118 protein-coding genes, 1 tRNA gene and 1 other RNA gene (2 of these 120 running past the window's edge) are annotated in these 110,201 nt (G+C 55.0%); 73 read left to right on the forward strand and 47 right to left on the reverse strand.

Annotated elements, in window-relative coordinates:
- The 4 genes in view from BVC71_RS09825 to BVC71_RS09840 are tightly spaced (at most 55 nt apart) and all read left to right on the forward strand, a layout consistent with a single transcriptional unit that may run on beyond the window.
- A protein-coding gene (locus tag BVC71_RS09825; RefSeq protein ID WP_086451493.1) for a ChaN family lipoprotein crosses the window boundary here: on the forward strand, positions 1 to 435 show its 3' portion. The gene continues 315 nt to the left of window position 1, outside the view; the window shows 435 of its 750 coding nt (coding positions 316-750); its start codon lies beyond the left edge, outside the window; it ends in the stop codon at positions 433 to 435.
- Between the two features lie 55 nt (positions 436 to 490).
- Positions 491 to 1,693: a bifunctional phosphopantothenoylcysteine decarboxylase/phosphopantothenate--cysteine ligase CoaBC gene (gene coaBC, locus BVC71_RS09830; RefSeq protein ID WP_086451494.1), complete on the forward strand. Its 1,203-nt coding sequence runs from the start codon at positions 491 to 493 to the stop codon at positions 1,691 to 1,693.
- A gap of 12 nt (positions 1,694 to 1,705) precedes the next feature.
- Entirely contained in the window at positions 1,706 to 2,170 is a 465-nt protein-coding gene (gene dut, locus BVC71_RS09835) for a dUTP diphosphatase (protein ID WP_086451495.1), read from the forward strand.
- Positions 2,167 to 3,219: a HesA/MoeB/ThiF family protein gene (locus tag BVC71_RS09840; protein WP_086451496.1), complete on the forward strand. Its 1,053-nt coding sequence runs from the start codon at positions 2,167 to 2,169 to the stop codon at positions 3,217 to 3,219. Before dut ends, BVC71_RS09840 begins: the two co-directional genes overlap by 4 nt.
- A 13-nt stretch (positions 3,220 to 3,232) precedes the next feature.
- Here BVC71_RS09840 and BVC71_RS09845 read toward each other — a convergent pair whose 3' ends face one another.
- Positions 3,233 to 4,051 (reverse strand): sulfotransferase family protein, encoded by an 819-nt coding sequence (locus BVC71_RS09845; RefSeq protein WP_086451497.1) that lies wholly within the window; start codon positions 4,049 to 4,051, stop codon positions 3,233 to 3,235.
- Between the two features lie 151 nt (positions 4,052 to 4,202).
- Here BVC71_RS09845 and BVC71_RS09850 point away from each other — a divergent pair, with 151 nt between their 5' ends.
- Positions 4,203 to 5,780 carry a DUF5928 domain-containing protein gene (locus BVC71_RS09850; RefSeq protein WP_086451498.1) on the forward strand — a complete coding sequence of 526 codons (1,578 nt, stop codon included), beginning with the start codon at positions 4,203 to 4,205 and terminating at the stop codon, positions 5,778 to 5,780.
- Positions 5,781 to 5,788: 8 nt separating this feature from the next.
- Positions 5,789 to 6,151: an HIT domain-containing protein gene (locus BVC71_RS09855; protein WP_086451499.1), complete on the forward strand. Its 363-nt coding sequence runs from the start codon at positions 5,789 to 5,791 to the stop codon at positions 6,149 to 6,151.
- Here BVC71_RS09855 and BVC71_RS09860 read toward each other — a convergent pair whose 3' ends face one another.
- The gene (locus tag BVC71_RS09860; RefSeq protein ID WP_086451822.1) at positions 6,152 to 7,084 is read right to left on the reverse strand and encodes an ABC transporter ATP-binding protein; all 933 of its coding nucleotides are present in this window, start codon (positions 7,082 to 7,084) and stop codon (positions 6,152 to 6,154) included.
- A 95-nt stretch (positions 7,085 to 7,179) separates the two neighbouring features.
- Between BVC71_RS09860 and BVC71_RS09865 the strand changes: the two genes are divergently transcribed.
- Positions 7,180 to 7,362: a zinc-finger domain-containing protein gene (locus BVC71_RS09865; protein ID WP_086451500.1), complete on the forward strand. Its 183-nt coding sequence runs from the start codon at positions 7,180 to 7,182 to the stop codon at positions 7,360 to 7,362.
- Here the strand turns inward: BVC71_RS09865 and BVC71_RS09870 are convergent, their stop codons facing one another.
- Positions 7,363 to 7,824 (reverse strand): hypothetical protein, encoded by a 462-nt coding sequence (locus BVC71_RS09870; RefSeq protein ID WP_086451501.1) that lies wholly within the window; start codon positions 7,822 to 7,824, stop codon positions 7,363 to 7,365.
- 41 nt (positions 7,825 to 7,865) lie between these two features.
- Between BVC71_RS09870 and polA the strand changes: the two genes are divergently transcribed.
- Entirely contained in the window at positions 7,866 to 10,673 is a 2,808-nt protein-coding gene (polA, locus tag BVC71_RS09875; RefSeq protein ID WP_086451502.1) for a DNA polymerase I, read from the forward strand.
- Positions 10,674 to 10,764: 91 nt separating this feature from the next.
- Here the strand turns inward: polA and BVC71_RS09880 are convergent, their stop codons facing one another.
- Entirely contained in the window at positions 10,765 to 11,217 is a 453-nt protein-coding gene (locus BVC71_RS09880; protein WP_086451503.1) for an Hsp20 family protein, read from the reverse strand.
- A gap of 127 nt (positions 11,218 to 11,344) precedes the next feature.
- Positions 11,345 to 12,151, reverse strand: a complete 807-nt coding sequence (locus BVC71_RS09885; RefSeq protein WP_240516830.1) for a trypsin-like serine peptidase — start codon at positions 12,149 to 12,151, stop codon at positions 11,345 to 11,347.
- A gap of 102 nt (positions 12,152 to 12,253) precedes the next feature.
- Here BVC71_RS09885 and BVC71_RS09890 point away from each other — a divergent pair, with 102 nt between their 5' ends.
- Positions 12,254 to 12,943 carry a DUF599 domain-containing protein gene (locus tag BVC71_RS09890; protein WP_086451504.1) on the forward strand — a complete coding sequence of 230 codons (690 nt, stop codon included), beginning with the start codon at positions 12,254 to 12,256 and terminating at the stop codon, positions 12,941 to 12,943.
- Here the strand turns inward: BVC71_RS09890 and BVC71_RS09895 are convergent.
- The 4 genes from BVC71_RS09895 to BVC71_RS09910 are packed head-to-tail and all read right to left on the reverse strand — an operon-like array spanning position 12,940 to position 19,611.
- Positions 12,940 to 15,006, reverse strand: coding sequence for a hypothetical protein (locus BVC71_RS09895; protein ID WP_086451505.1), 2,067 nt, complete (start codon positions 15,004 to 15,006; stop codon positions 12,940 to 12,942). The two genes, BVC71_RS09890 and BVC71_RS09895, sit on opposite strands and share 4 nt — an antisense overlap.
- Complete coding sequence (locus BVC71_RS09900; RefSeq protein ID WP_086451506.1) at positions 15,003 to 17,738, reverse strand: DUF4159 domain-containing protein; 2,736 nt, start codon at positions 17,736 to 17,738, stop codon at positions 15,003 to 15,005. Before BVC71_RS09900 ends, BVC71_RS09895 begins: the two co-directional genes overlap by 4 nt.
- Entirely contained in the window at positions 17,738 to 18,610 is an 873-nt protein-coding gene (locus tag BVC71_RS09905; RefSeq protein ID WP_086451507.1) for a DUF58 domain-containing protein, read from the reverse strand. The genes BVC71_RS09900 and BVC71_RS09905 overlap by 1 nt, the downstream gene beginning before the upstream one ends.
- Positions 18,607 to 19,611 (reverse strand): AAA family ATPase, encoded by a 1,005-nt coding sequence (locus tag BVC71_RS09910; RefSeq protein ID WP_086451508.1) that lies wholly within the window; start codon positions 19,609 to 19,611, stop codon positions 18,607 to 18,609. Before BVC71_RS09910 ends, BVC71_RS09905 begins: the two co-directional genes overlap by 4 nt.
- A 69-nt stretch (positions 19,612 to 19,680) precedes the next feature.
- On the opposite strand from BVC71_RS09910, the gene BVC71_RS09915 reads away from it, so the two are divergent.
- The 5 genes from BVC71_RS09915 (at position 19,681) to BVC71_RS09935 (ending at position 23,161) form a co-directional block, all read left to right on the forward strand.
- On the forward strand, positions 19,681 to 20,244 hold the full coding sequence (locus BVC71_RS09915) for a DUF1285 domain-containing protein (protein ID WP_086451509.1): 564 nt from the start codon (positions 19,681 to 19,683) through the stop codon (positions 20,242 to 20,244).
- Positions 20,245 to 20,397: 153 nt separating this feature from the next.
- Complete coding sequence (purU, locus tag BVC71_RS09920; protein ID WP_086451510.1) at positions 20,398 to 21,282, forward strand: formyltetrahydrofolate deformylase; 885 nt, start codon at positions 20,398 to 20,400, stop codon at positions 21,280 to 21,282.
- Positions 21,283 to 21,374: 92 nt separating this feature from the next.
- Positions 21,375 to 21,992: a class I SAM-dependent methyltransferase gene (locus tag BVC71_RS09925; protein ID WP_086451511.1), complete on the forward strand. Its 618-nt coding sequence runs from the start codon at positions 21,375 to 21,377 to the stop codon at positions 21,990 to 21,992.
- Between the two features lie 90 nt (positions 21,993 to 22,082).
- Positions 22,083 to 22,445 (forward strand): VOC family protein, encoded by a 363-nt coding sequence (locus BVC71_RS09930; protein WP_165767754.1) that lies wholly within the window; start codon positions 22,083 to 22,085, stop codon positions 22,443 to 22,445.
- Positions 22,445 to 23,161: a helix-turn-helix transcriptional regulator gene (locus BVC71_RS09935; RefSeq protein WP_086451513.1), complete on the forward strand. Its 717-nt coding sequence runs from the start codon at positions 22,445 to 22,447 to the stop codon at positions 23,159 to 23,161. The genes BVC71_RS09930 and BVC71_RS09935 overlap by 1 nt, the downstream gene beginning before the upstream one ends.
- A gap of 15 nt (positions 23,162 to 23,176) precedes the next feature.
- Here the strand turns inward: BVC71_RS09935 and BVC71_RS09940 are convergent, their stop codons facing one another.
- The 5 genes from BVC71_RS09940 to BVC71_RS09960 all read right to left on the reverse strand — a co-directional run bounded on the left by BVC71_RS09940 (position 23,177) and on the right by BVC71_RS09960 (position 28,618).
- Positions 23,177 to 25,336: an esterase-like activity of phytase family protein gene (locus BVC71_RS09940; protein WP_086451514.1), complete on the reverse strand. Its 2,160-nt coding sequence runs from the start codon at positions 25,334 to 25,336 to the stop codon at positions 23,177 to 23,179.
- 93 nt (positions 25,337 to 25,429) lie between these two features.
- On the reverse strand, positions 25,430 to 26,902 hold the full coding sequence (locus tag BVC71_RS09945) for an NAD-dependent succinate-semialdehyde dehydrogenase (RefSeq protein WP_086451515.1): 1,473 nt from the start codon (positions 26,900 to 26,902) through the stop codon (positions 25,430 to 25,432).
- A 69-nt stretch (positions 26,903 to 26,971) separates the two neighbouring features.
- On the reverse strand, positions 26,972 to 27,403 hold the full coding sequence (locus BVC71_RS09950) for a hypothetical protein (RefSeq protein WP_133064517.1): 432 nt from the start codon (positions 27,401 to 27,403) through the stop codon (positions 26,972 to 26,974).
- A gap of 8 nt (positions 27,404 to 27,411) precedes the next feature.
- Positions 27,412 to 27,996, reverse strand: coding sequence for an SDR family oxidoreductase (locus BVC71_RS09955; protein WP_086451517.1), 585 nt, complete (start codon positions 27,994 to 27,996; stop codon positions 27,412 to 27,414).
- 4 nt (positions 27,997 to 28,000) lie between these two features.
- Positions 28,001 to 28,618 carry a TetR/AcrR family transcriptional regulator gene (locus BVC71_RS09960; RefSeq protein ID WP_086451518.1) on the reverse strand — a complete coding sequence of 206 codons (618 nt, stop codon included), beginning with the start codon at positions 28,616 to 28,618 and terminating at the stop codon, positions 28,001 to 28,003.
- 170 nt (positions 28,619 to 28,788) lie between these two features.
- Here BVC71_RS09960 and BVC71_RS09965 point away from each other — a divergent pair, with 170 nt between their 5' ends.
- The 10 genes from BVC71_RS09965 to BVC71_RS10010 all read left to right on the forward strand — a co-directional run bounded on the left by BVC71_RS09965 (position 28,789) and on the right by BVC71_RS10010 (position 37,133).
- Positions 28,789 to 29,631 carry a L,D-transpeptidase gene (locus BVC71_RS09965; RefSeq protein WP_086451519.1) on the forward strand — a complete coding sequence of 281 codons (843 nt, stop codon included), beginning with the start codon at positions 28,789 to 28,791 and terminating at the stop codon, positions 29,629 to 29,631.
- Between the two features lie 93 nt (positions 29,632 to 29,724).
- Positions 29,725 to 30,804 (forward strand): coiled-coil domain-containing protein, encoded by a 1,080-nt coding sequence (locus tag BVC71_RS09970; RefSeq protein ID WP_086451520.1) that lies wholly within the window; start codon positions 29,725 to 29,727, stop codon positions 30,802 to 30,804.
- A gap of 15 nt (positions 30,805 to 30,819) precedes the next feature.
- Complete coding sequence (locus tag BVC71_RS09975) at positions 30,820 to 31,947, forward strand: hypothetical protein (RefSeq protein WP_086451521.1); 1,128 nt, start codon at positions 30,820 to 30,822, stop codon at positions 31,945 to 31,947.
- A gap of 3 nt (positions 31,948 to 31,950) precedes the next feature.
- On the forward strand, positions 31,951 to 33,879 hold the full coding sequence (locus tag BVC71_RS09980; RefSeq protein ID WP_086451522.1) for an AAA family ATPase: 1,929 nt from the start codon (positions 31,951 to 31,953) through the stop codon (positions 33,877 to 33,879).
- Positions 33,876 to 34,202 carry a hypothetical protein gene (locus tag BVC71_RS09985; protein WP_086451523.1) on the forward strand — a complete coding sequence of 109 codons (327 nt, stop codon included), beginning with the start codon at positions 33,876 to 33,878 and terminating at the stop codon, positions 34,200 to 34,202. Before BVC71_RS09980 ends, BVC71_RS09985 begins: the two co-directional genes overlap by 4 nt.
- Complete coding sequence (locus BVC71_RS09990; RefSeq protein ID WP_086451524.1) at positions 34,202 to 34,444, forward strand: hypothetical protein; 243 nt, start codon at positions 34,202 to 34,204, stop codon at positions 34,442 to 34,444. Before BVC71_RS09985 ends, BVC71_RS09990 begins: the two co-directional genes overlap by 1 nt.
- Positions 34,444 to 35,775, forward strand: coding sequence for a DUF6638 family protein (locus BVC71_RS09995; RefSeq protein WP_086451525.1), 1,332 nt, complete (start codon positions 34,444 to 34,446; stop codon positions 35,773 to 35,775). The genes BVC71_RS09990 and BVC71_RS09995 overlap by 1 nt, the downstream gene beginning before the upstream one ends.
- The gene (locus BVC71_RS10000; RefSeq protein ID WP_086451526.1) at positions 35,775 to 36,041 is read left to right on the forward strand and encodes a hypothetical protein; all 267 of its coding nucleotides are present in this window, start codon (positions 35,775 to 35,777) and stop codon (positions 36,039 to 36,041) included. Before BVC71_RS09995 ends, BVC71_RS10000 begins: the two co-directional genes overlap by 1 nt.
- 7 nt (positions 36,042 to 36,048) lie before the next feature.
- Positions 36,049 to 36,714 (forward strand): DUF1523 family protein, encoded by a 666-nt coding sequence (locus tag BVC71_RS10005; RefSeq protein ID WP_086451527.1) that lies wholly within the window; start codon positions 36,049 to 36,051, stop codon positions 36,712 to 36,714.
- A 2-nt stretch (positions 36,715 to 36,716) separates the two neighbouring features.
- The gene (locus BVC71_RS10010) at positions 36,717 to 37,133 is read left to right on the forward strand and encodes a low molecular weight protein-tyrosine-phosphatase (RefSeq protein ID WP_086451528.1); all 417 of its coding nucleotides are present in this window, start codon (positions 36,717 to 36,719) and stop codon (positions 37,131 to 37,133) included.
- On the opposite strand, the gene BVC71_RS10015 is transcribed toward BVC71_RS10010, so the two are convergent.
- Positions 37,117 to 37,428 (reverse strand): arginine transporter, encoded by a 312-nt coding sequence (locus BVC71_RS10015; protein ID WP_240516831.1) that lies wholly within the window; start codon positions 37,426 to 37,428, stop codon positions 37,117 to 37,119. The genes BVC71_RS10010 and BVC71_RS10015 overlap by 17 nt on opposite strands.
- 229 nt (positions 37,429 to 37,657) lie before the next feature.
- On the opposite strand from BVC71_RS10015, the gene BVC71_RS10020 reads away from it, so the two are divergent.
- Positions 37,658 to 38,512: a GAF domain-containing protein gene (locus BVC71_RS10020; RefSeq protein ID WP_086451529.1), complete on the forward strand. Its 855-nt coding sequence runs from the start codon at positions 37,658 to 37,660 to the stop codon at positions 38,510 to 38,512.
- Between the two features lie 12 nt (positions 38,513 to 38,524).
- Positions 38,525 to 38,833 carry a hypothetical protein gene (locus BVC71_RS10025; protein WP_086451530.1) on the forward strand — a complete coding sequence of 103 codons (309 nt, stop codon included), beginning with the start codon at positions 38,525 to 38,527 and terminating at the stop codon, positions 38,831 to 38,833.
- Positions 38,834 to 38,848: 15 nt separating this feature from the next.
- Here BVC71_RS10025 and BVC71_RS10030 read toward each other — a convergent pair whose 3' ends face one another.
- Entirely contained in the window at positions 38,849 to 39,538 is a 690-nt protein-coding gene (locus BVC71_RS10030) for a hypothetical protein (RefSeq protein ID WP_133064518.1), read from the reverse strand.
- Between the two features lie 683 nt (positions 39,539 to 40,221).
- On the opposite strand from BVC71_RS10030, the gene lepA reads away from it, so the two are divergent.
- Entirely contained in the window at positions 40,222 to 42,021 is a 1,800-nt protein-coding gene (gene lepA, locus BVC71_RS10035; protein ID WP_086451532.1) for a translation elongation factor 4, read from the forward strand.
- 48 nt (positions 42,022 to 42,069) lie between these two features.
- Here lepA and BVC71_RS10040 read toward each other — a convergent pair whose 3' ends face one another.
- The 4 genes from BVC71_RS10040 to glyA form a co-directional block, all read right to left on the reverse strand.
- Positions 42,070 to 42,516, reverse strand: coding sequence for a helix-turn-helix domain-containing protein (locus BVC71_RS10040; RefSeq protein WP_086451533.1), 447 nt, complete (start codon positions 42,514 to 42,516; stop codon positions 42,070 to 42,072).
- A 9-nt stretch (positions 42,517 to 42,525) separates the two neighbouring features.
- Positions 42,526 to 42,882 (reverse strand): DUF4258 domain-containing protein, encoded by a 357-nt coding sequence (locus BVC71_RS15655; protein ID WP_086451534.1) that lies wholly within the window; start codon positions 42,880 to 42,882, stop codon positions 42,526 to 42,528.
- 416 nt (positions 42,883 to 43,298) lie between these two features.
- On the reverse strand, positions 43,299 to 44,051 hold the full coding sequence (locus BVC71_RS10050) for an alpha/beta fold hydrolase (protein WP_086451535.1): 753 nt from the start codon (positions 44,049 to 44,051) through the stop codon (positions 43,299 to 43,301).
- 108 nt (positions 44,052 to 44,159) lie between these two features.
- Positions 44,160 to 45,449, reverse strand: a complete 1,290-nt coding sequence (gene glyA, locus BVC71_RS10055; RefSeq protein WP_086451536.1) for a serine hydroxymethyltransferase — start codon at positions 45,447 to 45,449, stop codon at positions 44,160 to 44,162.
- A gap of 215 nt (positions 45,450 to 45,664) precedes the next feature.
- On the opposite strand from glyA, the gene BVC71_RS10060 reads away from it, so the two are divergent.
- Positions 45,665 to 46,423, forward strand: coding sequence for an NAD kinase (locus BVC71_RS10060; RefSeq protein ID WP_086451537.1), 759 nt, complete (start codon positions 45,665 to 45,667; stop codon positions 46,421 to 46,423).
- A complete protein-coding gene (gene gloA2 / locus BVC71_RS10065) occupies positions 46,423 to 46,806 on the forward strand; it encodes an SMU1112c/YaeR family gloxylase I-like metalloprotein (protein WP_086451538.1) in 384 nt (127 codons plus the stop codon). Before BVC71_RS10060 ends, gloA2 begins: the two co-directional genes overlap by 1 nt.
- Here gloA2 and prpE read toward each other — a convergent pair whose 3' ends face one another.
- Together prpE and BVC71_RS10075 are read right to left on the reverse strand one after the other, a co-directional pair.
- On the reverse strand, positions 46,807 to 48,696 hold the full coding sequence (prpE, locus tag BVC71_RS10070; RefSeq protein WP_086451539.1) for a propionate-CoA ligase PrpE: 1,890 nt from the start codon (positions 48,694 to 48,696) through the stop codon (positions 46,807 to 46,809).
- Between the two features lie 220 nt (positions 48,697 to 48,916).
- A complete protein-coding gene (locus BVC71_RS10075) occupies positions 48,917 to 51,220 on the reverse strand; it encodes an NADP-dependent malic enzyme (protein ID WP_420845604.1) in 2,304 nt (767 codons plus the stop codon).
- Between the two features lie 154 nt (positions 51,221 to 51,374).
- Between BVC71_RS10075 and BVC71_RS10080 the strand changes: the two genes are divergently transcribed.
- The 6 genes from BVC71_RS10080 to BVC71_RS10105 all read left to right on the forward strand — a co-directional run bounded on the left by BVC71_RS10080 (position 51,375) and on the right by BVC71_RS10105 (position 57,127).
- Entirely contained in the window at positions 51,375 to 51,767 is a 393-nt protein-coding gene (locus tag BVC71_RS10080) for a cytidine deaminase (RefSeq protein WP_086451541.1), read from the forward strand.
- A complete protein-coding gene (locus BVC71_RS10085; RefSeq protein WP_086451542.1) occupies positions 51,767 to 53,071 on the forward strand; it encodes a thymidine phosphorylase in 1,305 nt (434 codons plus the stop codon). The genes BVC71_RS10080 and BVC71_RS10085 overlap by 1 nt, the downstream gene beginning before the upstream one ends.
- A complete protein-coding gene (locus tag BVC71_RS10090) occupies positions 53,068 to 54,249 on the forward strand; it encodes a phosphopentomutase (RefSeq protein WP_086451543.1) in 1,182 nt (393 codons plus the stop codon). The genes BVC71_RS10085 and BVC71_RS10090 overlap by 4 nt, the downstream gene beginning before the upstream one ends.
- Complete coding sequence (locus tag BVC71_RS10095; RefSeq protein ID WP_086451544.1) at positions 54,249 to 55,238, forward strand: adenosine deaminase; 990 nt, start codon at positions 54,249 to 54,251, stop codon at positions 55,236 to 55,238. The genes BVC71_RS10090 and BVC71_RS10095 overlap by 1 nt, the downstream gene beginning before the upstream one ends.
- A complete protein-coding gene (gene upp / locus BVC71_RS10100) occupies positions 55,235 to 55,867 on the forward strand; it encodes a uracil phosphoribosyltransferase (RefSeq protein WP_086451545.1) in 633 nt (210 codons plus the stop codon). Before BVC71_RS10095 ends, upp begins: the two co-directional genes overlap by 4 nt.
- 87 nt (positions 55,868 to 55,954) lie before the next feature.
- Positions 55,955 to 57,127, forward strand: coding sequence for a hypothetical protein (locus BVC71_RS10105; protein ID WP_086451546.1), 1,173 nt, complete (start codon positions 55,955 to 55,957; stop codon positions 57,125 to 57,127).
- Here the strand turns inward: BVC71_RS10105 and BVC71_RS10110 are convergent.
- The gene (locus tag BVC71_RS10110; RefSeq protein WP_086451547.1) at positions 57,124 to 58,143 is read right to left on the reverse strand and encodes an aldolase/citrate lyase/malate synthase family protein; all 1,020 of its coding nucleotides are present in this window, start codon (positions 58,141 to 58,143) and stop codon (positions 57,124 to 57,126) included. The two genes, BVC71_RS10105 and BVC71_RS10110, sit on opposite strands and share 4 nt — an antisense overlap.
- A gap of 111 nt (positions 58,144 to 58,254) precedes the next feature.
- On the opposite strand from BVC71_RS10110, the gene BVC71_RS10115 reads away from it, so the two are divergent.
- The 3 genes from BVC71_RS10115 to BVC71_RS10125 all read left to right on the forward strand — a co-directional run bounded on the left by BVC71_RS10115 (position 58,255) and on the right by BVC71_RS10125 (position 60,589).
- The gene (locus tag BVC71_RS10115) at positions 58,255 to 58,905 is read left to right on the forward strand and encodes a sulfotransferase family 2 domain-containing protein (RefSeq protein WP_086451548.1); all 651 of its coding nucleotides are present in this window, start codon (positions 58,255 to 58,257) and stop codon (positions 58,903 to 58,905) included.
- 154 nt (positions 58,906 to 59,059) lie between these two features.
- Positions 59,060 to 59,689, forward strand: coding sequence for a Hint domain-containing protein (locus BVC71_RS10120; protein ID WP_165767756.1), 630 nt, complete (start codon positions 59,060 to 59,062; stop codon positions 59,687 to 59,689).
- A gap of 222 nt (positions 59,690 to 59,911) precedes the next feature.
- Positions 59,912 to 60,589, forward strand: a complete 678-nt coding sequence (locus BVC71_RS10125; protein WP_086451550.1) for a hypothetical protein — start codon at positions 59,912 to 59,914, stop codon at positions 60,587 to 60,589.
- Between the two features lie 52 nt (positions 60,590 to 60,641).
- Here BVC71_RS10125 and BVC71_RS10130 read toward each other — a convergent pair whose 3' ends face one another.
- The 8 genes from BVC71_RS10130 to BVC71_RS10165 form a co-directional block, all read right to left on the reverse strand.
- Positions 60,642 to 61,238 carry a hypothetical protein gene (locus tag BVC71_RS10130; RefSeq protein ID WP_165767757.1) on the reverse strand — a complete coding sequence of 199 codons (597 nt, stop codon included), beginning with the start codon at positions 61,236 to 61,238 and terminating at the stop codon, positions 60,642 to 60,644.
- Between the two features lie 145 nt (positions 61,239 to 61,383).
- Positions 61,384 to 63,585, reverse strand: a complete 2,202-nt coding sequence (locus BVC71_RS10135) for a 3-hydroxyacyl-CoA dehydrogenase NAD-binding domain-containing protein (protein WP_086451552.1) — start codon at positions 63,583 to 63,585, stop codon at positions 61,384 to 61,386.
- A gap of 103 nt (positions 63,586 to 63,688) precedes the next feature.
- The gene (locus tag BVC71_RS10140; protein ID WP_133064519.1) at positions 63,689 to 64,183 is read right to left on the reverse strand and encodes a hypothetical protein; all 495 of its coding nucleotides are present in this window, start codon (positions 64,181 to 64,183) and stop codon (positions 63,689 to 63,691) included.
- 327 nt (positions 64,184 to 64,510) lie between these two features.
- A complete protein-coding gene (locus BVC71_RS10145) occupies positions 64,511 to 65,722 on the reverse strand; it encodes an acetyl-CoA C-acetyltransferase (protein ID WP_086451554.1) in 1,212 nt (403 codons plus the stop codon).
- 10 nt (positions 65,723 to 65,732) lie between these two features.
- Positions 65,733 to 66,359 (reverse strand): glutathione S-transferase family protein, encoded by a 627-nt coding sequence (locus tag BVC71_RS10150; RefSeq protein WP_205905966.1) that lies wholly within the window; start codon positions 66,357 to 66,359, stop codon positions 65,733 to 65,735.
- A gap of 57 nt (positions 66,360 to 66,416) precedes the next feature.
- Positions 66,417 to 68,189 (reverse strand): acyl-CoA dehydrogenase C-terminal domain-containing protein, encoded by a 1,773-nt coding sequence (locus BVC71_RS10155; protein WP_086451556.1) that lies wholly within the window; start codon positions 68,187 to 68,189, stop codon positions 66,417 to 66,419.
- Positions 68,190 to 68,210: 21 nt separating this feature from the next.
- Positions 68,211 to 68,609: a MerR family transcriptional regulator gene (locus tag BVC71_RS10160; protein WP_086451825.1), complete on the reverse strand. Its 399-nt coding sequence runs from the start codon at positions 68,607 to 68,609 to the stop codon at positions 68,211 to 68,213.
- A gap of 212 nt (positions 68,610 to 68,821) precedes the next feature.
- The gene (locus tag BVC71_RS10165; RefSeq protein ID WP_086451557.1) at positions 68,822 to 69,196 is read right to left on the reverse strand and encodes a MerR family transcriptional regulator; all 375 of its coding nucleotides are present in this window, start codon (positions 69,194 to 69,196) and stop codon (positions 68,822 to 68,824) included.
- Between the two features lie 135 nt (positions 69,197 to 69,331).
- Here BVC71_RS10165 and BVC71_RS10170 point away from each other — a divergent pair, with 135 nt between their 5' ends.
- The 3 genes from BVC71_RS10170 to BVC71_RS10180 are packed head-to-tail and all read left to right on the forward strand — an operon-like array spanning position 69,332 to position 71,566.
- Positions 69,332 to 69,769 carry a PaaI family thioesterase gene (locus BVC71_RS10170; RefSeq protein WP_086451558.1) on the forward strand — a complete coding sequence of 146 codons (438 nt, stop codon included), beginning with the start codon at positions 69,332 to 69,334 and terminating at the stop codon, positions 69,767 to 69,769.
- 8 nt (positions 69,770 to 69,777) lie between these two features.
- The gene (locus tag BVC71_RS10175; protein ID WP_086451559.1) at positions 69,778 to 70,263 is read left to right on the forward strand and encodes a PaaI family thioesterase; all 486 of its coding nucleotides are present in this window, start codon (positions 69,778 to 69,780) and stop codon (positions 70,261 to 70,263) included.
- Positions 70,256 to 71,566: an MATE family efflux transporter gene (locus BVC71_RS10180; RefSeq protein WP_086451560.1), complete on the forward strand. Its 1,311-nt coding sequence runs from the start codon at positions 70,256 to 70,258 to the stop codon at positions 71,564 to 71,566. The genes BVC71_RS10175 and BVC71_RS10180 overlap by 8 nt, the downstream gene beginning before the upstream one ends.
- Here the strand turns inward: BVC71_RS10180 and arsC are convergent.
- From arsC to BVC71_RS10195, 3 genes are read right to left on the reverse strand one after another with little or no spacing between them, the layout of a single operon-like run.
- The gene (gene arsC, locus BVC71_RS10185) at positions 71,553 to 71,888 is read right to left on the reverse strand and encodes an arsenate reductase (glutaredoxin) (RefSeq protein ID WP_086451561.1); all 336 of its coding nucleotides are present in this window, start codon (positions 71,886 to 71,888) and stop codon (positions 71,553 to 71,555) included. The genes BVC71_RS10180 and arsC overlap by 14 nt on opposite strands.
- On the reverse strand, positions 71,885 to 72,937 hold the full coding sequence (locus tag BVC71_RS10190) for a quinone-dependent dihydroorotate dehydrogenase (protein ID WP_086451562.1): 1,053 nt from the start codon (positions 72,935 to 72,937) through the stop codon (positions 71,885 to 71,887). The genes arsC and BVC71_RS10190 overlap by 4 nt, the downstream gene beginning before the upstream one ends.
- Positions 72,937 to 73,269 (reverse strand): DUF952 domain-containing protein, encoded by a 333-nt coding sequence (locus tag BVC71_RS10195; RefSeq protein WP_086451563.1) that lies wholly within the window; start codon positions 73,267 to 73,269, stop codon positions 72,937 to 72,939. The genes BVC71_RS10190 and BVC71_RS10195 overlap by 1 nt, the downstream gene beginning before the upstream one ends.
- Before the next feature lie 167 nt (positions 73,270 to 73,436).
- Between BVC71_RS10195 and BVC71_RS10200 the strand changes: the two genes are divergently transcribed.
- From BVC71_RS10200 to BVC71_RS10210, 3 genes are all read left to right on the forward strand, one after another.
- Complete coding sequence (locus BVC71_RS10200) at positions 73,437 to 75,005, forward strand: bifunctional metallophosphatase/5'-nucleotidase (RefSeq protein WP_086451826.1); 1,569 nt, start codon at positions 73,437 to 73,439, stop codon at positions 75,003 to 75,005.
- An 81-nt stretch (positions 75,006 to 75,086) separates the two neighbouring features.
- Positions 75,087 to 75,395: a DnaJ family domain-containing protein gene (locus BVC71_RS10205; protein WP_086451564.1), complete on the forward strand. Its 309-nt coding sequence runs from the start codon at positions 75,087 to 75,089 to the stop codon at positions 75,393 to 75,395.
- Positions 75,396 to 76,070 (forward strand): SOS response-associated peptidase, encoded by a 675-nt coding sequence (locus tag BVC71_RS10210; RefSeq protein ID WP_086451565.1) that lies wholly within the window; start codon positions 75,396 to 75,398, stop codon positions 76,068 to 76,070. It abuts the gene before it with no gap.
- Here BVC71_RS10210 and BVC71_RS10215 read toward each other — a convergent pair whose 3' ends face one another.
- Complete coding sequence (locus tag BVC71_RS10215) at positions 76,071 to 76,424, reverse strand: hypothetical protein (RefSeq protein ID WP_086451566.1); 354 nt, start codon at positions 76,422 to 76,424, stop codon at positions 76,071 to 76,073.
- 146 nt (positions 76,425 to 76,570) lie between these two features.
- Between BVC71_RS10215 and BVC71_RS10220 the strand changes: the two genes are divergently transcribed.
- The 3 genes from BVC71_RS10220 to BVC71_RS10230 all read left to right on the forward strand — a co-directional run bounded on the left by BVC71_RS10220 (position 76,571) and on the right by BVC71_RS10230 (position 80,542).
- Positions 76,571 to 76,644, forward strand: a tRNA-Gly gene (locus tag BVC71_RS10220).
- Between the two features lie 109 nt (positions 76,645 to 76,753).
- Complete coding sequence (locus tag BVC71_RS10225) at positions 76,754 to 78,547, forward strand: ABC transporter transmembrane domain-containing protein (RefSeq protein ID WP_086451827.1); 1,794 nt, start codon at positions 76,754 to 76,756, stop codon at positions 78,545 to 78,547.
- Between the two features lie 99 nt (positions 78,548 to 78,646).
- Positions 78,647 to 80,542: an acyl-CoA synthetase gene (locus tag BVC71_RS10230; RefSeq protein WP_086451567.1), complete on the forward strand. Its 1,896-nt coding sequence runs from the start codon at positions 78,647 to 78,649 to the stop codon at positions 80,540 to 80,542.
- 53 nt (positions 80,543 to 80,595) lie between these two features.
- On the opposite strand, the gene metG is transcribed toward BVC71_RS10230, so the two are convergent.
- Positions 80,596 to 82,305, reverse strand: a complete 1,710-nt coding sequence (metG, locus tag BVC71_RS10235; protein ID WP_086451568.1) for a methionine--tRNA ligase — start codon at positions 82,303 to 82,305, stop codon at positions 80,596 to 80,598.
- 130 nt (positions 82,306 to 82,435) lie between these two features.
- On the opposite strand from metG, the gene BVC71_RS10240 reads away from it, so the two are divergent.
- The gene (locus BVC71_RS10240) at positions 82,436 to 82,894 is read left to right on the forward strand and encodes an outer membrane beta-barrel protein (RefSeq protein ID WP_086451569.1); all 459 of its coding nucleotides are present in this window, start codon (positions 82,436 to 82,438) and stop codon (positions 82,892 to 82,894) included.
- Between the two features lie 36 nt (positions 82,895 to 82,930).
- Here the strand turns inward: BVC71_RS10240 and BVC71_RS10245 are convergent, their stop codons facing one another.
- On the reverse strand, positions 82,931 to 83,680 hold the full coding sequence (locus BVC71_RS10245; RefSeq protein ID WP_086451828.1) for an SDR family NAD(P)-dependent oxidoreductase: 750 nt from the start codon (positions 83,678 to 83,680) through the stop codon (positions 82,931 to 82,933).
- Between the two features lie 173 nt (positions 83,681 to 83,853).
- Here BVC71_RS10245 and BVC71_RS10250 point away from each other — a divergent pair, with 173 nt between their 5' ends.
- A complete protein-coding gene (locus BVC71_RS10250; protein ID WP_086451570.1) occupies positions 83,854 to 84,888 on the forward strand; it encodes an aldo/keto reductase in 1,035 nt (344 codons plus the stop codon).
- On the opposite strand, the gene BVC71_RS10255 is transcribed toward BVC71_RS10250, so the two are convergent.
- Positions 84,885 to 85,598, reverse strand: a complete 714-nt coding sequence (locus BVC71_RS10255; RefSeq protein WP_086451571.1) for an NUDIX hydrolase — start codon at positions 85,596 to 85,598, stop codon at positions 84,885 to 84,887. The two genes, BVC71_RS10250 and BVC71_RS10255, sit on opposite strands and share 4 nt — an antisense overlap.
- Complete coding sequence (locus tag BVC71_RS10260; protein WP_086451572.1) at positions 85,595 to 85,990, reverse strand: DUF983 domain-containing protein; 396 nt, start codon at positions 85,988 to 85,990, stop codon at positions 85,595 to 85,597. The genes BVC71_RS10255 and BVC71_RS10260 overlap by 4 nt, the downstream gene beginning before the upstream one ends.
- 199 nt (positions 85,991 to 86,189) lie before the next feature.
- On the opposite strand from BVC71_RS10260, the gene BVC71_RS10265 reads away from it, so the two are divergent.
- The 4 genes from BVC71_RS10265 to BVC71_RS10280 all read left to right on the forward strand — a co-directional run bounded on the left by BVC71_RS10265 (position 86,190) and on the right by BVC71_RS10280 (position 88,260).
- A complete protein-coding gene (locus BVC71_RS10265; protein WP_086451573.1) occupies positions 86,190 to 86,735 on the forward strand; it encodes an EF-hand domain-containing protein in 546 nt (181 codons plus the stop codon).
- Positions 86,736 to 86,812: 77 nt separating this feature from the next.
- Positions 86,813 to 87,400 carry an RNA polymerase sigma factor gene (locus BVC71_RS10270; protein WP_086451574.1) on the forward strand — a complete coding sequence of 196 codons (588 nt, stop codon included), beginning with the start codon at positions 86,813 to 86,815 and terminating at the stop codon, positions 87,398 to 87,400.
- Positions 87,393 to 87,755, forward strand: coding sequence for a hypothetical protein (locus tag BVC71_RS10275; RefSeq protein WP_086451575.1), 363 nt, complete (start codon positions 87,393 to 87,395; stop codon positions 87,753 to 87,755). Before BVC71_RS10270 ends, BVC71_RS10275 begins: the two co-directional genes overlap by 8 nt.
- A gap of 1 nt (position 87,756) precedes the next feature.
- Positions 87,757 to 88,260: a periplasmic heavy metal sensor gene (locus BVC71_RS10280; RefSeq protein ID WP_086451576.1), complete on the forward strand. Its 504-nt coding sequence runs from the start codon at positions 87,757 to 87,759 to the stop codon at positions 88,258 to 88,260.
- Positions 88,261 to 88,269: 9 nt separating this feature from the next.
- Here BVC71_RS10280 and BVC71_RS10285 read toward each other — a convergent pair whose 3' ends face one another.
- Complete coding sequence (locus BVC71_RS10285) at positions 88,270 to 89,664, reverse strand: diguanylate cyclase (protein WP_086451577.1); 1,395 nt, start codon at positions 89,662 to 89,664, stop codon at positions 88,270 to 88,272.
- Positions 89,665 to 89,751: 87 nt separating this feature from the next.
- On the opposite strand from BVC71_RS10285, the gene BVC71_RS10290 reads away from it, so the two are divergent.
- Positions 89,752 to 90,030, forward strand: a complete 279-nt coding sequence (locus BVC71_RS10290; protein WP_086451578.1) for a DUF3572 domain-containing protein — start codon at positions 89,752 to 89,754, stop codon at positions 90,028 to 90,030.
- Between the two features lies 1 nt (position 90,031).
- Complete coding sequence (locus BVC71_RS10295) at positions 90,032 to 90,730, forward strand: HAD family hydrolase (RefSeq protein WP_086451579.1); 699 nt, start codon at positions 90,032 to 90,034, stop codon at positions 90,728 to 90,730.
- Here the strand turns inward: BVC71_RS10295 and BVC71_RS10300 are convergent.
- Positions 90,721 to 91,317 (reverse strand): TetR/AcrR family transcriptional regulator, encoded by a 597-nt coding sequence (locus tag BVC71_RS10300; protein ID WP_086451580.1) that lies wholly within the window; start codon positions 91,315 to 91,317, stop codon positions 90,721 to 90,723. The two genes, BVC71_RS10295 and BVC71_RS10300, sit on opposite strands and share 10 nt — an antisense overlap.
- Before the next feature lie 89 nt (positions 91,318 to 91,406).
- Positions 91,407 to 92,474, reverse strand: coding sequence for a zinc ABC transporter substrate-binding protein (locus BVC71_RS10305; RefSeq protein ID WP_086451581.1), 1,068 nt, complete (start codon positions 92,472 to 92,474; stop codon positions 91,407 to 91,409).
- 101 nt (positions 92,475 to 92,575) lie between these two features.
- On the opposite strand from BVC71_RS10305, the gene BVC71_RS10310 reads away from it, so the two are divergent.
- From BVC71_RS10310 to BVC71_RS10335, 6 genes are all read left to right on the forward strand, one after another.
- Entirely contained in the window at positions 92,576 to 93,052 is a 477-nt protein-coding gene (locus BVC71_RS10310; RefSeq protein WP_086451582.1) for a transcriptional repressor, read from the forward strand.
- Between the two features lies 1 nt (position 93,053).
- Positions 93,054 to 93,809, forward strand: a complete 756-nt coding sequence (locus BVC71_RS10315; RefSeq protein WP_086451583.1) for an ATP-binding cassette domain-containing protein — start codon at positions 93,054 to 93,056, stop codon at positions 93,807 to 93,809.
- Positions 93,809 to 94,603, forward strand: coding sequence for a metal ABC transporter permease (locus BVC71_RS10320; RefSeq protein WP_086451584.1), 795 nt, complete (start codon positions 93,809 to 93,811; stop codon positions 94,601 to 94,603). Before BVC71_RS10315 ends, BVC71_RS10320 begins: the two co-directional genes overlap by 1 nt.
- A 34-nt stretch (positions 94,604 to 94,637) precedes the next feature.
- Positions 94,638 to 95,003, forward strand: an RNA gene (gene rnpB / locus BVC71_RS10325) — RNase P RNA component class A.
- Positions 95,004 to 95,126: 123 nt separating this feature from the next.
- Positions 95,127 to 95,294 carry a 50S ribosomal protein L33 gene (rpmG, locus tag BVC71_RS10330; RefSeq protein WP_007814563.1) on the forward strand — a complete coding sequence of 56 codons (168 nt, stop codon included), beginning with the start codon at positions 95,127 to 95,129 and terminating at the stop codon, positions 95,292 to 95,294.
- 45 nt (positions 95,295 to 95,339) lie between these two features.
- The gene (locus BVC71_RS10335; RefSeq protein ID WP_133064521.1) at positions 95,340 to 95,867 is read left to right on the forward strand and encodes a GNAT family N-acetyltransferase; all 528 of its coding nucleotides are present in this window, start codon (positions 95,340 to 95,342) and stop codon (positions 95,865 to 95,867) included.
- Here BVC71_RS10335 and hisN read toward each other — a convergent pair.
- Both hisN and BVC71_RS10345 read right to left on the reverse strand, forming a co-directional pair.
- The gene (gene hisN, locus BVC71_RS10340) at positions 95,864 to 96,676 is read right to left on the reverse strand and encodes a histidinol-phosphatase (protein WP_086451586.1); all 813 of its coding nucleotides are present in this window, start codon (positions 96,674 to 96,676) and stop codon (positions 95,864 to 95,866) included. The genes BVC71_RS10335 and hisN overlap by 4 nt on opposite strands.
- A 61-nt stretch (positions 96,677 to 96,737) precedes the next feature.
- Positions 96,738 to 97,106 carry a helix-turn-helix domain-containing protein gene (locus tag BVC71_RS10345; RefSeq protein WP_086451587.1) on the reverse strand — a complete coding sequence of 123 codons (369 nt, stop codon included), beginning with the start codon at positions 97,104 to 97,106 and terminating at the stop codon, positions 96,738 to 96,740.
- A 253-nt stretch (positions 97,107 to 97,359) separates the two neighbouring features.
- Between BVC71_RS10345 and BVC71_RS10350 the strand changes: the two genes are divergently transcribed.
- Entirely contained in the window at positions 97,360 to 98,316 is a 957-nt protein-coding gene (locus BVC71_RS10350; protein ID WP_086451588.1) for an NADPH:quinone oxidoreductase family protein, read from the forward strand.
- Here the strand turns inward: BVC71_RS10350 and BVC71_RS10355 are convergent.
- Complete coding sequence (locus BVC71_RS10355; RefSeq protein WP_086451589.1) at positions 98,306 to 99,163, reverse strand: LysR family transcriptional regulator; 858 nt, start codon at positions 99,161 to 99,163, stop codon at positions 98,306 to 98,308. The genes BVC71_RS10350 and BVC71_RS10355 overlap by 11 nt on opposite strands.
- Positions 99,164 to 99,278: 115 nt before the next feature.
- On the opposite strand from BVC71_RS10355, the gene BVC71_RS10360 reads away from it, so the two are divergent.
- The 5 genes from BVC71_RS10360 (at position 99,279) to BVC71_RS10380 (ending at position 102,674) form a co-directional block, all read left to right on the forward strand.
- Positions 99,279 to 99,503, forward strand: coding sequence for a DUF1127 domain-containing protein (locus BVC71_RS10360; protein WP_086451590.1), 225 nt, complete (start codon positions 99,279 to 99,281; stop codon positions 99,501 to 99,503).
- 96 nt (positions 99,504 to 99,599) lie between these two features.
- Positions 99,600 to 100,334, forward strand: a complete 735-nt coding sequence (locus BVC71_RS10365; RefSeq protein ID WP_086451591.1) for a Bax inhibitor-1/YccA family protein — start codon at positions 99,600 to 99,602, stop codon at positions 100,332 to 100,334.
- A gap of 151 nt (positions 100,335 to 100,485) precedes the next feature.
- Positions 100,486 to 100,797, forward strand: coding sequence for a hypothetical protein (locus tag BVC71_RS10370; protein WP_086451592.1), 312 nt, complete (start codon positions 100,486 to 100,488; stop codon positions 100,795 to 100,797).
- Between the two features lie 93 nt (positions 100,798 to 100,890).
- A complete protein-coding gene (locus tag BVC71_RS10375) occupies positions 100,891 to 102,183 on the forward strand; it encodes an 8-oxoguanine deaminase (RefSeq protein ID WP_086451829.1) in 1,293 nt (430 codons plus the stop codon).
- Positions 102,180 to 102,674 carry a CAP domain-containing protein gene (locus tag BVC71_RS10380; protein WP_086451593.1) on the forward strand — a complete coding sequence of 165 codons (495 nt, stop codon included), beginning with the start codon at positions 102,180 to 102,182 and terminating at the stop codon, positions 102,672 to 102,674. Before BVC71_RS10375 ends, BVC71_RS10380 begins: the two co-directional genes overlap by 4 nt.
- Here the strand turns inward: BVC71_RS10380 and guaD are convergent.
- Complete coding sequence (gene guaD, locus BVC71_RS10385) at positions 102,626 to 103,948, reverse strand: guanine deaminase (RefSeq protein ID WP_086451594.1); 1,323 nt, start codon at positions 103,946 to 103,948, stop codon at positions 102,626 to 102,628. The two genes, BVC71_RS10380 and guaD, sit on opposite strands and share 49 nt — an antisense overlap.
- Positions 103,949 to 104,061: 113 nt before the next feature.
- Between guaD and mgtE the strand changes: the two genes are divergently transcribed.
- Both mgtE and BVC71_RS10395 read left to right on the forward strand, forming a co-directional pair.
- Entirely contained in the window at positions 104,062 to 105,432 is a 1,371-nt protein-coding gene (gene mgtE / locus BVC71_RS10390; RefSeq protein ID WP_086451595.1) for a magnesium transporter, read from the forward strand.
- On the forward strand, positions 105,429 to 105,986 hold the full coding sequence (locus BVC71_RS10395) for a 5-formyltetrahydrofolate cyclo-ligase (protein WP_086451596.1): 558 nt from the start codon (positions 105,429 to 105,431) through the stop codon (positions 105,984 to 105,986). Before mgtE ends, BVC71_RS10395 begins: the two co-directional genes overlap by 4 nt.
- On the opposite strand, the gene BVC71_RS10400 is transcribed toward BVC71_RS10395, so the two are convergent.
- On the reverse strand, positions 105,983 to 106,741 hold the full coding sequence (locus BVC71_RS10400) for a helix-turn-helix domain-containing protein (RefSeq protein ID WP_240516832.1): 759 nt from the start codon (positions 106,739 to 106,741) through the stop codon (positions 105,983 to 105,985). The genes BVC71_RS10395 and BVC71_RS10400 overlap by 4 nt on opposite strands.
- A gap of 220 nt (positions 106,742 to 106,961) precedes the next feature.
- Here BVC71_RS10400 and rpe point away from each other — a divergent pair, with 220 nt between their 5' ends.
- The 4 genes from rpe to BVC71_RS10420 form a co-directional block, all read left to right on the forward strand.
- A complete protein-coding gene (rpe, locus tag BVC71_RS10405; protein WP_086451598.1) occupies positions 106,962 to 107,651 on the forward strand; it encodes a ribulose-phosphate 3-epimerase in 690 nt (229 codons plus the stop codon).
- Between the two features lie 268 nt (positions 107,652 to 107,919).
- On the forward strand, positions 107,920 to 108,762 hold the full coding sequence (locus tag BVC71_RS10410) for a UDP-2,3-diacylglucosamine diphosphatase (RefSeq protein WP_165767758.1): 843 nt from the start codon (positions 107,920 to 107,922) through the stop codon (positions 108,760 to 108,762).
- Positions 108,763 to 108,774: 12 nt separating this feature from the next.
- Positions 108,775 to 109,899, forward strand: coding sequence for a ceramide glucosyltransferase (locus BVC71_RS10415; protein WP_086451600.1), 1,125 nt, complete (start codon positions 108,775 to 108,777; stop codon positions 109,897 to 109,899).
- A gap of 3 nt (positions 109,900 to 109,902) precedes the next feature.
- Positions 109,903 to 110,201, forward strand: the 5' portion of a protein-coding gene (locus tag BVC71_RS10420) for a DedA family protein (RefSeq protein ID WP_086451601.1). Its footprint extends 286 nt past the window's final position; the window shows 299 of its 585 coding nt (coding positions 1-299); the start codon lies at positions 109,903 to 109,905; its stop codon lies beyond the right edge, outside the window.

The following is a 110,201-nucleotide window of genomic DNA, read 5'->3' on the forward strand; positions in this document are numbered from 1 at the left end:
CGCGAGGTCGTGATGTCAGCAGCAGGCCAAGGTGCGGCAGCTGTTTTCGGCCCCGACGCAGGCGATTTCGGTCTGGCCCCCTTGGATGCTGAAAAGCAGGCCGCGTTCGAAGAAGAGATTTTCCTATCCCACTGTTCGGCCATGCCCCGCGATGTTTTAGGCGGCATAGTTGAGGCGCAGCGCCTGCGCGATGCTCATTTCGCCCGTGTGGCATTGAGCGCTCTGCGCGAAACTAGCGGACCTGTGGCTGTAATTACAGGCAACGGTCACGCCCGAAACGACCGCGCTATCCCTGCGATTATTGCATCGGCAGCGCCTGAGGTCGATGTTGTGTCCTATGGCATTTTGGAAAACGCAGACGACAGCGGATTATATGACGTGACCATCGTCACGGGCGCGTTTGATCGCCCTGATCCCTGCGACGCTTTCAACTGATTGTTCTTTTCATCCAGCATGGTTAGGGTCATCCCACATTTTTCGGAGAGCCCCCATGCTGGCAAACAAACGCATCCTGCTGATTATCGGCGGCGGCATCGCTGCGTTCAAATCGCTTGATTTGATCCGACGCTTGCGCGAACAAGGCGCAGCAGTTACGCCCGTTTTGACCAAGGCTGGCGCTGAATTCGTAACGCCTTTGTCCGTGTCGGCCCTGGCTGCGGAAAAGGTCTATCAGGATTTGTTTGATCTGACGGATGAGGCTGAAATGGGCCACATCGAACTATCCCGTTCCGCTGATCTGGTCGTCGTTGCCCCTGCGACCGCCGACCTGATGGCGAAAATTGCGAACGGTCAGGCGAATGATCTGGCGTCAACGCTGCTCATGGCCACCGATACGCCCGTTTTGATCGCGCCGTCGATGAATGTACGCATGTGGGAACACCCCGCGACACAGCGAAACCTGAAAACTTTGCAAGGCGATGGCATCATGATTGTCGGCCCAGACGAGGGCAATATGGCCTGCGGTGAATTCGGCCCCGGTCGGTTGGCCGAAGTGCCCGACATCATCGCTTCGATCCGTGTCGTGCTGTCCGATGGCCCGCTGCGCGGTAAACGCGTGTTGGTTACCTCTGGTCCGACCCACGAACCGATCGACCCCGTGCGTTATATCGCGAACCGGTCGTCGGGCGCCCAAGGCACCGCCGTTGCCAAAGCTCTGGTCGAACTAGGGGCAGAGGTCGTGTTCGTCACAGGCCCCGCAGATGTGCCGCCGCCCGTTGGCGTGCAGGTCGTCGCCGTTGAAACCGCCCAACAGATGAAACACGCGGTCGAGGCGAACCTGCCCGTAGACGCCGCCGTTTTCGCCGCCGCCGTGGCGGATTGGCGCGTGTCCACGGCCTCGATGTCGAAAATTAAAAAACAAAACGGGGCGCTGCCCGTTCTGGAATTCGCTGAAAACCCCGACATTTTGGCCGCCGTCAGCCAAATGACCGTTGGTCGTCCGCCGCTGGTTGTCGGCTTTGCCGCGGAAACCGACGATGTCATCGCCCATGCGACCGCCAAACGCGCACGCAAGGGATGCGATTGGATCGTTGCCAATGATGTTTCCCCTGAAACGGGGATCATGGGCGGCGCAGAAAACGCGGTGACAATCATTTTCGAAGGCGGCGCAGATGAATGGCCCCGCATGACCAAAGATGCCGTTGCCCAAAAATTGGCCGAACGCATCGCCAGCGCTATTTTAGACAAAGACTAAAGGAACCACTCTGTGCCTGATATTCAAATCGAATGGTTGGATGACGCCGATCAATCCGTTGCGCTGCCAAGCTATGAAACGTTGGGCGCGGCGGGTGCAGATGTGCGCGCGAATTTTCCAGCGGATGCGCGTGATGGCGTGACGATCCCCGCAGGTGGCCGCAGCCTGATCCCGACGGGGTTCCGCATGGAAATCCCCGAAGGATACGAAGTTCAAGTGCGCCCTCGCTCAGGCCTTGCCCTTAAACACGGCATCACACTGCCGAACACTCCCGGCACGATCGATAGCGATTATCGCGGCCCTGTTGGTGTCATCATCATGAACGCAGGCGATCAGGATTTTCACATCGCCCACGGTGATCGCATCGCGCAATTCGTCGTGGCACCCGTGGTGCAGGGCCGTTTCGTGGTTGCCGGCAAAGAATTGTCCGACACAGCACGCGGTCAGGGCGGTTTCGGATCGACGGGCCGCGCATGATTATTGTCCTGATCATGGCAGGGGTGATGTGGGGTGTTGGCGCCGCTATGGGCGCGCCGCGCCGCGCCCGTTGGGTCATGATCGGGATTTTGATGGTGGCCGTTTTGCTGGCCAACATCGTTTTGCCTGCGGGCAACCCACTACGACAAGCCACAGGCGGAGAGCCGCGTCTATGGGCGCTCGTTATCGGCTTTGCAGGGCTCGTCTGGGCGTATCGTTTCGGCCTGCGGGCGCTGAAAACGCGGATCGCAGCCCGCGATGCCGCTGACGCGCCCGCCTTGCCAACGGGCAGTTTCACAGATGCCGAATTAGATCGTTATGCGCGTCACATGATGCTGCGGGAAATTGGCGGGCCAGGGCAAAAGAAACTGAAGAACGCGCGGGTTCTGGTGATTGGGGCAGGGGGTCTGGGATCGCCCGCGCTGCAATATCTGGCCGCTGCGGGTGTTGGGACCATCGGGATCGTTGATGATGACGAGGTGGATAATTCCAACCTGCAACGCCAAACCATTCACGCCGACCAAAACATAGGCATGCCAAAGGTGCATTCAGCCGCGAAAACCATGCGCGCCCTGAACCCGTGGATCGAGGTGCGCCCCTATCACCGTCGCCTAACTGCCGAAGACGCCGAAACCCTGTTCGCGGATTATGATCTGATCCTTGACGGGTCCGACAATTTCCCGACCCGTTATCTGGTCAATAAAATCGCGGTAAAGCTGGGCAAACCCCTGATCGCCGCTGCCATGACCCAGTGGGAAGGCCAGATTTCGCTATATGATCCAGCCCGCGGTGGCCCTTGTTATCAATGCGTGTTCCCGCAGGCCCCAGCGCCCGAATTGGTCCCATCCTGCGCCGAAGCTGGAGTTTTGGGCCCGTTGCCGGGCGTCGTCGGGTCCATGATGGCGGCAGAGGCTGTGAAATACATCACCGGCGCGGGTGATCCGCTGCGGGGCAGGTTGATGATGTATGATGCGCTATATGCCGACACGCGGATTATGAAAACCAAACCGCGTGACGATTGCCCCATATGCAAAAGCCGACCCCAGTAGGTCGGCTTTAGTCTCAGTCACCCAATTTGGCGTGAACTTCTTCCAGATCGACTTCGCCGATTGGCATTTTGTTTCCAGGGTTTTCAAAGTCGTATTTGAACAGCTGGAAATCCTTTTTGTAGATCTCGTACACCAGATGCATCGACAAATCGTCGAAATAGTCTTCGACCGGATGCGCGCGTTTTGGGCCGTGGCCTTCGGATTCGTTAAAACGTGGGATATTGGCCAGATCAATCGAATGGGCCGTTTTGCAGTTATCCAGAACGACCTGCATGCCTTCGTTGAACTTTTCGGTAAAGAAAATGTGGTCATAGGTGCCGCCGTTCACGATGAACGTGGAAATATGGCCCGACATAGCCGACCAGTGGATGTCTGGTTCCATCGGACGTTTCCAACGGATGGTGTCGCGGGCGAACAATAGGAAACGACGGAACGACTGGATCTGGTCAAAATCAAAACCGTCTTCTGGGCTGCCTACTTCGATGCCGTATTTCTGGATCAGGGTTGGCACCAGATTGCCGCGATAGCGTTTGCCGTTGCGCTGAATGCCGCAGATTTTGTCAAAGAACGACGACAAGATGCGGGTGTATGGGTTGCGAACGCAGGTAAAAGCATAGCTTTTGTGTGCCTTCACATTATCCGTGATAAGCTGCTGGCTGCTATCAAACGCCCATTTGTGCATGCCGTCGTTGGCATCGTGGATGTCGCCATCAAAAAAACGACCATGATCGGAATAAAACATAATCTGACCGATCGACGAACATGCGCATTTCGGAACAACCCGATATACCATGCTTTCACTTTCGGTCATCCAAGTGCCCGGAAACCCCATACTCTTCCCTTCTTTTGCACGCCGTTCGCCCCTAGATGGTCGACGTCAAATATTATCGCCCATAAAAAGCAAAGAAACACTGTTTTTTCAATGGCTCTTTGGGCTATCTAGAGGAAACTGAAAAGAACCAAGCTGGGTTATTGTTTCCGCTATGGCAAAAATCGCCTTTATCCTACTTTGTCATAAAAACCCCGAAGCCATCATCCAGCAGGCCGAACAGCTGACGGCGGTTGGCGATTATATCTCGATTCACTTTGATGCCAGCGCGCCGCAAGCGGCCTACGATCTGATCGTTCAGGAACTTTCGGACAATCCGAATGTGACCTTTGCGAAAAAACGGATCAAATGTGGCTGGGGTGAATGGAGCCTTGTTCAAGCGTCGCTGTATGCGATTGAAGCTGCGGTAGACGCCTTTCCGCGTGCGACCCATTTTTACATGGTGTCCGGCGACTGCATGGCCGTAAAATCCGCGAAATACGCGCACCGTTTTTTGGATTCACACGACAAAGATTACGTCGAAAGTTTCGATTTCTTCGAAAGCGACTGGATCAAGACAGGCATGAAAGAAGAGCGTCTGATTTATCGTCACTGGTTCAATGAACGCACGCATAAACGGCTGTTTTATTGGTCGTTCTGGGCGCAGCGTCGTTTCGGTCTTACGCGCAAAATCCCCGAAGACATTCAGGTGCAAATCGGTAGCCAATGGTGGTGTTTGCGCCGACGCACGATCGAATGGATTATTGATTTCACGCGCCAACGCAAAGACGTGATGAAATTCTTTTCCACGACGTGGATTCCAGACGAGACATTTTTCCAAACGCTTGTGCGCCATCTGGTGCCCGAAAAGGAAATTGATACGCGCACTTTGACGTTTTTGATGTTCACTGACTACGGCATGCCGGTGACGTTCTATAACGATCACTACGATATGTTGTTGGCGCAGGATTCCCTGTTCGCACGCAAGATCAGCCCCGAAGCCACTGAATTGCGGAAACGTTTGGGGCGACTTTATGCGTCTGAACGGTCGGATTTTCCGATATCGAACGAAGGTCGGAACCTATTCAAATTCCTGACGGGCCGCGGACGCGAAGGACGACGATATGCCCCGCGTTTCTGGGAGTCAGAGGCATCGTTGGGCCGTGATCGTGAACTGTTGATCGTGGCGTGCAAAAAATGGCACGTTGCCAAACGCCTGATTGCGTCCATTGAACAGCACGCCAACATTCCTGTGACGGCCTATCTGTTTAACGAAGAATCGACGCCGCTGCCTGATCTGGGAGGTATTCAGGCGACATTGGGCAAACGTCACCGTCACCGCCGTGCGCTGATGCGGATGTTGTTCGATTACCATGAAACCGACCGTATGGTTGTTTGTATGGACACAGCGAACCTAGATCTGATGCAGGATTTTGCGAACGATCGTTCCATTACCAAGATTCTTGAAATTCAGTGTAATTTCTCTGACGATTATATCCGCGGGCACGCCCAGCGGGTGGGGCTTATGGGTGAAGAAACAGACTCTGAAACCACTGCGCGCCTGATTCCAACCGTTCGCAACGATCTAGCCCACGAAAGCGACCGTATCCGCGACAGCGGTTTCGAATCCTACAACAGGATTATCGAAACCCTACCACCCGAAGAAAACGCAACCGCGCTTGCGTCATTCCTGACCGTATCCGAAGATACCGCGCGCCAAATCGCGCAAACTCCACACCTATTCGTTGACTGAGGCGACCCATGGAATTCAACTACGACCCCCAGAATATTTTCGCGAAAATCCTGCGCGGCGAAATTCCGAACAATACCGTTTACGAAAACGATCACGCGCTGGCGTTTCATGACATCGCGCCCCAGGCACCAACCCATATTCTGGTGATCCCCAAAGGCCCGTATATGTCGCTTGACCATTTTGCCCGTGACGCATCCGCCGACGAACAGGTTTGTTTCATGCAGGCCGTTGCCAAAGTGTGCGAAATCGCTGGCGTTGACGACGGGTTCCGCGCGATCGCCAACAGCCGTGAACACGGCATCCAAGAGGTCCCGCATTTCCATCTGCACATCGTTGCGGGCCGCGTTTTGGGCCGGATGCTGGAACAGTAATCAGCTGGCCGACGTAAGGGCGAGGAACACGTCCTCTAGGTCGGCCTCTTCGGTTTTGATGTCGCTGATTTTGATATTGGCGGCATGGACCACCGACAAAACCTGTTCGGCGGAAATTTCGCGCGGTTTGTACGTCAACGCGATTGATCCGTCATGGCGTTTTGTCCCTGTGATGCCAGCGGGCAGGGCGGGAACATCCGCGTCATGGCTGGGCATGATCACCATGGTTTTGTTGTCCAAACGGCCCAGCAGATTTGATGTCGTGTCGCGCGTGATCAGTTCGCCATTGTTGATGATGGCGATTTCGTCGCACATTTCCTGCGCTTCTTCCAAATAGTGGGTCGTCAGGATGATGGTCATCCCCAGTTCTTCGTTCAGGCGACGCACATTGGCCCACAGCATGTTACGCAGATTGATATCAACGCCCGCTGTTGGTTCGTCCAACACCAAAATTTGCGGCGCGTGAACCAGCGCTTTGCCCAATAGCAAACGGCGACGCATCCCGCCCGATAGGGACCGCGCATAAGCCTCGGCTTTGTCTGTTAGGCCGATTAGTTCCAGAATCTCTGCTGTTTTGCGCTGCGATTTTGGCACGCCGTATAGGCCCGCCTGCACCTCTAGGCTGCCGCGAGGCGTGAAAAACGGATCAAGGTTCGGCTCTTGGGGCATGATGCCGATGGCGGCGCGGGATTGGCGCGGATTTACGTCCTGATCGAAACCCCAGATTTTCACGTTGCCGTCGGTTTTGTTCACCAGCCCCGCCAAAATGTTGATAATCGTAGATTTTCCAGCGCCATTCGGCCCCAAAAGCCCGAAAATAGATCCACGTGGGATGTTCAGATCGATCCCTTTTAACGCTTCTTTCGCATCGGATCGGCCAGTTGCGGCATAGGTTTTGCGCAGGCCGGTGATTTCGATGGCATTTTCTGTCATGTTCGGTTCCTGCATTTTCAGCGCACGGGGTTGATATAGGTTCAATCACGATCTAAAGCGGAGAGTGTCCAGCGACAACCAATATAGGCTTAGTGATGACAATTCCTGCACCAGAAACCAAAATCGTCGAAACTTGGAAAGTCGCATGTGACGGTAGCGAAGGTGCCTTGGGCCACCCACGCGTCTGGCTGCAAATCCCACACGAAGACGGTTATGTAGAATGCCCGTACTGCGATGCGAAATACGTTCACGCATCGCGTCCGGAACTGGCTGAATAATCAGCTGATCGGAATATCGCCGCCCGCGCACGGCAGGTAGGCGATCCGTTCCCCCGTATCCCCCCGTAGATATTCGAGCACATGCGTGCCCGACCAAATCCGTATGGGCGTGCCGTCTGCCATTGACCCGCGCCCAACGGCGGTGCCCGTGTAGGGGTCTTGGTACGTGTAATAAACGCGGCCTTTGTTGCCATTTTCGCACGTCACGTCTGCCTGACCCAGTCCCATCCAGTTTTGCGACATCCATGTGCCGTTGCATTCGGTGCCGTCTGACATCTTGCCTGAAAATTCACCCTCGCCGCGGCCAAAGGCGCGTCCGTTGAACCATGTCCCTTCGTTGCCGACGCAGGCCACAACGCGGTTACAGTTGTTGTTGTCGTCCGTCAGGTGGCACGACGTACGTGATTGTGCATTTGCAGCCGAAGAAGCCGTAATGCCGACTAGAAGCAGGACGCGGAACATGTCAAAAACCCTTTAACGAATACTGGAAATAGGAGCAGGTCATGAGCGGATTTGGAAAAGGGTGCCATTTGCATCTGATCGATGGATCGGCGTTCATTTTTCGCGCGTACCATGCGCTGCCCCCTTTAACCCGCAAATCTGACGGTCTGCCTGTTGGTGCCGTCAGTGGATTTGTGAACATGTTGCAACGCTATGTCGAGGGTAATTCAGGCCCCGATGCGGCGACCCACGTGGCTGTTATCTTTGACTATTCCGGCAAATCATTTCGCAACGAAATCTACGACCAATACAAGGCGCACCGCCCCCCAGCGCCCGAAGATTTGGTGCCCCAGTTCCCACTGACCCGCGACGCGACCCGCGCGTTCAACATTGCGTGCCACGAAATCGAAGGGTACGAGGCCGACGACATCATCGCCACCTTGTCCTGTCAGGCCCGTGATCTGGGCGGCCGCGTGACCATCGTGTCATCGGACAAAGACCTGATGCAGCTGATCGGCGGCGGTGTTGAAATGCTGGACCCGATGAAAAACAAACGCATCGGAGTCGAAGGTGTCGAAGAAAAGTTTGGCGTCGGCCCCGAACGTGTGGTCGATGTGCAGGCGCTGGCGGGCGATAGCGTCGATAACGTCCCCGGTGCGCCGGGGATCGGGATCAAAACCGCTGCTTTGCTGATCAATGAATATGGTGATCTGGAAACTTTGCTGGATCGTGCTGGCGAAATCAAACAGCCTAAACGCCGTCAGACCCTGATCGACAACCGCGAACAGATCGAAGTGTCGAAACGTCTGGTTCAACTGGACTGTAACACTCCGCTGGATTTCAGCATTGATGATCTAGAGGTCCGCGATCCAGAACCAGAGGCGTTGTTGGGTTTCCTATCCGCCATGGAATTCCGCACCGTTTCCAAACGCATCGCGGATAAAATGGGCGTCGACAGCCCTGTGATCCCTGACAAAACGCCCGAAGGCGCAGACCCAATCGCCGCTGATGCCCCAGCGCAGGTGCCGTTTGATGCCGATGCCTATGAATGCGTGCGCGACGCCGATGCCCTGCGCAAATGGGTCGCTGCAGCGTACGAGGTCGGATATGTCGCGTTTGATACCGAAACCACGGGCCTGAACGAAATGGTCGTTGATTTGGTCGGCGTGTCGCTGTCTTCGGTCGCGGGGCAGGCGTGTTATGTGCCGCTGGGTCATAAATCGTCCGCCGCTGATGATCTGTTCGGCGGTGACGCTCTGGCCGAAGGTCAGATGGACATGAACGAGGCGCTGGAAATCCTCAAACCGATGCTAGAGGACGAAAGCATCCTGAAAATCGGTCAGAACATCAAATATGACGCGAAAATTCTGGCTCGTTATGGGGTGAATGTCGCGCCAATCGACGATACGATGCTGATGTCCTATGCGCTGAATGCCGGTCTGCACGGACACGGGATGGATGCGCTGTCGGAACAATATCTGTCCCACAACCCGATCGAGATTAAATCGCTGCTGGGCACCGGTAAATCCGCGATCACCTTTGACCGCGTGCCTGTCGATGACGCGGTGAAATACGCCGCCGAAGACGCAGATATCACGCTGCGTCTGTGGCAATTGTTCAAACCGCAACTGCACCAGAAAAAGGTCACGACCGTCTACGAAACGCTGGAACGTCCGTTGGTGCCCGTTCTGGCGCGGATGGAAATGGCAGGGGTCAAGGTGGACCGCGATACCCTGTCGCGTATGTCCAACGCCTTTGCCCAGAAAATGGCTGGACTAGAGGATGAAATCAAACAGCTCGCTGGGCGTGATTTTAACGTTGGTTCCCCCAAACAGCTGGGCGAAATCCTGTTTGACGATCTGGGCCTACCGGGCGGCAAAAAGGGCAAAAACGGTGCCTATAGCACCGGCGCTGACATCCTAGAGGATCTGGCGACCGAACATGAAATGCCGCGCAAGGTACTGGACTGGCGTCAGTTATCGAAACTGAAATCGACGTACACGGACGCATTGCAAAACCACATCAATGCCGACACGGGCCGCGTTCATACGTCGTATCTGCAAACGGGCGCATCCACGGGCCGATTGGCGTCGACCGATCCGAACCTGCAAAACATCCCGATCCGCAGCGAAGAAGGCCGCCGCATTCGCGAAGCGTTCGTTGCTGAACAGGGCAAAACCATCGTTGCGTTGGACTATAGCCAGATCGAACTGCGCATTCTGGCCCATGTCGCGGGTATCGACGCGCTGAAACAAGCGTTCCGCGACGGGCAAGACATCCACGCGATGACCGCGTCAGAAATGTTCGATGTGCCGATGGATCAGATGACTTCGGATATCCGCCGTCAGGCCAAGGCGATCAACTTTGGTGTGATCTACGGCATCTCTGGCTTTGGCCTTGCGCGGAATTTGCGTATCCCACGGGCCGAGGCGCAGGGATTCATCGACCGCTATTTCGAACGCTTCCCCGGCATCCGTACCTATATGGATGAAACCGTCGCCTTTGCCAAAGAACACGGCTACGTTGAAACGCTGTTTGGCCGCAAAATCCATACCCCTGAAATCGGCGCTAAAGGCCCGCAGGCAGGCTTTGCCAAACGCGCGGCAATCAACGCGCCGATCCAAGGCACCGCTGCCGATATCATCCGCCGCGCTATGATCCGCATGGATCACGCGATCAGCGAGCTGCCCGCGAAAATGCTTTTGCAGGTCCACGACGAATTGCTGTTCGAGGTCGATCAGGGCGCCGAAGATGACCTGATCGCCGTTGCCCGCGACGTGATGGAAAACGCCAGCGATCCGGCGGTGAAGCTGGATGTAAAGCTAAGCGTGGACGCAGGCACCGGCGCGAACTGGGCCGAAGCACATTAAAACGAAAAGGCCCGCCAGATCACCTGACGGGCCTTTGTTTTAGGCGACAATGGGCAAAGTAGGGGGAGGAACCTTTACCCAGAGCTGCGCCTTAATTCAGCGGTTCGTTTTCAATCGTCTGCGATGCTTTGCTGATCGCAATGCGGCGCGGTTTCAGCGCCTCGGGCACTTCGCGTTTCAGGTCGATATGCAGCAGCCCATTTTCCAGCGCCGCATTGGTGACCTGAACGTGGTCGGCCAGATGGAAACGGCGGTTGAATGCGCGCGTGGCGATCCCGCGGTGCAGATAGGTCGTTTCTGGTTCTTTGTCTTTGGCACCAGAAACGAACAGCGTGTTTTCGCGTAATTCGATGGTCAGATCGTCTTCGGCAAAACCTGCGACGGCCAGCGTCACGCGCCATGCCTGTTCGTCGGTTTTTTCGATGTTGTAGGGGGGATAGCTTTGGTTTGGGCTATCGTTTGTCATCACGCGGTCCATCAAATCGGCGATCTGATCATAGCCAACGGTGGCGCGGTAAAGGGGTGCTAGGTCAAAGCTTCGCATGGGTCATCCTCCAATGAGCGACAACTGATAATTATGCCTTCCATCATGGACAGGCGGTTACATGACAGGACCCGTTTGGCATCCTGTGAAATTTATTTGTGTACGGGTAAATCGGGTTTCAACCCCGTTAGGGGCGAATAAATTTCGCGCCTGTATCGCGGCGCTGACCAGGGGTGATGGACTGCGGTAACCCTGTCTGCATGTCGTCAATTTCTTGAACCAAAGCATCCAGCGGCGCACCTAGGCTGGCACCCAAAGAGATCGGACGCCCATTGGTTTCCGACATTGCGGAAACAATCGAAACGATTTCCAAAATTCCATTGTTGTCACGGAAAACGGGCGACCCTGATGCGCCAAAATCAACTTCGCAGGTCAGAATGATAACTCCGTCCTGCTGCCCCAACACGTCACAAATTTCTTGCAATGACGGGGCTTCTTCGCGGCCTTTGGCATAAGATACGACACCAACAGTATCGCCGCGCCGTGGGCTGCCTGCAATGGGATAAGGGGCCAGCGATGGCAGGCGGATAGGCTGCGTAAGACGCAGGAGTGCTAAATCATGCGCGACCTCTGACGCCTCGATCGCACCACCCGGACGGAAATCGGAATGCGCAACAACGCCCGCAATGCTGCGGTACGCTTCGGCGCGGCCTTCGCGTAGTCCAGCGCTGAATGTAAAACGATTTGCAGAAATGGCGGTGTTGTCGCGGTCATAAATACAATGAGCCGCTGTTAAAATCAGGTCTTCGCGGATCAGAGATGCCGTGCAAAACCCTTTGCCTGCAATATCCAACCGTCCAACCGACGCCCATTGCCGTCCGTCTTGGCGGCTGGTCAATTCGTTCAGTACGGTGGATTGCGCCCATGCCCCGCCAGCCCCTGCAAAAACCATAAAGGCACAGAGCATTTTCCAGACATTTTTGGCGCGTTTCATCATGTGCATTCTATCGCAGGGATATCAGGCATCTTTATGGCACATGGCAGGTATTTGGAACGGATTATTGCCTAAGATTTTGCCGCGCGATAATCAGGTTTTATGACTTTGATAGACCACCTGACTTTGCTCACACTTAGCGACGGTTTCGCCGCGATTTTCATTTTGCTTGCTTGGGCAGCTGTCGGGTGGGTCATCGAACATCCACCTAGCACGAAGCCATCGGTGTCTTCGCTTATGGCGTCCTATCGCAGTGAATGGATGGCAGCGTTCGAAGCCCGCGATAACCGTATCTTTGACGCGCAGATGATGGGTACCTTGCGGCAGGGGACATCGTTTTTTGCATCTACCTCGATCCTTGCGATCGGTGGTGTGATTGCTTTGATCGGCAATACGGATCAGCTGCGCGGTGTTGCGCAAGAATTTGCAAACGCGGATGATCCTGTGTTCGTCTGGCAGTTGAAATTGATTTTGGTTGGTTTTTTCCTGACCTTTGCCTTTTTGAAATTTGTCTGGGCACACCGTTTGTTCGGTTATTGTGCGGTGGTCATGGGCACTGTCCAACACCCCGGAACCAAAGGCGGGGCACATCGGTCAGAGCAAGCCGCGCAATTGAATATTAGGGCATCCATCAATTTTACACGCGGGTTGCGGGCCATGTATTTTGCGTTGGGCGCATTGGGATGGTTGATGGGGCCGATTATGCTGATCCTATCAACCGTAGGCGTTCTGTATCTGTTGTGGAGCCGCGAATTTGCCTCGGCCCCTCGTGATATTTTGATGAACGGTTAACGGCGCCCTTCGCGCAGCCATGCGCCAACGACCAAGGCCGCAGCGATAATTAAAAACAGCCACGCTGGAACCAATGGGATGATCGACACATCGGCTGTCAGATAGGCCCCACGCGGTGTCACGCCCAACCAATTGCTGGCGGCAGCAATGCGGCCTTCGCGGACCGCGCGGATGTTAAACTCACCCGTTTCTTGTCGGAACGCACCGCCACCGGTTTGATCCAGATAGGGGTCTATCACGCTGTCAGTCGCGATTGTTTGTTCGAATTCTTTGGGCGCGGCTGGACCGACTCCAATGACGGTTTCCTGATCACCTTCGGTTATGCGGAACAACCCCAATTCTTGGGCGGTATATTCTGCCTCGAAACGGCCGGGGGTGGTTTGTTCAAGCGCGATGACCTGTTCGCTCCCATCGGGCGCGGCAACGGTCGCATCGCCAATGGAATCCGACATCGTGCGACGAATGATACGGATTGTGTCGCCGTTCACTTCAGCCCAAAGCGTTTCTTCCTCAAGCTCGGGTTCTTTCATCATCCAGTGGGCCAACCGGCGCAACAGTTCTAGCTGGGGGCCGCCGCCTTCGAAACCGCGGTCCCATAGCCAAGATTGGTCAGAGGTCATCAGCGCCACACGGCCTTGGCCCACGCGGTTTAGAACCAACAGCGGCCGTTCATCCGCACCTGTCATTGCGACGGTCGCATCGGGCGATGGAATAACATCAACCAATCGGAACCACCGTCCCCATTCGGGCGTTCCATCGGGGGCAACTGTGGTGAACTGTTCCAACCCTTCGGTCACAGGATGGCGTGCGCCCAGTTTGGTGATGATTGGGGTGAACCCTTGTTCGATGACCTGCGCGGTTGGGGCACCCGGAATGATATCGCCCAAGGCCGACCGATAAATGCTGTCAGCACCACCGAATTCGGGACCAGACGAAACCAGCAATGCCCCGCCGTCTTCGACGTAGTAGCGAATGTTCTCCAAATACGAATTCGGCAAAATCCCGCGACGACGATATCTGTCAAAGATGATCAGATCGAATTCATCGATCTTTTCCAAAAACAGTTCGCGGGTCGGGAACGGGATGAGCGACAGTTCATCGACGGGCACGCCGTCCTGTTTTTCGGGTGGACGCAAAATTGTGAAATGTACAAGATCGACGCTGCTGTCGGATTTTAGCAGATTTCGCCATGTGCGTTCACCTGCATGTGGTTCGCCCGACACTAGTAGCACGCGCAACCTGTCGCGCACGCCATTGATCTGTATGACCGCGGCATTGTTGCGGTCGGTCAGTTCGCCGTCTTCTGTTGGAACGGTGAATTGCAGAACGTTCATGCCGCCGTGGGGCAGGGTGATCGGCACCTCGATATCTTGACCGATCGGAATGTCGAACAGGAACGGTCGCCCACCGTCAATTGCGATAGCAAGCTGAGCCAACCCGCCGGTTTGTGGGGCGGCGCCTTGGTCTTCGATGCGCAGGGTCAATGTGATCGGTTCGTCGATTATGCCGAATGCGGGCGCGTTTCGGACGATCAATCGGCGATCCCAATCGGTATCCTGACCTGTTTGCAGCAAATGAACCGGCGCTTCGATCAAAGGGGCGCGGTCCATGTCATGAATGCGGCCATCGGAAATGACAAAAGCCCCCGCGATACGACCAGTGGGTTCCTGAGCTAGGGCGCTGGACAAAGCGGTCATAACTCGCGATCCGCTGTCCTGTTCACCGTCACGCACAGTGATTTCGCGCAGTTCGGTATTCGGCAGTCCCGCAATCTGTTCGCGCAGGTTTTCCAGCGCGGCCTGCGATTGGTCATCGCGCCCGTTGATGCGTTGGCTCGCGCTTTCGTCGATCACCGCCAAAACGATGTCGGATAATGCTGTGCGGTTTTCCGATTTCAACGCTGGGTTCGCCAGCGCCGTTAGGATTGCAATCGCCGCCAATGCGCGCAGCCACCAGCCGACACTGCCGCGCAGCGCCGAGAATAGACAAAACGCGATCGCGGCGGCGGTTAGCCCAGCAATCACAGCCCAAGGAAGCAGCGGATCAAAGACAATATCGGTCATTCGCCAAGCCTATCCAACAATGCAGGCACGTGGACCTGATCCGATTTATAGTTCCCAGTTAGCACGTGCATCACTAGATTGACCCCGAACCTGAACGCGATTTCCCGCTGTCGTGCGCCTGCATTGCCGCGCCCGACTGGGAATAGAAATCTACCTGTGTCATCCATCGCCCATGCTGCAGCCCAATCGTTGCCACCAATCACGACCGGAGTGACGCCATCGTTCAGATTGCGAAATGGCATGCCGTCGATTTCACTGCCTGCGTTCACTGAGGCTTCGACCCAGATATCGCGCCCGTTGTAGCGCCCTGGAAAATCCTGAAGCAGGTAAAATGTACGGGTCAAAATATGATCCGCTGGCATGCGTTCGATGGGGGGGATGTCTAGGCCCGCGGCAATGGCTTGCAGTTTACGAGCTTCGGTCGTTGTGGTGCCATACTGCGCAAAATCAGCGTCGCGCGTGTCAAATACGATCATCCCGCCAGAACGTAGATAGTCGTTCAGTTTGGAATAGGCGTCTCGGCTGGGCATCGGTTGGTTGGCTGTAATCGGCCAATAGATCAGCGGGAAAAACGACAGTTCATCCGTTTCGATGTTCACGCCCACGGGAGTGTCCGGTTCGATAGAGGTGCGGCGGGTTAAAGTATCCGATAACCCATACAGCCCTGCGAAGGCTGCGTCATCGACTGCAGCGTCGCCTGTAATGACATGCGCCAAAACCACATTGGATGTTGCAGCAATTGCGGCTGCATCCGATTGCGCTTGGGCGTCATTGGGCATCATCATAGCCGCAATAAATGCCGCAACGATCCCGCCCCGCAGTCGCCCAGACAGGCCCAATGTTGCGATGATGTCTACAAACAACAGCGCCAGTGCGGCGGCCAAAAACCAACCCATCAAAGGCGTTTCCGGTGCATCTGTGATTGTCTCGACTGTGATGTCAGCAGGCCATGTGGCGGGTGCGATTTGGCGTTCGGCATCGATCACATTCAACGCGATGGCGCGATCTTCGCTGGTGTATAGACCTGGCGGAATGTCTGCGGATGGCGTGAAAGCAGCTAAATCTTCGCCTGTTGTTCCTGCTAGATCAGCGCCGCTGCGTAATGTGCCATCTGCCATCAGGATTTGCGCCGGTGTCCAAAACGATCCAGCCAAAATTTCAGCAGATGGTTCGGTATTGCCGCTGATGACCGACAGGCGTTCGAGCATTTGAACGAACAACCCTGACAACGGTAAATTAGACCATTCGGCATTCGCGGTGACATGGAACAACACAATTTGGCCCGCGCCTAACGTATCGCGCGTCACAAGCGGCGTTCCATCGGTCAATTGCGCGATCACGCGGCTGGATAGTGTCGGATCAGGTTCTGCGACTACCTGAGCGGAAACTGCGATGTCTGCTGGGATCGGCAGTCCCGCAAACGGGCTGTTTTCTGCAAAAGGCGCGAGCGTTTTGGGCTCGCCCCAGCTCATTGTTCCGCCGACGCTGCGGCCCCCGGATCGTAGCCGGACGGGCAGTAGTGGGTCCGCCTCAATTGAAAACTCAGCCGCTGCCAGTCGCGGCCCAGCAAAGCGTAACAACATGCCGCCTTGTTCAATCCAGTCGGTCAGTAATTCAATTTCCAAGGGCGAAATTGTTGCCACATCGGCCAAAACAATAACATCTGGATTGGCAGGAATGGCATCGGTGAGAGGTAATTCGATCAGGTCGGCATTAGGGCGCAACGCTTCGCGTAGATAGTGTAGGGGCGATAGCAATTGCAGGCTTTCGGTGCTGGTCCCGCCAGATACCAATGCGATTTCGCGGCGTTTCAGGCTGTCATCCGTCAATGTCACAGCCCCTGCGCTGTTTATTCCCGAAATGACAAAACGGGTGACGCGGTTTCGCTGTTCGGGGGGCAGATCGAATTCGGTGGTCGTTCCGGTTTCACCATCAGCGAAAATAATTGGCGCAGATGCCAGTTCGCGTTCGATCCCTGCTGGGTCCAAACCTATGGCGTGGGCGGTGTAATCTGCTTGGCCGCCATGTGTTCGCGTAGCGCTTAGGGTTACGGTCGCGCCGTCAATCACCGCAGGGCGCAGCCCCACGACAGGGCGGTTCGTTTCGAAAACGGTGACGGTTCCGCGATCTTGTAATGCGGCCAGAATATCGCCGCGCACGTCGCGATCTATTCCGTCAGACAGCCAATAGGTGTCGAATGATCCGTTTTGTGCCGCTGCCCAATTTGCCGCCGTTTCTGGAACGTCCCATGCGGCTGGGGAAAGGTTTGCAACCGACCGCAAAGCGACGTCTGCGGACATGAATGGCAGGTCTGTTGGCAGGTCCGTCAGTGTCGCAACTGCAACGGTGCGTTCGTTGCGTGCGGCCTCGGCGATTTTGGATTCGATTTGATCCAGCCGCATTGACCAATCTGGTGCATCCGCCCAAGTGCCATCGGCGATGATTAACAATGGCCCTGATCCGGCAGAGCGTGTTTCGGGGTTTAAGATCGGGCCAGCAAATCCGATGATCAGTCCTGCAATCGCCAGTGCGCGAAGAACAAGCAGCCACCATGGCGTACGATCGGTTTCAACCTCTTTTTCCTGCAGGCCCAATAGCAGCGCTACACCGGGGAAACGGCGTTGGATTGGCGCAGGCGGCACGGCTCGTAGCAGAACCCACAAAATAGGTAGGCCGATCAAAGCGACCAGTAACCATGGCGCGGTAAAGCCTATTGTGCCGAATAGTACCATTAGCGTGTCTGCTCCGTCGCGGTGTAGAGCCACAAAAGGGCCGATTGCGCGCTGTCGCCTGTGTGGTGCGTGCCGTATTGCCAGCCAGCGGTTCGGGCCAGCGCTGCAATCCGATCTTTGCGTTCGGCCAGACGTTCACGGTATCGCGTGCGCAGGTCGCCCGCCTTTTGCGTTTCAAACCGCAGGCTACCGCCCATTGACTGAAAAACCGTGCGCCCGTCGAATGGGAAATCTTCTTCGGCTGGGTCTAGGATTTGAAACAGGGTGCCGCTGACGCCGCGATCTGCTGCGCGGGTTAGGGCCGTTTCCAGCGGGGCCAGATCGCCCATGAAATCCGACATATAGACCGCGCGCGAATTCGGCAGGATGCCCGCATCGTCGGGCGATCCATAATCCGATCCATCGGCCTGCGCGACCCATTCGGCGATGCGCATCGACTGGGCCTCACCGCGGCGGGCGGGGATATCGGCGCCGATGACGCCAACGCGTTCGCCGCCCCGTAGCAGCAACAGGGACAAGGCGGTCATCAAAACGCCAGCGCGGGCGGCTTTGGTCGGGTGGCTATCGGCAGAGCTGAACGACATAGACGCCGACCTGTCGATCCACATCATGACCGTTTGGGCGATCTGCCATTCTTTGTCTTGCACATATGTCGTGTCGGAACGGCCTGATCTGCGCCAGTCGATCAATCGCGCTTCGTCCCATGTTTGCGCTGGGCGGTATTGCCAGAAATGATCGCCCATGCCCGCGCGGCGGCGTCCGTGTTCGCCCATGATTACGGTCGATGCCAATTGATCCGCCTGCGCCAATAGTGCGGGCAGGGATGCGGCGACGGTTTCCGCACTGGCGCGTAGGGTGATTGGGTCGGTCAAGCGGCGGCCTCGGTTCCCGTGAACTGATCGGCGGTGGCGTCGATGATTTCATCCAAAGTCGTCCCGCGTGCTTTGGCTGCGAATGTCAGCGCCATGCGGTGCATCAGAACGGGCGCGGCCAATGCGCGGACGTCCTCGGGCGATGGGGCTAGGCGGCCGTTCATCAATGCTTCGGCCCGAGCGCATAGCATCAGCGCCTGCGCCGCGCGTGGGCCAGGGCCCCATGCCACGTTTTCATTGACGATAGCGGGTGCATCGGGGCCAGGGCGACATGCGCGCACCAGATCAAGGATCATATCCATGATGTTTTCACCAACGGGCATCTGACGCAGCAGCGCCTGCGCAGCGATCAATTCATCGGCGGTGAAAACGGCATGGGCGTCTTCCTCTGCCGCGCCTGTGGTGGCGATCAGGATATCGCGTTCCACGTCACGGGTCGGGTAGGGCACGTCGATCTGCAATAGGAAACGGTCCAGCTGAGCTTCTGGCAATGGGTAGGTGCCTTCTTGTTCCAGCGGGTTTTGGGTGGCCAGAACGTGGAACGGTTTGCCCAATGGGCGGTGCTGGCCTGCGATGGTAACCTCGCGTTCTTGCATCGCTTGCAGCAGCGCGGATTGCGTCCGCGGGGACGCGCGGTTGATTTCGTCGGCCATCAGTAGCTGACAGAAAACGGGGCCTTCGATGAAACGGAATGACCGCGACCCATCAGCGGCTGTTTCCAGAACTTCGGACCCCAGAATATCGGCGGGCATCAGGTCGGGCGTGAATTGGATGCGGCTGCCGTCCAATCCCATGACGGTGGATAGCGTATCAACCAGTCGGGTTTTGCCCAGACCAGGCAGGCCGACCAGCAATGCGTGACCACCTGCAACCAATGCGGCCAACGTCAAACTGACGACACGTTCCTGTCCAATGAACCGTTTGGAAATGCTATCACGGGCCAGAACCAGCTTTTCACTTAGCTTTTCGATTTCAACAACCAGATCGGTGGGTGCGGCCATGACAATGCTCCTAGGTCACTCTATGTTGTTAGAGAACCAGATATCACCACTGATCCCAATGGCAAAAACATGACTGGACAAAAGATTGTGACCCCTTCGGCACAAAGCCTTGCTTCGGCGGCGCAGGCCGCATCGAAAAAGGGCCTGCCGCCTGTCGAAAAATGGAATCCGCCGTTTTGCGGGGACATCGACATGCGGATCGCGCGGGACGGGACGTGGTTTTACATGGGCACGCCAATCGGACGGCACGCAATGGTGAAACTATTCTCAGGAATCATTCGGCGCGATGGGGATGACTATTTTCTAGTGACGCCCGTCGAAAAGGTGAGGATCACCGTTGATGACGCGCCGTTCGTTGCAATTGATTTCGATGTCACGCCTGACGGGCTGTTGTTCACCAATAACGTGGGCGATCAGGCACTGGCGGGGGCAGATCATCCGATCCGCATGGAAACTGATCCTGAAACGGGTGAACCGTCGCCCTATGTTTTGATCCGTCGAAACCTATGGGCGCTGATCGACCGCAAATCGTTCTACCGTCTGGTCGATCTGGCCCATGTGCAGGGCGACCATTTCGGGGTGACTTCGGGTGGCGCATTTTTCCCGCTCATGGCGGCGGACGCGCTGGATTAATCTGGTTCCTATCGTGAACGCAGGCCGCGACAGGGAAACAAAGTCGCAATTTGTCTGCGCAAATGACGTTTCAAGACGAAAAATGACGTTTCGCGCCCCTTTCGCCTGACGATTTGGTGTGTATCACAGGGTAAATCTAATCCGGAGTGATCCATGTCTAAATTTGCTCTTACCGTTACGTGCCCATCGACCCGCGGCATCGTCGCTGCGATCGCCAATTATCTGGCTGATCAGGGTTGTAACATTACTGACTCGTCGCAGTTTGACGACGCGCAGACCGGAAATTTCTTTATGCGCGTCAGCTTTACCGCTGAAACGGGCAAAGAACAGGCCGAGCTAGAGGCAGGTTTCGCAGAGACCGCGAAACAGTTCGACATGGATTTTGCGTTCCATGACGAAGCCGAAAAAATGAAGGTCATCATCATGGTGTCCCGTTTCGGTCACTGCCTGAACGACCTGCTGTATCGCTGGAAAATCGGCGCGTTGCCAATCGATATCGTCGCGGTCATTTCGAACCACATGGATTACCAAAAGGTCGTCGTGAACCACGACCTGCCGTTCCACTGCATCAAAGTGACCAAAGAAAACAAACCGCAAGCCGAAGCGGCGATCATGCAGGTTGTCGAAGACACTGGCGCAGAGCTGATCGTTCTGGCGCGCTATATGCAGGTTCTGTCGGATGCGATGTGCCAGAAGATGTCGGGCAAGATCATCAACATTCACCATTCGTTCCTGCCATCGTTCAAAGGCGCGAACCCATACAAACAAGCGTTCGAACGCGGCGTGAAACTGATCGGTGCGACGTCGCACTATGTCACCGCCGATCTGGACGAAGGCCCGATCATCGAACAGGACATTGTTCGGGTGACGCACGCGCAAGCCGCAACCGATTATGTGTCGCTGGGCCGCGATGTCGAAAGCCAAGTTCTGGCGCGCGCAATTCACGCGCACGTCCAGCACCGCGTGTTCCTAAATGGCAATAAAACGGTGGTTTTCCCAGCCTCTCCTGGCGCTTATGCGTCCGAACGCATGGGATGATCTCAGCATCAGATTGGTTTGATCGGGCGGCACTTTGCCGCCCTTTTCTTTGGCGGATTGGGGTTTTAAATTCGGGGCAAAAGGAGCTTGCCATGAGCCTACCCCCATTGGACTGGGATGATCGTTTCGCGAACGCTGACGGCTATTTGTTCGGAACAACGGCGAACTATTTTCTGACCGAAGTGGCCCATCTGCTGCCAAACCATGGGACCGCGTTGGCCGTGGCGGATGGCGAAGGGCGCAATGGCGTCTGGCTTGCGCGGCACGGGTTGGACGTTACTTCGGTTGACGTGTCTCCAACTGCGCAGAAACGGGCGGCGGATCTGGCGGCAGAGTTTGATGTTTCGCTCAATCTGATGATCGGCGACGCGCATGACTGGGACTATCCCGAAAACGCATTTAATGTCGTAGTCGAGGTTTTCACCCAGTTTTCCAATCCCGAACAAAGAGCCCGCAAATGGGCCGGTATGCGCCGTGCCTTAAAACCGGGTGGGACGCTGGTCATTGTTGGCTACCGCATTGAACAGTTGAACAACACGTCTGGCGGCCCGCGTCACCCTGATCACCTATATACCGCGGATCTGTTGAAAGAGGCTTTTGCCGATTTCACGCTAAAACGCATGTCACAGGACGATTTGGAAATGGCCGAAGGGGCGGGTCATGCTGGAATGTCGTCGGTGATTGGTGCGGTCTGGCGAAAGCCCGAATAAAAAACTGGCAATGGTTGGCAGGATGCTGACAGTATGCTGTCAGCAGGGGTGTGTCACATAGAGTGCATCACAACTCTAGGAGATACAAAAATGACCACCATGCCAGCTGTTGTTTGGACCGAACTTGCCGTTTCTGATCTGGAAAAATCGGTCGCCTATTATCAGGCCGTTCTGAACCGCCCCGCCCATGTCAGCGATGTGGCCGCAACGACCACCTATGTGTTCGGCGATAATTCTGTGACCGGTTTCCAGTTGATCCCAGCCGAAAATCACGTGGCGAACCAATCGGTGATCCACGTCATGGTCGCGGGATCTGTTGAAACGGCCGTTGAACGCGCCGAACAAAACGGCGGGTCGTTAGAGGGCGACATCCTGACCATGCCATTTGGCAAAATCGCCTATACGCGGGATATCGACGGCAACCGCGTCGGCCTGTTCGAACCTGCCGCCTGATGCGCCGCGCCGATCGCCTGTTTGAAATCGTTCAATTGCTGCGCGGTGGTCGGTTGACCACGGCTGCGCAATTGGCAGATCGGCTCGAAGTATCAAAGCGTACCATCTACCGCGACGTCACTGACCTGATGGCCAGCGGCGTTCCCATCACGGGCGAAGCGGGGACAGGATATATCATGGGCGCAGGTTTCGACCTGCCGCCCTTGATGTTTTCGGAATCCGAAATCATTGCTTTGGTCGCAGGCGCACGCATGATCGAGGTTTGGGGCGGCAAGCAGATGGGCCTAAATGCGACCGAAGCGATTGTGAAAATCGCCTCCGTCCTGCCTGACCACCTGAAATCGCGGATCGATAGCGTTCAGGTCAACACCGTGGATATGAATGACCTAACCGACGACACGCGGCGGCACGTTGATACGGTCGAACAGGCGGCTCATTTGCGCCAATCGCTGACAATGGCGTATCGCGATGAACAGGGCGCGGTTTCCCATCGCACCGTGCGGCCTTTGGGCGTTTGGTATTGGGGCAAGGTCTGGACGATGGTGTGCTGGTGCGAACTGCGCAACGATTTTCGGATGTTCCGTCTGGACCGCGTTGTGGATCTACAAATTGGCGAAGTCTTCCGCGACGAACGCGGCAAAACCTTGCGTGATTTTTTCCAATCGGACCGCATCAAAAACGATCCGCGCCCGCCCAAAGGAAAAGGCGCCCCGTAAGGCGCCTTTGGTGTTTTACAGCTGGCCGATCGACCAGAATAACGTTTCGCCAGAACTGTCGTCGACGCCGTCATTGTCGGTCGAAACCCACGCGGTGCCGTCTGGGAAAATTGCCAGACCTTCGACTTTGTCCACGATGTAACCGCCGTTTGCTGCCAGATCAGGGATCAGGTCATAGACGACTTCGGACGATACAACAGGCAGGTCGCCGCCCAGTTCTGCAGGCACCATTTCGGACGCAGGGATGCGCACGATCTGTTTGGTGACTGCGGCCGCGCCGATCTGGTTGTCGCGTTCGATCAGGTAAACGTAATCGCCGTGCGCTACGATTTCCGACAGGCCAACCCAGCCTGTTTCTGGCGCGACTTTGTTAAACAGGACCGCGCCCCATTCTTCGGTTTCGGTGTTATAGGCGACCAGTTTCACGTGGTTATCCGCGTCATCGGCCCATTCACGTTGAACGGCCATCCATAGGGTGTCGCCGATCATGGTGATGCCTTCAAAACCGAACCGCTTTTCAACGGCCAGCAGTTCAGCAGGCAGCGCGATTTCTTCTTCGATCTCTCCGTCTGCGTTCACGTGGTAGATGCCGTGCGGAACCATGCGGTCGGTGCGGCCTTCGGATGCGATCCAGAAACCGCCGTTACCGTCCAGCGTGATGCCTTCCATATCCAGTTTTTGCGCAGGGAAGCCGCCGCGGGTCACTGGGGTCGCATCGGTGATGCGGGCAGGGGTCTGGGTGGTGTCGATGGTGAAAATGGTCGGTTGATAGGCGTAGAAACTATCGTTCACAGCGTAGATCGTGCCGTTGTCGCCTGCGACCATGCCCGAAATTGCGCCCCAACCGATCAGTTCATCCGCACCGGCAGAGGTTAACTGGGGGTAAGCGGCTGGCGCGTCTTGCAGTTCGTAGACCATGACGTGGGCACGGACGCCGCCGTCTTCGATCAGGTCGGCCTCGTTCGCGGTGACGAACAGGTTGCGTTCTGGGATGGCGATCGCGCCTTCTGGGGCGATGCCCGATGGCAGGATGTTTGCCAGAACAGGTGCGGCGGGGTCGGTTACGTCATAAACGGCCACGACCGATGCGCGTTCGGACAGAACGAACAAGTACGGGGTGTCACCGAAAACAGCGAATTCCATGCCTTCGGGTTCGTTGCCTTTGGCGTCCGACCGTTTGTCTGGATAGTGGCCCGATTGGATCACGGCGTATTCCATCGCGGTGCCAGATTCATAGACCACGGTGCTGTCTTTGTGGAAAATGGTAAAGCCGCGCGAACCGCCGTCCATGTCGCCTTCGTTTGCGATGGCAAAGTGGTTGTCGTCGATCCATTGCAGGCCATCAGGTTCGCGTAGGCGGCCCATCTGGTTTTCGGTGAACGTCAGCGTTGCGCGTTCGTCCGTTGCGTCGATGTTCATCAGATCGACAGCACCTGCCGAGAAATGGTTCATCACTGCGCCGTCTGCATCGATTACAACGATTTCGTTGTTTTCCTGCATGGTCACTGCGATTTCGCCCAGACCGTTCACATCAACGAATTCAGGCTCTGGGTCTTCTGGAGCGACTTCGGCCAGACCTGTGACGTCTATTTTCATCAGGCTGTCGCAGTCCATCGCGCCGTCCTGTGCGGCGACTTTGACAACGTAACCACCTGGGGCTTGGCCCACGCGGCCATCACCCAGATCTTCGTCGCGTTCGTTTTCAATCGCAACGGTGACGAACGACCCATCAGGGGCCACGGCGGTGGAATCGGGCTGACCGCCCAGATCACATTCGCCCGTGATTACGCGGCTGTTCAGGTCGATCGACACCAATTTGCCCGACGGCGCGGTGTAGGATTCGGACGTGTTGACGCCAACAAAGGCAGTGTTGCCGATAACCGAAACGGCTGTTGGTTCGCCGTCCACCGCGATGTTGCCCAGCGGGGCGGGGTTCGTTGGGTCGGTGATGTCGATCAGGCCGATGACGCCCAGCGGACTATCGGTGTAGACCACCGTCATGCCGTCTGCGGTTGCCGAAATAATCTCGGCCGAGGTTTCGCGAGCCAGATCTTCGCCTTCGGACATGTTGCGCGGCGTGGCAAAGGACGAAATGCGGTTGAAATTCATGTCGGCCATTGCCTGACCAGCGGCCAAGGCAAGGATGGACGTGAGGCAGACGGATTTAAAGTTCATGCTGTTCTCATGCGGGTTTAATAAAAAGACGCATGTCGCATGAAGGAATGTCATGACCGCCGTATGAAGCGGCCATGACGGTTTTGTAAAACGTCAGACGTTTGTGCAGATGTATTTCAGTTCGAGGTAATCTTCGATCCCGTGGTGCGAACCTTCGCGGCCCAGACCCGATTGTTTGACGCCGCCAAACGGGGCGACTTCGGTCGAAATGATGCCAGTGTTCACGCCCACGATGCCGTACTCCAGCGCCTCTTGCACTTTGATCACGCGGGATAGGTCGTTGGCATAGAAATAGGACGCCAGACCAAAGATCGTGTTGTTCGCCAGTTCGATCACTTCGTCTTCGTCTTTGAAACGGAATAGCGGCGCGAACGGGCCAAAGGTTTCTTCGGTCGCGACTTTCATATCGCTGGTCACGTCGCAAACGATGGTCGGTTCAAAGAACTGAGCGCCTTTGTCCGATGCTTTGCCGCCAGTGATGACCTTGCCGCCTTTGGACAAGGCGTCTTCGATATGATCGCGGACTTTATCTAGCGCTTTGGGTTCGATCAGCGGGCCCAGATCGGTACCGTCGTCCAGACCATCGCCGACCTGCAGCGCCTCGACGGCCTCTTTTAGTTTCGCGCTGAATTCGTCGTAGACAGCGTCCTGCACATAGATGCGGTTCGCACAAACGCAGGTCTGGCCGTTGTTGCGGAATTTACAAGCAATCGCGCCTTGAACGGCGGCGTCGATATCGGCGTCATCGAATACGATAAATGGCGCGTTGCCGCCCAGTTCCATCGAACATTTCATCACCTGATCAGCGGCTTGACGCAGCAGAATGCGGCCCACTTCGGTTGATCCGGTAAAGGTCAGTTTGCGGACTTTTTGGTTTTCACAGAATTCTTTGCCGATGCCCGATGCGTCCTCGGACGTAATCACGCTGAATACGCCCGCAGGGATGCCAGCCTGTTCGGCCAGTTTCGCCATTGCCAGCGCGGACAGTGGCGTTTGCGATGCAGGGCGGATAACGAACGAACAGCCCGCTGCCAGCGCAGGGGCGACTTTGCGTGCGATCATCGCATTTGGGAAATTCCACGGGGTGATACCCGCCGCAACGCCGATGGGTTGTTTGATGACCGTAATGCGTTTGTCGGACATATGGCCCGGAATGGTTTCGCCATAAACGCGTTTAGCCTCTTCGCCGAACCATTCAACAAAGGACGAGCCATAGGCGACTTCGCCGCGGCTTTCGGCCAGCGGTTTGCCCTGTTCGGCGGTCATGATGATGGCCAGATCCTCTTGGTTCTCCATCATCAGGTCGAACCATTTGCGCAGGATTTTCGCGCGGTCCTTGCCCGTCTTTTTGGCCCAGTCTTTTTGCGCGGTATAGGCCGCGTCAATCGCAGCGGCGCAATCGGCGCGGGGCAGGTCAGGGACTGATGCGATCACGTCGCCTCGGGCGGGGTTAATCACGTCAAAGGTTGCGCCGTTCGACGCATCAATCCATGCGCCGTTCACGTAGGTCTGTTCACAAACCAGATCGGGATTTTTCAGCAGGGATTTCAGGTTGGTGGCGGTCATCGGGCTCTCCGTCTGGAAATTTGATCATATTTCAAACATGGGGGCGCCAGATCGTAAAGCCCCTTTCGTCTATTGCGGCAAAGGAACCAGCTGAGCGCCCAAATATTCTAACTTAGGTGTGTCATCCAATTCATAAGGAAAGCCACCAAAGGCATATTCGGACATCACAACAATGGAATTCCGCGCGCCGATCCGGCGGCGCAGACGTTCCTGTTCGGCAGGAGAGAAAAACTCAGCCAACACCACAGGAACCGCGTTCGCATATCCGGTCGCGACATAGGTGGTATCCACAAAAGCGCCCGGTAAATCCACGTTGATTGGTTCGGGGGTATCGTCGTCGGGGCTATCGAAACAATAGGCCAAAAGAGCCTCTTCGGTGTCGAAATTTCCGGCAAAGATATGGACGCGCGTCATGCCTTCGGGGATCGACGGATGGTCGTCTGTGTCGTCATTATCGCTGGGCATAGCGGGGTCAAACAGGCTGCGCCAAATGCTAAGCATGATGGTTCCTATCCCTGTGCGCTACCGCTCAATGATGATAGCGTCGCATCCAAATCTGTGTCCGCATCAATCTGCACGTATTCAAACGTGATGTCATCTGCCAAAGGATCATTCGCCATTGCATCCAGTGCATTGCGCACAAACGCCGCGCTGGCGTTTGCCCATACATCGCCTTGCGCGGGGGAATTCGTCAGTACCGCGATTTTCCCGCCATTTGCGGCTGCCATTCCCGGTACGAAATGCCGTCCGATCATGTAAACGGGGCGCAATTGCGATTGTGTCAGCGCGTCGAAATGCGCAACGGGGACGGCAAAGCCCTGACGCATGGGGCCATCCGATAAGCAAATGATGATATCAATATCGCCCAGCTGATCGGCCAGATCATATGCCAGACCAGCGGCGCTACCGTTGTCGGCCAAATCGCCCGCCATCGAAATCCCATCGGTTCCCGTGACGACAGATTTAGCCGCTTCTCCGTCTGGATCAACGGCCGCGAACTTGATGCCGAATTGGTGTAAAGCTGTTGCGATTTTTGGCGCGACATCAGACGTCGCCCCGTAAAGGACTGCAGTAGAAATTTTCGAATTGGTCATCAGGCTATTTTGACTTTTTGCCGCCTTTATCTTTTTTGTTTTTCTTATCCGTCTGCGCATTGTCATTTTTTGACGGTTTCAAACCTTGCCATGCAGCATTGGCCAAAGTCGCTGCCAGATCATCGTTTTTACCCGCGCTGGATTCCAGATAGTGGTCCGCAGGCCCGAAAATCAGGGCCGATGCCACGGACCAGTCAACATCCTGAATGCCACCGTCATTGACCCAAGTTTGGAAAATTGCCGCGCATTCCCGCATCTGTGTTTCGATTTCCACGGTCAGCGGGGCAAAGTCAGGGTCGGATTTCGATCGCATCATTAGATCGCGGTGGAACCGATATAGATCGGGGTTGGACCAGCCCCAATTCAGGTAATGTTCGATCAGCGCGGCGATGGCCTTGCGGGGTTTGTTCGATGCGTTGGCCATCACTGTTGCGAAATCTTCGGGCTGGCCATCCATCCAGATTTCATAGGCTATGGCTGCTTTGCCCGAAAACGCGTGATAAATTGACCCCACCGTTGATCCGCTTTTGCGTCCGATCTGGGTGATCGTCGTCGCCGCATATCCGTTTTCTAAAAAACCTGCTAAAGCAGCGGATTTAATTGCGGTTCTTCGATCAGTCATTGCGGCCTCGTTAACGTTTCAGGGTCACGATACGCAGGCAACACCGCAGATCACAGTGTTTTTTCGCCCTGTTTGTCCTTTTGGTCACATATCTGTGCAATCTTTTTCAGAGATTTGCGATTTTGACCTTGGGTGCTAAGTGTCTGGGCAGAAAATATTGGATTTATGTAATGCGACCTTTGGCTTTTGTGTCTATTCGTTCGGTTTTCGCGCTATTCGGGCTTTTGGCTTTGGTTGCGTGTCAGCAAGAAGAACCAATTGAAACCGCACCGCCCGAACCTGTTATCGTTCCGGGTTATGACACGATCATCGATAACGGCTATGCCCTGCCGGCGATTGATGCGTCCTATCTGGCAGAGCCTAACCGCCGGGTTCTGGTTTATTATTCGGGTGACGAAGAGCCCGGTACGATCGAAGTCGATATTTACGCCAAATTCCTCTACTGGATCATGGACGACGGGACCGCGTGGCGTTACCCGATCGCTGTTGGCCGTTTGGGTCGCGCGATCCGTGGCGACACTGTCATCCGCCGCAAAGTTGAATGGCCGGGCTGGACGCCAACCGCAAATATGCTGCGCACCGAACCCGACGTCTATGGCGATTTCGCGGGTGGTATTCCTGGCGGGCTGCGCAGCCCACTGGGCGCGCGGGCTCTGTATTTGTATCAGGGAGGCCGCGACACCTATTACCGTATCCACGGCACGAATGATCTAGCGTCCATCGGTAATTCTGGTTCGGCTGGCTGTATCCGTATGTTCAACCACGACATCATTCATCTGTTCGACATGGTTCCGCTGGGCACTGACGTCGTGATGCGCAGCGAAGAAGATTCGATCCGTATCGAAGATGAATTTTATGATCGCGGTATCGAACTGCCAGCCACGCACATTGATCCCGATGATATCTATGGCGAAGACGCAGTTTTGGCAGACCGCCCGATCGCTGAGATTTTGGCTGATCAATTGGCGCCCGCCGAGGAACAAGACGCCGAAGAGCCGCAAGAAGACGTTTAAAAGATGAAGAGGCAAGGAATTTTGTCCTTGCCTCTTTGTTACAACCGTAGGCTTTACTACATCTGGATTAGATTTGATTGATACAGGTGTAATATGTCCAATTTCGACGCGCAAATTCGTGAATCTCAGGCCCAAGTCGCAGAGGCGCAGTCAAAAATTTCTGAGCTGACCTCGCGGATCGAAGGTGCGCGCGCGAAAATGGCAACGGGTACCGATGTCACCGTTGATATCGAAAACGCCACACTGGACGACGTTCATGCCCATACAGAGGCGATGAACGCCAACATCGCCGAACTGATTATGGGTTTGGATGATGTCACCGCTGGTTTCCAATCTGATTTTGATGAAATGCGTTCGAAAACCGCGATGGAGAAATTTGTCGGTATCTTTTCACGCGGCAAATCTGAATCCATGCGTCAGGAACGTATGCGGACCGCGTCGATTGATGACAAATTGCAGGACCTGATCGCCAAATCGAACACCATCCAGCAGTTGCTAGAGGGCCAGTTGGCCATTCTGAACGACCAAAAAACCAAGGTGGATGACAACCTGAAATCCACGCTGGATGAACGCGAATTCACTGTTCAGGAACTAGAAAAAGTGCGCGCCGATATTCTTGCGATGGACCCGAAAATCATCGAACTGGAAAACAAAATTGCCGTTGAAACCGATGCGGCTGCGCGTACGGCGCTGGAAACGCAACTGGCGGATTTGAACGCGCAATACAACGAATTGGTTCAGACCGAACAGGTCAAACTGGCGAAGTCCCAGACGCTGGAACGTTATATCGAAAAGGGCAAAACTTGGCTGGATTCGCTGCAAAATCAGGCCGCAACGCAGATGGTTTTGATCAACAAACTGATGACCGACACCAAACAGCGTGTCGTTCTGTATGATGCCCTGACCAAATCGTTGAAAACCGCCCAGCAGCAGGACATCGCCCACCGCATCAACGAAATCGGCGTTCAAACGGATAAAGAGGCGCAGCAAGCCATGGCCGCGATTGGCTCTGCCACGAATTCGCGCATGGCCGACATGCTAGAGGCCCACGAAGACCACATGGTTTTCGCCCGTAAGGTGCTAGAGGAAAAGGCAAAAGCCGACGAACGTTTCCTGCGCCGTTTCCAAAAGATCGTCGAAAAGCACGACAAAAACGCCTATGGTCAGCAGTAACCGATAGGGGACTGCATGACCGACGCAAAATCCGACCTGACGCTGGATCATTTCCAGCTAGAGGACACCCGCATCACGCGGCGCTATTTTGACAAATTCCAGAAAATCACTGGCTATTTGGGCAAAGTCGCCGCCGTGATGGAGGTAGAGGGTCGTTACAAACGCCACGAAATCGATGTGATTGCCCGCTATCTGGTGGCGCTGAACCTGTCGTTTCGGGCTTTGCGGTACAAATACCTGTTTTCGGGTCGGTTTGCGCATGCGGGGAACCTGACCTTTGACCGCATCGAAAGCGGCTTTCCCGTTTATCCCGAACTGCTGGAAATGGCGAATGACGCGCAGCAGGCGCAGCGCCATTTGGACGGGATCCCGTCCGAGGCAGAGCTGAAGGACCAAATGGTTCGCCAAATCCTGACCGATCAGGCGATCCCGACGAAACTGCAATACGCGCTGTCTCAGCGGATGTATTATCAGGAACTGGCGCGAGGCGGATTGTTTTGGTCGCGCAATGATCCCGATGTGATTTGGCGCGGGGATCGTGATGGGCGGCGTAAATACCTGATCCACTGGGCCGTCTACGACAGCCAGATCAACCTGCCGACCATCTATCTGATGGAAGTCGAAGACAGCGGAAAAATCGGCTTGCCCAAAGACGAACGCCGCTGGCCCGAGGTGATGCAGCACCTGATGGCGCAATCGGTCGGCGGGCTGAAACTGCTGACAATTGCCAAAGGTTTCGACGAAGATTTCGACGATCTGCACCCCAAACGTCTGCGCCGCATTCACATCGGCCCGATGTATTCCCACGCGTTTACCCAACAATCCGGCCCCCTGCGCGAAGTGTTGAAAAAGGCCAAATCGCCCGTAGGCGAAGATTGGGCGCTAGTTTGGACCGAAGAGGATCTGAAATCCGAACGGGTCGAGGATGTGAAATCGGGCTGGTTTGGCCGCGTTGAACGTCAGATTTTCGCTCTGGACCCGTTTGCGGGGCGTGGTGCGGATACGGGCGCGACGTCAATGGCGCGGTCGATCATTATGCCTGAACGGCCCTATCAGGCGCTGGCCGAATTGAACCCCGCGGGTTTCGGGGATGTACGTAAATTTGTGGTCAGCCCTACGGGCCGCGTGTTGAGTTATAGGTAGAACATGAGCCAGAACACCGGACAGATGGAACTGCGCGAAGCGGACATTCGCAAACATTACCCTGCTGCGCTGGCGCTATTGCAGGGGTTCGATCACGCCCCGCGCATCGGCAAACCTGTGGCGTCTTTGCCCGAACGGTCCCCTGGCATCGGCGCACGCCGTGCGTTTCGGGCCACGACACCGGGTTTGGCTGCGTCTCGGTCCACCCGAAACGAAGGCGTGCACCTGATCGAAACGATCGAAGAGCTGAATTCAAACGACGGCCTGATTTCGCCCGCGCAGTCGGCGGTTCTAAACGCCCTGCGCCGTGCGATTGCGGTTGCCCGCGCCGTTGGGGATCAGTTCGCCGAAATTAGCGGATTGGCCGATCTGAAACGCGCCAATCTACAGGGCGGTATGGCCCCGTCAAAATCCGTTGAATTCGCCGAAGCGTTATCCGCCGAAGCTTTGGCCAGCTTGCACGTATTCGGGTCGTTCCTGACTTTTGCCTTGGCCGACCGCGTATCGGACGTGACCGTCGATCAGCCCGATGTGGTCGAGGTGCTGACCGAAAACGCGCTGCTGGGGATGCAGGGCGCACTGTGGGAACTGGAGCGCCAGATCGAAGGCCGCGAAGACAGCGACGAGCATCTGGTCGCCCGCGTTGTCAGCTTTGCCGAAGTGTTAATGGAAAAGGTCGCCGCCCGCGCCGCCAACGCGCCGCGATTGGGCGCCTTTGTTGACGGTAGCTGGCGCACGGATGACGGATTTACCGTGAACGGTTTCACCGCCGCCCGCGCTGCGAAATCAACGACCCTGACGATGCAGTTCAAAAAACCGCACGAAGTCGTCGGTAACCACATCGCCAAATATCAGGCGATGAAATTGGCCAAAATGCTGATGGCCTATGACTTTGATCGCAAAATGAACCCGTTCGCGGATCTGGGCGGTTTCATCTTTACCTTTATGGGGGATGGCGCACCGGGGACGGGCAAGACCACTCTGATCCAGATGATGGCGGGGATGGTACATGATTATTGCCAGATCGCGGGCTATCCGTTCCGGTATCAGAATTTCGGCATCGACAATATTGACAGCTATCAGGGCAAATCGGGCCAGAATGCCAAGGCGTTCATCAACACCGTTCTGGACCCATCCGTCATCGGGTTTGGGACGATTGATGATATCGACCAGATCGCAGGCAAACGCGGCGACCGTCAATCCAGCGCGGGCCAGCAAGAGGTCACCGCCGTGTTTATGGAGGCATTCGCGGGTGCCAACACCGTCGTGCGCGGCAACTGTACCTTTGGGATGTTTTCGAACTTTCCTGAAAACGTGGATGATGCGCTGCGCCAGCGGGCAGGGGCGCGGTTTTTGGTGGACGGCCCCCAAACGCGCGAAGATTACATCGACATCTTGTCGTTGCTATTGGCCAAAAATCACGACATCCCGTTGGGCCAGCACGATCTGTTTTCTGCACAGCAAATCAAACGCGCCGTGGCCCGCAGTTTTGAATCTCACAACCGCCCGAAAGAGGCGCGGTTGGAACAGGTCTTTGACCGACTGCACGGCCAGATCGGCCAGCCTGATACCATCGCCAAATTGGGCGCATATCTAAAAGCGATCCAAGAGGCCGATCATCGGTTCACGGGCCGCGCGATCAAAAACATCACGGATGCTGTCAAAGTCCGCGCGATGGATTTCGAACTGCCCGACGAATGGATGGAAAATCCCGAACTGTTCTTGCGCAAAGATTACGACACCAAACGCAACATGATTTCCGATCTGCGCCAGCCGATCACCACCGACATGGTGCTGCAGGAAATCAACCGCTACGCCGATAGCGAATTCCGCTACGCAGGCAAATCCGATGAAGCCGCAATCGAACAAATGGTCCGCGATCTGCGCCTATCCGAAGAGGCAAAGCGCCGTTACTTAGAGGGCAAGGTATGAACATTTTCATCCCCGCAGTGATCTTGGCGCTGATCGGCTGGTTCGTGCCGCGTGTTTTGGGGAAACTCCTACCCGAAGGCGTCCGCCCGCTGTTGTTGAACGCTCTGCTATCCACGTTGATCATGGGCTGTCTGGGGATCGTATATTTCATGGTCCTATACGTGATCCAAGGCATGCCGCTGTCGGCGATGCTGATGGACGGGGTGGGGCCTGCGATCGGATATTTCGGACGGTTGTCCATGATCTCGGCCCTGATCTGGGCGCCGATTATGATTTTGTCGCTGGCGGGATTGCCGCGCAAATGGACGAAAGAGGTGTGGTGATGAAACGGGTTGCTACCCCCTTTATCGCGGCTCTTGTGACCGCTTTTGGTATCGCAACGGCGATGACCATTCAGATGTGCGGTGTCAAAGGCCTGATTTCCCCCATGACCGACGGCATCTGCGCCGCGACAGACACCCCAGCCGAAGTGTTTTCAGCCTTTTTGGTGTTGGGATGTTTCGCGGGCATGTTCATTTTGGCGATCTGGGTCGGTATCTTGCTTTTTCGCGATAGGGGGCAGTGATGTATCGGCTCATTGAAAAAGGTTTGATGTTTGGCAATCTGGTGCGGATCGACAGCCCAGTTTTGGTTGAACGTTACAACCGCGCCCTGAAATCCCTGACGGGTCATCAGACGGAACAAACCGAATTTCACATCGACATTTCGGGTTTTTCGCCAGAGGTCGCAGATGAATTGGGCGACCCGCTGTATCTGAACCAGTCGGGCGTGAACCGCCAGTTTATCCTGCTCACGACGGAGCAAAAAACCGCGCCATTATTAGACGCAAAATTTTCCACTTCGCGCGGGATACTGCGGCAATTCATCGACGCAAATCATGAACAGCTGTTTGCACTTACCGCTCGTGATGCCGTTGCGGGTGAAATGGTGAATTCGGTTTATCACGCCGATACGCCAAATGATTTGTTCAACATTCGCCGTATCACGATCGAGGCAGACACGACCCAAGGCACCGTGAAAACAGCCGCCACATTGGGCAAGTTGATTGATCGGTTCAAATCCGAACCGGACGCATGGTGGGATGATGTGCTGATTGGCGAAATGATCGGATTGGCCAAAGAAACGGGTGATGTAACGCGCAATCCTGTGACTTTGACGCAAAACAGTTTCGACGCCGATGACTTTTGGACAGCACACTTTGGCGGCGTATACCTATTTCGCAGCTACGGCGATCCGGTTGTGATTGCACATGATCGGCTGGCTGTTGATGCGAAATGCATAACCTTGGCGGATCGGGGCGCGATTGCAAAATTTCTGCGCCAAAATCGTTTGGCCGAACCGTTGGCAGATGCGCGCGGCGTTGATGCCGCCTCTATTCTGCATCAGAAAATGGATTTCATCGTGGCCGAGGTCGCTGCGCGCCATGGTGAAACATTAGTAGGCGCCACGCGGCGCGATATGCGCATTCTGGGCCGAAAATACGCAGCAGAGCTGCCGCCAGAATGGAAAGGTTTGGCCGCTTTGGCACGCTGGGCCGAAGGTGCCGGGGAATGGCCCCGCATCGACAGCGATCATCCCGCATATTTCTATTCGCTGCGAGCGTCGCGTAGCAAAAACACCGATCTGGTAAACATGCTGCTGGCCGAACTGGCGCCACTGGATGTGCGGCAGCTGTTCATCTGTCATAAAGACGCGTTTTACGCGGATTACGCCAAATGGTCGGATGCGAAAAAAGACTATGTGGCGGATTTTCTGGCTCGTGAATATGCAGCGGACAAAGCAGGCACACGCGCCAAATTATTTGGGCATCACGGGCTGCCGAACGTGCCAAAAACCGAAAAACGCGATATCCTAGATGCGGTTGGCCCTTGGGGTGCGATCAGACGGGGGCGGTGATGCGGTTTATCTATTTTATGGTTTTGGGCTTTGTCGTTTTGACGGCTATCTATTTTGTGGTGTCGATCTATTCGCGATCGGTTCGCCGCGAACGATTGGAAAAACATTGGGATCACGACAATCCGGGGGGTGATCCTGCGGCGCGTGCGGATTATATCAACGCGGGAATGGCAAAATACGAAACGGGTTTTCGTAAAAAGCTGATTTTTTTGGTCTATGTTGTACCGATCATAACGGTTGGCGTGATCATGTATCTGGTGAATTGAGAATAAGATGAAATTAAAAACCTTCTTTCGTTTGGTTGTTGCTGTCCTATTGCTGCCGTTTTTTCATTATTTGCTGCCTCAGCATGACATCGCGCGGATCACGTCGACAGAAATCATTCGTCAGGATTTTTCAGGTTTTAACCGTCTGTTCTATGCGCAGGCCGACAGCGGTAGCGCCGAACAAACGACTCGCGATTTGCGTTTGATCAATACCGTCCGTCAACAGACATATCTGTTGGGCTTTATCCGCGGTGGCGATGATACGATGGTGTTCCGGAACGAAGACACGGGTTGGATTTGGCCGCCTTATTTCAAATTTGATAGTTCGGATTTGCAGGCCGAGGCCGCCGATTACGCCAAAGCGACCGATCAGTATTACCTAATTACGCACTATGGTTGGCGGAACCGAGTCTTTAGCATTTACCCCAACGCGATTTCGATCAAACCGATCGAAGACCCGAATATGCGCATTATTCCGTGGTTCAACATCGCCTTCTTTATCGCGTTGATGGCGGGCATCTTGTTTGTCCGTGCTGCATGGTTCCAATTCCGCGAACGGTCGCTGGATCCTGCAATGGACCGCGTTGGCCATAAATGGGACGAAGTCGAAGCAGGCGTTGCGAAACGAAAATCCCGTTTGGGCCGCTGGATGGATAGCTGGAAATCGAAATAACCATGCCGTCGGTTCTGTTCGTTTGCCTGGGTAATATCTGCCGTTCTCCGGCGGCCGAGGCTGTGTTGCGTGAGCTGGCTCCAGATTGGGTGACCGATAGTTGCGGCACCGCAGGTTACCATGTCGGAGAGCCACCATACGGTCCTATGCAGCAGGCCGCCCGTGGCCGAGGCATCGAAATGTCGGACCTGCGGGCGCGTCAATTTAGTCGCGCCGACTTTGATCACTTTGATCTGATTTGCTGTATGGACGACGAAAACCTAGCGAATGTCGAACGGTTGCGCCCAGCAGGGAACACAACCCCTGTTCGATTGTTCGCCGACGGGCCAGTCCCCGATCCGTACTATACCCGTGATTTTGACGGCTGTTTGGATATTGTCCAGACAGCTGCCCAAGCGCTGGTTACGCGCGGCACATAGATTCAGCAGTATTTGCGAAATTGCGGTAACGCGCCCAGAATGCTTCGTCGGTGCTGCGGTTTGATTGGCGTGTTTCTTGTGCCAGATGCGGGTCAGCAAAGAATTCAGCAGCGCGCGCCTGATCCGATCCGCGCAACGTTTGGTTCGCCGCACGTTGAACACACGAACACAGCGCCGAATTGGCTGCCGACCGGCCGCCAGCCATGCACGCGTTGCCGATTTCGCCGGAAACACGTCCTGCACCGCAAGAAACTAGAACAAAGCAAGCCGCAGCTGCCATCGTAAAACGGATCATTCGTTCACCTCTGCTCTGGCCGCGCGCTGATCTATGCCGCGTCACGGACTAGTTGTGCATAAGGTGCCAGAACACGCGCCCGATGTCTACGCGCCCCGTCGGCTGGATATCGCGCATGGGATGGACGCCTACCCAAAGGAACAAGGCGAGGGCTATGAGGATAGTTTGCTGATCTGGCCTGCGAACGTTGCCGTAGGGGTATTATAGGATAGCGGATAGAGGAGGATCCATGTCCGAGTACCAAGAACTAAATACAACTCATCGCCATCCCGAGGCCGTTGTCGCGGACATCCCTTCAAACGAAGAACGAAGGCTGGCGTCGGTCAAACGATCAGGGCTAATGGATAGCGAGAACCTATCGCGGTTCGATATTTACACGCGCCTGTTTCGACACATCGCGGGCGTGCCGATTGCTTACACTGGCCTGTTAGACGAAGCGCGCCAGTATTTCCTATCTGAAAATTTCACCGGTTGCTTGCTGGGCGCCAAAGAGGTCGCACGCAACGACACCTTGTGCCAGCACGCACTGCTAAGCACGAAGCCGATCATCGTGAATGACATGCGTCAGCATCCGACGTTTGAAAATCATCCGTTGATCGTGGGTGATCCCTATTGGGTGTTCTGGGCCGGTTTTCCGCTGGTCACCTCCGAAGGCTACGTTTTGGGCACGCTATGCGCGGTGGATTTTGAACCACGCGAACTGACGGACGAACAGATTGACCTGCTATCGGGCGTGGCTGCGGATATGACGATGTCGATCCAATTGCAGACCGACCAACAGGAACTGATCGCCGACAAAGCACTAGATGTCATGACAGCACTCAAAAAAAATGGTATGCTGTCGGTGGATGAAGCGTTGGCGTTTTTGAAAATTTGTTCGGGAAAAACTCTATCGTCGACAGAGGTCACGCTGCTGGGCGCGTTGGGGTTGATCGAAAAAACGGATGCGGGCCTAGACCTGACACCCAAGGGCCGCACCATCAAAACCGACCACGGGCTGGGGCCATCCAGCTACAAGGTCGCCGCATCACCGCTCAAGGATACCGAACTGTTGGGCGCAATGCTGGACGATCTGGATTTCTAAGGGACAAAGCCAATGTTTACCAAAGTCTACAATCTCAAATTCCCTGGCATCGAAGAAGCCAAAATCGCGGTGTCGTTCCTATCCGAAGAGATCGGCGGGTCCATCGCGGACGCGAATATCTCTAACCTGTCGATCCTTTTGGACAAAGAGGGCCAAGTGTCCGTCAGCGTCCGTTTCGACAGCGCGTCCGAGATGAAAAAATTCTGCGCCGCCAAAGGCGAAGTGTTCGACGGATTGCGCAAATCCTTTACGCTCAAGCTCCAAGAAATGTCCGCCGTCGCCGTGTTCAACTACGACCGAGAGGCAATGTCGACGATGTGAGGGCGGGGTGCACCGCTAAGTATCAACGATCTCAGGAATTTCTGCGGGCTCGTGTAGACCGTCAGCGGTGCATAGCTGTATTTCGTTGTTGTAGGTGTAGTTGATCACCTGCTGCGCTTCTGTATCTGCGCCGCCCAAAAAGCTCATCGCGACGCCTGTCACGATCCCGCCCAACGCTGTGACGGCGGTCCCTGAAATTATACCAGCTTTCCAAGGATGACGTTCGGCCCAACTACGGGATTTGTTCAGTCGGTCATTTAGTTCGCGAATCGTTAGATACATTTCACGGATAATCTGCGCGACGACCTTGGCCTTGTCTTCTTCCGACTTCGTTGCGGCTAGTTCGATCGACAGCCCGATGAGTTTTGAACGCAGGCGGTCGACGGGTTCTAATTCGTCTGGAACCTTATCCGTACTGTCCAATTGTTTGACGATAGCGGTCAGCGTGTCCTCAATCACCTGTGCCTGAAGTTTGGCAAGCGGCGCCAATGTTTCTGCGCGGGCGATCACGGACTTGGCCTGTGGTATCCACTCCGCGGCGCGCTCGTCGGCCAATTCGTCTTTGATCCGCTCAATTTCTGACGCGACGGCCTCTGGCCCGCTGTCCCATTCGTCATTGTCGATTTCAGCGATGCGGCGCCAGAGTTCCCAATCCGGCGCGCGGCCCTCTAGCATGCCTTCGTACCAGTCGATCCAAAATGACATGTGGCCATTTTCACGCCAATGATTTTTTAAAAGGGCCCAGCGTTCTAAGACTAATGCTGGTGACGGCGCGGTTGGCCAAAGGCGCATTTGGAAAATATCTCGGGCACCACTTTTCGCTACTATTTTCAGGTTGTGTCTCAGTGCCGCCTCTATTTGGTTGTAGGCAGTATGAGTCCTAATCGCTGCTCTGGCTTGTTGAATCGAATTACTTGCCTCCAAGGCATGCATAGCTGTTGATCGAGCAACTTCGGCGTCGAAAGCTTGCGAGCGCAATGTGCGTGTTGTGATAGCGACGTATCTATTTTTGAAAAGCTCTCTTTGAGTGTGTCTTTGCTTTCTAGTTAGATCCACGCTCGGAAATGCGCCGAGAAGTGATGCAATAAGGATGGATCTACAGACAAAAATGTCGAGTCGATCTATTGTGCGATCAGCGCCACATAAATTCGGCAGCAGCCGAGCAGCACAAAGACCCGCAATAGCACTCCGAGTAGCTGGTTCGAGTTTAGCCACATGTGCGTCAAAATCAAAATCGCCTGCCATTCTGCCCTCGCTCAACCTACGGTTAACTTGGGCACTTTATGCGCAGATCACAACCCCGTGACGTCAATCCTGATCTGCCTCTTGCAAAATGGCCCAAACCCCTACATAGACAGGCGCTGAACCCCATATAGGCTGCCTATCTCATGACCGACCTGTCCCTTATCCGGAACTTCTCGATCGTTGCACATATCGACCACGGTAAATCGACCTTGGCCGACCGTCTGATCCAATCCACCGCAACCGTTGCGGACCGCGATATGAAGGCGCAATTGTTGGATTCCATGGACATCGAACGCGAACGCGGCATCACGATCAAAGCGAACACCGTGCGCATTGATTACAAGGCAGATGACGGTAATACCTATGTGCTGAACCTGATCGACACCCCTGGCCACGTCGACTTTGCCTACGAAGTGTCGCGGTCCATGCGCGCGGTTGAAGGGTCTCTCTTGGTCGTCGATTCCACCCAAGGCGTCGAAGCGCAGACATTGGCCAACGTTTATCAGGCGATCGAGGCAGACCACGAAATCGTGCCCGTCCTGAACAAAATCGACTTGCCCGCCGCAGACTGCGACCGCGTGGCCGAACAGATCGAAGACGTGATCGGCATCGACGCGTCCGAGGCGCTGCAAGTCTCCGCAAAATCCGGCATCGGTATCAAAGAAACGCTCGAGGCGATTGTGCAACGCCTGCCTGCGCCGACGGGTGACCGCGATGCGCCGCTAAAGGCGATGCTGGTCGATTCGTGGTATGACGCCTATCTGGGCGTTGTCGTTCTAGTCCGCGTTGTGGACGGTGTTCTGAAAAAGAACGACAAGATCAAATTCATGTCTAACGGCACGGTCCACCACGTCGACCGCGTTGGCGTGTTCAAACCAGGTATGTTGCCTGTGGATGATCTGGGGCCGGGCGAGATTGGGTTCCTGACCGCGTCGATCAAACAGGTCCGCGACACCCGCGTTGGTGACACGATCACTCACGATAAAAAGGGTGCGGACACACCGCTGCCGGGCTTTAAACCATCGCAGCCTGTGGTGTTCTGTGGCCTGTTCCCAGTGGACTCCGCCGAATTCGAAGACCTGCGCACCGCCATTGAAAAGCTGGCGCTGAATGACGCATCGTTTAGCTATGAAATGGAAACCTCGGCCGCGCTGGGATTTGGTTTCCGCTGCGGATTCTTGGGCCTGTTGCACCTAGAGGTGATCCGCGACCGCATCGAACGTGAATACAACATCGAACTGATCACCACCGCGCCGTCGGTTGTGTACCACATGCACATGAAGGACGGGACGGTCAAAGAACTGCACAACCCCGCCGACATGCCCGATGTGACCCTGATCGACCACGTCGAAGAACCCCGCATCAAAGCGACCATTCTGGTGCCCGACGAATATCTGGGCGACGTTCTGAAACTGTGTCAGGACCGCCGCGGTATCCAGCTGAACCTGACCTACGCGGGTTCGCGCGCGATGACGGAATACGACCTGCCGCTGAACGAAGTGGTGTTCGATTTCTACGACCGCCTGAAATCCGTGACCAAAGGCTACGCGTCCTTTGACTATCAGGTGATCGGCTACCGAGAGGACAATCTGGTCAAGATGTCCGTTCTGGTCAACGAAGAGCCTGTGGACGCGCTGTCCATGCTCGTGCACCGTGACCGCGCCGAAATGCGTGGCCGCGCGATGTGTGAAAAGCTCAAGGATCTGATCCCGCGCCACATGTTCAAAATCCCGATTCAGGCAGCGATCGGCGGCAAAGTCATCGCCCGTGAAACCCTATCGGCGATGCGTAAGGACGTGACGGCGAAATGTTACGGCGGCGACGCGACGCGTAAACGCAAACTGCTGGACAAACAGAAGGCGGGTAAGAAAAAGATGCGCCAATTCGGCCGCGTCGAAATCCCACAAGAGGCGTTCATCTCTGCGTTGAAAATGGACGATTGATACAAAAAGCCCCGCAATTTGCGGGGCTTTTTATTCTGTGAACCGGTTTTATGCTGCCATCAATTGGTAGCCTTCTTCATTTGAAGAAATTGTAATGTCTGAAGCTGCTGCATCAGACTGAATTTTTTTGACCAAATCTTCGATTGATCGGTCAAAGGCTTCAATAAGTTTTTCTCCGGCAATGCGTCGAATGACGGTCTCTGCATTCGCGTCGATTGGGTGCTCACTTCGTTCCCAACGCCCAAGAGTTAAACCAGTCGAGTTCACCGTCTCCGCCAGCTGTGCTTGAGTATAGCCCATTTCAGTGCGTAAAAAACGGAGCTCTTTGCCAGTCATTTTTCCGTTTTTTCCAACAATCCCACGGGCGATCTCTGCGTGGAGCCCTGCGATGTGGTGAATGGTAATTACCTCGTCGCCTTCATCGTCAATGATCGGGGTCAGACCGTCAATGAAGACATTGTCCAAGCCACATTCAATGTAATGATATTTAGCCATGGTATTCTCCTAAATCGTGCCTGCGCATGTTGATTGTTCATCAACCCACATGACAGTTACGACTTTTACCGTCTTGGTATTATAGTTAGGCACAACTACCGCTGCTACATCTCGACCTTCGGAATTGGGTGTTTTACCCTGTATCTTATAGCGAAAGTAGCCGTGCTGGGTTGCTGAACTAGGATCGTCGTAAACGTACCCATTCCTCAATAGATAGAGAACATCTGAAGTGGTTATACCACGATCGAGTAGTCGTTGCGTCGCATGCACTTTGTATGCGAGCGATAGAGCGGGGTGTTGCCCGATTTCTCGTATAGCATAGGTTGCATTGGTTGGACTCCAAGGTTCAGTCATTGGTCGATTCATATATCACCGTGATACATTGTGCAAGTTAATACTCGGTTACGAGAAATCAAATGGGTTTGTGATTTTTATATGCGCAGTACTATCTACATGTGTTTCGGCAATCAACCTATGGGTGTTATTTGTTTATGTCGGGTGGCTTCAGAGGTGGAACTACAAGTATCGGAACACTCTCCGAATCGCACCTTTGATTTTTCAACGAGCGCTATCGCTTAGCCAAATCGGCACTGGCGGCGGTAGTGACAATGTCTTTGCGCATTGTGCCAGCCTATTTCGTGGCAAAGGCGCTGTATAACAGTTAGGCGCGACGGAAAGGCGGGGCGGGGGCGTTAGATGGGGCAAAGGAGCCCGAAATGACCCGTTTGCCCGCCATCTACCTTGTCTCTATCGCCATCCTCGCCATCGTGACGATCTATTCGTCAGCTATACTCTAGGTTCAGGAACGTCCGCACGGCGGCTTCGAATTCGCGCGGTTTTTCCGCGTGGAGCCAGTGTCCCGTCCCCGGTAATTTGGCGAAATGCGAATTGGGGAATAGTTCGCGGATGCGTGCGCGGTATTCGGGCAAGACATAGTCCGATTTGGCACCCGACAAAAACAGCGTTTCGCCGTCAAACTGCCCTGATACGTCAGGAAAGCCTACGATGTCGGCCATGTTCGCCTCTAACGCGTCTAGGTTCAGTTTCCAGCGGCGTTCTTTTAGGTCCAGCGATTGCAGGAAAAACGCCTGTAGCCCGTCGTCCAGATCGCCCATCTGTTCGGCGGCGTCTTTGCGGTCTTTGACGGTTTCCAGATCAACGCGGCGCATGCGGTTGATGTTTTGCGTCTGCGTGTGGGTATAGGCCACGGGCGCGATGTCGGCCACGATCAGGCGGTTCACCTTTTCTGGGTATTTCAGCGCCAGCACCATCGCCGCCTTGCCGCCCATCGAATGGCCCAACACGTCCCATTTACCGTCGATCACCTGTGCCAGATCCTCGGCCATGTCGAAATAGGTGTGGCTGTCGTTGCGCGGGCTGTCACCGTGGTTGCGTTGGTCCACGGCGATGACTTCGCGTTCGTCGGACAGGCGTTTGCTGATAACGCCCCAGTTGCGGGCCGATCCGAACAATCCGTGGACGACCAGCAGGGGGGGGCGGTCTGTCGGGGTGCCGTGGCGGATCATGTTCAGCATGGGAAATACCTTTATCATCTATCGGCGCGACTATAACGCGGGGCAGGGTGGGCGCCATAAAAAAACGGGGGCACAATGGCCCCCGTTTTCGTGTCTTTCACTGACCGATTACAGGTTCGGGTACAGTGGGAATTTTTCGCACAGAGCTTCGACTTCGGCGCGGACTTTGGCTTCGACTTCGCCGTTGCCTTCTGGACCGTTCGCAGCCAGACCATCGACAACTTCGACGATCCAATCAGCGATCTGACGGAACTCTGCCTCTTTGAAGCCGCGGGTGGTGCCAGCAGGCGATCCCAGACGGATACCCGAGGTCACGGTCGGCTTTTCAGGGTCGAACGGGATGCCGTTTTTGTTACAGGTGATGTGCGCGCGTCCCAGTGCCTCTTCGGTCTGGTTGCCTTTGACCGATTTGGGGCGCAGGTCGACCAGCATCAGGTGGCTGTCGGTGCCGCCGGTTACGATGTCCAGACCGCCCTTCATCAGCTGATCAGCCAATGCTTGTGCGTTCAGAACAACCTGTTTCTGGTACTCTTTGAACTCTGGGCGCAGTGCTTCGCCGAAAGCAACAGCTTTACCAGCGATGACGTGCATCAGAGGGCCGCCCTGAATACCTGGGAAGATAGCCGAGTTGAATTTCTTGGCCAGCGCTTCGTCGTTTGTCAGGATCATGCCGCCACGTGGACCGCGTAGAGTTTTGTGCGTGGTGGTGGTTGCGACGTGTGCGTGTGGGAATGGCGATGGGTACAGGCCAGCAGCGACCAGACCAGCAAAGTGTGCCATGTCGACCAGCAGGAACGCGCCAACGCTGTCTGCGATTTCGCGCATTTTTGCAAAATCAATGATGCGCGGGATGGCCGAACCACCAGCAACGATCATTTTTGGCTGGTGTTCAGTTGCCAGAGCCTGAATCGCGTCATAGTCGATCTGGCTGTCTTGCTGACGTACGCCGTACTGAACAGCGTTGAACCATTTGCCCGACTGGTTCGGCTTTGCGCCGTGAGTCAGGTGGCCGCCTGCGTCCAGCGACATACCCAAAATGGTGTCACCTGGCTGCAGCAGCGCTTGGAAAACACCTTGGTTCGCTTGGGAACCCGAATTCGGCTGAACGTTCGCGAAGTCACACGAAAACAGTTTGCAAGCGCGTTCGATTGCCAGATTTTCAGCAATGTCCACGTACTGGCAGCCGCCATAGTAACGACGACCTGGGTAACCTTCGGCGTATTTGTTGGTCAGAACCGAACCTTGGGCTTCCATTACAGCAGCGGAAACGATGTTTTCCGATGCGATCAGTTCGATTTCGTGACGTTGACGGCCCAGTTCGGATTGAACGGCGGCGTACAGATCAGGATCGCGGGTTTCTAGGCTTTCGGTGAAAAAGCCGGCGTCAGTGGCAGTCATAGTCGCTTCCTCTGGCTGAGGGGTTGGTGTTGCCCGCTTATTATGTGGTCTGAGCCAATGAGGAAAGCCGCGAAAACGTCATAATCATCATGAAAACGAAGCATAGTTCTGAATCTTGGCGCCTATGGGATGAATTTTTCGCCGATAGGCGACTTTGGCGGGTGCAGGGGAAATTTTTGGGTGCTAACCATTAGGTCAAAGATCGGAGACCGGATATGCACAAGATCGCATTTGTTGCCAGTGACGCCCCCACCGCAAAAAACGCGTTGGAACGGCTGGTCGCGCGCCACAAACCTGTCCCCGTAGAAGAGGCTGATATTATCGTGGCCTTGGGCGGGGATGGTTTCATGCTGGAAACCCTGCACGCGACCCAAGCGTTGGACATCCCCGTTTACGGCATGAACCGCGGCACCGTCGGGTTCCTCATGAACGAATACCACGAAGAAGACCTGATGTTCCGCCTATCCGCCGCAGAAGAGGAACATTTCAACCCGCTGTCCATGACCGCGATCACCAATGATGGCAGCGAACACCATGCGCTGGCAATTAACGAAGTGTCCCTGCTGCGCGAAGGCCCCCAAGCCGCCCGTCTGCGGATCACCGTGGACGGCAAATTGCGCATGGCAGAATTGGTCTGTGACGGTGTGATGGTCGCGACCCCTGCGGGATCGACCGCCTATAACTATTCCGCGCACGGCCCGATTTTGCCGATTGGATCGGACGTTCTGGCGCTGACGGCTGTTGCCGCGTTCCGTCCGCGGCGCTGGCGTGGGGCGCTGTTGCCCAATTCGGCAGTGGTGCAATTCGATGTCATTGATCCCAAAAAACGCCCTGTCATGGCGGATTCGGACGGTAAATCGGTGCGCGACGTGTCCAAGGTCACGATCAAAAGCGATAAATCGATCACCCACCGTATCCTGTTCGACCCCGGTCACGGGCTTGAGGAACGATTGATTTCTGAACAGTTCGTCTGATGCTGCTGGGCATTCACCACGCTGCTATCATCGCGTCCGATTATGAACGGTCCAAATCGTTCTATATAGATGTGCTGGGTTTGCGCGTGATTGCGGAAACCTTTCGCGCTGATCGGGACAGTTGGAAATTGGATCTGGGATTGCCAGACGGTAGCCAGATCGAACTGTTCACATTCCCCAATGCCCCCGTTCGACCCAGCTACCCCGAAGCCCGTGGGCTGCGGCATCTGGCGTTTCGCGTCGCGGATGTTGCTGCCGTAGTGGCGGACCTGACGGCCAAAGGCGTGCAGGTCGAACCGATCCGCGTTGACGCGCAGACCGGCAAGGAGTTCACATTCTTTGCCGATCCGGATGGTTTGCCGCTGGAAATTTATTCCAGCTGATTATTTGCCATAGCCCAATGGCAGCAACGCTTCGCGGATTTCATCCAAAATGGCCGGATCGTCGATGGTCGCGGGCATTTTGAATTCTTCGTTGTCTGCGATTTTTACCATGGTACCGCGCAGGATTTTACCCGAACGCGTTTTCGGCAGGCGGTCCACAACGGTTGCCAATTTGAACGCCGCAACTGGGCCAATCTGATCGCGGACCAGTTTGACAACCTCGGCCACCACATCGCGGTGATCACGGGTGCAGCCAGCATTCAGGCATAGGAAACCCAGTGGCAACTGACCCTTTAGCTGATCAGACACGCCGATCACGGCGCATTCTGCAACGTCGGGGTGGGATGCCAATACCTCCTCCATCGCGCCGGTGGATAGGCGGTGGCCAGCCACGTTAATCACGTCGTCGGTGCGGGCCATGATGTATAGATACCCGTCGTCATCCTTCATCCCTGCGTCACCGGTTTCATAGTAGCCGGGGAAATTGTTCAGATAGGATTTATGGAAACGGTCGTTCGCATTCCACAGCGTTGGCAACGTCCCCGGAGGCAGCGGCAGTTTCACCGCAATCGCGCCCAGTTCGCCGTCCTTAACAGGGTGGCCAGCGTCATCGAGAATTTGGATGTCATACCCTGGCATCGCAACGGTTGGCGATCCGATTTTGACGGGCAGCGCTTCGATCCCTGCGGGGTTGCCCGCGATGGTCCAACCCGTTTCGGTCTGCCACCAGTGGTCATAGACGGGCACGCCCAGCTGATCCTGCGCCCAGATGATGGTGTCAGGGTCCGCACGTTCGCCCGCCAGATACAGCGCCTTGAGCGACGATAGATCGTATTTTTTGACGTATTCGCCTTTGGGGTCTTCGCGTTTGATGGCGCGGAACGCGGTGGGCGCGGTGAACAGAACGCGGATGTTGTATTCTTGGATCATGCGCCAGAACGTGCCAGCGTCTGGTGTGCCAACCGGTTTGCCTTCGAACACGACGGTCGTGTTGCCGTGGATCAGCGGGCCGTAGCAGATATAGCTGTGACCAACGATCCAACCTACGTCCGAGGCCGCCCAGAACACATCGCCCGGATCAACGTTGTAGATGTTTTTCATCGTCCAGTTCAGCGCAACCAAATGGCCCGCCGTGTGACGCACAACGCCCTTTGGTTGGCCCGTCGTGCCCGAGGTGTACAGGATATACGCAGGGTGGTTGCCCTCAACCGGAACGCATTCGGCAGGCTCAACGCCGTATTGGAAGCCGTGCCAGTTATAGTCGCGGCCTTCGATCAGTTCTGCGACCTCTTGTTCGCGCTGAAAGATCACGCAGAAATCTGGTTTGTGATCCGACAGTTCAATCGCGCCGTCCAGCAGCGGTTTATAGTGAACCACGCGGTTGGGCTCCAGTCCGCAGGAGGCTGCGATGATCGCCTTGGGTTTCGCATCATCGATACGGACCGCCAATTCGTTCGCTGCAAAGCCGCCAAAGACCACCGAATGGATCGCGCCCAAACGTGCGCAGGCCAACATGGCCTCTAGCGCTTCGGGGATCATCGGCATGTAGATGATGACGCGGTCGCCTTTTTCGACGCCTTTTGCGCGCAATGCACCCGCCAAAGACGCAACGCGGTTCCGCAGCTCGACGTACGAAATCTGACGTTTCGTGCCAGTGATCGGGCTGTCGTAGATGATGGCGGCCTGTTCGCCGCGACCCTGTTCAACGTGACGGTCAACAGCATTGTAGCAGGTGTTCACCTTTGCATCTGCGAACCATTCGTAATTTGGGGCGTTTTCGTCAAACAGCGCCTTGGATGGTTTTTCGTCCCATGCAATGGCTCCCGCTTGTTCCATCCAGAACCCTTCTGGGTCCGATTTCCAAGCGTCGTATACGTCTTTATATGTCATGGCGGGCTCCTCCTCTTGAACGAAACTTAGGAGGAGGGGGTATTTCCGCGCAATCATGTTAGCGTCCAGACTGCCGCAAACAGATCAAAATAGTTGAATATTTCGGATAGGTGGGCGCAGAAAATTTGCAAAGTTTCGCTGATTTTACATCACGGGTTAAAATTTTGCGAAATTTGCAAATGATTGACCGGACAACCAATGGGCTGTCCGGTCCAGATTCTTAGCTGTAGTGCGACACTGGTGTGCCTGCGATTGCCGACACGTTTAGCAGGCCGCGTGCCGTGATCGAAGGCGTGACGATGTGCGCCTTGTTGCCCATACCCATTAGGATCGGGCCGACCTCTAGGCCGCTGCCTTTCATTTTCAGAATGTTGCGCACGCCCGATGCCGCGTCAGAGTTTGCAAAGACCAGCACGTTTGCGGTGCCTTGCATACGGCTGTGCGGGAAAATGCGGCTGCGCAGTTCGGCATCCAAGGCGGAGTCGATGTGCATTTCGCCTTCGTAGCAGAAATCGCGCGGCTGGCTGTCTAGGATTTCCAACGCGGCGCGCATACGGCGGCCCGAGTCGATATCAAGGTTGCCGAACTGCGAATGCGAACACAGCGCGATGTTTGGTTTTAGGCCGAAACGGCGGACGTGACGGGCAGCTCCTGTCACGGCTTCTGCGATTTGTTCTGGGGTCGGTTCAGGGTGAACATGGGTGTCCGCGATGAACAGCGGGCCGTCCTCTAGGATCATCATCGACAAAGCGCCAACGGGGTGCAGCGTGTCGCGGCCCAGAATTTGCTGCACATAGTTCAGGTGCCACAGGTATTGGCCGAACGTGCCGCAGATCAGGCTGTCCGCTTCGCCGCGATGGACCATGATCGCGCCAATGGCGGTGGTGTTGGTGCGCATGATCGCTTTGGCGCTGTCGGGTGTGACGCCACGGCGTTCCAACAGCTCGTGATAAGTTGACCAGTATTCATAATAACGTGGATCGTTTTCTGGGTTAACGACCTCGAAATCGTCACCAGGGCGGATTTTCAGGCCAGCGCGTTCGCAGCGCGACGCGATAACGTCAGGGCGGCCAATTAGGATTGGGGTTTCGGTGGTTTCTTCCAGAACGGCTTGGGTTGCGCGCAAGACGCGTTCATCTTCGCCTTCGGCAAATACGATGCGACGCGAAGCGCTGCGGGCGGCTTCGAACACGGGGCGCATCAGCATGGCAGATTTGAAAACAGATCCGTCCAGTTTGCGTTTGTATTCGTCGATATCCGCCAAAGGCGTTTTCGCAACGCCCGTTTCCATGGCAGCTTTGGCCACCGAGGTCGCGACAACGCCCATCAGGCGCGGATCGAACGGTTTTGGGATCAGATAATCCGCACCGAATTTCAGTTTCTCGCCCTGATAGGCGGCTGCGGCTTCGGCGCTGGTTGTTGCGCGGGCCAGTTCAGCGATGCCTTGAACACAGGCGATTTTCATTTCGTCGTTGATCTCTGTCGCGCCTACGTCCAACGCGCCACGGAAAATGAACGGGAAACACAGGACGTTGTTCACTTGGTTCGGGAAATCCGAACGGCCTGTTGCGATGATCGCATCAGGTTTCACCGCGCGGGCGTCATCAGGCAGAATTTCCGGCGTTGGGTTCGCAAGGGCAAAGATCGCAGGGCGATCCGCCATTTTCGCAACCATTTCAGGTTTCAATACATTCGGGCCAGATAGGCCAAGGAACAGGTCCGCGCCTTCGATCACGTCGTCCAGGGTGCGCAGATCGGATTTTTGGGCGTATTCGGCCTTTTGCGGGGTCATTTCAGCCTCTCGGCCTTCGTAGACCAGACCCGCGATATCGCACAGCCAGACGTTTTCGCGTTTCACGCCCAGTTTCAGCAGCATGTTCAGGCATGCAATACCCGCCGCACCGCCGCCGGTCGAAACGACTTTGATGTCTTCGAATTTTTTGTCCGCAACATGCAGCGCGTTGGTCGCCGCAGCGCCCACCACAATCGCGGTGCCGTGCTGGTCGTCGTGGAACACAGGGATATTCATGCGTTCGCGGCAGATTTTTTCGACGATGAAACAGTCGGGCGCTTTGATGTCTTCTAGGTTGATCGCACCAAAAGTCGGCTCTAGCGCGCAAACGATATCGGCCAGTTTTTCAGGGTCTGGTTCGTTCACTTCGATATCGAAACAGTCGATGTTTGCGAATTTTTTGAACAGAACGGCTTTGCCTTCCATCACTGGTTTGGATGCCAATGCGCCGATGTTGCCCAGACCCAAAACAGCCGTACCGTTCGACACAACGGCCACCAGATTGCCGCGCGATGTGTATTTTCGGGCAGTATCAGCGTCGTTTTTGATCTCGACGCAGGCCTCGGCGACGCCGGGGGAATAGGCACGCGCGAGGTCGCGACCGTTCGCCAAAGGTTTGGTCGCGCGGATTTCCAATTTTCCGGGTTTCGGGAATTCGTGATAGTCCAGCGCCGCTTGGCGTAGGTTGTCTTGGCTCTTGTCGGTCATCTGGTCATCCTGTGATTGTTTAATATTAAACAATTTTTTGCGTCGTTATGCCTTCCTTAGCGTAAAAAGGGCGCGTGTTGCAAATTCAATTCAGCACAGTCAGGGTGTTTCCACGGTTGCGGGTTGCAACTGGTCTAATGTCAGGGCACATTTTACCAAATGATAAAACGGGGTTTCGATGTCTTTGTTTGATGACGCAATCAAGGTGCGGGAAAATGCCTATGCACCTTATTCAAATTTCAATGTGGGCGCGGCGGTAAAAACCAAAGACGGCACGGTTTATGTTGGCTGCAATGTTGAAAACGTCGCATACCCCGAAGGCACCTGTGCCGAGGCGGGCGCAATCGCGGCGATGTGCGCTGCTGGCGAACGCGAAATTGTCGAAGTTGCGGTTGTGGCTGATAGCCCGACACCAGTCACGCCCTGTGGTGGATGCCGTCAAAAGCTGTCGGAATTTGCCGATCCTGATGCCCCGATCAAAATGTACAATCTGAACGGCGATGTTCTGGAAATGAAAGCGCGGGATTTGTTGCCGGGCGTGTTCACGACCGACCACATGAGCAACACCTGATGGATGCTCGCACGATCATTGGCCAGCTGCGCGACGGGCAGGTGCCATCGCCTGAAGCACTTGGGTGGTTTGCCCAAGGGTTGGCGACTGGCGTAGTTACCGACGCGCAAGCGGGTGCTTTTGCTATGGCGGTTTTGCTAAATGGCCTAAGCGACGAAGGCCGCGTTGCGTTGACATTGGGTATGCGCGATTCAGGCGATGTGCTGAAATGGCGGGTCGATGGTCCAGTGATGGACAAACATTCAACAGGCGGTGTCGGTGATTGTGTGTCGCTGATCCTTGCGCCTGCCTTGGCGGCGTGTGGAGTCTATGTGCCGATGATCTCGGGACGTGGTTTGGGCCATACGGGCGGCACGCTGGATAAATTGGAATCGATCCCGGGTCTGGCGACGGACGTCGACAGTACCCGTTTGCAGGGTCTGCTGAACAAAGTCGGTTGCGCGATCGTGAGCGCCTCGGGGCGCGTTGCACCCGCTGATAAACGTCTTTACGCAATCCGCGATGTCAGTGCGACGGTTGAAAGCATTGATTTGATCACGGCATCTATCCTGTCGAAAAAACTGGCCGCTGGTTTGGATGGGCTGATTTTGGACGTCAAAGTTGGCTCTGGCGCGTTCATGAAAACTGCGGACGAAGCGCGAAATTTAGCGCGGGCGTTGGTGCAAACGGCCAATGGGGCAGGGTGTAGCACGGCCGCATTTATTACGGATATGAATGAACCGCTGGCCCCGAATTTAGGTAACGCGGTCGAAGTCGCCACCTGCATGGAAATTCTGTCGGGCAACCGTTTGGCAGGGCCACGACTACATGATCTGACTGTCGCGTTGGGTGGACGAATTATCGCGCTGTCGGGTGGATCCGAAGGTGAAGGCGAAGAAATGATCGCCGAAGCTATCGCTTCCGGTGCTGCAATGGACCGCTTTGCCCAGATGGTTTTTGAAATGGGCGGGCCACCCGACATGGACAAAGATTGGCGTACACATCTGCCCGTGGCACCTGTTGTTCGGCCTGTTGCGGCACCTGACGGTGGTTTGGTCAGCGGTTGGGATGGTCAGCGTCTGGGCCTGACTGTGGTCGAATTAGGCGGGGGGCGGATGGTCGAAACGGATCGGGTCGATCCGTCAGTGGGTATTACGGATGTAATCCCTTTAGGCCGGCGGGTAGAAAGAGGCGATCCAATTGCCTGGGTTCATGCGAAAAGTGATAGCGACGCTGATCGTGCTGTGGCTAACATATTGTCATCCTTGACGATTGGGGGCGCGGACCCCGATCATCCTGTGGTGCATGAAAGGATTGACCCATGACGCGTGCGTTTCTGGTCGTGATGGATAGCGTTGGCATAGGCGGCGCGCCAGACGCTGATAAGTTTTTCAACGATGGTCAGCCTGATACGGGTGCGAATACTGTCGCGCATATCGCTGCGGAAATGGCGAACGATCGGCCTTTGCTTTTGCCGACACTCACATCACTGGGGCTAGGACGCGCCGTTGAATTGGCGTCAGGCGAAACTGCGGTTGGGTTGGATGGACCCGTCGATGGCGCGTGGGGCGCAGCGACCGAAATATCGAACGGTAAGGATACCCCAAGCGGTCATTGGGAATTGGCTGGCGTTCCTGTTCCGTGGGATTGGACTGTTTTCGAAGAAAAACAAAACTCGTTTCCGCCAGAGGTCATCGAGGCGCTGTGCAAAGCTGCAGGGACTGACGGTATTTTGGCGAATTGTCATGCCTCTGGAACCGAAATCATCGAACGACTTGGTGATGAGCATGTCAAAACGGGCTGGCCGATTTGCTATACGTCGGTAGACAGCGTTTTACAGATCGCCGCACACGAAGAACACTTTGGTCTGGACCGCCTGTTGGACCTATGCCGTGCGGTCGCGCCGATGTTGCACGACATGCGCGTTGGCCGCGTGATTGCCCGCCCGTTTGTCGGTGAAAGCGGTCAATATTCCCGCACGTCCAATCGCAAAGATTTCGCGATCGCTCCGCCCGCCGACACGCTGTGCGATGTGGCGGCGGCTGCAGGCCGACCCGTTCACGCTATTGGCAAAATTGGCGACATTTTTTCAATGCGTGGCATCACAGATGTGCGCAAAGGGCGCGATATAGCCCTGATGCAGCACCTATCGGATTGGGTCGAAGATGCCGAAGACGGGTCGCTAACCTTTGCCAATTTTGTTGAATTTGACAGCGAATACGGGCACCGCCGCGATGTTGCAGGTTATGCCGCGCATCTGGAATGGTTCGATGCTGAAATCGGAAATATCTTGCCCCGCTTGGGCGAAGGCGATCTGTTGGTCATAACCGCCGATCACGGGAATGACCCGACATGGATTGGTACAGATCATACCCGCGAACGTGTGCCAGTGCTGGTTCATGGGTTGGGGCACAAAGAATTGGGGCATCTGGCCTTTACTGATGTGGCCGAATTGGTCGCTGAACATTTGGGCTTGCCGCCCATGTCCAAAGGACGCGCATAATGACTTATCGATCCCTGCCCAAAGTTGAACTTCACCTGCATTTCGAAGGCGCAGCGCCGCCCGAATTCATCCGACAACTTGCGCATGAGAAAAAGGTGGATTTGTCGAAAATCTTTAATTCCGATGGCACCTACGCCTATCGCGATTTCGACCATTTCCTAGAGGTCTACGAGGGCGCAACATCGGTCCTGAAATCACCTGAAGATTTTGCGCGGCTTTGTACCGCCGTGGCTGAACAATCCGCGCAGCATGGCGTTGTGTACACTGAATTGTTCATATCGCCCGATTTTTGCGGCGGGTCGGATGTGTCGGCGTGGCGCGAATATCTGGCCGCGATCAAAGAAGGGGCGGACAAAGCCGAAGCCCAGCACGGCATCACGATCAAAGGTGTGGCAACCTGCATTCGTCATTTCGGGCCTGAAATGGCGAAACAAAGTGCGCTATGTGCCGCCGAAACGGTTGGTGATTTTCTAACTGGCTTTGGCATGGGTGGCGCTGAAATGATGCATCGTCCCAGCGATTTTGCCTATAGTTTCGACATGGCACGCGAGGCTGGACTGCAATTGACCTGTCATGCGGGGGAATGGGGCGGCCCCGATATGGTCGCCGACACCATCAATGATCTGCGCGTGGAACGTATTGGTCACGGCATTAACGCGATCAAAGACCGTGCTTTGGTTGATCGCATTGCTGCTGCTGGCATCGTTTTGGAGGTATGTCCAGGATCGAACGTGTTCCTAAATGCGTCCGGCGATCTAAAGGATCACCCGATCAAGGCGCTGCGCGATGCAGGGGTAAAGGTCACCGTGTCGACAGACGATCCACCGTTTTTCCAGACCACGATGACCAAAGAATATGAAGATCTGGCCGCAGCATTCGGCTGGGATGAAACTGATTTTAACGCATTGAACCAAACAGCATTGGACGCGGCATTTTGTGACGCCGCAACCAAAGATAAGATCGCCAAACGATTGGAGACCACGAAATGACCGACCATCTGACAGTGGTGTCGCACCCATTGGTGCAGCATAAATTGACTATCATGCGGGAAAAGGAAACATCGACGGCTGTGTTCCGTCAGTTGCTGCGGGAAATTTCTTTGTTGTTGGCCTATGAGGTCACTCGCGATTTGCCCGTATCGACTAAGAAGATCGAAACGCCGCTGTGCGAAATGGATGCGCCACAGCTGGACGGCAAAAAACTAGCGCTGGTGTCGATCCTGCGCGCTGGCAACGGCCTGCTTGACGGTATTCTGGAATTGATCCCATCCGCACGCGTTGGTTTCGTTGGTCTTTACCGCGACGAAGAAACCCTGCAACCCGTCGAATACTATTTCAAAGTTCCAGCAGAGATTGACGATCGTGTTGTTATTGTCGTCGATCCAATGCTTGCGACTGGCAATTCGTCGGCTGCGGCGATCGACATGATCAAAAACGCTGGCGCAAAGAACATTATCTTTTTGTGCTTGCTTGCAGCCCCCGAAGGTGTCGCAAAAATGAAAGAGGCGCACCCCGATGTGCCGATTGTCACCGCGTCGTTGGACGATGGTTTGACGGACCAAGGCTACATTACACCAGGTCTAGGGGATGCGGGTGATCGGATGTTTGGCACAAAATAGACACATGTCTGGCACCCATAGCGTGTCCAAATGCTTTACAGATAAGGGTTATTCGGGCATCCTGCGTTAAAAGAGTATGAGGTGCAGATGTCGAGCGCTCGGATTATCGGGTTTATCGCGGCGTGTTTGGGCGGCGTAGCGCAGATTGGGTATGCCCAATCGCAGACCCCTGTACCTGCTGAATTTCCCCCAGCCAGCTACGACGCGAACCAATACGTTGACAGTGCAGGCTGCGTTTTTGTGCGCGCTGGTATGGCAGGAACGGTTAATTGGGTGCCGCGTTTGTCCCGTGATCGTCAACAGCTGTGCGGGTTCGAACCGACCATCGGCGCGGCAATTCCATCGCCGTTACCGGCGAATGTGCCGATCATCACAATCGATCAACCCGCTGCTCCTGCGGCTGCCCCGCGCATCATTGCGGACCCGATTACGCCGCCGACCACAAATCGCGATCCGATGGAAACAGTTGCGTCAGTCACGACGATGCCGTCGATGCAAACGATTTCATCGCGCGTGATTGCAGATGCTGCCGCAGCTGCGCCGGTGCTAACGCCTGCACCTGTGGTGCGTGAACCTGAACCCGTTCGAATGACCATGACGCAGGTCTGCGAAGGGAAATATGGTGTGCAGCGGCAATATATTAACGCAGCAACGGGTGAGTTTATTGACTGCGGCCCCGCACCAGTGACCCAAGTCGCTACTGTTGCACCAACAGCTCCTGCTGGCGACACGCGCTGTACCAACCTTAGTCAGGCGGTCACCACATCTGGCCGCAATGTTGAGGTGCGCTGTGGTCCGCAAACGCAATCCATCTGGGGTGGAAACCGTATCCCAGCCAGCAATCCTGTTCCGGTGGCAACGAGCACTGGCACGTCTTATGTGCCTGTTGACCGTCCGGCGACGGCTGTTTTGTCTGCGCCTGTGGCTAGTGCATCCAGCCCTGCGCCGACTGTTGTGCCTGCCGCGCCTGTGGCGGCGCCTGTCCCGTCGTCCTGTAATTTCGACAGTGTCAGCGCCCAATATATGGCCGGTGCGAATGTACGCTGTGGTCCGCAAACGCAATCGCCTTCCGGCGGTGTCGCACGTTCATCTGCTCAGGCAGGTCGTGCTAGTTTCAACCCGTCTACCGGTGGCTTGTTTGGTCGCGCGGTCCCTGCATCAAACCCGCCTTATGTGGCCAACGGCGAACCGATTGTGCCGAATGGGTACGAGGTGGTTTGGGACGATGATCGCCTGAACCCAAATCGTGGTTTGAATTAATTTCCGCAAATACCCTGTAGTGCGACCCAATCCCCATCGCCCAGAATAAGTGGCGCTTGGGTTGGGTTGACTGGATTTGCTTCGATCAAAGCCAATGTGCTTTGGCCTGTGATATCGGTGGCGTAGGCAAACGGGCGGCTGGAAACTTGGGCCGCTTCGAACCGTGCAAGCAGTTGTTCGGTGCTGATGGATGGCAAAGGTTGCCCAACCGCGTGTTCTGCATAGGTGCGCAAAATGTCGGACGACATTTCGCCCGTTGTCAGCAGTTGGAATGTCGCGCGAATGCCGGCATCATTCAGAACATCGCCCAAGGGGTCATTTTCAATCCGTGCCTGATTGGCTGCGATAATATAGCCAGCGGGGACTGCGGGGTCTTCGTAGTCTTCAACCAATGACCGGTTCAATAAAATGATGCCGCCAGGCAAAACTAATGTCTCTGAAACCGCATCAGGGACAATCAGAACCTGAACGTCGCTATCGGCACCCAATGCGCGGTCTTTCAACGTGTTCAGGGCAAGCGCCCCGCGCGGACTGTCGCAAACAGACCCCGTCAGGCGTTGTACATGTCCTAACAGCGTTGCGCCGATTGCACTGCGCGTGGCGTCAGTCACCGCGGTTAGCGTATGGTCGCGCAGGGCGTTAGGTGCCCAAAAGACACCCAGCCCAACAACTGCCGCGATCGATACCAATGCGCCCACACCGCGCAGGCGCCCAGGGCGTGGTCGTGAACGGTTGACCGCCTTGCGTACCTTTTCAATCGCATCAATCATCAGATCGTCGTCTATTTCGACGGTTTCTGTACCGTCATCGTCCGGTGCAAAAATCGCTGGCCGCGTTCCTTCGTTCATGCGAACGACCGCAGGTAGTGACCAATGCGCAAGGGGGCGATCTGCACTATCGCGGATGATCAGCGTCGCATCGCCAAAGGACACAACCACCTCGCGGCGTTGTGCGTCTGGGTCTGGTCGCCAGATCCCTAGACTTTCCAGTTTTGCGAATTGATCTAATGCTGTCATCTGCTCGTGCTTTTTACGGCAATATAACTAGTTCAAAACCTTTGGGCCAGCCTGTGTTGATACGAAGAGACGAGGACTCGCGCATTGGTTGGTACAAGGTTAGGATGCGGCATGATTATCTCTCGTGGGCGCGATTATTTATTCGTACATATTCCCAAAACCGGCGGCACGGCGATGGCGCTGGCGTTAGAGGATCGGGCCAAAGCTGATGACATCCTAATCGGGGATACACCCAAAGCGTTAAAGCGGAAGAAACGCCTAAAGGACGTAGAGACGAATGGGCGTTTATGGAAACATTCGCGCCTGTGTGATGTCGAACCGATGGTGTCGCGCGATGACATGGAACGAATGTTCACATTTACCTTGGTGCGCAACCCGTGGGACCGCGTCGTTAGCTATTATCATTGGCTACAGGATCAGTCGTTTGATCACCCTGCGGTGCGTTTTGCGCAAACTCTGACCTTTGAGGCGTTCGTGAATGAACCGCACACCCAGTCAAGTTTGGCAGCCAACAGTTACGTAAGTTATATGAGAGACAGTGCAGGCATCGAACACTGCAATTTGTACATCAGATTAGAGCATCTTACCGCGGATATGTCGCCATTGGCAGACCATTTAGGGTTCATGCCGACAGTCCCCGTCGCAAATGCATCAAAGCGCGATTCGGATTGGCGCGGTTATTACACTGGCCAAACACGTGATTTGATTGGGAATTTATGCGCGGCTGATATCACGCGTTTTAAATACAACTTTGATTGTTAACCAAAACGGCGAAATGTGGCTGTGTACACGCGTTTACACTTCTTCAGTGTGACAATGCCCCAATTGCGCCGCGTTTCGTCCTAAACCTTGTCTCATGAATCAGTTGGTCTGGTCCCTGTCAAAGCGCAACGCTTGCAGGATAGGGGAAGTGCCGATGTATGCCTGGAACAACCAGACATGGAGCCCGGCTGAAGGGGCACCAGAATTTGCAGCCAGTTTGGCTGATGTTGGTAATGGTATGATAGCTGGTACACGTGTGGCCACCGCGATGGGGTGGCGACCGATCGAAACAGTTAGTGTTGGTGATCAGGTTTTAACTTTTGACAAAGGGATGCAGACAGTAACGGCGATCCGCCGTGAACATGTGCAAACCAGTGGCGCATTGGGTGGGGTCTCTAATTGGCCACTACGCGTGCCGAAAGGCGCCTTGGGCAATTTAGAGGAAATGAGCTTACCGCGACGGCAGGCGATCCTCATCGAAAGCGATGTGGCAGAGGATATGTTTGGGGATGCATTCACTCTGATTCATGTTGCGGCGTTAGAAGGGTTCCGTGGGATTGAACCCGTAAGACCAGCCGATTTCATCGAGGTCATCACGCTTCAATTCGAAGAAGATCAGATTGTGTTCGGGAAGGGCGGTTTTTTGTTCTATTGTCCACCGCCGTCTGACATTTTGCACGATTTGCTGTGTGAACCCAAAGTGCCGCGCTATCACATACTTCCAAAGGATAAGGCAGAGATATTGGTCAGCGTTTTGGAATACGAAGACGCGAAACATGACTGATTTTTCGCATCGGCGGTGATTCACCGAATTTTGCCCGATATTACATCCAAATCCGTCAGTGACACGCAAAATCACTGACGGATTTTTGACAATTTGGGGTATCTGAATACCCAAATGGGGTAGTTAGGGTGGCAAACGTATAGGGGCTATTACCTAGTAACGGTAAATATATTATTCGCATCGTCACACACTGTAACGAACGCGCATATGTAGGTTTTCCAAATGGGTTTCTTGTTCCTTCTTCTTGGTGCGGCTGGCATGGCTAGCTTTGCTGATCTGGACCTAGATGGTTCGGACAAAGACGTTGATGCATCCGAAGAAACCCAAGACGACGATGTTGATGTTTCCGCCGAAGCGTTGATCGAATTGTTGGAAGATGCGACCGTCGTTGACGGTGATGACGCAGGCTACGACATCGAAACCGCTGATGAAGACGATGTTGTTATCGTCGACGGCAAACAGGTTCTTGACGGTGAAGATTTCACTGACGAAAACATCGAAACCAATGATGGCGATGATTACGTCGAACTAACCGGTGGTCATGGTTCGCAAGCGGATGAAATTGATCTGGGCGCTGGTGATGATGTGATCAACGTAGGCTTTGGTTCGGTTGTGGACAGCCTGATCATGGGTGCTGGTGCGGACGTTCTGGCAATGACCGGCATGTGCACCGAAGTCACTGTCGAAGATTTCGATCCTGCAGAAGACGTTCTGGCGTTGGATCTGGGCCTATCATTCCTGAACGGCGACGATGCGATGGACTATGTTGAATTCAACGAAACTGACGATGGTGTGACAATGGCTGTTGTTGAACCAGAAGGCACCGAAATTTTCGCGATGGTTACCCTGAAAGGCCTAACGATGAACGACGTTGCCAATCTGGAAATCATGTTCGGCTAAGTTTGAATTTATCCGATGCGAAAAGGGCGGACCGTGGTCCGCCCTTTTGCGTTTAGAATGTATAGCCGACTGTAAGCGACAGATATGGCACTGCTGGCAAATCGGCCAGTTCGTCGTTCAGATCGTCAATGTCGGTTTGGAAATCCGCGTCAGTTGCATTTGTGGATGCTTCTAGAGATGTGAAAATCGCGCCAAGCTCACCACTCAGATAAACGCCGCTGTCCCAAGTGTAGTTGTAACCCGTTGCTAGCATTGGCGCGACATCGTCTTTGAATGCGATTTCAGCTTCGAATGTGTCAGTGCCGTCATCGAAATCGGTCGAAATGGCCGAATTGGAAAAGAACAGACCGCCCGATACGCGCCAGCCGCCCAGCACATAATAATCCGCGACAACACCCAAAGCGCCCAAGCTTAGGTCCGCAGTGACGTCGTAATTGGTGTCATCTTCGGATTCATAGGTGTCGGTTTCCGATACGTTGATACCGCCTAGATAGAAACCACGTGCCTTGATCTGTGGTGTGATTTCATAAGATCCTTCGATCATTGCCCCAAAGGTCGATAGGCCTGCACCGGCCTGCATATCGCCAGTCTCAGCGGCTGCTGCACCAGCTAAGCTCATAAATAAAATAGAAGAAAGTATCGTTTTCATAGTTAACCCCATAACAATAACGTAGGGTCAATTTACGTTTCCAACGTAACTATGAAATGCGCCAATGTGACCGGCGACTATTACAACCTAAAGGTGTTGCTGGTCGGTTACAGGTGGCGATGTTACACCGCCACCTGTTGATTGATTATGCTGCAGCTTTGCCGGCGCCAAAGCGGCCATAGAACGATTGACCTTTGTCTGCCATTTCACGCAGCAGCGGTGGGCAGGCGAAACGATCGCCATAGGCTTGGGTCAGTTGATCGCAACGTTCTGCGGCATAAGGTGCGCCCATAATGTCCAGCCAGCTGAACGGACCACCCGACCAAGGTGCAAAGCCCCAACCAAGGATCGCGCCAACGTCGCCTTCGCGGATGTCTTCCAACACGCCTTCTTCCAATGCGCGCACGGCCTCTAGGACTTGGGCGAACAGAAGACGGTGCTGAACGGTGGTCAGGTCGGGCTGTTCGTCGGCGGCTGGGTATTTCGCGGCCAGACCGTCCCATAGACCCTGACGTTTGCCTTTTTCATCGTAGGCATAGAAACCTGCAGCGGCTTTGCGGCCCATGCGGCCTTCGTCTGCCATCCAGAACAGCACTTCGTCCACGGCGTCGTTCGGATAGGCGTCGCCCATCGCGGCCTTGGTCGCTTTGGCGATTTTTACGCCCAAATCGATCGAGGTTTCGTCCGTCAACTGTAGCGGGCCCAATGGCATGCCAACCAGTTTCGCAGCGTTTTCGATCAGCGCAGGTTCGACACCTTCGCGGACCATGCGGATGCCTTCGTTGATGTATGGAATGATGCAGCGGTTCGCATAAAAGAACCGTTCGTCATTCACAACGATTGGCGTTTTGCGGATCTGGCGGACGTAGTCCAGCGCCTTGGCCACCGCACGATCACCGGTTTCTTTGCCTTTGATAATCTCGACCAGCATCATCTTTTCTACAGGAGAGAAGAAGTGAATGCCGATGAATTGTTCCGCATTTTTCGACGCTTTTGCCAGTTGGCTGATCGGCAGGGTCGATGTGTTGGTCGCAAAGATGCAGTCGGGGCCAACAACGGCCTCTACCTTTGCTGTTACGTCCGCTTTGACCGAAACGTCTTCGAACACGGCTTCGATGATCAGGTCACAACCTGCCAGCGCGTTGTAATCGGTGGTCGCGTTGATCAGGCCCAGAACTTGGTCTTTCTTTTCTGGGGTGGTCTTTTTGCGGGCGATGCCTTTGTCCAGATGCGCCTCGGTGTAGGCTTTGCCGCGGTCTGCGGCCTCTTGGCTGGCATCGATCAGGACGACTTCCATACCGGCCTGCGCGGATACCAGCGTGATGCCTGCGCCCATCATGCCTGCGCCGATAACGCCAACCTTTTTAACGGTTTGATCGTCAACAGCTGGACGGTTCGCGCCTTTTTCCAGCGCCTCTTTGTTGATGAACAGGCTGCGGATCATGGCCGAAGACGACGGGTTCAGCAGAACGTTGGTGAACCAGCGGGCTTCGATTTTCAGGGCCTGATCGAATGGGACCAACGCGCCTTCGTAAACGGCGGACAGCAGCGCCTTGGCGGCAGGATAGACGCCTTGGGTTTTGCCGTTGACCATCGCGGACGCGCCCACAAAGGTCATGAAACCAGCGGGGTGATATGGTGCGCCGCCTGGCATTTTGTAGCCTTTGGCGTCCCAAGGTTTCAGGATGTCGGCGTCTTTGGCGTTCAGAACCCATTCTTTGGCCGCAGACAGTAGTTCGTCAGCTGGCACAACTTCGTCCACGACGCCCGCTGCTTTGGCCTTTTTCGGGTCGTTCAGTTTACCCTCTAGCAGCAGCGGGGATGCTGCCATTGCGCCCAGTTTGCGCGACAGACGGGTGGTGCCGCCAGCGCCGGGGAAAATGCCAACCATGATTTCTGGCAGGCCGATTTTGGCCTTTGGGTTGTCGGCTGCGAAAATGCGGTGCGTCGACAGTGGGATTTCCAGACCGATGCCTAATGCGGTGCCAGGAAGGGCTGCAGCGATTGGTTTGCCGCCTTTGTTTGTTTTCGGGTCCATGCCCGCGCGTTCGATTTTGCGCAGGATGCCGTGCATGTTCATCACGCCGTCAAACAAACCCTTTGCAGGGTTGTCGCCTGCGCTATCTTTCATCTTTGCGATGATGTTCAGGTCCATCCCGCCAGCAAAAGTGTCTTTGCCCGACGTGATAACGATGCCTTTTACAGCGTCATCTGCCAGCGCCTGATCAACCAGAGCGTCCAGTTCGGCAAAGCCTTCTAGGCTCATGACGTTCATGGATTTCCCTTGAACGTCCCAAGTGATGACGGCGACGCCATCGGCGTCAATGGCCATAGTAAAGTCGGTCATTTGTTTCCTCCCGATAAATGGGTTTGGCATAGTGCCATAGCAGTTTGGCCCGCAGCGACAGGTCGCGGCAGGCTCTTTAACAGATTTAGGGTGTGGTCAGTGTTTACTTGCCCGCAGCTTGTAGTGCGGCAACCAATTCCAGAATTGGCGCGCGGGGCGCTTGAAATTGGGCAAGTTTGATTTTGATTTGATCGTCCACCAATTCGCAGAAATAGGTTGCTCCGACTTCCTGCATTGCGGTTCCGTCGATATCCAGCAAACGAAACTGAACCCATACGGGCAGGTGATCGTTGCGAGCGGGGCTTTGACGGGTGAAATTCACCTCGACCTTGGCCACGTTGCGTTGACGCAATGCAAATGTGATCAGATTGAACTCTGTCAGCATTTCTTCGTGATTGGTGATTGTGATCAATTCGTCCGAATATTGCAGCGCGTGGGGCATCGCAAAATAGTCGGTCATCCGATCCATTTTGCCCAAGAGGACATCCTTGGTCATGCGATCCAGCAGATCCATGGCCCGCTGCGCCAGTTCGGTGCATTCGAACGGGTTGTTTGCAGGCGATGCCTGCGTTTCGGTGAAAGTGTCGTTGCGTGTCATACCCATCTTTACACTCGTCCAGTCGTCCAACCGCATCACCCGAACGTTTGTAAACGTCTGCGTTATCTGCGGTTTCGTCCTTAACGACAGCGAAATCCGCTGCGTTACCCCAAAAGACGAAAATGTCCCCAATTAAAAACAAATCACAATCGATCGGCGCACTTTGTCCACAAGCGCCGGTCTCCCTGTGTATAGGTTTTTCAAAGCGGTTTGAATACATGATTCGTCTTCATTTCGGTGTCGGATGGGTGGGCAAAGGTCAGCAGTGTCTGACAAATGCCCAATTAATCAGAGAAAATTACAAACTCTGGGTTGATCACGTTTTTGTTACACTCGTTCGATGATAGTTGCTGCGCCCATTCCGGATGCAATGCACAGTGTCGCAAGGCCGACGCCTTTGCCTGTGCGTTCCAATTCATCCAGCAAGGTTCCGATGATAATCGCGCCTGTTGCGCCCAGCGGGTGACCCATCGCGATCGAGCCGCCGTTGACGTTCACAACCGATGGATCAACGTCAAACGCTTGCATGAAACGCATCACGACTGAGGCGAAAGCTTCGTTCACTTCGAACAGGTCGATGTCGGAAATCGACATGCCGTTGTCCGCCAGAATTTTTTCGGTCACGGGCACAGGGCCGGTCAGCATGATGGTTGGATCGGTGCCGATTTTCGCGGTTGCACGGATGCGGGCGCGTGGGGTCAGGCCGTATTTTTCGCCGAATTCTTTGTTGCCGATCAGAACGCCAGCCGAACCATCAACGATACCCGAAGAGTTACCAGCATGGTGGATGTGGTTAATGCGTTCCAGATGCGGGTATTTCATCAGCGCGACCTTATCAAAGCCGGGCATGACTTCGCCCATGTCTTTGAACGACGCTTTTAGGTTGCCCAGCATTTCGGTGGTGGTGCCGGGGCGCATGTATTCGTCGTGATCCAGTACGGTCAGGCCGTTTTGATCTAGAACGGGGATGATGGATTTTGCGAAACGGCCATCGTCCCATGCGGCTTTGGCGCGGTTTTGCGATTCAACGGCCAGCGCGTCGGCGGCTTCGCGGGTGAAACCGTATTCGGTCGCGATGATGTCTGCCGAAATGCCCTGAGGCACGAAATAAGTGTCCATCGCGATTGACGGGTCAACGGCAATCGCTGCGCCGTCCGAACCCATGGCCACGCGGCTCATCATTTCGACGCCACCTGCGATATACGCCATGCCAGCGCCGCCTTTGACTTGGTTCGCGGCGAGGTTCACGGCTTCCATGCCGGATGCGCAGAAACGGTTGATCGCCAGACCCGGGATCGATTCATCCAGATCAGACGCCAGCACCGCGGTACGCGCCAGACAGCCGCCCTGTTCGCCGACTTGGGTCACGTTGCCCCAGATCACGTCCTCGACCGCGTGACCGTCCAGACCGTTGCGGTTTTTCAGGGCGTTCAGAACGTTCGACGACAAACGAACGCTGGTCATTTCATGTAGGCTGCCGTCTTTGCGGCCTTTGCCGCGCGGGGTGCGCACGGCGTCATAGATATAGGCTTCGGTCATGTTTTCCTCCTCAGGCGTCGGGCAATGCGCGACGCATCAATTCGTATGGGTGTTTCCAACCGGGCAGGGCGCTGATGTTGTCCAGCCAACGGTCGATATTGGGGTATTCGCTGCGGTCAAAGCCGAAGTCTTCGGTGTAGAACAGATAGCTACAGCAGCTCAGGTCAGCGTTGGTCAGGGCGTCGCCCACGATCCAGTCACGTCCCTGCAAATGGGTTTCCAGTGTTTTGAATGCCGATTTCACGCGGCCCGCGATAAAGGCAACAACGTCGGCGCTGCGTTTTTCGGCAGGCAGGAAATTCATCTGGAACCGCAACATACCGATTTGGGACGAAAATTTATGGTTGTCCCACAGAACCCAGCGCAAAACCTCGCGGCGTCCATCGGGGGTCGAGCCACCGAATTTGCCTGTTTTTTCGGTCAGGTAGTCCAGAATGACGCCGGACTGAGCCAGCGTGACATCGCCATCAACCAAAACGGGGCATTCGCCCATTTCGTTCACGGCCAAAAATTCAGGGCTGCGCGCGCCGCCGCGGAAAAAATCAACCCAGACAGGTTCCCAGTCAACACCGGCAAGGGTCATCGCCAATGCCGCCTTGTAGGAATGTCCGCTTTCGCCAAAACAGTATAATTTCATTGCGATACCAATCTTTTGGGTGGTCAGGATGGAGGCAAGGCCCCCATCCTAGATCGCTTAGAACTGGTCCGCAGTCAGGCCCATGACAGTGTCCGCACCCGTTTCGATGCGGGCAAGGTGCATCGAACAAGCCGGTAGGCTGCGAGCCATGTAGAATTCACCGGTTTTGATTTTCGCGTTCAGGAAATCAGTGTCGGTGTTGCCTGCGTCCAGTTCCGAATATGCAGCGGCCGCCATGCGGGTCCACATCAGACCCAGACATACGTGGCCCATCATGTGCATGAAATCATACGAACCAGACAGGGCGTTGTTCGGGTTTTTCATGCCATTCTGCATGAAATACATACCCGCCGCTTGCAGCTGTTTGGATGCATTTTTCAGTGCATCGGTGAACGGTTTCATGCGTTCGTCTTCGTGGGCTTTGCATTCTGCTTTGACCATTTCAAAGAACGCCATGACGTGTTTGCCACCGTCTTGGGCCAGTTTGCGGCCAACAAGGTCCAGCGCCTGAATGCCGTTCGCGCCTTCGTAGATCATGGCAATACGGGCATCACGAGCGAACTGGGACATGCCCCATTCTTCGATATAGCCGTGGCCGCCGTAAACCTGCTGTGCCTGAACCGCCATGTCGAAACCTTTGTCGGTCAGGAAACCTTTGATCACAGGGGTCAGCAGCGACACCAGACCGTGGGCGGCTTCGTCGTGTTCGCGGCTGTGTTTGTCGATTAGGTTCGCGCCCCAATAGGTCAATGCGCGCGCACCTTCGACAAAGGATTTCTGCTCCATCAGGTTGCGGCGGATGTCTGGGTGCACGATGAGCGGATCGGCTGGGCCGTCAGGGTTTTTCGCGCCGGTCACGTCGCGGCCCTGCAGGCGGTCTTTGGCGTAGATCAGAGCGTTTTGGTATGCGGCTTCGGCCTGTGCGTAGCCTTGCAGGCCTACGCCCAGACGCGCTTCGTTCATCATGGTGAACATGGCGCGCATGCCTTTGTGTTCTTCGCCCACCAGATAGCCAACAGCGCCGTCATAGTTCATAACGCAGGTCGCGTTGCCGTGGATGCCCATCTTTTCTTCGATTTTGCCAACGGACACGGCGTTGCGTTCGCCTAGATCACCGTTGTCATCGACCATGATTTTCGGAACGATGAACAGGGACACGCCTTTGATGCCTTCTGGGCCGCCGACGATTTTCGCCAGAACCAGATGGATCACGTTTTCCGACATGTCGTGATCACCAGCCGAGATAAAGATTTTCTGACCAGTGATTTTGAACGAACCATCTGCCTGTGGTTCCGCTTTGGTGCGCATCAGGCCCAGATCGGTGCCGCAGTGCGGTTCGGTCAGGTTCATGGTGCCGGTCCATTCACAGGTCACCATTTTTGGCAGGAATTTCGCCTTTAGTTCGTCAGACGCGTGCGCGTGGATCGCCGAATATGCACCGTGGGTCAGGCCTTGATACATGTTGAACGCCATGTTCGCGGATACGAACGGTTCGTTCACGGCTGTCATCATCAGATATGGCAGGCCCTGACCGCCGTATTCAGGATCACAGTCCAGCGCGGTCCAGCCGCCTTCTTTCATTTGTTCAAAAGCGTCTTTGAAACCCTTCGGCGTGCGAACAACGCCGTTTTCAAAGGTGCAGCCTTCGGTGTCGCCAACCGCGTTCAGCGGGGCCAACACGTCGGATGCGATTTTACCTGCTTCTTCCACAACGGCAGATGTGAAATCGCGGTCCATTTCATCATAACCTGGCACGGATTGTTCCGAAACTTTCAGAACATCGTGCAGCAGGAACTGGATATCCTTTGTCGGTGCTGTGTAGCTAGGCATGGTGGTCTCCTCCGAGTGCGGTTAACCCGCGTTTTGCAGTCGTAGTTTTTCCAGATGCTGTCGGCCCCATTCCATCTGTTGCTTCAGATCTTCGATGGCGCTTTCCAACTCTGCTTTTTGATCTTCCATTTCTGCCAAATGACGTTTCGCAACCTCATAGGTTTCGGCCAATTGGGTTTCCTGCTGATCGTCCAGTTCATACAGGTCCAGTAGCTGGCGTAACTCTTCCAGGGTGAAACCAAACCGTTTGCCGCGCAGGATCAATTTCAGGCGGGCACGGTCGCGTTTAGTGAACAGGCGCTTTTGGCCTTCGCGGATCGGGAACAATAGCTCCTTCGCCTCGTAAAACCGCAAGGTGCGCGGCGTTACATCATACGCGTCGCACATTTCGCGGATGGTCAGTGTCTGTTCAGTCGTCATCGTCATTTGCAGTCCTAATTTGTGTCGGCATCGTTGCGGTGCAATCGTCGGCACAGGGGCAATGTAGTGCTCAAGTTGACCATAACGTAAACGAAACGCTGCGTCATTTCTGAGTGTGACGAAAGGTCAAATTCGAAGTTTTGAAAAAATGGGTGCCCAGAAACGAAAAAAGAAGGCGTTTTGCCTTCTTTTGGGGGGTGATTTGGTTGGGCTCAGGCTTTGTCTAGATTCGCCTGTGTTTCATCCCGCAGCTGTTTGAGGTCTTTCATCGTTTCCTCAAGCTGGGTCTTTTGTTCAGCTAACTGTGCAAGTTGTTCGTCAGCCATTTCAACCCATTTGCGCATTTGGGCATCGGTGCCCAGTTGGTCGTACATTTCCAGCCATTGGCGCAATTCTTCCAATGAAAACCCAAAGCGGCGACCACGCATGATTAGTGTCATACGCGCCACTTCGCGGGGGCCATAGAAACGGGCGCGGCCTTCGCGTTCGGGGGCCAACAATTCAATGTATTCATAGTACCGCAGCGTCCGCGGTGTCACATCGAATTTGGCGCACATCTCTTTGAAAGAAATTCGCGGTTCTGTCATGTGTCGACCTCCTCTCGCGCCACACTAGAAATAAAACATGCGTTCGGCAACCGCAGTTGACGTGACGGTGTACGAACGTACAACCACTTGCGCAAATGGGCATTTTTCCCGAATACTGCCCAAGCAGGAGGCCCAATGTCACACGAAACCGAAGATCGCCAAACGCTGATTGCCAATCAATTTATATCGTCTCTTCCGCATGCCAAGTCATTGGGGATGCGGCTGGTGGAAATTGGCGATGGTTTGGCCGCGATTGAAATGGATTACGATGAACGGTTCGTGGGCGACCCTGAAACGGGCGTGATCCATGGCGGGGCGGTTTCGGCCCTAATGGACACATGTTCGGGCGCGGCGGTGATGTGTCACCCTCAGGCATCGTTGGGAACAGCGACGTTGGATTTGCGCATCGATTATATGCGGTCCGCTACGCCAGGCCAGACAATTATTGCGCGCGCGGAATGCTATCACGTCACGCGCAGCGTCGCCTTTGTGCGCGCCACGGCCTATGACGATGACAGGGATCGGCCCGTTGCAACATCGACAGGCGCCTTTACCGTTGAACGCAAGGCATAGGACATAAGATGCGCAAACCTGAACCTGTCCAAGTCGTTAAACAACGTCGAGACGCTGCGCTGGAACGATTGATCCAGTCGATGCCCTACAGTCGTTTCTTGGGTATTCAATTTGATCGCCGAGGGGATGAATTGACGGCTGTTTTACCGTTCAAAGATGATCTGATCGGCAACCCTATTTTGCCCGCTATCCATGGCGGCGCGACAGCGGCGTTTTTGGAAACCGCCGCGATTGTTGAATTGGCTTGGTCGATGATCTGGTCCGACATCGAAGGCGAAGAGCCGCAAGGTGTCAAAGTGCGGCTGCCTAAAACCATTGATATCACGGTCGATTATCTGCGATCAGGTTTGCCGCGTGACGCCTATGCCCGTGCGCGGATCACCCGTGCTGGACGCCGCTATGCCAGCGTTCATGTCGAAGCATGGCAAGACAACCGTGAGCGGCCATTTGCGCAAGCCACGGGTCATTTTTTGATGCCATCCCGCGATGGATAACCTAACCTACCGGCGGGTTTTATCTATCGCCGTTCCAATTGTTTTGGCCAACATCACGGTCCCTTTGTTGGGGCTGGTGGACACGGGCGTTATCGGTCAATTGGGACAAGCTGCACCGTTAGGCGCGGTTGCCTTGGGCGCATTGATCCTTTCGGCCATCTATTGGGTCTGCGGGTTTTTACGAATGGGAACGACAGGTCTGACCAGTCAGGCCATCGGCGCAGGCGACATGGACGAAGCTTTTGCGCTGTTGAAACGGGGCCTGTTGGTTGGTTTCGGGTTCGGTTTGTTCGTCATCGTTGCCCAATGGCCGTTGTTCTGGGGGGCGTTCTATCTGTCCCCCGCGTCGGAACAGGTCGAAACGCTGGCCCGCCAATACATGTCCATTCGGGTTTGGTCCGCCCCTGCGGCGATTGCCAGCTATGCTGTCATCGGTTGGTTGATCGCCCGCGAAAGGTCACGCGGCGTTCTAGTGCAACAGATCGCGATGAATATCGTCAACATCGGGTTGGATATACTGTTCGTGCTGGTTTTGAACTGGGGCGTTGCGGGTGTGGCATGGGCTACATTCGTGGCCGATTGGACAGGCTTGGCGGTGGGCCTTTGGTTCTGCCGAGATGCCATCCGCACGCGGATCGGGTGGCCCGCGATTTTGGATGCCGCGCGGATCAAGCGCATGGCGATGGTGAATGTCGACATCCTGATCCGTACGCTTGCTTTGCAGGCAATGGTCGTCATGTTCGTCTTTTGGGGCGCAGCGATGGGCGATGTGCAACTTGCCGCGAACGAAGTGTTGATGCAATTTCTAACTTTGGTCGCGTTCTGTTTGGACGGCTTTGCGTTTTCGGCAGAAACGCTTGTGGGTCAGGCGATGGGGCGAGGGGACCGTAAATTGCTACGCCGCGCGGCGATTTTATCGTCTATTTGGGGCGCGATCACGACCGTTGCGATGGTTGTTCTTTTCTGGCTGTTTGGCACCGCAATTATCGACTTTCTAACCACGGCGCCCGACGTGCGCGAGGCGGCGCGAGTATTCTTGCCCTACATGATTGTGGGCCCCTTAATCGGCTTGCCTGCTTGGATGCTGGACGGAATTTTTATCGGCGCGACCCGCACGCGCGACATGCGCAACATGATGTTGATTTCATTCGCAATCTACATTGCGGCCGCAATCCCGTTGATTGACCAATTCGGCAATCACGGTGTTTGGTTAGCGATGATTGTCAGTTGGATCGCGCGCGGGGTGACGTTGGGTATCCGCTACCCCGCATTGGAACGATCGGTCGTGCCTACAAAAGGCTAAGGATGTTTTCAGGTGGACGGCCTACAACAGCACGATCCCCATCGATCACAATAGGACGTTCAATCAGTTTTGGGTTGGCCGCCATCGCTGGAATAATTGCGCTGTCATCGGCGTCTTTCAGGCCAAGTTCGCGATAGATCGCTTCGCCCGTGCGCAACAAATCGCGCGGCGACATGTCCAATTTTTCAATGACGTCTGCCAGTTCGGCTTCGGTCGGGGTGTCGGTCAGATAAAGGCGAACCTCGGGGTCGACACCGTTTTCTTGCAGCAGGGCCAATCCTTGACGGCTCTTGCTGCAACGTGGGTTGTGCCAGATGATCATGTCCAATCGCTCCGGCCCGAACCGACAGCTTGTTTGACCGATTCAAACCCATCGCGTTTCAACAGTTCGTCCAGACCGCGGGTAATTTTGGTCACCAACCCCATGCCGCCATAGACCAGCGCGGTGTACAGCTGAACCGCAGAGGCACCTGCGCGGATTTTTTGATAGGCTTGTTCTGCTGATCCAACGCCGCCGACGCCAATAATTGGCAGATCGGTCATGGTGGATAGTTTGGCCAGAACGCGGGTGGATTTTTCGAACAAAGGCTGACCAGATAGGCCGCCTTTTTGGTGCGCGTGCTGGCTCAGCAAACCTGCACGATCCAACGTGGTGTTCGTGGCAATGATGCCTGAAATCCCAGATGCGTTTGCGACTTCGGCGACATCGGTGATTTCCGCCTCGGTCAAATCAGGGGCGATTTTCAGGAAAATCGGGATTGGCCGATTTAATGCCGCGTTGGTTTCGATGACCCCGCCCAACAGCGCCGACAATGCATCTTTGCCTTGTAGGTCGCGCAGTTTTTCGGTGTTCGGGCTGGATACGTTGACCGTCGCAAAATCAAGGTTTGCAGCGCAGCGCGCCAATACAGTTGCGAAATCTTTCGCGCGGTCTTCGCTGTCTTTGTTCGCGCCTAAATTCAAACCGATAACCGCGTTTTTCGGACGTTTCGCCAGACGAGCGGCTGCGGCATCCATGCCTTCGTTGTTGAACCCGAACCGGTTGATCGCGGCGCGGTCTTCGGTCAGGCGGAACAGACGCGGTTTCGGGTTGCCGGGTTGCGGGCGCGGGGTGATGGCCCCGACTTCGATAAACCCGAACCCACAACGGGTCAAAGGCGCAAGAACGGTCGCGTTTTTATCAAATCCCGCAGCAAGGCCCAATGGATTCGCCAGTTCCAGACCCGCAATCGATGTTTTCAACCGAGGCGAAGAATAAACTTCGGTCTTTGGGGCGATTCCGTATTGCAGGGCCTTGATCGCCAATCCGTGAGAGGCTTCCGGATCAATCTTGCGTAGGGCAGACAGGCCGATTTGTTCAATTAGGTTCATTATAGCTCCGGAAACTGGTGCGCACCGTCGACCAGCGGCAATGGTTTTTCCCAAATAACATCCTGCATCTTTAAGTTGCGGTAAAGATGCGGAAACAGCGCCCCACCGCGCGACGGTTCCCATTTCAGGTCATCCGCCAGCGCATCGCTGTCTAGCGCGATTAAATGCAAATCCGTTTCGCCAGCAAAATGTTTTGCAGCAGTTTCAACGACCTGATCGGCAGTTGAGATATGAATATAGCCATCCGTCACATCAATCGGAGCCCCAACGGTTTCCCCATCGGTGCATAGTTGATCCCATTCGGCGGCGCGGAAAATTTTGTAAATCAGCATAGCGATGTCATGCCTTTGTCATTGCAGCGGGTCAAGTGCCTGCAAAACAGGCAATCCACTGACATTTAGCTGTCACATGACTGGTTTACGCAAAGTCCGATAGGTCAGGATTTGACTCGATGGTCAACGAACGACAATCTGATGAAAATACCAACAGGGGGTCCCCAATGATTAATAAACTATTTGTATCGACCTGTGCTGTGGCACTGTCGGCAACTGCGGCAATGGCCGACTATTCGCTGCACGTTATTCACATCAACGACCTGCATTCGCGTATCGAACCAGTCAGCAAATACGACAGCACCTGTAGCGAAGAAGCGAACGCCGAAGGCGAATGTTTCGGCGGCGTGGCCCGCGTTGCCACCGCTATCGCTAATCTGCGCGAAGAGCTGGCAGGCGAAAACGTCATCGTTCTAGATGCTGGCGACCAGTATCAGGGATCGCTGATGTACACGACCTACAAAGGCGACGTTGAAATCGAATTCATGGAGCAAATCGGTTTCGACGCGATGGCCGTAGGTAACCACGAATTCGACGATGGCGACGAAGGTCTGGCAAAACTGGCTGATGGCGTGTCGTTCCCTGTGATTTCGGGCAACATCGACGTGTCGTCGTCCAACGTTTTAGCTGGCAAAATCGCAGATCACGTGATCCTAGAGGTCGGCGGCGAAAAAATCGGCATCGTGTCGGCGTTGGCTGTTGATACCGTCGAAACCTCGAGCCCGTCGGACGCTGTGATCTTTTCGGACGAAATCGAAAACTTGCAGCATGACGTTGATATGCTGACCGAAATGGGCGTGACCAAAATCATCGCGCTAAACCACGTTGGCGTCGTCAAAGATATGGCCATCGCCGAAGCTGTCAGCGGTCTGGACGCCGTTGTAGGTGGCCACTCGCACACCCTGTTTTCGAACGAAGAGGGTTCTGAATACGCCTATCCAACCATGGTTGGTAAAGTGCCTGTCGTTCAGGCCTACGCCTATTCAAAATACGTTGGCCATCTGGTCCTGAACTTTGATGACGACGGTAACCTGCTGGACGCATCGGGCGATACCATGCTGCTGGATGCTTCGGTAGAAGAAGACGCCGCGATCAAAGCCCGCATCGCTGAACTGGCTGGCCCGATCGAAGAAATGAAAGCCCGCGTTGTGGCTGACGCTGCAGACGAAATCATCGGCGCCCGCGAAGAATGCCGCGCACGTGAATGTGCGATGGGTTCGCTGATTGCTGACGCAATGTTGGACCGTGTCGCAGGCCAAGGCATCGACATCGCGATCCAAAACGGCGGCGGTATCCGCGCGTCCATCGACGCAGGCGAAGTCACCATGGGCGAAGTCGTTACTGTTCTGCCGTTCCAGAACACTCTGTCGACCTTTGAAATCACGGGCGAAACCCTGCTGGCCGCGCTGGAAAACGGTGTGAGCCAAATGGAAGAAGGTGCAGGCCGTTTCCCACAAGTCGCAGGCATGACCTACACCGTTGATCCATCGAAACCAGCGGGCGAGCGTATCGTCGATGCAATGGTCGGCGGCGAAGCGATCGATCCGGCAGCGACCTATGGCGCGGTGTCGAACAACTACGTCCGCAACGGCGGCGACGGTTATTCGATGTTCGAAGACGCAGCGAACGCCTACGACTATGGCCCTGATCTGGCTGACGTTCTGGCGGAATACATGGCCGCTGCATCGCCGTTCACCCCGTATACCGATGGCCGCATCACGGTTGTTGGCGAATAATATCGTTCCCCATGCGATATTGACCCTCGCTGGAAACGGCGGGGGTTTTTTGTTTCTGCCTGTCCGCCTATATTTATCCCTATGGACCACCCGCTGATTGACCTCATCAACGCCCGCATTGCTGCGGCGGATAAAGACGGCGCCTTTGATAACCTCGAAGGGGCAGGGAAACCTTTGCCTGAATGTGCGGACCCTGAAAATTATCTGCTGAACAAGGTCGCGGAACGAAACGGGGCCGAACCCGAATTCGTCACCCTGTCACGCGAATTACGCAAAATGCGGGATGACTTGATGGGCGAATCCGACCGCACCCGCCGCCGCGAGATAATGAAAGACATGTCGATGATGGAGGCCCGCATCGACATCGCCCGCAAGGCGTGGACCAAATAAATGTGCGGCCGTATGGCGATCACACTGCCGCATGACGCGATGGCGCAGATGTTTGATGCCGGGCCCGCCAATGATCTGCCCGAATTTGCGCCCAATTATAACGTCTGCCCGACGAACACGCTGGCCGTTGCGACCAGCGTTGATGGGGTGCGTCACCTGCGGCCTATGCGCTGGGGATTTCTGCCGCATTGGTACAAAACGCCAAACGGCGGCCCGCTGTTGATCAACGCGCGGTCAGAAACCATCGCGGAAAAACCAGCGTTTCGCGATGCCTGCCGTCAGCGCCGGTGTTTGATCGCGGCCAGTGGGTTTTACGAATGGCACCGCGTTGATGGCGAAACGCCCGCGCCATATTGGGTCACCCGTACAGATGGGCAGCCGATGGTATTTGGCGGGATTTGGCAAAATTGGACGGGTGAGGGCGGAGATATGACCACCTGCGCTATTGTCACGACGGATGCCAATGCCGAAATGTCGGCAGTCCATCATCGGCTACCATTGATTCTGGAACAGAACACTTGGGCCAAATGGTTGGGCGAAGAGGGACATGGTGCCGCGACATTGATGCAACCCACCGCAGAGGGGATTATATCCCTGCGGCGGGTCGGAACTGCGGTGAATTCCAATCGGGCCAGCGGACCCGAGTTGATCGAGCCGCTGATCGAAGATGAATGATTAGTTCAGAACGGGTTCGTCGAACGAAAATTCGCCGTTCACTTCGTTACCAAAGCTGGTTTCGAACTGCAGGACTGTATCGGTGTTGATGATCAACGAATAGGTCTCCAAAGGCGCCAAAGAACCCGTTTCCCACTGAGGCACATCTGTTTCCAATTCGCGCACAGCCATGACGTTTTGTGCGCTGTCGGTTTGGTTGCTAAAAATCACGGTGTCGCCTTCGTCCAGATAGGTCACCATCGGGAAATACCCGAAATCGGTGATCACAACAGTCTGTGTTACGCTATCTTCGGCCAAGGCGCCGGTGGCTGTTGTTAATGCCGCTATGGCAGCAAACGCAAAATTACGAAGCATGAACCAATCCTATTCCCAGTCTTTCACGCCCTGAATCGGGCTTTGGGTCATGCATACCCTGATATTTCGTCAAAATTGGGGCCAGAAAAAGACAGTAAAACTGGGCTTGAATCTCCCCTACAGTGCAGACTATATGTCTGCGCAGCGCGGGTGTTGTGTAATGGTAAGACCTTAGCCTTCCAAGCTAATGATACGGGTTCGATTCCCGTCACCCGCTCCATCAATCCACAGTTTCATACCTATGAACGTCCTGTTGCGACGATGGTGCGCTTGTTATCAACGGCGTGGCTGGCTATCACACGACAACTTTACTGACGACGATGGCAGCCATGGCAAAACCACCGACCGATAACGCACAAGACCGCGCAGGATCGAAACGAATCTCGGCCTTGGCTGAACTGTGGCCGTTCATTCGTCCATACCGCCTGATGCTAGCCGCGGCATTTGTCGCGCTGACATTAACCGCGATGGTGTCGCTGGTGCTACCGTTGGCCGTGCGCCGAGTTGTCGACAATTTCGAAGGTGGCGCAACACCGCTGCTGAAACAGTATTTTAGCGCAGCATTGATCGTTGTCGGTTTGTTGGCGCTGGGCACCGGCCTTCGGTATTATCTGGTGACCCGTTTGGGCGAACGCGTGGTCGCTGACATCCGCAAGGCCGTGTTCGACCGCATGGTCACAATGAGCCCCGCGTTTTACGAAAATATTATGACGGGCGAGGTGCTAAGCCGCATCACAACCGATACCACGCTGATCCTGTCGGTGATCGGCTCGTCGGTGTCCGTAGCGCTGCGTAACCTGTTCATCTTCGTTGGCGGGCTGTTTTTGTTGTTCTTTACCTCGGCCAAATTGGCGGCGTTGGTTCTATTGATCGTGCCGGTTGTGATCGTGCCGATCGTTGTTTTAGGTCGCCGCCTGCGCAAATTGGGCCGCGAAAATCAGGACTGGATTGCAAATTCCTCCGGCTCTGCGTCCGAGGCATTGCTGTCCGTTCAAACCGTTCAGGCCTTTACCCAAGAGGTCCGCACAGCTCTGAAATTCAGTGATGTCACCGAACGCAGTTTCGACAGCGCGAAACGCCGTATTTTGACCCGCGCGATGATGACCGTGATCGTGATCTTTATGATCTTCTCGGGTGTTGTTGGCGTGCTGTGGGTTGGTGCGCAGGACGTGGCTAATTCTATAATGACCGTCGGCGAATTGGTTCAGTTCGTTATCTATGCGGTTATGGTTGCGGGTGCTGTTGGCGCACTGACCGAAATTTGGGGCGAATTGCAGCGTGCGGCAGGCGCAACGGAACGTTTGGCTGAATTGCTGAACGCCAAAGACACCGTTGCTGACGCAGCATCCCCAGTGGATGCGCCCGAAATGAAAAACGGCGCTATCGTGTTTGATGATGTTACATTCAGCTATCCGTCACGCCAGAATATGCCTGCATTAAACGGCATTAGCTTGACCGTAGCACCAGGTGAAACCATCGCGTTGGTTGGTCCATCTGGCGCGGGAAAATCGACGGTCGTGCAATTGCTAATGCGTTTCTTTGATCCGCAGTCAGGAAAAATCACTTTGGCGGGCACAGATTTACGCGACATGGCGCGCGATGATTTCCGCAAACAGATCGCGATTGTTCCGCAAGATGCTGTTGTGTTTGCAGATACGGCTCGTGAAAATATCCGCTTTGGTCGCCCTGATGCCACTGACGCCGAAGTCGAAGCCGCTGCCAAAGCCGCCGCCGCACATGATTTTATCGTGGCGCTGGAAAATGGATATGACAGTTATCTAGGTGAACGAGGCGTCATGTTGTCGGGCGGGCAGAAACAACGCATCGCGATTGCTCGCGCTATTTTGCGCGATGCGCCGATCCTATTGCTGGACGAAGCAACCAGCGCATTGGATGCAGAAAGCGAACGTTTGGTGCAGGGCGCAGTTGAAAAGCTGGCACAGGATCGTACCACGTTGATCATTGCGCACCGTTTGGCGACGATCAAACAGGCGGACCGCATCGTTGTGTTTGAGGATGGTCAGATCGTCGAACAGGGCACGCATGACGATCTGGTTGCCAAAGGCGGCCTATACGCCCGACTAGCTAAACTGCAATTTACCGAAGGTTCCGCTGCGGCATAGACTCTTCGTTTCGCTGCGTCATACTTGCGTACATGCGCTATTCTGACACATCCTGATGGAAACGGCGCTGTGGGACGCGCCGACATGGGAGGAGCCTGCATGACCTATGCAACAATCGCAGATCGCGAAGCGATCGTCGCGGAGAAACCTTGGACTGAACGTAATCAGCCCAAAACCACGTTTGAATTGCTGACACGAACCGCGACAGCCCATGGGCCGCGCCCTGCGGTGTCGTATCAGATCCTGTCTGATCCAAAGTCGAAAAAGGAAACGCTGACGTGGACGCAGCTGTTGGAACAAACCTGCCAAACGGCTAACCTGTTCCGCAAATTGGGCGTCGGCGAAAATGACGTTGTCGCTTATATCCTGCCCAACGCGACCGAAACGGTTCTGACCTATCTGGGCGGTCAAATCGCGGGCATCGTGAACCCGATTAACCCCCTACTGGACGCAGAACATATTGCAGGAATCCTGCGCGAAACCAACGCAAAGGTCGTCGTAACGCTCAAAGGTTTTCCAAAAACCGATGTGCCGCAAAAAGCGCACGAAGCGGTGGCAATGGCCCCCAACGTCAAAACCGTGGTCGAGGTTGATCTGGTTCGCCACCTGTCGGGCCTGAAAAAACTGATCGTTCCGCTGATCCGTCCAAAGGTTAAACCGACCCATAACGCGGCCGTGATCGATTTCACGACCGAAGTCGCCAAGCAAAACAAAACGCTAGATTTTGCCGATAGCACCAGCGACCGTATCGCGGCCTATTTCCACACGGGCGGCACCACGGGCCTGCCTAAAATCGTTCAGCACAAATATTCGGGCATCGTTTACAATGCATGGCTGGGTGACCGCCTGCTGTTTACGGAAAACGATGTTCAGATCTGTCCTCTGCCGTTGTTCCACGTGTTTGCGACGATCGTGTCGCTGGGCGCATCACTGGGATCAGGCGCGCATTTCGTTCTGCCGACCCCAGCGGGTTATCGCGGCGACGGCGTGTTCGACAATTTCTGGAAATTGATCGAACGCTACAACGTGACGTTCATGATCACCGTCCCGACTGCGATTGCCGCCCTGATGCAGCGCCCTGTGAACGCCGATATTTCGTCGCTGCGTCTGGCGTTCTGCGGGTCTGCGCCTTTGCCTGTCGAGCTATACAAACGGTTCGAAGACGCCGCCAAAATCACCATCTGCGAAGGTTACGGCCTGACCGAGGCGACTTGCCTTGTCTCGATCAACCCACCTGATGGCGAAAAGAAAGTCGGCTCCATCGGGTTCCCGTTCCCATACACGGACGTCAAAATTTTCGACGTGGTCAGCCACGAAGAATGCCCAACCGACACCATCGGTGAAATCTGCGTCAGCAACCCGGGCGTCAACATGGGCGCGACCTATACCGAGGATCGCAAGAACGCAGACCTGTATTACCCAGGCCCACTGGGCCCGACCCAATACCTGCGTACGGGCGATCTGGGCCGTTTTGATGCCGACGGCTATTTGTGGATTACCGGCCGCGCCAAGGATCTGATCATCCGCGCAGGTCACAACATCGACCCAGCCGAGATTGAAGAGGCACTAGCAGGTCACGAAAAGATCGCCTTTGCGGGCGCAATCGGTCAGCCTGATTCTTACGCTGGCGAACTGCCGTGTGCGTATGTCGAACTGGTCGACGGGGCCGAGGTTACATCCGAAGAATTGCTGGAATACGCCAAGGCGCATATCCACGAACGCGCAGCGCATCCAAAGTATCTGGAGATCCTGCCCGAGCTGCCAAAAACCGCAGTGGGCAAGATTTTCAAACCTGACCTGCGCCGCATGGCAATCACACGGATCTATAATGAAACGCTCGCTGCCGAAGGCCTAGCCGCCGAAGTGACCGAGGTGATCGAGGACAAAAAACTGGGTCTGGTCGCGGTTCTGTCGAAAACCGGCGAATGCGACGCGGATGCTGTGGCGCATTGTCTGGGGGCGCACACCCGCCCGTGGAAATGGGCCGAAGAATAAAACAACAAAGGGCGGCCATTGGCCGCCCTTTTCAATTGAATAACCGGACCTGATCAGTCGCGTGTGCCTGCAAATTTGGATTGCCATTCTTCGCGCTGATCATCCGAGATTTTACCGAACAAATTGTCAGGCACCGCGAATGCGTGACCAGCGGGCAAGCGGGTGACGGCATCAGCCGCTGCGCCTGGCCATTCTGCGTCTACCTTCATCGCCTCTAGTAACGTCGCGGCTGCGTCAGGGATGAACGGTTCGGACAGAACGGCGTATAGCGGGATCAGGTTCAGCGCCAAACGCACCTGCGATGCGGCCAGCTCTGGGTCTTCCTTGAATGTGGACCACGGCGCTGCCTCTTGCAGGTATTCGTTGCCCATCACCCAGATCGCGCGCAATGCGCCAGCGGCTTTGCGAACCTCTTTGGCTTCCATGAACTCTTCGTACTGGCGGATGTTCTGTTCCAGCTGCGCAACCCAATCGGCGTCTACCGCTAGATCAGGGCCGCCAGTAGGCACCTCTTCGCCGAATTTCGAACGGCAGAATTTGGTGACGCGGCTGACAAAATTGCCCAGAACGTCGGCCAAATCTTTATTCACGGACTGTTGGAAGTTTTCCCACGTAAATTCGCTGTCCGACGATTCAGGGGCGTGCGATAGCAACCACCAGCGCCAGTAGTCAGCTGGCAGGATTTCCAGCGCCTGGTCCATAAACACACCGCGCCCGCGCGAGGTGCTGAACTGGCCGCCGTCATAGTTCAGGTAGTTGAACGATTTGATGTAATCGACCAGCTTCCATGGCTCGTTCGATCCCAGAATGGTGCATGGGAACGACAGCGTGTGGAACGGTACGTTATCTTTGCCCATGAACTGGGTATAGGTCACGTCGTCCGCGCCTTTGTCGGTGCGCCACCAGCGTTCCCAATCGTCGCCTTTGCCTGCATCAACCCATTCTTGGGATGCGGCGATGTATTCGATGGGTGCGTCGAACCAGACGTAGAACACTTTGCCTTCCATGCCGGGCCAGTCTTCGTCGCCTTTTTTCACAGGCACGCCCCAGTCCAGATCGCGGGTGATGCCGCGGTCTTGTAGGCCGTCGCCGTCATGCAACCATTTTTTCGCGATCGAAGTCGTCAGCACAGGCCAATCGGTTTTGCTGTCGATCCACGCGTCCAGCTGATCTTTCATTTGCGACTGGCGCAGGTACAGGTGTTTGGTTTCGCGCATTTCCAGATCGGTGGAACCCGAAATGGTCGAATGCGGATTGATCAGGTCCACAGGGTCCAGCTGTTTGGTGCAGTTGTCGCACTGGTCGCCGCGCGCGCTGTCGAAACCGCAGTTGGGGCAGGTGCCTTCGATATAGCGGTCAGGCAGGAAACGGCCGTCCGCGTGCGAATACATCTGGGTTTCCGACACTTCACGGATCAGATCGTTATCGGCCAGAACGCCCGCAAAATGCTGGGTCAGTTTTTTGTTTTGTTCCGATGATGAGCGGCCAAAGTGATCGAACGACAGGCGGAAACCTTCGGCGATTTTGGCCTGAACGTCGTGCATTTCGGCGCAGTATTCTGCGACGGGTTTGCCCGCCTTGGCTGCGGCCAATTCCGCTGGGGTGCCGTGTTCGTCGGTGGCGCAAAGAAACATCACCTCGTTGCCGCGACCACGTTGGTAGCGTGCAAAAAGGTCCGCAGGCAGCTGCGATCCAACTAAGTTTCCAAGGTGTTTGATCCCGTTGATGTAAGGGATCGCCGAAGTAATCAGATGTCGTGCCATGATCTATTCCTGTGCGCGGTTATCCGCCTTTTAGCGGCGCATGGGGCGTGATGCCAGCACAGACCGACTATCGCAACCGTGAAACCAGCGCTATATGAGGGACAGAGCAGTAAATAATGGGAAAACCCACATGAAAATTCTATTCGCAGCCGCCGCGATTGCAGCGGTATCGGGTGCCGCATCGGCCCAAGAATTTTATATCGGCGCAGGCGTCGATTTGCAGACACCACATTCAGGCGACCAATCTGTTGCGTCCACCATCATGGGCGGCGCACAGTTTGGAAACGGTCCGGTGACTTTTGGTCCAGAGCTAGAAATGAATTTGACCAATGGCGGCGATTATAACGCGCTGCGTCTGCGCGGCATTGCTCGTCACGACACGGGTGCGGTCGCTCTGATGGCTTCGGTCGGATATACCAATTATGACGTTGATGGCAGCGGCGCTGTCGATGGTTTGAATTACGGGTTGGGCATTGATTACGAATTGTCGCAATCGGTCGACCTGCGCGCCGAACTGATCCGTGATCATGCGCCCGACGATGACATGCTGGTCACCAATGTGCGTTTCGGCGCAGTCTACGGTTTCTGATTTGAAAGGGGCGCCAAATCTGGCGCCCCGTTTCGTTTATTGCGCGGTATAGCCGCCATCGACCAGATGGTAGCTGCCGGTGATGAAACTTGCGTCGTCAGACAGCAGGAACAGCGTCAGTTTGGCGACTTCGTCCGGATCGCCCAGACGTTTCATGGCGTGTTGGTTCGCCAGATAATCCATCGTGTCCTGATCCAGATTTTGATCCAGCAATGGCGTTTTGATAAAGCCTGGTCCGATTGAGTTAATGCGGATGCCTTTGTCGCCGTATTCCAGTGCTGCGGATTTCGTCAGGCCAACAACGCCGTGTTTCGCCGCGACATAAGCGCCAGAATTCGCGATACCCACGGACCCGAGGATCGAGGCGATGTTCACAATCGAACCCGTGCCGCCCGTTTCGATCATTTTCGGGATCGCGTAACGAACGCCGTAAAATACGCCAGTCAGGTTTACGTCGATTACCTTTTGCCAGCTATCAATGGGGTATTCACCCAATGGCGCTGCCGCACCGCCCACACCTGCATTGTTCACCAACATATCCAGCGATCCGCCAAATTCGGTCGCGGCCTGCATCATGGCGTCGACTTGTTCGGCGTTTGATGTGTCTACTTCGAACGCCTTGGCGTTTTCGCCCAGTTCGGATGCCAGTTTTTCGGCGTTTTCCATATCTAGATCGGCGATCAAAACCTTTGCGCCTGCGTCGACCAATTGAGTGACGATAGATTTACCAATACCAGAGCCGCCACCTGTGACGATTGCGGTTTTCCCTTTGAAATCATGGGCCATTTTTGGCCTCCTTTCTAAAATGTTTGTGTCCATTATATAGGTCAGGAATTGTGCGTCTTTGAGGCAGATCACGCGCAGGTGTTGTTCGGCACTGCACAGACGGAATGCAGGGGTTGCACTGGCACGTTGAACCACTAGGTTCATGCCCAACGCATTCTATTTGGGACGTATTTATGAAAACGCTACAGCTTGGCCGTACTGGCATTTCGGTGCCTGATTGGTGCTTGGGCACCATGACTTTTTCCAACCAAACGCCGCAGGATGACGCATTCCGTCAGATGGATATGGCGATGGATGCGGGCATCAATTTCTTTGACGTCGCTGAAATGTACCCTGTGAATCCTGTCAAAAAGGAAACGATGGGCAATTCGGAAAAGGTCATCGGGAACTGGTTTGAAAAAACGGGTCGCCGCGAAGAGGTCGTAGTCGCAACCAAAGTGTCGGGCGACAGCGGTTTCCGCCCAGGTGGCTACACAGCTGAGTCCGTTCGCGGTGCGGTCGAGGATTCGCTAACCCGTCTAAAAACCGACTACATCGATCTGTATCAGATGCACTGGCCGAACCGCGGCAGCTATCATTTCCGCCAGAACTGGACCTTTGACGCATCAAAGCAGGACAAAGCCAAAGAACTGGACAACCTGCGCGGCGTGCTGTCCGTGCTGAACGATTTGGTGAACGAAGGCAAACTGCGTGCAATCGGCCTGTCGAACGAAAGTGCGTGGGGCACCATGCAGTGGTTGAAATTGGCAGAAGAGGGCATCGGCCCGCGCGTTGCGTCGATGCAGAACGAATATTCGCTGCTGGCCCGTATGTACGACACCGACATGTCCGAAGTGTCGATCCACGAAGACGTGCTGTTGTTGTCCTATTCTCCGCTAGCCACGGGTCTGCTGACTGGCAAATATCGCAACGGTGCAGTGCCAGAGGCATCACGCATGTCGCTTGTTCCGGGTCTATCCGGTCGTTCGAACCCGCGTGCGCACGCAGCTGTCGAAGCCTATCAGGCGATCGCCGATAAACACGGTATCGCTCTGGACCACATGTCGATGGCATGGCAACGCAGCCGCCCGTTCCCAATCTCGGCGATTTTTGGCACCACTACGTCCGAGCAGTTAGAGCACTTGCTGAAAGCCAAGGATATGGAGCTGGACGAGGAGATCGTCAAAGAGATTGACGACGCGCATCGCGACCACCCAATGCCGTTCTAATCACAATGGTAAGCGTCCAGCGGGCGCTTGCCACCCAGACGGGTCACAAGTTGGGCTTCGTCGTTATCACGGAAAAACGGCACGTTTTCGGGCGGGCCGTTTTTTTCTATGTTGGCCATTAATTCAGCCAAGACAACTTCGGTGACGAACGGCAAATCAAAGGACCGCGCATCGGCGATCGGAATCCATTGCAGATGGCGCAATTCATCTTCGGCACGCGAAAAATCGTCTGGGTCGGTCGATAGTGCGTCGGCATCAGCCAAGAAAAACCGCGCATCAAAACGGCGGGGGCGTCCCGGTGGAGTGATAGCACGGAAAATGAAAGACATGGATGTGCCGCTGGGTTTGTGACCCGTTGCGCCATACCCGCGCCACCCCTTTGGCGGGGCGGACCATTCTGCGGGTTCCCCAATAATCTGACCTGTTTCTTCCCACAATTCGCGGATTGCAGCAGCGACCAATGCGTTTGCGGGCGTGGTGCTTTGATCCGAAAGGCGGTTTAAACATGTCGGATTGATGGGCGCGGCCATGTCCACCGTTTGATCAACCGCATCAACAGCTCCGCCCGGAAAGACGAACTTGTTCGGCATGAACACAGCGCCGGACCCGCGCTGGCCCATTAAAACTTTGGGATTTGAATGCCGGTCACGCACCACAATGATCGTGGCCGCGTCGCGGATAGGGGTCGAATCGACTGGTTTGTGCGTCATCCTGTGACGTTATCAAACCCATGCATACGTTTCGCCCATTGAATGCCGACGATCATGCCTTTTAGGCGTGGCAGCAAATACAAAGACAGGCCGACGCATCCAACCGTGAATACCGTCGCCATGACCAACGGCTCTGGACGGAACCAGACAAACGCGAAATGCATGGCAAAGCCCAGAATGTGACCGACAATCAAAATGGTCAGATAGGCGGGGCCATCATCCGCGCGATGGTGATGCAGTTCTTCGCGGCAAGCGGGGCAGCTATCCGAGACCTTTAGGTAACCTGTAAACATGTTGCCTTCGCCGCAGGACGGGCAACGACGGCGAAAACCGCGCAGCATGGATAGTTTTCCATCACGCTGTGTAGCGTTGTTGTCAGCGATGTCCGTCATGACTGTCTCCGATTAGATGAATTCCACATGCTACTTTTGGCTTAGTATTAAAAGGGGACTTTGCCCCGTTGCGGCTGGATGTCGCGCGAAGGTGGGAAAAAGTTTAATTACCGGCGACGGAAACTTTGGTGCGGCCCGTATTAAATGCGTCTTGGGCAGTTGAGGGCCTGAGGCGAACCTCGTAACCAAAGGACGAAACATGAAAACCAAACTACTGATTGCTGCACTGATCACTGGCGTTGCTGCGACTTCTGTATCCGCCGCTGGATTTGGTCGTAGCGAAGGAGCAGGATCTTTTGGCCCACGCGGTGGCATTGCCGCGATGGATTTTGCAACTGTTGATGCGAATGCTGACGGTTCGATCACACTGGAAGAACTGCAAGCCCTGCCTGCCGCTAAATTCGCAGAAGTCGATACCGATGGTGACGGCGTGCTAAGTGCCGAAGAGCTAAACGCTCAGGTCACTGCGCAGATGGCAGAACGCGCTGCGGCACGTGTTGAACAACAAATCACATCGCGTGACACGGATGGTGACGGCGCGCTGAGCCTAGAAGAACTGCAGCCAAACGATACCACCCGTCTGACTTCGATGTTCGAACGTCTGGATGCTGATTCTGATGGCAATGTAACCGCTGAAGAATTCGCAGCTTTTGAAACTGCGATGGCACAGCGTGACCAGATGCGCGGCGGTGATCGTGGTGGTCGTGACGGCGGTCGTGACGGTGGCCAGCGCCACAATCACTAACTAATTGAAGGGGCCCGTGCATTCGGGTGCGGGCCCCGATTGAATAGACACAAAGGAATCTGTACCTGTGACAGGTAATGGACATGGCCTTTGACGAATATGCAGGCGCGCCTGACAGCGCACTATTGGTCGCCTTTGCAAATGGCGACAGCGCAGCGGCACGTTTGCTGGTGGTGCGATTGTCTCCGCGTGCGTTGGGTCAAGCTCAACGCATGTTGAACGATCGCGCAGCCGCCGAAGATGTGGTGCAAGAGGCGTTTTTGCGCCTGTGGAAAATTGCGCCCGATTGGCGCCAAGGCGAAGCGCAGGTATCGACCTGGCTGTATCGTGTTGTTGCGAATTTATGCACTGACCGATTACGGGTCAGGCGGCGAAATGTCGATTTCGACAAAATCGCCGAACCCGAAGACAGCGCACCTAGCGTTGCGCAAAAGATGCAAGACGAAGCACGGCACGATGCGTTGGCCGCCGCTTTGGCCGAAATGCCAGAACGACAGGCACAGGCCGTGTCTTTGCGACATTTAGAAGGTCTGGGAAATCCCGAGATTGCCCAGATTATGGATATCAGCGTTGAGGCCGTAGAGAGCCTGACAGCGCGCGGAAAACGGACGTTGGCGTCGATTTTGGCCAGCAAGAAAGCGGAACTGGGGTTTAACGATGAGTGATAAACTATCCCATCTGACCGATGCACAGCTTGAGGAAATGTTCGCCTCTGCGCGGACGTCGGACCCTGTGCCGGACGCAGATTTTATGGCGCGTATGTTCGCGGATATTGATTCCATTGTGCCTCAGGTCGAACCGGTTGTAGCGGATGCGCCGCGTCGTTCCGTTCTGGCGTCTATTTGGGCTGCCTTGGGTGGCTGGGCTGGCGCAAGTGGACTTGCAGCCGCCGCGGCAACAGGCATCTGGATCGGCGTTGCGTCCCCCACCAGCATGGCCACAGTGAGCGATGCATTCTGGGGTGATAGCATGTCGGTATCTGTGATGGTGCCTGACGACATTTTGGGGTTGGAGGGGTAATATGGCTGAAACTAAGAAATCTTCGATGCGGCCCGCGCTACGGGTTTTGCTGGTTGTGTCGCTGGCGCTAAACCTGCTGGTTGCGGGCGTATTGGTCGGCGGTATTTCAAAAGGCCGTCAGTTTAGCCCCAAGGGTAACTTTGACATCTCTGTCGGTCCGTTCTCCCGTGCCTTTGAAGAAGAGGACCGCCGCGCAATCCGCGATGATTTGCGTGCCCGCATGGCAGAATTCGCCACCCCGCAAGAGCAAAGCGCATCAATGCAAACCCTGATTGCTGCCATGCGCGCAGATCCCTTTGTCGAAGACGCTGTGACTGAACAGTTCGAAACGCAGCGCGAAAATGCGGCTGAGGCTATGCGGATTGGTCAAGAAGTCGTGTTGAATCGCCTTCGCGAAATGTCCGTCGAAGAACGTGAAGAATTCACCGATCGTCTGATGAGAGAGGCCATGCGCCGCCCTGATCGTGATCGTGACGGCGGTGGCCGCGACAAAGACCGCGATTAATCAAGGTTGTCACGCTGCATCGCGTAGCGTGACAATATTCCGACCCGCAGCTTTTGAATCGTACAATGCGGCATCCGCATAATCGATGAGCTGATTGATATCGGTAGAGCATTTCGCGCTGCAATCCGATACCGCCAGCCCGATAGACATTGTGACCGTCACGGGCGGCATATTCCCGATATCAATTGGCGTATTTTGGACCAAAAATCGCAAACGCTCTGCGGTTTTTTGTGCCGCTGCGACAGATGTGTCGGGCATCGCGACCAGAAATTCTTCGCCACCGATCCGTGCGACAAGGTCGATAGGGCGCAGACTGTCGCGGATCAGTTCAGCAATAGCCGAGATCACTTTGTCACCGGCAGTATGCCCGTAGGTATCATTCACCGATTTGAAATGATCAATGTCTAGTGCCATCAACGCAAAACTACGGTTTGTCCGTATTGCGCGGTCCGCCATCGCCTGCAAATGGGGCATGGCATAGCGGCGATTGTATAGCCCAGTGAGCGGGTCAGTGACGGCCGCCTTTAGCCCTGATTGGACCGTGTCGCGCAGCTTTTCCATTCTGATTTTCCGTCGAACTAAACCACGTGCGCGGAGCCCAATTTCGGCAGCTGTAGCGTCATACGGCACCACATCATTTGCCCCCAGATCCAACGCCATTGCCCCTAAATGGTCGCCGTTTTCGGGTGCTATGATCAATTGTGCCGCGTTACGGGTTTGGTTGCGGCTACGTAGTTCGGCGATAAGGCGGAACACGCGCCCGTCTTCTCCTGATGTATCGGCATGTCGGGCGTCTATCACATAAAGGTCGGGCGGGGTGTCTAGTGTTTCGATGCTTAACGCATCTTCATGGGTAAAGCTGCGCACGCGGCTGGCCATCGCAGCGCTTAGATCCCGCGATAGCGGCAGGGCAAGAGCTTGGTTATTGGACACTAACGCAACTTTGCCAGGGGCGATAAAGGGGTCACCGCCTTCGGCGAAACCCAAGGCGCGGCTGGTATCGTCACGTAACTTTAGTTCGTTATCCACCGCGCGACTGCGAAGCAGGCTGCGGATGCGTGCAAGTAGCATCATATCCGATACAGGTTTCGACAATACCTCGGTCGCGCCAGAACGAAGCGTTTCAATCCGCGATGCGGAAGAATCGAATGTCCCTGTCGCGATTATTGGGATGTTACCTGTTGAGCTGTTTGTTGATAGAAATTGAAAGAAATTGTTCATATCCCGCGATGCGCTGGATACGTCCGCGACGATCAGATCGACGGCATCACCATCGGTAATACATTGCTGCGCCTCTGCAATCGTCGCGCAGGGCGTGACCTTGTATTGTGCGGTCATCAATTTGACCTTTAACACGATGCGGTTTGTTGCAACTGTGTCTATGATGATAATTCGGCCTGACATAAGGTACTCCGGCAAGGGCGTTGCCTGTTTTTTGTCAGCTTGGCGTTGAATAGTTAAAAAACTCTTTCCGGAGCTTAAGAATAGAGAATGAAACGTGAACAGGCGGAAACGATTGCGCTTCAGTCACTCGGCTGGTTGGTCGGAAATGATGAATTGTGTCCAATATTTTTGGGTTCGACGGGCGCAAGTGTAGATGATCTGAAAGCCCAAGCGAACGAGCCAGAGTTCCTAGCGTCGGTTCTGGAATTCATCACGATGGATGACCAATGGGTGGTTTCGCTGTGCGACACGTTTGGCTGGCCGTATGAAACGCCGCTACAGGCGCGCTATGCCTTGCCTGGCGCGCAAAATGTGCATTGGACATAGCATGGTCGCGATTAAAGGCATTATTTTCGACAAAGACGGCACGTTGTTTGATTTCAATGCGACGTGGGGGTGCTGGACAGGTGGATTAATTTCCGAAGAATGCGGTGATGACACGGTGTTGCAACAGGCGCTCGCGGCTGAGCTTGCGTTTGATTTGCAAAGCCAGCGTTTCGAAAAGCACAGCATTGTCATTGCCTCAACCGCCGAAGAGGTGGCTGATGTCATATTGCCGTATTTGCCTGATGCAACACCGTCAGGTTTAATAGACCGAATGAACGACCGTGCAGCAAAAGCGCCCCAAGTAGAGGCGGCGCCGCTGAAAACCTTTTTGGCTGATCTGAAGTCGCGCGGGTTTGTCTTGGGGGTCGCGACGAATGATTCCGAAATGCCAGCACGCGCACATCTGGATCAGGCAGGCATCAGCGATCAGTTCGACTTTATTGCTGGTTACGATAGCGGCTATGGTGGCAAACCCGCTCCGGGACAATTGATCGGGTTTTGTAATCACACCGGTTTGGCACCTGCAGAATGCATTATGGTTGGTGATAGCACCCATGACCTGATGGCTGGGCGTGCCGCAGGGATGCGTTGCGTGGGTGTGCTAACCGGATTGGCAGAGGCCAACGAATTGGCCCCCCATGCGGATGTTGTTTTGCCGTCGATTGCAGAGTTACCTGAATGGATCGCGGCTCAGGGCTGACCCAACAATTTCAACAGGACGTTTTTGGCGCGTTCTGCGCGTTTTGCGACCTCGGCTTCTGGCAGGATTGGTAATACACCCATGACACGGCGGATTTGCGTGTCGGCCACCAGCAGGTCATAATAGGTTTCTGCAGCTTCTGTAGCGTCGATCGGATGCGGGCCGCTTTTGTCGATGATTTGCGCCAAAAGGGGGATGATCTTGTCGCGTCCGCCTTCGACGATTGTCCGACCCAACAGGCCAGTATCATGAACATCGCCCGCCGCTGCGCGATCCAGAACGACCGAACGTTGGCCCGTGACGATGGACAGTAATTGGGGCCCGAAATTGTCCAAAATGTCTGTCAGACTGTCGCCGTTTTCGATTGCCGCCGTTAGCACATCTCGGGATGCGGACAGGTTGCGTTCGACCATAGACAGGAACAGCCCCTGTTTATTGCCGTACCATTTGTACAGCGTTTCGTTTGATGCTTTTGCACGTTTGGCGACCTCGAGCATCGAAGTCGCCTTGTATCCTTTTAACGCTAGTAAGCCATAGGCGGCCGTTTCGATCTGAAGACGGCGGTCAGATTGTTTGGCTTCGTTCATGCTCGGGGCCTCTGGTTTCACTGATCTGTACCCGAATATACGGATACAAATGGACAAACCGTTGAGCCCCGATACGAATGCGCCTTGCTCTATCCTTTTAGGCAGTCTGCCAGTGCGGTCGCGATCTGAACGATCGACTCTGAAGCCAGTTTTGGCGAACCAGCCAGTTGACCGCCCAACGGATCAATTGTGATGATCCGCACGTCTGCGCCTTCGGTTACAACGGTCACCCATTCAGGGCTGGATTGGCTGTCAGAAACGATGCACTCGATGCCTTCGTGTTCAATTTCTTCTTTGATTTCAGTTAGGCGCGCGGCGCTGGGTGCGGATGCGTCGGACAGTGCAATGCGGCCTGCAGACGGCACATCAAAGGCCGATTCAAAATAGCCCAGCGCGTCGTGCGACACGACAAATGGGATGCCGCGGACATCAGCCAAAGCGTTCAGTGCTGCCTCATTGGCATAGTCGATATCTGCCAAAGTTTGAATCGCATTTTGTGCAATTTCTGTTTCCATATCTGGGGATGCAGTCGAGATTGCAGTTTGAATGGTGCCTGCCCAAGCGGTCAGAACAGCAGGCGACAACCAGGCATGAGGATCGAAGTCGCCGTGATCGTGTTCATCGTGATCTTCGTGACCGTGTTCGTCTTCTTCATGCTCATCATGGTCATCATGGTCGTGTTCGTCATGCTCATCATGGTCGTGCGCGTCATGTTCTTCAGCTTCGTGTGCGTCGTGATCATGTTCTTCGTGAGCATGGGCATCATGATCGTGCTCATCGTGTTCTTCGTGTTCATCATGATCGTCATGCGATTCTTCGCGCCACGCGATCGGGGTCCAGCCTTCGGTTTCTAGCAGTTCGATCACCGTCGCAGACGCTGCCAGCGTATCGATTGGATCAGCAAGGAAAGGGGACAGTGCTTCGCCGGTCCAGATGACCAAATCAGCCTCTGCAAGAAAACGCGCATCGGATGGCCGTAGTGCGAAGTTATGTGGGTTATCACCCGGCTGCAGCAGTGTCGTCACCTCGGCTGTGTCGCCAGCGATGGACTGCACCAATGATCCGACGGGCAGAATGTCGGTGACAATTTTCAGCGTCTCTGCCTGGGCTGCGCTGGTGGTGATAACGGACAATAATGCGGCGGCTCGGATGTACATTGTGACCTCTTGAGAATGTAATTGGCCATCCCTATAATTATGATGTTATAACATAACAACCCCCATAATGTGATACTATAACATATAACTCTGGATCCCATATGACCGAGAAAATCCAAAGCTTTGCGCCACATGATCATGGATCTTGTATCCATTCCGCGATGAATGTGGCCGAAGAAACCTGTGCAGCCCGCAAGGTACAACTGACCCCTGTGCGGCGTAGGGTATTGGAAATATTGCTCGAATCGCATGCTGCGATGGGCGCCTATGATGTTTTAGCGCGGCTTGATGCCGAAGGTCTGGGGTCTAAACCACCTGTCGCCTATCGGGCTTTGGCGTTTTTGGTCGAACAGGGGTTTGTCCATCGAATCGAACGTTTGAACGCGTTTGTCGCCTGCAATCACCCTGGCACCTCGCATGACCCGGCATTTATGATTTGCCGCAGCTGCCACAAAGTCGCCGAAGCGGACGCAGGGAATGCTGTTCTGAATTCCCCAGCATCGCAAAGTGGTTTCACCATCGAACAAACGGTCATAGAAGCCGAAGGCCTGTGCCCTCTTTGCAAGGAAAGCGCTTGATATGAGCCTAATTACAGCGCGCAAGCTGAGCGTCCGTCAGGGCGATAAAACCGTTTTGCAAAACGTCGATTTCGAAATTCGAAAAGGCGAGATCGTCACGATCGTCGGGCCGAACGGGTCAGGTAAATCGACTCTGCTAAGGACATTGATTGGCGCCGTTACTCCTGAAAGTGGGGAATTAAATCGTAAAACCAAACTGCGGATTGGGTATGTGCCTCAGAAATTATTCGTAGATGGCGCAATGCCGCTGACTGTTCGGCGTTTTCTAGACGTGCCTAAGCGGGTCAAAAATTCAGAGGCCGAGGCCGCATTGGACCGAACGGGTGTCGCACATTTGGCGGATCATCCGCTAAATGGTTTGAGCGGCGGGCAATTCCAACGTGTGCTTTTGGCGCGTGCGATTTTGGTGAAACCGGACATTTTGATGCTGGACGAAGCCACGCAAGGTTTGGACCAGCCCGGATCGGCCGCGTTCTATCAACTGATTGAAGAGCTGCGAGACACGTTGGGTTGTGCGGTTTTAATGGTCAGCCACGAATTACACGTCGTCATGAGCGCCTCTGATCGCGTTATCTGCCTGAATGGGCATGTTTGCTGTGAAGGTGCGCCAGACGTCGTATCGGCCGCACCGGAATATCGGCAGCTCTTTGGAACGGGCACCAAAGGCGCATTGGCATTGTACCGCCACGATCACAACCACGATCATGATCATGTGCACGAACATGATCACACTTGCGACCACGAAGGAGCCCACTGATGTTGGACGATTTTTTCATCCGTGCGCTAATTGCAGGTGTCGGCACGGCGATCACTGCGGGATGGTTGGGCACCTTCGTTGTTTGGCGCAGAATGGCGTATTTCGGCGACGCGACCGCGCACGCAGCGGTTTTGGGCGTGGCGTTGGCGTTGGGATTTCAGATTTCGATCCTTGTTGGGGTCACTTTCACCGCAAGCGGTATGGCAGTGCTGCTATGGGCGCTGCATGGGCGCGGGTTTTCGGTCGACACGCTCTTAGGTGTTCTTTCGCACGGTGCATTGGCGATTGGACTGTTGGCCGTTGCGATGGTGCCTGGGCCTCGGGTTAGTCTAGACGCGTATTTGTTTGGCGATATTCTGACCGTCAGTAAAATGGATTTGGCCGTTATCTGGTGCGGATTGGCTGTTGTAGCTGGGGTGTTGTGGTGGCGCTGGTCGGCGCTGGTCACATCGACGGTTTCACCTGATTTGGCCTATGCCGCCGGAGTTGATCCAAGGCGGGAACAGTTGATTTTGTCGCTATTATTGGCGGGCGTAGTTGCTGTGTCGATCAAAGTTGTCGGGGCGCTTCTGATTACAGCGCTACTGATCATTCCTGCGGCCGCTGCCCGCAATGTCGCGCGAACGCCTGAAATGATGGCTGTTATTGCGGCACTTATCGGCGGGGCATCGGCCATCGGTGGGCTACATGCGTCTTTGTGGTTTGATGCGCCAGCGGGCCCGCCCATTGTGGTCGCGGCGATCATCCTGTTCGCACTAGGGGTTGTTTTGCGCCCTTTATTTATTCGCCGTTGACCGAATGACAGGGTTGGCTTAGGCACTGCGGCGCGCGGATGGCTGGATGACCGCAGGTTTGACCTGAGGAAAGTCCGGACACCAAAAGGCAAGGTGCCGGGTAACGCCCGGCGGGGGTAACCCTAGGGACAGCGCCACAGAGAACAGACTACCCTGCATGCAGGGAAAAGGTGAAACGGTGGAGTAAGAGCCCACCGCGGGACTGGCAACAGGACCGGCAAGGCAAGCCCCACCTGGTGCAATGCCAAATAGGGACCTCGCGCCCGTTAGGGCAGGGACGCCTAACCCCGAGAGGTCCGGGTTGGCAGCTAGAGGGCAGTTGGTAACAATTGTCCAAGATGAATGGTCATCCAAGGGGTCAAACCCTGGACAAAATCCGGCTTATAGGCCGTCCGCGCATAAATGTTTCAGGAATCTTCTGAAACGCTGTTGACTCGGCCCAACCCTTCGTTAAAAGGCGGGCTTCATACGAATTCACGCGATGTGCCGCTATCTCACGGCCCGCGATCAGGAGAGATGAGACATGGCGAAGCCGACCACTATCAAAATCCGCCTGAACTCCACCGCGGGGACCGGGCACTTCTACGTCACTAAAAAGAACGCGCGTACGATGACCGAAAAAATGGTTGTACGTAAATACGACCCAGTTGTTCGTAAGCACGTTGAATACAAAGAAGGTAAGATTAAATAATCTTACGTTCTCGTATTGTGATATAGACGGCCGTACGGAACACCCGTGCGGCCGTTTTCTTTTGGTTCTGTTATGTTTTATGTCCGCGAAGCCAGTTCATCTGATCTGCCTGCAGTCGTCGCGCTACTGAAAAGTAGCTATGACGTGCAGCTTCGCGACGCCTATCCGCCTTCAGTGTTTGAACGTCTAAGGGAACATGTTCTGGCGGTGCCGATCGAGCTGGTTGATTCTGGCCGCTTTTATCTGGCCGAACACGATCAAAAAATTCTGGGGTGCGGCGGCTGGATGCGTGATGTCCCTGATCAATTAGAACCCAGACAGCATTTTGGTTTGCTGCGTATGTTTGCGTCTTCGCCTTCGGCACTACGCTGTGGCGTCGCATCGGAAATTCTGTACCAATGCGTAGCTTCTGCACGAGTCGAGGGCGTGAAAGGCTTTGAGTGCGTGACGACATTGAACGCGGTCGGTTTCTTTCGGAACCGCGGGTTCGTTGTCGAAGGAGAAATGAGCGCTTTTCCCCTTGCCGGAACCTCTGAAAAAATACCGATGGTTCGTATGCAGCGGGAATTTTAGCGCATTTTGCTGCGTAGGATTTCCATCGCCTGTTGATGGATGTCGCGATTCGCGGCTGCGATCACCCGCCCGCCGTTGTGCACAGGGTTTCCATCCCAATCGGTCACGATCCCGCCCGCTGCCTGAATCACTGCGATTGGCGCCTGAATATCATAGGAATTTAGACCTGCCTCGATCACCAGATCGATCTGCCCAGCGGCAAGCAGGGCATAGGCATAACAGTCACAACCATAGCGAACCAGCTGTGCCTGATCTGCGACCGCATCGAATGCGGCGCGTTCCGCGTCGCTACCGACTTCGGGAAATGTTGTGAACAGGATGGACTGTGACAGCGGACGTGCCGCGCGGGTCCGGAGCGCGCCTGTGCCGTGCGGGCCCGTAACGGTCGCGTGGTTGGGGGCACCGATAAAACGTTCACCAATATAGGGTTGGTCGATGATGCCCACCACGGGGCCGCTTTGGGGGCCTGCAGCGATCAATACGCCCCAAGTTGGGGTGCCAGACAGATAGCCCCGCGTGCCGTCGATGGGATCCAATACCCAAGTCAGACCAGAGGTGCCCTCTTTGGTTCCGTATTCTTCGCCGATGATTGCGTCATCTGGTCGTTCGGCTGCCAAAACGTCGCGCATGGCGCGTTCGGCGGCGCGGTCGCCTTCGGTCACGGGGTCAAAATCTGCGGGGCGTTTGTTGTCTGCCTCTAGGCCGGTACTGCGGAAATGTTCCAACGTCGCCGGCCGGGCCGCGTCGGCAAGCAAATGGGCGACCCGGATTAGATCGCCCATTGTTTCGGTATCGATTTTGTCGGTCATGGTCGGCCCCTGAATTCGCTTCCGTTTTCGGTAGCGCGGGACCTGTCACATGGTCAAGCTGTTAGGCAGCAGAGTCCGACAGGACGCGTGCCAGATCAAACAGACGGCGACGCTGTGCCTCTGGGATCGCATAGTACGAACGCAAAAGTTCCAATGCCTCTTTGTCCGACAAGATGTCGTTCGGCATGTCGCCTTCGGTTTGGGCTGCTGCGTTTTCCAAACCTTCAAAGAAGAACGAAATATCCACGCCCAGCGCGTGCGCGATATCCCATAGACGCGACGCGGAAACGCGGTTCATGCCGGTTTCATATTTCTGGATTTGCTGGAATTTAATTCCAACTTTTTCGGCTAGCTGCTGCTGTGTGGTGCCAATCATCCACCGACGGTGGCGGATGCGTTTACCTACATGCACATCAACTGGATGGCTCATGGACACATATTCCTTTCGGGTCACTGGTAACGTTTGACGATCACCGACCACCCCACAGGTCGTTATCACGTATTCGAGTTTTGTTTTTCGCGCCCTAATAGAACACGTAACGGTTGCGCATCAAACATGCCCTTTAGGACAGGTTGAGTTACATAAGGTCATTGATGTCGCAGTTTGAGACTGTTCTTTTGCAATCCGTATTGGGCTCTGCCATCCTTTTGGCGACAGACAGATCGTAACACAGGCCCGTATTATGAAATCCTATCGTGTTTCGGCGTTCGATACCGCGCCGTCGCTGGAAAATATTGCCGTCCCTTCACCCCAAAAAGGCGAAGTATTGCTGGAAATTCATGCGTGCGGCCTAAATTTCGCTGATTTGTTGATGACAAAAGGCACGTACCAGGACACGCCAGAGCCTCCCTTTACGCTGGGCCTAGAAGTGTGCGGAACGATCCGCGAATTGGGGTCCGAAGTGACCGGATTCGAGGTCGGCGACCGCGTTGCTGTCTATGGCGGGCAGGGCGGAATGGCCGAATTTGGCGTCTTTCCTGCGGAACGTTGCGTCACGGTTCCAGACGCTATGTCCAGTGCCGAAGCGGCGGGTTTCATGGTGGCCTACGGGTCGTCTCACCTTGCCCTCACGCGGCGGGCGCGGTTGCAAGCAGGGGAAACACTGGTTGTGATGGGGGCGGCTGGCGGCGTCGGCCTGACCGCCGTTGAAATCGGCAAACAGCTGGGCGCGACGGTGATCGCAGTGGCCCGTGGTGCGGATAAATTGGAAATCGCGCGTCAGGCTGGCGCGGATCATCTGATCGATGTCTCTGCGGATCTGGCCGCCGAACTAAAAGCATTGGGCGGGATCGATGTGGCCTATGACGCGGTGGGCGGGGATATGTTCAAGGCTGCTATGAAAGCTGCCAAACGCGAAGCGCGGCTTATGCCGATTGGTTTTGCCAGCGGCGATGTTCCACAGATTCCATCAAATCATCTGCTGGTCAAAAACATCGATGTGATCGGTTTTTATTGGGGCGGATATTTGAAATTCAATCCAAAAGCCCTGACCGAGAGCATGGCAGAGCTATTTGACTGGTACACCAAAGGCCGCATCAAACCCCACGTCAGCCACACGTTTCCATTGGATCAAGCCGCTGACGCGCTGGATATTTTGGCCAAACGTAAATCTACGGGCAAGGTTGTGGTTACGCCCTAGCGCGATAGGCCTCGCGCAGCATATCCGCCAGATGCTGCCCCACTGGATCGTTCCTGTTGGGGGACAGATACAGGTTGATATAGGTGCTGGGCAAATCAGGTAAGGTGCCACCGTGGTCGATCTGTTCCAGTTCTGCTGGGGCTGTGCCTTCTAGCATCGTGTGGACGGCCAAATCTGCTGCGATTGTTGCTTCGGCGGATCGCGTAGAGTCCGTATCCAGCGCCATTTCCCATGCAATGCCGGCGTCCTCAAGCGTGCGTTGGCAGACATTTCGGAAAATGCAGTGCGCTTCGTGGCCTAGGCGCAATGGGCGATTACGGAATGCGTTGCCGTTAGGCGCGCCGATCCAAACAAGAGGAACATCCGCCAGCGTTTCGGCATCAACAGGTTGTTCGTATTCAGTGGTCAGCAGGACATCGATTTCCTGATTGGTAAACTGCTTTTTCATTTGCCGTGTGTACGACGAAATCAGGCGCACCTGAACGCGCGGAAAATCCAGCGAAAATTGCCGCAAAACGGGCGGCAAGACCGGATAGATGATGTCATGAGGTACGCCCAAAGTAATTTCGCCTTCGAACGCGTTCGAGGTCAGACGCCCCAAGGCTTCGTCGTTGATGTCCAGCAAACGGCGTGCATAGCCCAATAACTGTTCACCTGCGGCGGTTGCTTTGATTTGGCGGCCTGACCGGTCCAGCAAGATCAGCCCCAGATTTTCCTCTAGCCGCTTTAGCTGCATCGAGACCGCTGATTGGGTCAGGTTCAGCCGTGTCGCAGCACGAGTCACCCCGCCTAAATCCAGAACGGTTACCAGTGCGCGTAGGGCGGTCATGTCTAGGTTTCGGGCCATTATCAAGATCTGTGATGTTAGGGATGACAATCATTCGTTTCCATAATGCACGTTCTACGGGTTACATCAAGAATATTGAACGAATACAGCAATTCATCACGAAAGGAAATGACCGATGGCTTTTGTTCAGTCTTCTTCCCTGCGCGGCGTTTCTGGTCGCCGCTTATCGTTTGCAAAACGTCTGCGCATGATGCTGGCATTACGCAAAAGCCGCACGGATTTGGCCGCGCTGACCGATGATCAACTGGCCGATATCGGTGTTTCGCGCGAACAGGCAACAGTCGAAAGCCAACGCGCCCCATGGGATGGGCACGAATATTGGGTCAAACGTACGTTTTGACCCTTTGTAAGCCCTTGAAAACCTGACCCACATTCCCGATATTTACACCAAAGCCCCTATTGTGGGGTCAAAACACAGCGTTTTTGGAGGTTTTCAATGGCTGACTTTCGCACGATGCATGCCGCAACAGGCGCACGCACCGCTGCTATCGACGAGGGCCTTCGCGCCCACATGAACAAAGTTTACGCGACTATGTCGGTCGGCACATTGCTGACATTCATCGTTGCGTGGGCATTTGGTTCGAGCGCGGAACTGTTTTCGATCCTGCGTAACCCGCAAGGTGGCATGACCATTCTGGGTTGGATCGTCATGTTCGCACCGCTGATCATGGTGTTTGCATTCGGCGCCGCGATTAATCGTCTGTCGGCTGCTGGCGCCCAATTGTTCTTCTACGCATTCGCGTCCGTTATGGGTCTGTCGATGTCGTGGATTTTCGTCGCGTTCACTGGCACCTCGATCGCTCAGGTGTTCTTGGTCACGTCGATCGCATTCGCGGGTCTGTCGCTGGTTGGTTACACCACCAAAAAAGACCTGTCCGCGATGGGTTCGTTCCTGATCATGGGTGTGATTGGTTTGCTGGTCGCGTCGGTTATCAACATCTTCCTGCAGTCTCCTGCAATCGCCTATGCAGTTTCGATCCTGGGTGTTCTAATCTTTGCTGGTCTAACCGCTTATGACACGCAGAAAATCAAGAACGACTATATCCAGCACGCATATGCGATGGATCAGGAATGGTTGGCGAAATCGGCAATCATGGGTGCATTGAACCTGTATCTGGATTTCATCAACATGTTCATGTTCCTGCTGCAATTGCTGGGCAACCGCGAATAACGCGTTTTAAAACTGCTAATTGTTTAGGCCGTCCGCAGGGGCGGCCTTTTCGTTTGTATAGGTTGCCCGCGCGAAGGGGTAGGTTTGCTCGACAGTCGGCGGCTCTGGTCGTCCAATAACATGTGAGAAGTATCAGACAGGTTTGAGTCACATGTTCTATCGAATCTACACAGTCAAACTCGGAAGTCTGGCGAATGCGAAATTGGCCGCGGCATTCTTTACCGAGACTTTTGAAAAAGACGCACACATGCTGCCGGTGGCGTCGATCGAGATCTTTTTTGATTCCGAAGGCAGTTTGCTGATCCACGTTGGCGCAACCTCGATGGCGGCGCTAAAGCGGTTCAACAAATACGGCGATGCGGTGCTAGAAGAATTGCGCGAAAGTTTTGTGTGCAAGACAGACAAATTCACAACTGTATCGGTTTTCCGTTTCGATCAGGCCAAGGCGAAAGTCGCGGTTTAACGGTTGCAGTAGTTTAGTGCGCTAGTACTTTGGCCCTATTCAATAGGGGGCGTAGCAGTGCGTATTTTAATCAAAGGCGCGACCGTCTTGACGATGGACGACCAACTGCGGGAATGCGTTGGTGATGTTCTAATTTCCGATGGGGTGATCCGCGCCGTCGGAGAGGTCGACGCGGCAGACGTGGATCGGACAATACTGGCTGCGGGCTGTGTCGTGACCCCGGGGCTGGTGAATACGCATCATCATTTGTACCAAACACTCACGCGGGCTGTGCCCGGTGGGCAGGATGCTCTGCTATTTGGGTGGCTCAAAACCCTCTATCCGATTTGGTCGCGGTTTGGGCCAGAAGAATTTTATACATCCGCCGCGGTGGGGTTGGCCGAACTTGCGCTTTCGGGGTGCACGTTGACCTCTGATCATCTGTACCTTTTCCCCAATGGGGGGCGATTGGACGACACGATTGCGGCGGCGACAGATATTGGTCTGCGCTTTCATCCGACGCGCGGCGCCATGAGTATCGGCGAATCTGATGGCGGTTTGCCCCCTGACAGTTTGGTCGAAAACGAAGCTGATATTCTGAATGATTGCATTCGTGTCATCGATACCTTTCATGACGACAGCGAAGGCGCGATGGTTCGCGTGGGCGTGGCCCCCTGTTCCCCATTTTCCGTTTCCCGCGACCTGATGCGCGATGCCGCCATTTTGGCACGTGACAAAGGCGTGATGCTGCATACGCATTTGGCCGAAAACGACGAAGACATCGCCTATAGTTTGGCCAATTTTGGCTGTCGTCCTGGCCAATATGCCGAAGAATTGGGTTGGACGGGATCCGATGTGTGGCACGCCCACTGCGTCAAATTGGACGCTGAGGAAATTTCGCTGTTCGCGCGGACGAAAACGGGTGTTGCGCATTGCCCGTGTTCGAATTGCCGATTGGGGTCTGGCATCGCACCACTGCGGTCGATGCGAGACGCGGGTGTGCCTGTTGGGCTGGGCGTTGATGGATCGGCCAGCAATGACGCGGGCAATTTGGTAATCGAGGCGCGACAGGCTATGCTGTTGCAACGCGTTGCCAATGGTGCCGACGCCATGAGTGCCCGCGAGGCTTTGTATATCGCAACCCGTGGCGGGGCCGAGGTGTTGGGCAGACATGATTGCGGGCAGATCGCAGTAGGCAAACGGGCTGATATCGCCATCTGGGATGTTTCTGGTATCGAATCCGCTGGCAGTTGGGATCCAGCAGCGATTTTGTTGGCGGGCCCGACAACCGTTCGCGATTTGTTGGTCGAAGGCCGGGTTGTCGTCAATAACGGACAATTGGCAACGATGGATCTACAGGCGCTAGTGCGTCGTCAAAATGAGTTAGCAAAAGGGTTGATGGTATGATGGTTCGTTCGGTTTGTGCAGCAGTGGCGTTGGGGTTGATGGCAGGCTGCGTCATCGTACCCATTCCAATTCCGGTTGGATCGTCGATCCCTGATCCATCGTCCGTTACGATAACGCCTGCAACGACGGGTTTTGGCGCTATGATGGTATCTCAGCGCGCGGCGGTCGGCGTTGGGCCTGTCGAAGAAAACGCACAGTTGACCGCAGCGGCGAATGCCTATGCGCGGCGTTTGGATACCGAAGGTTTCTTTGATCACGTGGCGCCCGATGGGTCAAAGCCATCTGACCGCGCATTGGCCGCAGGGTATTGCGACCAATACGTTGGTGAAAACCTTGCTTACGGGCAAACCTCGGAAATTCAGGTGATGCAGGACTGGATGGCCTCGGCGGGGCACCGCGAAAATATCCTGAACCCGAATTTCGTTCGGTATGGTTTGGGCCGCTATGGTGACAAATGGGTGCTGATGCTGGGGGATGCGTGTACGTTTTGACCCGCGATCCATGTGGCGGTGATCGCACGGTCATCGCCCATCATGATCGTTGGGAACAGTGCATCCCATAGGGTTTCAGCCCGATCCGCACGTTGCGCAATCGCCTTTGTCGATTTCAGATTGATCACCGTAATGTCGGCCATGGATCCCGCGGCCAGTCGGCCTATTTCGCCAGTTTTGTGCAGCGCGGCTGCGGACCCTTCGGTGGCGAGCCACAACAATTGTGATGGATGCACGGCCTCGCCACGTAATTGGGCGATTTCATAAGTAGCGCCCATTGTACGCAACATCGAAAAATTCGACCCGCCGCCGGTGTCTGTGGCTAGACCGATCCGCATTTGCGTTTTGGACAACCCCATCAGGTCAAACAATCCAGATCCGATGAATGTATTTGATGTTGGGCAGTGGACTACAGACGCGCCAATTTCGGACAGACGCGCAATTTCGCGTTCGGTCAAATGGATCGCGTGGCCGTATAGGCCCATTTCGCCCAGCAAACCGAATTGTTCATAGGTATCCAAATAGTCCCGAGCCTTTGGGAATAGGGATTTGACCCATTCAATTTCGGGCAACTGTTCGCTGAGGTGTGTTTGCATCATCACGTCGGGACGTTCGGCCCATAGATCGCCCAAGACCTTTAGCTGTTCGGGCGTTGAGGTTGGGGAAAACCGCGGTGTGATCGCATATGTTGCGCGGCCTCGACCGTGCCATTTGTCCAGCAATGCTTTGCTGTCGTCATATGCGGATTGGACTGTGTCGCGCAGTGTGTCGGGTGCGTTGCGGTCCATGCAAGTTTTCCCTGCAACAACAGCCATGTTTCGTGCCTCTGCCGCAGTGAAAAACGCATCGACCGATTCAGGATGGATTGTGCAGAAACTGGTTAATGTCGTGGTTCCGTGGGCGACCGCCAAATCGATTGTTCGATTGGCGATGTCTGCGGCATAATCGGGGTCATAAAAGCGGGATTCTTCGGGGAACGTGTACGTATTCAGCCAATCAATCAGCTGTTTGCCCCATGATGCGATGATGCCGGTTTGCGGGTAATGCATGTGGGCGTCCACAAATCCCGCAGTGATCAATGCATCGCCATAATCTGTGACTTTGGCATCTGGGTTGGCGGTGCGGATAACGTCAGCTGCGCCCACATCGGTAATGCGTTCACCTTCGATCAACACAGCCCCGTGGGTGTGGTGTTCAAAGGCATTGTTCCAATCTGTTTCAAATGGATTTGCTGTAAAAGCCAGTGTTTGGCCTGTCAGAATATGTTTGTTCATACGCCTGACATTAGGGGGCGTAAAACTGGTCGTAAATCGATGATTTTGGTCCAGCTGCCATTGTCGCGCGACGTTATCTTTGTATGTTGAGCGCAAAGATCTAAGGGGGTGCTATGTCCGAACAGTTTGAAATGGACGAAGACGAAGCATTCGGCGTTGCCCCAACGCTGATTGATGACGTGGTCGAGGCAACCTCTGCCGGTGACCGTGGCGCCATTGAACAACTGTTGGACCCGATACACCCCGCGGATATTGCGCACCTGATCGAACAGTTGCCGCCGCGCGACCGAACCGCACTGATTGAAGTGTGGAAAGGCGTTGATGGTGAAATCCTGTCCGAACTGGACGAAGGCCTGCGGGAAGAAATCATCGACACGATGGCGCCAGCCGAACTGGCCGAGGTCGTACGCGATCTGGAATCGGATGATGTTGTCGATCTGGTCGAATACCTGGACGAAGATCAGCAAGAGGCCGTTCTGGATGTGCTGGATGGTGCTGAACGTCTAGCCGTCGAAAAGGCGCTGTCCTACCCCGAAGAATCGGCTGGCCGTCACATGCAGGTCGAAGTCGTCCGCGCGCCTGACCATTGGACTGTTGGCGAAGCGATTGATTTCCTACGGTCTGACGTTGAATTGCCCGACCAGTTTTATCACGTCATCCTGATTGATGCGCGGCTGAAACCTGTGGGATATGTCACCTTGGGTCGTATTCTGTCCGCGCGCCGCGGTCAGAAACTCACCGATCTGGCCGAAGAAAGTTTCCGCAGTTTTCACGTCGAAGACCCCGCAGCGGATGTGGCCCATGCGTTCAACCACTATCACCTGATTTCTGCGCCTGTCGTCGATGATGATGATCGTTTGGTTGGTATCATCACAATTGACGACGCTATGACCCTGCTGGACGAAGAACACGAAGAAGACATCCTACGTCTTGCTGGTGTGGGGGAAGGCAGCCTGTCTGATACGGTACTGGAAACCACGAAACAACGTCTGCCGTGGTTGGCTGTAAATCTAGTAACTGCGATCCTTGCTTCGATGGTGATTGGACTGTTTGAAACGACCATTTCAGGTTTGGTTGCATTGGCTGTTTTGATGCCGATTGTCGCGTCTATGGGCGGCAATGCAGGCACACAATCGTTGACCGTTGCAGTGCGCGCCATCGCGACCCGCGACCTAACGGGATCAAACGTTTGGCGGGTTATTCGCCGCGAACTGGCTGTTGGATTGTTTAACGGCTTGGTCTTCGCCGTATTGATGGGCACGGTAGGTTGGGTCTGGTTTGGTATGCCGATGCTGGGCGTTGTTCTGGCGGTCGCTATGGTCATCAATCTGGTCGTGGCTGGGCTCGCAGGGACTGTGGTGCCTGTCATATTGGAAAAACTAGGCGTTGACCCAGCGCTGGCCTCTGGTGCTTTTGTGACCACCGTGACCGATGTTGTCGGGTTCTTTGCCTTCCTTGGATTGGCTGCGGTGATGATATTATGACCTTGATCGACAAAAACGCTGCACGCAAAGCGGCCTTTGCTCGCCGTAAAGTGGCCCACGAGTCAGGCATCGGCACCGCAGCGCATTTGTCCGAGGTACTGGCAGGTTATCGCGGTGTACCAATCGCAGGTTACATGCCGATGCGCACCGAAATCGATCCGTTGCCCGCGATGGCCGAAGCGGCGGCCCACGGCCCCGTTTGCGTCCCAGTTATCATCGAAAATGACGCGCCGTTACGGTTTCGGCAATGGGAGCCTGATTGCGCATTGGAAACGGGGGCATTCGGCGCGCAGATCCCTGTGAATGGGGATTGGATCGAACCAGAGATCGTCATTGTCCCGATGGTCGGCTTTTCCCGCGATGGCGGACGTTTGGGATATGGGGGCGGTTTTTATGACCGTACTTTGGAATTGCTGCGGTCCAAACGTGCCACATTGGCGATCGGTTTCGCCTATGACGCACAAGAGGACGCTGACCTGCCGATTGAACCGTGGGATCAGCCGTTGGATATGATCGTAACCGAAACGGGCATCATCGACGTGCCGCGCGGCTAGATCGAGGGCTGAATTACATTTCGCTGTCTGGCACGACGGAACTGAGCTGGCGTTTGACCATTGTGCGCCAAAAACAGTTTGTGAAAATGCGATAGGTTGGGAATGCCACATTCCGCCGCGATCTCGCTCAGTGATTCCGAACTGCCTACCAATTGACGCGCCGCGTATTCCATGCGGATGTTGTTTACGTATTCGGACGGGCTTTGTTTTAGATACTGGCGGCAGGTGCGGCTGACATGAGCATGAGCGCGACCCGAAACGCGTACAAACCCAGCAGCGCCATCGCGGAACACCTCGGGATCGCGAACAGCATGGCAGGCGGCAATCAGCCATTCAGGTGCGGAGTCTGCGATCGGTTGCACGTCTTCTAATAAGTCCGAAAGCAGCGGCACCAACAGCGCCGAGGCAGTTAATGCGTTCGGTGTGCGCCGCTCCATCGCGACAGCGGCATGGTTCAATGTGGCGAGCTGTTGGATAGAAAGCTGATGTTCAGCAATTGTTGTTGGGGCATCCCAAAAGAAATGGCCAACCAGATCAGGATAATCGCGCCCCAATTCGTCAATGAATTGCGGGGCAAATGCGACAGAGACGATCATCGCGTCCTTACCGCGTCCTTGGATCGCATGTGCCGCTGTTGGGGGGACGAAGATTAACGCGCCTTCGGTCAAATCGTCCTGCGTTCCATCCTGTTTGAAATGGCGGACCTTGCCATTCTGCACCCATAGCAATTCGTAGAAATCATGCTGGTGCAGCATTTTGGGTCTATTGTTCGCTAAGGCCGCCCGCGTCAGTTGAACCGCAGTGCCATCGGGTAAAAACTCACTATGGCGAATATCAACAATTTCCATAGGTTGTATATTAGCACGGATTCGGTGATCGGTCTTTAGCGAAATGCCGCAGGTGCAAACAAACGGGTGACGTGTTCGTGATTTCTGGCTAGAAGGCGACACGCTGCTGTAAAAGGGACTACACGCTATGACGTTTGATCGCTCTATCAAGATTGCCCCATCGATCCTGTCCGCTGATTTCGCCAACTTTGGCGCTGAAATCCGTGCGATCGAAGATCAAGGTGCTGATTGGGTCCACGTGGATGTAATGGACGGCCATTTCGTTCCAAACCTGACATTCGGCCCCCCAGCAGTCAAAGCGTTCCGCCCGCACGTCAAAACATTCATGGATGTGCACCTGATGATTGCGCCAGTCGATCCCTATATCGAAGCCTACGCCGAAGCAGGCGCCGATATGATCACCGCCCATATCGAAGCAGGTCCGCATATTCACCGCACCCTGCAAGCGATCAAAGCCCAAGGCGTCAAAGCAGGCGTCGCCTTAAACCCTGGCACGCCAGCCGAAGCTGTGGCCGATGTTCTGGATCTGGTCGACATGGTATTGGTTATGACCGTGAACCCAGGATTTGGTGGTCAAAAATTCATCCATTCCGGCGTTGATAAAACGCGCAAGGTTCGCGAAATGATCGGTGATCGTGACATTCACATCCAGATCGATGGCGGCGTGACGACCGAAACCGCGCCGTTGGTTGCCGCGGCTGGTGCCGATGTATTGGTCGCAGGTTCAGCCGTTTTCAAAGGCGGATCGGTCGATAAACCAGATGTCTATGGACAAAATATCAAAGATATACGGACCGCTGCACAGTCGGTTTTGTAAACCAAAAGGCGCTTCGGCGCCTTTTTTCATTTTTTGGCGACGGATTGATTTGTCTCGTTCGTATATTAATTGAACTGATACGGCCCTGTTTGTTTTTGGGGACCCGTTTTTATTCGAACAGATATTTAGAATCGAGACGAAGTTGTCACATTCGGATGGTAGCGACCTGCGTAACGGACGAATTATTCGTGGAACCGCAGGCATGAAAACGCAGCGTGAGACTGAAATCCCCGCTCAAAATATTCCCGCAAATTTGTTGGCGCGCGCTATGTCGCCCGTTTCTGATCCTGATGCGCTGAAATCGACGCAGTATCCAAATGCGCGGTATTTCCCTGTGCTGTTTATTTCGGACATGCACCTAGGTGCGCATAGTTGTCAGGCAGAGGCTCTGCTGGAGTTCCTAAAATCACATGTGGCCGACACGATTTATCTGGTTGGGGATATTTTCGATAACTGGCGCCCAATGGGGGCCAATTGGAAACCAGCGCACCACGAGGTCGTTAATCTGCTGCTAGAGCGCATGAAAAGCGGCGTGAAACTGATCTACACTCCAGGCAATCACGACGCGTTTTTCCGTAAATATTTCGGTGAATATTTCGACAACCTTATTGTTGCGGATCACGTTTACCATACAACAGCCGATGGTACGCGTTTTTTGGTAATCCATGGCGATACCTGTGACGTCTTTGAACGCCGCGCGCCGATCCTGTCGAAAATCGGTGCCCATTGCGAAAGCTTGATGCGCTGCGTCCAGCTGATGACGAACCATGTCCTGCGTGCATTCGACAAACCCGAATGGTCGGGTGTCGACAAAGTGCTGAGTTACGTCAATTCATTGATACGGTCGCAGGACTGTTTCCAAGAGCGTTTGTCGGATCTGGCCGTTGCCCACAAAGCCGATGGGATCATCTGCGGCCATTTCCACCAATTTGCGCTACACAGTGATTTTGGCGTGATCTACGCAAACTGCGGGGATTGGACCGAAAACTGTACGGCTCTTGCGGAAACAGACAGTGGTCGATTGGTGATGATCGACTGGGCAGGGCATAGCGTTCGCGCGGCCACTGGTGATACAGTTGCTGAAATCGAAGAAACTCCAGCGACTGTTTAGGCCTAACGTACGATGACACTTTTGGAAATTCTGGCGTCAGGGACGGTGATCTCTGTCGCTGCGGTACATGCTGCGACTGTTGGCGCATCCATCTGGGCCGTTCACCGTCCGCTGCCGCAAACGGAAATTTCGGGACAGCCGGGTGTGACGGTTTTGCGCCCTGTTTGCGGTTTGGAAAACAATCTGGCTGAAACGCTGCGCAGTACCTTTACGTTTAGTTACGAAGGCGCAGTTCAGCTGGTTTTTTGCTGTGATGATGCAGATGACCCCGCCGTCCCATTGGTCAATGATTTGATCGCGCAGTTTCCGAACGTTGATGCGCAGTTATTGATTGGTCGCGATACCGTCAGTGGTAACCCCAAACTGAACAATCTGGTCAAAGGTTGGAACGCAGCACGTCACGATTTCGTCTTGATGGCCGATAGCAATGTTTTGCTGCCGCATGATTACATTCAGCGCCTGTTTGCCCGCTGGACGCCCGACACAGGGCTGGTGACGTCTCCGCCTGTTGGTATTCGGCCGACAAATGCCGCGGGCCATTTAGAGGCGGCATTCCTGAATACCTATCAAGACCGATGGCAATTGACGTCGGATGTATTCGGAAATGGATTTGCCCAAGGTAAAATCCTATTTTGGCGCCGCGATGTCCTAGAGGCCGCAGGCGGATTGGAAAAACTAGGCCGCGATATGGCCGAAGATGTTGCATCGACCAAAGCCGTGCGCGGGCAGGGCCTGCATGTGCGGCTTTTGGGGGATTTGCTGCCGCAACCGATTGGTGATCGCACATTCAAAGACGTCTGGAAACGACAAGTGCGCTGGGCAATGGTGCGGCGCATGGGGTTTCCCGCGCTATATGCCGCTGAAATTCTGTCTTCGTCCGCAGTGCCGTTGATCCTGTCGATTATTCTGGCGGCGGTGTGCGCGATCCCTTGGGGCTGCGTTTTGGCCTTGGCGGTGTTCTGGTTCGGATTAGAATGGCTGCTGGCATGGGCTGCGCGTTGGCCGCATGGTTTGCGCGATGTGGTCGCGATGATCTGGCGCGATGCGCTGTTACCTGCAGTTTGGATTGCAGGATGGCGCGGTAAAGAATTCGAATGGCGTGGCAACGCGATGTCGTCGGACGACACGACAGGGTAAGTCATGGATTTCTCGACCCTTCAGCAATTGGTTCAGGACCACGGGCTATGGCTATTGGCGCCTGTGACTGTGATCGAAGGCCCTATAGTGACCGTGATTGCGGCCTATATGGCGTCTTTGGGATTGCTGAACGTCTATGCTGTCTATGTGATCTGCGTATTGGGTGACCTGGTCGGCGACGCCATCATTTATTCCATTGGCCGTTTCGGTCCCAAAAGTCTGCCGGGCCGTTGGCAGGTGCGTTTGGGGCTGAATCGGACCCGCCGCCAAGGTTTGCGAACCCATTTCAATGAAACAGGTGG

It is taken from the genome of Marivivens niveibacter (genome assembly GCF_002150005.2).
In the GTDB taxonomy this organism is placed as follows: domain Bacteria; phylum Pseudomonadota; class Alphaproteobacteria; order Rhodobacterales; family Rhodobacteraceae; genus Marivivens; species Marivivens niveibacter.

Excerpts from the sequence above, each read along its gene's own strand:
- coaBC (WP_086451494.1), top strand. The coding sequence starts at position 491 with ATGCTGGCAAACAAACGCATCCTGCTGATTATCGGCGGCGGCATCGCT.
- BVC71_RS09840 (WP_086451496.1), top strand. The coding sequence starts at position 2,167 with ATGATTATTGTCCTGATCATGGCAGGGGTGATGTGGGGTGTTGGCGCC.
- BVC71_RS09845 (WP_086451497.1), bottom strand. The coding sequence starts at position 4,051 with ATGGGGTTTCCGGGCACTTGGATGACCGAAAGTGAAAGCATGGTATAT.
- BVC71_RS09850 (WP_086451498.1), top strand. The coding sequence starts at position 4,203 with ATGGCAAAAATCGCCTTTATCCTACTTTGTCATAAAAACCCCGAAGCC.
- BVC71_RS09855 (WP_086451499.1), top strand. The coding sequence starts at position 5,789 with ATGGAATTCAACTACGACCCCCAGAATATTTTCGCGAAAATCCTGCGC.
- BVC71_RS09860 (WP_086451822.1), bottom strand. The coding sequence starts at position 7,084 with ATGACAGAAAATGCCATCGAAATCACCGGCCTGCGCAAAACCTATGCC.
- BVC71_RS09865 (WP_086451500.1), top strand. The coding sequence starts at position 7,180 with ATGACAATTCCTGCACCAGAAACCAAAATCGTCGAAACTTGGAAAGTC.
- BVC71_RS09870 (WP_086451501.1), bottom strand. The coding sequence starts at position 7,824 with ATGTTCCGCGTCCTGCTTCTAGTCGGCATTACGGCTTCTTCGGCTGCA.
- polA (WP_086451502.1), top strand. The coding sequence starts at position 7,866 with ATGAGCGGATTTGGAAAAGGGTGCCATTTGCATCTGATCGATGGATCG.
- BVC71_RS09880 (WP_086451503.1), bottom strand. The coding sequence starts at position 11,217 with ATGCGAAGCTTTGACCTAGCACCCCTTTACCGCGCCACCGTTGGCTAT.
- BVC71_RS09885 (WP_240516830.1), bottom strand. The coding sequence starts at position 12,151 with ATGAAACGCGCCAAAAATGTCTGGAAAATGCTCTGTGCCTTTATGGTT.
- BVC71_RS09890 (WP_086451504.1), top strand. The coding sequence starts at position 12,254 with ATGACTTTGATAGACCACCTGACTTTGCTCACACTTAGCGACGGTTTC.
- BVC71_RS09895 (WP_086451505.1), bottom strand. The coding sequence starts at position 15,006 with ATGACCGATATTGTCTTTGATCCGCTGCTTCCTTGGGCTGTGATTGCT.
- BVC71_RS09900 (WP_086451506.1), bottom strand. The coding sequence starts at position 17,738 with ATGGTACTATTCGGCACAATAGGCTTTACCGCGCCATGGTTACTGGTC.
- BVC71_RS09910 (WP_086451508.1), bottom strand. The coding sequence starts at position 19,611 with ATGGCCGCACCCACCGATCTGGTTGTTGAAATCGAAAAGCTAAGTGAA.
- BVC71_RS09915 (WP_086451509.1), top strand. The coding sequence starts at position 19,681 with ATGACTGGACAAAAGATTGTGACCCCTTCGGCACAAAGCCTTGCTTCG.
- purU (WP_086451510.1), top strand. The coding sequence starts at position 20,398 with ATGTCTAAATTTGCTCTTACCGTTACGTGCCCATCGACCCGCGGCATC.
- BVC71_RS09925 (WP_086451511.1), top strand. The coding sequence starts at position 21,375 with ATGAGCCTACCCCCATTGGACTGGGATGATCGTTTCGCGAACGCTGAC.
- BVC71_RS09930 (WP_165767754.1), top strand. The coding sequence starts at position 22,083 with ATGACCACCATGCCAGCTGTTGTTTGGACCGAACTTGCCGTTTCTGAT.
- BVC71_RS09935 (WP_086451513.1), top strand. The coding sequence starts at position 22,445 with ATGCGCCGCGCCGATCGCCTGTTTGAAATCGTTCAATTGCTGCGCGGT.
- BVC71_RS09940 (WP_086451514.1), bottom strand. The coding sequence starts at position 25,336 with ATGAACTTTAAATCCGTCTGCCTCACGTCCATCCTTGCCTTGGCCGCT.
- BVC71_RS09945 (WP_086451515.1), bottom strand. The coding sequence starts at position 26,902 with ATGACCGCCACCAACCTGAAATCCCTGCTGAAAAATCCCGATCTGGTT.
- BVC71_RS09950 (WP_133064517.1), bottom strand. The coding sequence starts at position 27,403 with ATGCTTAGCATTTGGCGCAGCCTGTTTGACCCCGCTATGCCCAGCGAT.
- BVC71_RS09955 (WP_086451517.1), bottom strand. The coding sequence starts at position 27,996 with ATGACCAATTCGAAAATTTCTACTGCAGTCCTTTACGGGGCGACGTCT.
- BVC71_RS09960 (WP_086451518.1), bottom strand. The coding sequence starts at position 28,618 with ATGACTGATCGAAGAACCGCAATTAAATCCGCTGCTTTAGCAGGTTTT.
- BVC71_RS09965 (WP_086451519.1), top strand. The coding sequence starts at position 28,789 with ATGCGACCTTTGGCTTTTGTGTCTATTCGTTCGGTTTTCGCGCTATTC.
- BVC71_RS09970 (WP_086451520.1), top strand. The coding sequence starts at position 29,725 with ATGTCCAATTTCGACGCGCAAATTCGTGAATCTCAGGCCCAAGTCGCA.
- BVC71_RS09975 (WP_086451521.1), top strand. The coding sequence starts at position 30,820 with ATGACCGACGCAAAATCCGACCTGACGCTGGATCATTTCCAGCTAGAG.
- BVC71_RS09980 (WP_086451522.1), top strand. The coding sequence starts at position 31,951 with ATGAGCCAGAACACCGGACAGATGGAACTGCGCGAAGCGGACATTCGC.
- BVC71_RS09985 (WP_086451523.1), top strand. The coding sequence starts at position 33,876 with ATGAACATTTTCATCCCCGCAGTGATCTTGGCGCTGATCGGCTGGTTC.
- BVC71_RS09990 (WP_086451524.1), top strand. The coding sequence starts at position 34,202 with ATGAAACGGGTTGCTACCCCCTTTATCGCGGCTCTTGTGACCGCTTTT.
- BVC71_RS09995 (WP_086451525.1), top strand. The coding sequence starts at position 34,444 with ATGTATCGGCTCATTGAAAAAGGTTTGATGTTTGGCAATCTGGTGCGG.
- BVC71_RS10000 (WP_086451526.1), top strand. The coding sequence starts at position 35,775 with ATGCGGTTTATCTATTTTATGGTTTTGGGCTTTGTCGTTTTGACGGCT.
- BVC71_RS10005 (WP_086451527.1), top strand. The coding sequence starts at position 36,049 with ATGAAATTAAAAACCTTCTTTCGTTTGGTTGTTGCTGTCCTATTGCTG.
- BVC71_RS10010 (WP_086451528.1), top strand. The coding sequence starts at position 36,717 with ATGCCGTCGGTTCTGTTCGTTTGCCTGGGTAATATCTGCCGTTCTCCG.
- BVC71_RS10015 (WP_240516831.1), bottom strand. The coding sequence starts at position 37,428 with ATGATCCGTTTTACGATGGCAGCTGCGGCTTGCTTTGTTCTAGTTTCT.
- BVC71_RS10020 (WP_086451529.1), top strand. The coding sequence starts at position 37,658 with ATGTCCGAGTACCAAGAACTAAATACAACTCATCGCCATCCCGAGGCC.
- BVC71_RS10025 (WP_086451530.1), top strand. The coding sequence starts at position 38,525 with ATGTTTACCAAAGTCTACAATCTCAAATTCCCTGGCATCGAAGAAGCC.
- BVC71_RS10030 (WP_133064518.1), bottom strand. The coding sequence starts at position 39,538 with ATGTCATTTTGGATCGACTGGTACGAAGGCATGCTAGAGGGCCGCGCG.
- lepA (WP_086451532.1), top strand. The coding sequence starts at position 40,222 with ATGACCGACCTGTCCCTTATCCGGAACTTCTCGATCGTTGCACATATC.
- BVC71_RS10040 (WP_086451533.1), bottom strand. The coding sequence starts at position 42,516 with ATGGCTAAATATCATTACATTGAATGTGGCTTGGACAATGTCTTCATT.
- BVC71_RS15655 (WP_086451534.1), bottom strand. The coding sequence starts at position 42,882 with ATGAATCGACCAATGACTGAACCTTGGAGTCCAACCAATGCAACCTAT.
- BVC71_RS10050 (WP_086451535.1), bottom strand. The coding sequence starts at position 44,051 with ATGCTGAACATGATCCGCCACGGCACCCCGACAGACCGCCCCCCCCTG.
- glyA (WP_086451536.1), bottom strand. The coding sequence starts at position 45,449 with ATGACTGCCACTGACGCCGGCTTTTTCACCGAAAGCCTAGAAACCCGC.
- BVC71_RS10060 (WP_086451537.1), top strand. The coding sequence starts at position 45,665 with ATGCACAAGATCGCATTTGTTGCCAGTGACGCCCCCACCGCAAAAAAC.
- gloA2 (WP_086451538.1), top strand. The coding sequence starts at position 46,423 with ATGCTGCTGGGCATTCACCACGCTGCTATCATCGCGTCCGATTATGAA.
- prpE (WP_086451539.1), bottom strand. The coding sequence starts at position 48,696 with ATGACATATAAAGACGTATACGACGCTTGGAAATCGGACCCAGAAGGG.
- BVC71_RS10080 (WP_086451541.1), top strand. The coding sequence starts at position 51,375 with ATGTCTTTGTTTGATGACGCAATCAAGGTGCGGGAAAATGCCTATGCA.
- BVC71_RS10085 (WP_086451542.1), top strand. The coding sequence starts at position 51,767 with ATGGATGCTCGCACGATCATTGGCCAGCTGCGCGACGGGCAGGTGCCA.
- BVC71_RS10090 (WP_086451543.1), top strand. The coding sequence starts at position 53,068 with ATGACGCGTGCGTTTCTGGTCGTGATGGATAGCGTTGGCATAGGCGGC.
- BVC71_RS10095 (WP_086451544.1), top strand. The coding sequence starts at position 54,249 with ATGACTTATCGATCCCTGCCCAAAGTTGAACTTCACCTGCATTTCGAA.
- upp (WP_086451545.1), top strand. The coding sequence starts at position 55,235 with ATGACCGACCATCTGACAGTGGTGTCGCACCCATTGGTGCAGCATAAA.
- BVC71_RS10105 (WP_086451546.1), top strand. The coding sequence starts at position 55,955 with ATGTCGAGCGCTCGGATTATCGGGTTTATCGCGGCGTGTTTGGGCGGC.
- BVC71_RS10110 (WP_086451547.1), bottom strand. The coding sequence starts at position 58,143 with ATGACAGCATTAGATCAATTCGCAAAACTGGAAAGTCTAGGGATCTGG.
- BVC71_RS10115 (WP_086451548.1), top strand. The coding sequence starts at position 58,255 with ATGATTATCTCTCGTGGGCGCGATTATTTATTCGTACATATTCCCAAA.
- BVC71_RS10120 (WP_165767756.1), top strand. The coding sequence starts at position 59,060 with ATGTATGCCTGGAACAACCAGACATGGAGCCCGGCTGAAGGGGCACCA.
- BVC71_RS10125 (WP_086451550.1), top strand. The coding sequence starts at position 59,912 with ATGGGTTTCTTGTTCCTTCTTCTTGGTGCGGCTGGCATGGCTAGCTTT.
- BVC71_RS10130 (WP_165767757.1), bottom strand. The coding sequence starts at position 61,238 with ATGAAAACGATACTTTCTTCTATTTTATTTATGAGCTTAGCTGGTGCA.
- BVC71_RS10135 (WP_086451552.1), bottom strand. The coding sequence starts at position 63,585 with ATGACCGACTTTACTATGGCCATTGACGCCGATGGCGTCGCCGTCATC.
- BVC71_RS10140 (WP_133064519.1), bottom strand. The coding sequence starts at position 64,183 with ATGACACGCAACGACACTTTCACCGAAACGCAGGCATCGCCTGCAAAC.
- BVC71_RS10145 (WP_086451554.1), bottom strand. The coding sequence starts at position 65,722 with ATGACCGAAGCCTATATCTATGACGCCGTGCGCACCCCGCGCGGCAAA.
- BVC71_RS10150 (WP_205905966.1), bottom strand. The coding sequence starts at position 66,359 with ATGAAATTATACTGTTTTGGCGAAAGCGGACATTCCTACAAGGCGGCA.
- BVC71_RS10155 (WP_086451556.1), bottom strand. The coding sequence starts at position 68,189 with ATGCCTAGCTACACAGCACCGACAAAGGATATCCAGTTCCTGCTGCAC.
- BVC71_RS10160 (WP_086451825.1), bottom strand. The coding sequence starts at position 68,609 with ATGACGACTGAACAGACACTGACCATCCGCGAAATGTGCGACGCGTAT.
- BVC71_RS10165 (WP_086451557.1), bottom strand. The coding sequence starts at position 69,196 with ATGACAGAACCGCGAATTTCTTTCAAAGAGATGTGCGCCAAATTCGAT.
- BVC71_RS10170 (WP_086451558.1), top strand. The coding sequence starts at position 69,332 with ATGTCACACGAAACCGAAGATCGCCAAACGCTGATTGCCAATCAATTT.
- BVC71_RS10175 (WP_086451559.1), top strand. The coding sequence starts at position 69,778 with ATGCGCAAACCTGAACCTGTCCAAGTCGTTAAACAACGTCGAGACGCT.
- BVC71_RS10180 (WP_086451560.1), top strand. The coding sequence starts at position 70,256 with ATGGATAACCTAACCTACCGGCGGGTTTTATCTATCGCCGTTCCAATT.
- arsC (WP_086451561.1), bottom strand. The coding sequence starts at position 71,888 with ATGATCATCTGGCACAACCCACGTTGCAGCAAGAGCCGTCAAGGATTG.
- BVC71_RS10190 (WP_086451562.1), bottom strand. The coding sequence starts at position 72,937 with ATGAACCTAATTGAACAAATCGGCCTGTCTGCCCTACGCAAGATTGAT.
- BVC71_RS10195 (WP_086451563.1), bottom strand. The coding sequence starts at position 73,269 with ATGCTGATTTACAAAATTTTCCGCGCCGCCGAATGGGATCAACTATGC.
- BVC71_RS10200 (WP_086451826.1), top strand. The coding sequence starts at position 73,437 with ATGATTAATAAACTATTTGTATCGACCTGTGCTGTGGCACTGTCGGCA.
- BVC71_RS10205 (WP_086451564.1), top strand. The coding sequence starts at position 75,087 with ATGGACCACCCGCTGATTGACCTCATCAACGCCCGCATTGCTGCGGCG.
- BVC71_RS10210 (WP_086451565.1), top strand. The coding sequence starts at position 75,396 with ATGTGCGGCCGTATGGCGATCACACTGCCGCATGACGCGATGGCGCAG.
- BVC71_RS10215 (WP_086451566.1), bottom strand. The coding sequence starts at position 76,424 with ATGCTTCGTAATTTTGCGTTTGCTGCCATAGCGGCATTAACAACAGCC.
- BVC71_RS10225 (WP_086451827.1), top strand. The coding sequence starts at position 76,754 with ATGGCAAAACCACCGACCGATAACGCACAAGACCGCGCAGGATCGAAA.
- BVC71_RS10230 (WP_086451567.1), top strand. The coding sequence starts at position 78,647 with ATGACCTATGCAACAATCGCAGATCGCGAAGCGATCGTCGCGGAGAAA.
- metG (WP_086451568.1), bottom strand. The coding sequence starts at position 82,305 with ATGGCACGACATCTGATTACTTCGGCGATCCCTTACATCAACGGGATC.
- BVC71_RS10240 (WP_086451569.1), top strand. The coding sequence starts at position 82,436 with ATGAAAATTCTATTCGCAGCCGCCGCGATTGCAGCGGTATCGGGTGCC.
- BVC71_RS10245 (WP_086451828.1), bottom strand. The coding sequence starts at position 83,680 with ATGGCCCATGATTTCAAAGGGAAAACCGCAATCGTCACAGGTGGCGGC.
- BVC71_RS10250 (WP_086451570.1), top strand. The coding sequence starts at position 83,854 with ATGAAAACGCTACAGCTTGGCCGTACTGGCATTTCGGTGCCTGATTGG.
- BVC71_RS10255 (WP_086451571.1), bottom strand. The coding sequence starts at position 85,598 with ATGACGCACAAACCAGTCGATTCGACCCCTATCCGCGACGCGGCCACG.
- BVC71_RS10260 (WP_086451572.1), bottom strand. The coding sequence starts at position 85,990 with ATGACGGACATCGCTGACAACAACGCTACACAGCGTGATGGAAAACTA.
- BVC71_RS10265 (WP_086451573.1), top strand. The coding sequence starts at position 86,190 with ATGAAAACCAAACTACTGATTGCTGCACTGATCACTGGCGTTGCTGCG.
- BVC71_RS10270 (WP_086451574.1), top strand. The coding sequence starts at position 86,813 with ATGGACATGGCCTTTGACGAATATGCAGGCGCGCCTGACAGCGCACTA.
- BVC71_RS10275 (WP_086451575.1), top strand. The coding sequence starts at position 87,393 with ATGAGTGATAAACTATCCCATCTGACCGATGCACAGCTTGAGGAAATG.
- BVC71_RS10280 (WP_086451576.1), top strand. The coding sequence starts at position 87,757 with ATGGCTGAAACTAAGAAATCTTCGATGCGGCCCGCGCTACGGGTTTTG.
- BVC71_RS10285 (WP_086451577.1), bottom strand. The coding sequence starts at position 89,664 with ATGTCAGGCCGAATTATCATCATAGACACAGTTGCAACAAACCGCATC.
- BVC71_RS10290 (WP_086451578.1), top strand. The coding sequence starts at position 89,752 with ATGAAACGTGAACAGGCGGAAACGATTGCGCTTCAGTCACTCGGCTGG.
- BVC71_RS10295 (WP_086451579.1), top strand. The coding sequence starts at position 90,032 with ATGGTCGCGATTAAAGGCATTATTTTCGACAAAGACGGCACGTTGTTT.
- BVC71_RS10300 (WP_086451580.1), bottom strand. The coding sequence starts at position 91,317 with ATGAACGAAGCCAAACAATCTGACCGCCGTCTTCAGATCGAAACGGCC.
- BVC71_RS10305 (WP_086451581.1), bottom strand. The coding sequence starts at position 92,474 with ATGTACATCCGAGCCGCCGCATTATTGTCCGTTATCACCACCAGCGCA.
- BVC71_RS10310 (WP_086451582.1), top strand. The coding sequence starts at position 92,576 with ATGACCGAGAAAATCCAAAGCTTTGCGCCACATGATCATGGATCTTGT.
- BVC71_RS10315 (WP_086451583.1), top strand. The coding sequence starts at position 93,054 with ATGAGCCTAATTACAGCGCGCAAGCTGAGCGTCCGTCAGGGCGATAAA.
- BVC71_RS10320 (WP_086451584.1), top strand. The coding sequence starts at position 93,809 with ATGTTGGACGATTTTTTCATCCGTGCGCTAATTGCAGGTGTCGGCACG.
- rpmG (WP_007814563.1), top strand. The coding sequence starts at position 95,127 with ATGGCGAAGCCGACCACTATCAAAATCCGCCTGAACTCCACCGCGGGG.
- hisN (WP_086451586.1), bottom strand. The coding sequence starts at position 96,676 with ATGACCGACAAAATCGATACCGAAACAATGGGCGATCTAATCCGGGTC.
- BVC71_RS10345 (WP_086451587.1), bottom strand. The coding sequence starts at position 97,106 with ATGAGCCATCCAGTTGATGTGCATGTAGGTAAACGCATCCGCCACCGT.
- BVC71_RS10350 (WP_086451588.1), top strand. The coding sequence starts at position 97,360 with ATGAAATCCTATCGTGTTTCGGCGTTCGATACCGCGCCGTCGCTGGAA.
- BVC71_RS10355 (WP_086451589.1), bottom strand. The coding sequence starts at position 99,163 with ATGGCCCGAAACCTAGACATGACCGCCCTACGCGCACTGGTAACCGTT.
- BVC71_RS10360 (WP_086451590.1), top strand. The coding sequence starts at position 99,279 with ATGGCTTTTGTTCAGTCTTCTTCCCTGCGCGGCGTTTCTGGTCGCCGC.
- BVC71_RS10365 (WP_086451591.1), top strand. The coding sequence starts at position 99,600 with ATGGCTGACTTTCGCACGATGCATGCCGCAACAGGCGCACGCACCGCT.
- BVC71_RS10370 (WP_086451592.1), top strand. The coding sequence starts at position 100,486 with ATGTTCTATCGAATCTACACAGTCAAACTCGGAAGTCTGGCGAATGCG.
- BVC71_RS10375 (WP_086451829.1), top strand. The coding sequence starts at position 100,891 with ATGGACGACCAACTGCGGGAATGCGTTGGTGATGTTCTAATTTCCGAT.
- BVC71_RS10380 (WP_086451593.1), top strand. The coding sequence starts at position 102,180 with ATGATGGTTCGTTCGGTTTGTGCAGCAGTGGCGTTGGGGTTGATGGCA.
- guaD (WP_086451594.1), bottom strand. The coding sequence starts at position 103,948 with ATGAACAAACATATTCTGACAGGCCAAACACTGGCTTTTACAGCAAAT.
- mgtE (WP_086451595.1), top strand. The coding sequence starts at position 104,062 with ATGTCCGAACAGTTTGAAATGGACGAAGACGAAGCATTCGGCGTTGCC.
- BVC71_RS10395 (WP_086451596.1), top strand. The coding sequence starts at position 105,429 with ATGACCTTGATCGACAAAAACGCTGCACGCAAAGCGGCCTTTGCTCGC.
- BVC71_RS10400 (WP_240516832.1), bottom strand. The coding sequence starts at position 106,741 with ATGCTGCACCAGCATGATTTCTACGAATTGCTATGGGTGCAGAATGGC.
- rpe (WP_086451598.1), top strand. The coding sequence starts at position 106,962 with ATGACGTTTGATCGCTCTATCAAGATTGCCCCATCGATCCTGTCCGCT.
- BVC71_RS10410 (WP_165767758.1), top strand. The coding sequence starts at position 107,920 with ATGTCGCCCGTTTCTGATCCTGATGCGCTGAAATCGACGCAGTATCCA.
- BVC71_RS10415 (WP_086451600.1), top strand. The coding sequence starts at position 108,775 with ATGACACTTTTGGAAATTCTGGCGTCAGGGACGGTGATCTCTGTCGCT.